Consider the following 115,343-nt stretch of genomic DNA (forward strand, 5'->3'; position numbering starts at 1 on the left):
CGCGGTGGCCCTCGGGGGACTGCTCACGCGCGCCCTGTACCGGGACGGACACCCGGGGATGCGGCCGGCCGACCGCGTGACCCTGGCCCGCGCCGTGCTCGTCGGCGGGGTGATGGCCCTCGTCGCCGACGAGGTTGCGGGCCGGCCGCTGGACGGGGGCGCGCTCGGGACCCTGGTCCTCCTCGCCGCGGTGGCACTGGCGCTCGACGGCGTCGACGGGCTGGTCGCACGCCGCACCAATACGACCAGCCGGCTGGGCGCCCGGTTCGACATGGAAGTCGACGCCTTTCTGATCCTGGTGCTCAGCGTGCACGTGTCCCTCCACCTCGGTGCGTGGGTGGTGGCGATCGGCGCGATGCGCTACGCGTTCGCGGCGGCGGCCACCGTGGCGCCGTGGCTGCACGGCGACCTGCCGCTCAGTACCGCCCGCAAGGCGGTGGCGGTGGTGCAGGCCGCCGCCCTCATCGCGGCTTCGGCGAGCGTGCTGCCGCACTCGGCGGCAACGGCGGTGGTGGCAGCGGCGCTGGCGCTCCTCGCCTGGTCCTTCGGCCGCGATGTGTGGTGGCTGTGGCGAACCAGGTCGGCGCGGCTACGAACCGGCCCGGACACGGACAGGGAGGGCTGATGGAGCACACCGCGCGCGCCTTCTGGCTGCGGTCACCAGGCGTAGGAGAGATCCGGTCGGTCCCTGTCCCAGAGCCCGCACCCGGCGACGTGGTCGTCCGCACGCGCTACACGGGGGTCAGCCGCGGCACCGAGTCCCTGGTGTTCCGCGGTGGCGTCCCCGAGAGCCAGCGCGAGGCCATGCGGGCGCCCTTCCAGGAGGGCGGCCTTCCCGGCCCGGTCAAATACGGCTACCTCAACGTGGGCACCGTCGAGCAGGGGCCATCCGAGCTCGTCGGACGCGACGTCTTCAGCCTCTATCCGCACCAGACCCGGTTCGTCGTTCCGGCCGGCGCGGTCGTGCCCCTTCCGGAGGGCGTCCCCGCCGAGCGGGCCGTGCTGGCGGGCACGGTCGAGACGGCGGTGAACGCGATCTGGGACGCCGGACCGCTCATCGGCGACCGCGTCGCGGTCGTTGGCGCGGGAATGGTGGGATGCTGCGTCGCGCGCCTCCTCGCCGACATCCCGGGCGCCCGCGTCCAGCTCGTCGACACCGAACCCGAGCGCGCCGACGTCGCCGAGTGCCTCGGCGTCGCCTTCGCCCACCCGGCGGAAGCCGCGGGCCAGTGCGACCTGGTGTTCCATGCCAGCGCCACGGAGGCGGGCCTCGCCACCTCACTGGACCTGCTCGGAGATGAGGGCCAGGTCATCGAGCTCAGTTGGTACGGGGACCGCGAGGTCCGCATCCCGCTGGGGGAGTCCTTTCATTCCCGCCGACTGGCGATTCGCGCGAGCCAGGTGGGCGTGGTCTCCCCGGCGCGCAGCCGCCGCCGATCGCTCGCCGACCGCCTCTCCCTGTCGCTGCGGCTGCTCACCGACCCCGCCTTCGACACACTGATCACCGGCGAAAGCCCCTTCGAGCGACTGCCCGATCTCATGCCGCTCCTCGCGGATGGCCGGATCCCGGCCCTGTGCCATCGCATCGCCTACGGATAGGGCGCGCGTCCACCTGGAGAGGTCAGTGACGGCCCCGGACCGACGTCCACCCTTTGTAAAGGAGCCCTTCTCGTGTTCAGCGTCACCGTCCGCGACCATCTCATGGTCGCGCACAGCTTCCGCGGTGAAGTCTTCGGACCGGCGCAGTCCCTCCACGGGGCGACATTCATCGTCGACGCCTCGTTCCGCCGACCCGAACTCGACGACGACGGGATCGTGGTCGACATCGGGCGAGCCACCCAAGAACTCAACTCCGTCCTCGCCGACCTCAACTACCGCAACCTCGACGAGGTGCCCGAGTTCGCCGGCGTCAACACCTCGACGGAGTTTCTGGCCAAGGTCATCGCCGACCGCATCGCCGACCGGGTGGCACAGGGCGCGTTGGGGGAACAGGCCCGCGGGGTGACCGAGCTGAAGGTGACCCTGCACGAGTCGCACATCGCCTGGGCGAGTTACGAACGTGCGCTGTGACAGCGCCGACCTTCGTCCTGCCCGGCGGCGTGGACGACCCCACCACGCCCAGCGGAGGCAACGTCTTCGACCGCCGCCTCTGCCGGGAACTCGCGCGCATGGGGCGGCCGGTCCGCGAGGTGGCGATCCCGGGCACGTGGCCGGAACCGGACGCCTCCGGCCGGGATCGGCTGGCGCGGGCACTCGACGCTCTGCCGGACGGCGCCGCCGTGGTCGTGGACGGGCTCGTGGCCTGCGGTGTCCCCGAGATCGTCGTTCCCAGTGCGCGTCGGCTGCGACTGGGGGTCCTGGTGCACCTGCCCCTGGCCGACGAGACGGGGCTCAGCACCGATCACGCCGCCGAGCTGGACGCCGCTGAGCGGGACACGCTGCGCGCCGCGCGTGCCGTCATCGCGACAAGCCGTTGGGCGGCGCGCAACATCAAGGATCGGCACAGCCTGGACCATCGCCGGGTGTGGACCGTGGAACCGGGCACCGACGCCGCGCCGCTCGTGTCTGGAACGGATCACGGTGTTCGGTTCCTCTCCGTCGCGTCGGTGACCCCGCGCAAGGGACATGACCTGCTCGTGCGGGCTCTGGCGGGGATCACCGACCTGCGCTGGGGCTGCGTCTGCGTGGGACCGGCACCGCCGGAGTCCGCGTTCGCCAGCGAAGTACGTCGGCTCGTCGGACAGCTGGGACTCGGCGGAAGGATTGACTTCTCCGGGCCGCTGTCCGGAGACGCGCTGGCGCACGCCTACGCGGAGGCCGACCTCCTGCTGCTGCCGTCCCGCGCCGAGACCTTCGGAATGGCCGCGGCCGAGGCACTGGCACGCGGCATACCCGTGCTCGCGACCACGGCGGGGGCCCTGCCGGACACCCTGGGACAGGCACGCGGTGGCACTGTTCCGGGTCTCCTCGTCCCACCGAACGACGTCCAAGCACTGGCGGGGTCGCTACGGAGCTGGCTCATGGACGGGGCGTTGCGTGATCGGCTACGGGCGGCGGCGCGGCTTCGCCGGGCCGAACTACGCCCCTGGGAGGCGGCCGCACGGGATATGACCGTCATCCTCGACCGAATGCACGAGCCGCGCCACCCACGACCCCAAAGGGAGAATGCCTGGTGAGCGCCCCCGGATCGCCCCGCTTCGAAGCCGACTGGTTGGCCCTGCGCGAGGGGGCCGATGCCGACGCGCGCGACGCCGGGTTGCTGGTCCCGCTCCGCGCGCATCTCGCAGCGGAGCATGGACGGCGGCGCGGCGGCAGCCTCAACATCCACGACCTCGGAAGCGGCACCGGATCGATGGCGCGCTGGCTCGCCCCGCTCTTGGACGGTCCCCAGCACTGGGTCCTCCACGACCGCGACCCGGAACTGCTCGAGCGCGCCGCCGGCTTCCCGCCGGAGCCGGCAGCGGACGGCGCCCCCGTCACCGTGCGAACCCGACTGGCCGACCTGACCGAACTGGATGCGGTCGACCTCAAGGGCGCCGACCTGGTAACAGCGTCCGCGCTTCTCGACCTGCTCACCGCAGATGAACTGAACGGCCTGGCCGAGGCGTGCACTGGCGTTGGATGCCCCGTCCTGCTGACGCTGTCGGTCGCCGGACACGTGGTCTTGACCCCCGATCACCCACTCGACGCCGATATCGCCGCCGCGTTCAACGCCCACCAGCGTCGGGAGGTGCAGGGGCGCCGCCTGCTCGGCCCGGACGCGCCCGACGCGGCCGCGCGGGCATTCCGGCGCCGCGGTGCGCCGGTGTACAGGCGATCAAGCCCGTGGCGGCTCGGCCCGGAGCAGCGCCGGTTGATGCGGCAGTGGCTGGAGGGGTGGGTCGCCGCCGCTGTCGAGCAGCGCACTGAACTCTCCACCGAGGCGCGTACGTATGTGGAGTGGAGGCTGGGCGAGTGCGCGTCCGGCCGCCTGCGAGCCGAGGTGCACCACGTCGACCTGCTCGTCCTCCCGGATGGGCCAGCGGCGGAAGGTAGGCACGAGGAGCGGTCCTGATCGATGATGGGTGGAGATCCTCGCTCGGAGTCGTGTCCGGTGGATTGGCGCGCGACGACAGTGGGAGGCGAAGGTCGTGCGGGGGCAACTGCAGCCGAGGCGGAGGCCATGGTGGGACGCCACCGTCAAGGGGGTCGTCTGGCCATGGGCGCGGGTGCTGGCCGCCGTGACGCTGCTGGCCGTGCTCGTGTGGCGGCTCGACACAGATGCCCTGGCGGGGGTGCTCGGCTCCGTGGGCGGAGCGGAATTCGCGGTCGCGGCAGCCGCGGCACTCGCGATCGGAGCGGTGACGACCGCACTCAGCGCGTGGCGGTGGCGGCTCGTGGCCCGGGCGTTGGGGCTGCGGCTGCGGATGGGGCGGGCGCTCGCCGACTACTACCGGGCCCTGCTGCTCAACGCACTACTTCCGACCGGAGTCCTCGGGGATGTCCACAGGGCTGTGGATCACGGTCGGTCGTCCGGCGATATCGGCCAGGGGGTCCGGGCGGTTCTCCTGGAGCGGGCGGCCGGTCAGGCGGTCCTTGTCGGCGCGGGGTGCGTCCTGCTGTTCAGCGCGCCTGCCTGGGGCACGGCACTCGGCCTGGGGCGCGTCGCCTGGGTGCTGCCGCTCGCCGTGGGTGCCACGACGCTCCTCGCGGCATGGGTGCTGTGGGGAAAGGGCGTTCCGCGCTGGCTGCGCTCGGTGCGGCTCATCCTGACGGACGCCCGTGCGGCACTCTTCACGCGTGGCACGGGGCCGGGCGTCCTTCTGCTGTCGGCGGTCGTGCTCGCCGGGCATCTGGCCCTCTTCCTTGTCGCCGCACGGACCGTCGGGGTCACGGCGACCGTGCCCGAGCTGGCGCCACCCGCCGTCCTCGCGCTGCTCGCGATGGCGATCCCGATGAACGCCGCTGGCTGGGGACCGCGCGAGGCCGTGACGGCGACCGCGTTCGGAGCGGCGGGGCTGGGCGCCGAGCTGGGCCTGGCCACAGCGGTGGCTTACGGGGTCCTGGCGCTCACCGCCAGCCTGCCCGGTGTCGCGGTTCTGTTCCCGGGTCGCAGGAGGTGGCCCGCCCCTCAGGGGGACGCGGAGAACAGCGGCGGGTACGCCGCGAACGATTCGACCAGGCTGGCGAGCACTGCCGCGCCCTTGGCGGCTGACGCGAGTGAGGGTCGTCCCACCACCCCGGAGCTCGTGTAGGCCTCCAGCCCCAGCGTGAGCAGGTGCGGGCGCTCGTCGGCCACCGAGTCGCCCGAAGCGTAGCCCGCCCGCACCAGCTCCGGATGGGCGTGCAACAAGATCGACGTCTCCAGCTCACCGGCGTGCATGTCGGCGTCGATGGAGGTCTGCAGCCCGGCCGCGTCGCGTGCCGCCTGCCAGTCATGCGGCCCTGGAAACAAGGCCATCGACCCTCGCGCCTCCTGGACGACATTTCCCAACGCATAGTTCCCGCCGTGGGCATTGACCAGCACGAGCCCGGCGGCCCCTGAGCGCCGCACGGACGCGGCGATGTCGCGCACGACCGCGATCAGCGTCTGCGCGGAGATGCTCACCGTCCCCGGCCACGCCTCATGCTCATGAGAACAGGAGACGGTCACCGGCGGCAGCACCTGAAGGCGATGGACTACGGCGATCTCGTTCGCGATCGTGCAGGCGATCACCGTGTCCGTGGAGGAGGGAAGGTACGGCCCATGCTGCTCGAAACTCCCGATCGGGAGAAGCACGACACCGCCCTGATGCCGCTCGGCCTCGGGGGATGTGTCCAGGGGCAGCAGGTACGAAGAACGTCCATCCATATCCCTCCGGTTATCAGTCGGCGGCTGTCCCCGCAACCGAGGAACCGAGAACGGCGCACACATTGACCTCAACCTGAGTTGAGGACGTTGAGTGGGCAACGGCGGCGATCACCGCCGCTCCGAACGGGGTTCGGTGCTGAGAAAGGGAATGGTTATGACGGACGGCATCCTTGTGGTCGGAGACATCTCGGCGCGGGCGCAGGCCGCGGTGACCGGCGTGGTGAAAGCACTGGAGAAGGCGTTCAACGCCAAAGACCCCATCGCGTTGAGCGAACAGTTCGCCCTGCGGACGTCCTGGTCCAACGCCATGGGCACGCGCTTGGACGACCGCCGGTCCATCGCCGAGTCCGCCGCTCCGGCGATGGAGGGCTTCCTGTGTGACTCCTACGCGCGCTACGACGTCGTCAAACTGCTGGAGATCGCGCCCAATGTGATCGCGGTGAGCGTGGCGCAGACGCCCACCGACAGCTCGGGCAACCCCATCGAGGGAGCCTGGGGAGCGACGCTCTACGTGATCTCCGAACAGGAGGAGGGCTGGAAGATCGTGGCCGGTCAGAACACCGCTGTCGAGTCCTCCTCCGCCTGACGAAGCCCCGCCACCGGCGCGCGGCCGCCAAGCGGGTGCAGCGTGCGCCCATGTCGACCGGGGAGTCTTACTCGGAGGCCATGGCGGCCAACCGGGTGTCGATTCGGCGGGTCAATTCCTCGAATTCGCTTCGGCAGGTTTGCACGTAGGCCTGGGTGCTGCCCATAGCGCCGTCCGCGGGGCGCAAGTCGAACATCGGCTTGCGCGCGTCATGCGCAAGCGGCATGAGGCTGCGGTAGTTGCGGATAGTCGCGATTTCGTGGTCCGGTTTTGCCGATGGCGGGTCGTTGCCGAGGACGTACCGGTCGTATACCAGTGGAATGCGTTCCAGCCAGCGCTGGTAGGCGAGGACCGGACGGTCGAGGCGTACGGTTGGCTGCATAATGACGTATCCCAATGGATGCATGTCACCCGCAGGAAGTTCAATCTGTTCCGGCGCGCGAGGCAGCACCAGTTCCTTCCAGTCTCTGCGCCACTCTCGAAGGGTGGGGCCGAGGTTGCGGAGCCCGCGGAGAGAGAACAGTTCGGCCGCGAGCGGCATGAGTACGGTGTCCGACGAGAGCAGCGCAGCGCGGTTGATCGCGCCCAGGTTGGGGCCGATGTCGATGAGGATGATGTCCGGGTCGATCTCACGACGCGCCGACTGGATGATTCGGTAGAAGGCGGTCATGGCGCGCAGCGCCTTCGGGTCTCCCTTAAAGGTCAGTCCCCATGACTGCGAAAGGTCGTCTTCGAATCTACTCAGTTCGAGATCACCCGGTAGCAGCCACAGACCTTCATTGATCTGGGCCGGGCGGATGAATTCCACATCCCCTGTTCCCTCGGTGATCGGCCTGACAGCCTCTGCGATGGTTCCGGTGCTGTCCGTCCGGATGGTGGGGAAGAGCTTTTGCTGTTGGAACTGGAATGTTTGTTCCGCCTCGTTCCAGAGGCGCGCCAAGTCGTCCTCGTCGAGAAACATCGACGTCAGGTTGGACTGCGGGTCCAAATCGACGGTGAGAACCCGCGCGCCGAGCCGCTGGTACATGTGCGCGAGGTGGTAAACGAGGGTGGTTTTTCCCACGCCACCCTTGTTGTTGAACAGCGCGATGGACGTCATGTGCCCTTCCTCATTACGACCACCCAGGAACTTTCGTCTACGTCGAATTTCGGCGGCGGGTTGCCGTTTCGCTCCAGTTCTGCCCGCATTCGGGTGATGCCGCGTCCGAACCGGTTGACGTAGCCCAGGTTCTTCATCGCCCCAGCCAGGGACGGGTTCCGGTAGTCGTTGACCCGATCGAAATTGTTCGCTCTCACCTGACCATAGGGTCCTCCGGGATTGGCAACTTCCACCCGGTCCGCGAACCACTGAATGCGGGTGGGGGCGTTCGATGACTCGTAGTTTCGGTGCATGAGTGCGTTCATGCAGGCCTCACGCAGGGCTGCGATCGGATAGTCGGGCTGTGCCCGTTCCCGGAAGCCGCTCACTTCAGCGAGATGCGTGTGGGTGTGTCCCTTGAGGAGCACCTCCAGGCGCTCCGCGGTGTCCACGACGTTCAGGCGCAGCTCCTGCTCATCGATCACGGCGCTGTCAACCGAGTCGCCCTCGTACCGAACGAACTGCGTATAGGCGCCAGGGAGGGAGCGTGTCGGGTCCATGCCGACCAGGAGAAGGCCAAGCACCGTCGCTGCCCTGGAAGGGGAGAGCAGGTTCAGGGAAGCGAGCTGCTGTTCCTCCGGTCGACCGTTCTCTTCGATCACCTCGGTATCGACAGCGGAAGGCAGATACGTGCCGCGGAAGAGTCTCATGTCCAGGTCGTCGATGCTGCTGCCCGGAACGGGATGGTTGTCGAAGGGCAGGGACAGGCTCCGCCTCCGTTCGATGAGTACCCGTTCATCGTCGGCGGATGCCCGTTTGGTGAGGGGACCCGGCCGTACCCATGCGACGCCGTTCAGCCGGACCGGAGGCGTACGTGACGCCTCGACGTGGATGCGGATCACCGGCTGACCGCGGAACAGTGCCGGTTCTACGCGCACTGATGGTCGGTCCAGGATGGTGCCCTCGTCGCGGATTTGGGCGAGGTCGAGCAGCGCCGCGTCCGATGTGTCGAGGCCCGGCTCGATCGTGCCGTCGTCCCGTACCCCGATGACGAGGTCACCACCGCCTTCACCGGCGAGGTCGTTGGCCAGCGCACAGATCGCCTTGCGGATCGCCTCACGATCCTTGGCTTTGCGCTTGAACTCCAGGACACAGCTCTCCTGGGTCCCTAGCTCCTCGGACAACTCGCGTTCCATGGACATCCGTTCCGACGCGCCGTGATCACTTCGGCTGTGCGCGTTCATGGGTTGTGAGTCGCGCATCGTCAACGAGACCCCTTACAACAGGCGAGCTTACGTTGGTGGGCTGACCTGGTGATGAGGGTTGTCACCATGGAGGGCTGGATACCTCAGCACTTCCGGCAGCCGCCGTTGACCACCGAAGCGCCCTTGTCATCCCACCCCAGAGGCGCGATATCACCCCGAGAACCGGCGATGCGGTCAAAGTCTGGGACGTTCGGTCCGGCCAGGAACCCGTTCGCAGGCGACGTCTGGGCGGCCCCTCGTGGTGGCGTCTCCAGCCAACCACCGGCGGGCCGAGGACATCGCGGCGTCCTTCGAAGTTCTCCGGGAAAGATGACCGCTCCTACATATCCCGCTACGGTGAGTCCCGCCCGTTTTGCCGGGCTTGCGATGTAGTGATGAGCGCGGTGAGAAGACTCTCCATGACTGACCCGGAAGAAACACGGCCCGAATCATCCGACAAAGGTGGGAGCGAGCAGGAAACAGCCCAGACGAGCGGTGCGGGGTCGGTCAGTTCGTTGGTTCCCCTGCTCAAGGCAGACTCGCCGCCTATGACGGTGTCCTTCGTGGTGGTCCGGTCGGCCTTTCGGCCGCTGGTTGCGGCGGTTCTCATTCCACTGCTGGCCGTCGCGGTAATGAGCGCCATCGTCACTGTGCTCTGGGCGCGTGACGGGTTCGCGGTCGCCAACAGTGCGCTGGTACTCACCGGACCGGTCGAGGACCTTTCGCCCTCCTTGCTGTTCCTGGGGCTCCCGCTGTCCGCCGCGGCAGTGCTGTACGCGCTCGCCGTCGCGTACACGGCCTCTCTGCAGGTTGCCGCCGGAGCCCTGCTTGGCCGACCGGTCTCAGCCAGGGCGGCTCTTCGGAGGGCAGCGACTCGACCGTGGAGGATGTTGCTCGCCCTTGTCGCTCTCGTTGTTAACGCGGCGGCCGCGCTTCTCGCCTTTCTTTATGCGACGCCGTACATTGACGCGCCGGTGTCCGACTTTTTCGAACTTGAGGAACCGCTCCCGTTCGCGCTGGTTGCGCCGCTGGTCATCCTTATCCTCGGCATTCCGCTGACCGTCACGGCGGTCGCCTCGGTCCTGGAGGGGCTCAGCCCGATTCGCGCGGCGGTGCGTGCACGCCGCCTGATGAGAGGGAAGCTCTTCGAGGTCGCGGTGAACCTCGCTGTCGTGTTCATCATCGTCGGAGGACTGAACTGGCTGCGGCCTCGTGCTCTTGAGCTCACCGGACTTCCCGGAATCGTGCAGTTCGGGCTCGGCAACCTGATCCAGATGCTCGTCGCGACGGGCACTTTCGTGTTCCTGGCCGCGCTCCTGGCCGTTCTTGCCCTCGGTGCGGGAGTCCGAGCCGATCAGGGGTCGGCCGACGGCCGAATTGTCGGAGTGGAGGCCGTGCTGGCGCGGTTGCCGGAGTCGGACGAGGACCGGCCGCGGGGTTGGCGACAGGCCGCCACCGTCGTGGCCGTGGCCCTGGTCTCGGTCCTGCTCCTGCCGGGCGCGCTGTGGGCCGCTCCGACGCTCATGCCCACCTACACCGCTCAGATGGGGATGCTCAACCAGGACGCTGCGACAAACCCGGGCGGGGCCATCGGTCTCTGGGGGGGGAGAGCGGAGTGCTCCTCCGCGGCGCTCAGAAGAGTTCGGCCGCCTGGTGTGATCCGAATTGTGGCGAGGTCGGTACAGAGGACGATGGCATCTCGGCGAGTTCGGAGTTCGTCGTGGTCGAGTCTTCCTCTGGGAACGATCCCGATTTCCTTCATGTCCGCTGGGAAGGCAGGGACGAATCACGTCTGCTGGTGTCGAGGGTGTGCCAGGGAATGGACGCCGCGTGTGGAGACGAGGCAACCGCCTCGCTGCGGTTGTCCGACACCGACCTCGACTACGGTGCCGACCTGGACGAGAGGGGCCGCCGGTACGGGCCCACGCCACGCTTCGCAGCGGTCCGGACTACGGGGGATGGGATAACCGTGGCGTCTCTCGCCGCGCTTCCGGACGCGTCGGCGTTTGAGGTCCAGGTTCACATGTGCGAGGACACCTACTGCCGTGAGCACACGACGGCATCTGTGGGCACGGTGCCGCTATTCCATCACCTCGCCGGTCACGAGGTCGACCTGGCCGTTCGCTCTGACGGATCACCTGTGGTGAGCGTCTATGACCGCTTCGACGGTTCAGTGAGGCTGCTGTCGTGTTCGGATGCGGACTGCTCGGCGAACATGCAGCGAACCCTGAAACCCGCGCGCTATGTCAGGAGCGAAGAGGGAGAGTTCCCGGGAAAGACGCGCGTCAGCGGGTCCCGCGTCGCTGTTCGTCCCGATGGGCGACCCGTGGTCGCCTACCGCGATCCGGTCGACGGATCGTCTCGGATCCTGGATTGCCAGGATGTGGACTGCTCCGAGACTGAGGAACGCGACCTTACTGGACCAGGGGAGCAGCGTCCCTTGCCGGGGTTGGCGGTCGACCGCGAGGGACGTCCGCAGCTCGTGACGACCGACGCCGACGGAAGGGCATTGGTCCTCATCTCCTGCGCCGATAGAGGGTGCGAGGAGAGGCGTACGGTCCCGCTGTTCCCAGGGAACAAGTCGCGGTTGCTTGACATCGCACTTGTCTTGGGTCCGGATGACCGTCCGGTCATCGCAGCCAATTACCTCTCGGATCGCTCAGGTGTGGCGGGGGTCGACGGGGAAGGCCCCATCCTGCTCCGATGTGACCGCTCCAGGTGCGGGACTACCGGTTGATGGCGAAGAGCCGCGCATTGTCGCAGTGCAGAGCATTGGGGAGTGAGAAGGGCTCCCCTTGTGGCCGCAGGGCGTCGGGTGCGCAGGCAACTCCGAGTTTCCGTTTGGCACCGGGCCAGTCGCTATCGACCCTCAGACGGAGGGTTCCGATGCCCGCATGGTCGGTTTCGGAGTCGGGCCCAGGCGGCCAGATGTAGGTGCGCAGGTCACCTTCGGCACCGTTGAAGCGGTCTCCGGCGGAGTCCCACGCCTTTGAGGAGGCCTCTTGTCCGCGCTCTCGCCTGGGAACGTCAGGGCCCTTTCCGGGCAGCGCGGCACCGGTAAGGGCGTCGAACCGCAGGTTCTCGTACGCCTTTGGCCTTTCGGCGTCGGGGTCCGGGTTCTTGAAGCCACGCCGGACGTAGAGGACATCATCGATCAGAGCATCCGAAAACGTAGCCCACGTGTCGTCCCCGGGGCGCGCGTCGAACTCGACACTCCACATCTCGTTACCGGACTCAAGACTATGAGCGGTGTACCTGTACGGCTTATCCTGCGAGGCGCCGTGCCAGGTGATGTATACGTCGCCGGAGACGCCGGCCACAGCGGTGTCCGCATCGAGTGGGAACCGCTTCAGTACATCGCCGTCCTTTCGGTCGAGGACCACCAGTTCGCCCGGGTTTCGATCCCTTTCAGGGCCCGCACGGAGCAGCGCGACGATTCCGGCGTCGGACTCGAAAAACGCGTGTGTCTCTGCTGGATTCTCCCCCCGCAGGTCGGCGCTCCAGGCCACTTCGCCGGTCTCCGGGTCCAGTGCGTGGACCACGGTGTCCTCGGCGTGGTAAAGCACACCAGACAGCACCTTGGCCGAGTGTCGTGCCCGTGGACTGAGTCGGCTATCGGCGTTGAACAGTTTCCAGTCCCTGCCAGTCCGGTCCACCCCTACGTAGTGGTCCCCCTCCAACGGAATTGACCAGCGTAGGGTGCCGGAGGCCGTGCAGTCCTCGCCGTCCCGTCGGCCGTCGACACAGAGCACCGGTTCGACCGTGCTCAGGGAGGACGGCGGATAGTCCACGCGGACGGTTCTTCCGGATTCCTCGGCATCGGACTCCGAGGCGAGGAACGGGAGCGTGTCGGCCACAGGGGTGGCGCACCCCGCTAACAGGACAGAGACCGCAGCCAGGGGGACGAATCGGACAGCACGCATGGTGCGAGAGCGTATCGGTTCAGTGACGCGTGTGCCTCAGCCGGAGGCCTTCGCGATAGGTTCCTCCGGCGGTTCGCTCCGACCGCTCTCTATTTCTCTTTCCTGCCCATCGTTCAGCGTGTGGCCCTGTGAAGGGGTCACGCTGATGCGCGGTCACTTACTCCAATGGCCGACGTGCGGCCACGATCAGCGTGCCGAGTAGGTCGGGATTGGGAGCGGGGTGGATACGGGCGTCCACACCCGTGAAGCCGTGTCGCGTGAGGATGTCGGTCCAGTCGTCGGGTTCGTAGGACCACCGGTACAGCCACACCGGCCGCCCTCGAAAGCCTGCACCGTACATCCCTTGCGGACCGTAGGCGCCGGGCACCGGCGGGGCGGAGGAGAAGGCCAGGCGACCGCCGGGCTCCAAATGGTCGAACCCCAGCGGTAAGAGGAGCGCTGGGTCGGTGAACCAGGCCGCGCCCCAGATCGAGTAGATCGCGTCCCATCGGCGGGTTGTGTTGGACAGGTAGTCGAGGGCTTCGGCACAGACGAATTCAGCACCAGGCACGTGCCTCCACCGTTGCGCGGCGTTCTCGTGCTGTACGCCCGAGACGTCCACCCCCGTGGCGCTGATGCCCTGAAGAGCGAGGGCGGCTACGGCGTTGCCGCGGCCGAATCCCAGCTCCAGCGCGGTGGTGGGTCGGCCGAGGAGTTCGTCGCCGGGGCCGTGGCCGTCGTACTGGCACCACCCGAAGGCGTTCTTCAGCGCTTCCTCATGAGACTCCTCCTCGGCGAGGCCGGTGCCATAGCGGTCCCAGTACCCGGCGGGGGTGGTGGTTTTGGAGGGGAGGACGGTGTGGTTCATGTGTGCGGCGCTGATGAGGGTTCACACTCTCCACGAGATCATCTGGTCTGGAGAGTCCAACCATACGATCTGCGTGGATTCGTTCACGGTCAATCCGAATCGGTCATGCGTGGGGCGTCCGGCCTGTCGCCACCACGCGTAGGCCGCTTCCAGTTCGTCAAACAGCCGCCGCGGTCCGTGTTGCCGCACTATGTAAGTATCAGCACCCTGATCGATCCGCCAGGACGCCCACGCACCGGAGACAGGATCCATCAGATACACCGTGAAATTGGGACCAACCCGATCTCCGTCGAAGACGACTGTGGATTTCATCCCTGGTACCCGCAGCCCGATGGCAAATGAGGCGTCGAAGTCTGAGACCGGCTCGCGCGGATATAGGAGCGTGTGGGTCTCCACGTAGTCATGCTCAAGTCGAACTCGATCCTCGACCGAGCCGTGCGGGGTGCGCTGGGACCGAGCCCACATAAAGGCGACATTTCCGCCGAAGTATCCCGAAGCAGTCCCATGGTTGTCCACAGTCAGACAGGCCAAGGCTCCGTTGTGGAACGACGTCCCCCATGGCGTGACGATGAGGCCGCCAGGGCGTGCCTGAGCCACCCAGGCATAGGGGACCCGCTGCACAGCGGCAGTGGCGAGCACACGGTCGTAGGGGGCCGAAGGCAACCAGCCGTCCATCCCGTCGGCGGTGATGACCTGCGGCTGGTGCCCGGCATCGGCCAAGGCTTTGCGCGCCCGCTCGGCCAGCTCAGCGTCGACCTCCACGGATACCACGTTGCGCGCGCCGAGCCTGGCACTGAGGAGCCCAGCGTTCCACCCTGTCCCGGTGCCTATTTCCAGGACCTTCATGCCGTGGGTGGCGTTGAGTCGTCGAAGCATCATCGCCACGATCGACGGCATCGATGCCGAGCTGGAAACGTATCCCCGGCCGGAACAGTCACCATCGTCGAGCTGCGTGATTACCGGCTGGTCAGAGTAGGCGAGGTTGAGCCACGCGTAGGGATCTTCGGAGCGCCCCAATCGGGTGGGTCCGTTGGTACCGTCTTCCCAGACTTTGTCAGGGATGAACAGGTGGCGCGGCACGCGTTCGAAGGAAGGCCGCCAATCTTCGGTGAGATCGCCCGCCTCACAGAGGCGGGCGATCATCCGCTCATGCCAAGGAATCACTTCGACCCCTGCTCATGTTGCCCGCCGTCGGACCCGCCATCCCGCTCCGGTGGGATCTCCCGCTCGGGCTTGTGACCGTCGTGGTCAGCGTTGTCCTGGTGCTTCCCCATGGATGCTCCCGCTCCTTTCGATCGCTGTTGACGTTACGGATCGAGGGAGAGTGAGATCAATGAAATTGCACGAGGTTGCATCAGCAGTACGCAATAGGCGCTTTCTTTGCGTGGGGGATAGAATTTCTTCTTGCCTCTGGCTTCACAGTGCTGGTCATGGCTGGTAGGCGGATATCTAAGTCGCCCCCGCATCTTTGGCGTCCCTGCGGATAACTGTCTTCACATGGTGATGTGCCCTTGACTCCGCGCCGGTTTCCGGGAGAATCTGATGCAACAGTTCGCAACCCCCTTGTGGTCGAAGGGATTCGGCATGGAACTGAAATTCCTTGGCATCTATCCCGACACCCCAGATGACGGCTCCCCTACCATCTGGTTGGACAAAGACACAGGCGACCTGGTGATTCAGTCGTACAAGGCAGACGAGGCCACGGTGCGGGAGTGCCAGAGAGTTGGCTCCGTTCCCGGTCATTCGACCGATGTTCCCGAGCACGAGACGGTCGTCAGGCTCCCTGCGAACATGCTCCAGTTCATCCCCCGTTCTGAGGGAGAGGTCGGTAGTGGCAACGGCGGTACGTGAGGCGCTGGCCACGGCTCAGCGCTCGGCGGTGCACCTGGAGATGCGCGACAGTTACATGCGTGACGATCCGGCCTTCATCGCGTGGCAGGAAGGGCACCGAGCTGATCCCGACGACCGCAGTAGCTGGTGGCGCCCCTGGCTGGATGTGGTCGCGGAAGCAACGAGCCGGGGTGTGGCCATGCGGCGCTGCCGGATCGTGTCCGAACCGGTCAGCGACTACATCCGCTATGAGTACGACGGAACGTTCACCAACGTCGCGGCGGGTGAGCGTGTGCGCTGGCTGCCGAGGCGGCGGACCCGGGACCTCGCGCTGCCGGGCGTCGACTTCTGGGTGATGGACGAGGCGGTCGTCATCTACAACCACTTCAGTGGCGATGGGCAGTGGTCGGAGCTCGGTATGGAGGTCGTGCGGGATCCGGCTCTGGTGAAGCTGTGCGGCGCGGCCTTCGAGAGTGCGTGGGAACGCGGCATCGACCACGCGGAGTACCGGCCCGCCTGACCCCCACTGCTACAGCAGACTGTCATCGTGGCTGAATCACCGTCATCCAGCGTGCAACGGGCGAGAAGGGAGCTAGCCGCCCGCCTCCGGGAGATCCGGATCGACGCGGGAATGTCCGGACGCGATATTGCTCGGGCGTGTGGCTGGCATCCCTCCAAGTCGTCCCGCATCGAAAACGCGCGAACGCCGCCGTCGGCCGGCGATATCCGCTCCTGGTGCCGCAGCTGTGGTGCGAAAGACCAGGCGGCCGACCTCATCGAGTTAGCGCGCATGGTGGATGGCATGTTCGTCGAGTGGCGACGCATGGAGCGGGCCGGCCTGGGTCAAGCCCAGGAAGCGCGACTGCCGCTCTACGAACGTACGAGGCGCTTTCGCTCCTACTCCTCATGGCTCGTGCCGGGCCTGATACAGACCCGTGGCTACACGTCGGCGGCGCTGCATGCGATTCGGCAGCGGCGCGGCCTCGCGGACGATGTAGAGCAAGCCGTGACGGCGCGGATGGAGCGTCAGAGGGTTCTCTATGAGGGCGACCGCCGCTTCGCCTTCCTCGTCGAGGAATCAGTCCTGCGCACCGGGGTCGGTGGAACCGAAGTGATGGCTGGGCAACTTGGGCATCTCATTACCATCAGCTCACTGCCGAACGTCAGCCTCGGCGTCGTCCCGATGAGGCCGGACCGTGATCGCTGGCCTGCCGAGGGATTCTGGATCTATGACACGGCCCAGGTCAACGTGGAGCTGGTCTCCGGTTACCTGACGATCACGCAGCCCCGCGAGATCTCCCTGTACGCCAAGGCGTTCGACGAGTTGGCCGCACTCGCGGTCTATGGCCCACAGGCACGCTCTCTGATCACGAGCGCTATCGACATAACCCACTCGTGAGTGGAGCGTGGCCGTGCCCGGAGGGGGCCTCTTCTGCGGGTTTCCCTCCGGGCACGGATGGCCGCGTGCTCGTCCCCCTCTGACAAGGCGCGGCCGTGAATACCGTGTGGATCGCGGGGGCTCGGCGGCCCGCACGGCAGGGTTTCACGTGCTCACGCCGCTTGGGGGCGAACGGCGACGGATCTCGATCGGTGTCGGCGTTGGCGCCACCACAGGTGGGCGGTGATCTCGTCGCGAGTCGCGTAGCGGTGCAGCCCGGTCGCGTCCATGACATAGAAGTGGCCGCTGGTCTCGCCGAACCAGATCACGGTGCCGGGGTGGTCGGCTTACAGCCGTCCGGGGGTGGCGTGGGTGTCGGCATGCTCGGGGGAGCGGCCCCAGCGTCCAGTCATGAGATCACCACCAACGAGGCCATGCACGCCTGGCTGTGGAGGACGGGAGCTCGGTCGGTCATCGCCCCGCCTCGGTTCCGTGCTCCGACGAGACTCCAGCGTGATGGCGCCCGGTGCGAACGAGTTCAGCGTAGGGGCGCGGCGTGGCCGGTGGAGTGAAGGTGGTCAGAGTGCGATCCAGAGCGGCGAGGTCGGCGCAGGCGAACACCAGGTCGTCATGGACGCGGTGTCGCGCACGGTAGGGGAGTTCGTCGCCGTCGTACGTGACCTCCCAGAGGGCCTCGTGGCGCAGCGCGACCTCGCAGAAGTCGGCGTAGGAGGGGATGCGGGGCGACGGCGCATAGGGACGTGTCCGCGAGGCCCCACCGGGCAGCAGCACTCGGGCCCGAGCCGGTCGCGGCGCCGACAACGAGACGCAGGGCGCCGCTGTCAGCGCGGCGAGGCGGGCTGCCGCTACGGACCTCGCTCTGGGCTGGGTGAATGACGACGTGAGCTCATGCAGTAGCAGGGTGAACGGGACGAGGAGAAGGTACAGCAGGCGCATACGGAATCCCTCCAGGAAGCCAGAGCGGATGGGGGTCGGGAGGACCAACTGCCGCATCCAACATCTTGTAGCTTGGAAATCAACTCTTCAAGCGATCTCTTCAAGTTGGAGTTGATTTCCAAGATCTATGTATATGGATTCCCGAAATGTCTGGGTCTGGTCCGCTGGCTCTACGATCGAGTCAGCATCATGAGGGGAAGGCGATGACCGACCGCTACAGTCCGACGGTGCGGCGTCGGCGCCTGAGCGCCGAACTGAGCCGCGTCCGTAAGGAGAAGAACCTGAAGTACGAGGAGATCGCCAGCAGAACAGGCATCCCTCGTTCGACCATCAACAACATCGAGATCGGCAAGAAGCAGAAGCCAACGATCGCGGAGATCACAGCGATCCTCGATGCGTGCGAGGTCGACAAGGTTCATGAGCGTGAGGCGATCCTTGACCTCTGCAGACAGAGCCATGTACGGGGGTGGTGGTCCCGCTTCAGAGACGTACTGCCAGGTCAGTACGTGGGGTTCGAGGCCGAGGCGGCGGCGGTCACCACCTGGCAGCCGCTTCTCGTCCCGGGGCTGCTCCAGGTGCCTGAGTACGTAGAGACCATGGCACGTGCGACATTGGCCAAGCCATCGGACGTTCAGCGCATGATCAGAGCTCGAGTCGAGCGGCAGCAGCTCCTAGACGCACCGTGTCCTCTCACGTTGTGTGCTGTCTTCGATGAGGGTGCGCTGCTACGCCTGCGAAAGTACCCCGAAGTACTACGTGCCCAGGTTGAACAGCTGATTCGTCGTGCTGAGCTACCTCATGTCAAAATCCAGATGACGAAAGCTGATGACCTGAATCCCGGTCTAAGCGGTCCATTCGTGATCATGGATTTCGAATCACCAGTCGACCCGTCGATTGTTTATGTGGAGACTGACACCGACGGCATCTACCTCGAAGAGCAGGAAGACGTGGCTCGCTATCGGCAGATCAGCGATCACCTTCAGCTTGCAGCATTTCGGCCTAGGGAAACCCTTGACCGACTACGAGAGATGATCGAATAAATGAAGTTCTCAAGCTTTGAGTTCCGTAAGAGTTCGTACAGCCAGGTCGGCAACAACGACTGCGTTGAGGTAGCCGACGCTCCAGGTGTCTCCGCTATGCGTGACAGTCAACACCCCCACCTTGGGTACTTGGAGTTCGTCTCCGGTGAGTGGGTTGCCCTGGTTGCGTCAGTAAGACGAGGAGAGATCTGACCTCTCAGGCTCCTGGGTGCCTTCGAAGTCGACTGAAGGCACCCAAGAGCCACACATTCCCGAACATCCTTTGTGTGGCCGTTCGTCTCTCGCGTAAAATTCCGTAATTGCTCGGGGTGGCAGGTGCCGGACTGGAAACATGAGGACTGGGAGAGCCGCCGGTCGGGGACTCAGGCTCCACAAGGTCGAATGACAAAGGTGATCTCCAATAAATGACGTGGAAATCCGCCTCAGGGTCATTGGTGTAGGTGAAGTGAAGGGCACCGGCCGGGCGCCTGGCGACAAGTCCATCTCCCACTGGACCTCCCGTCCTCTCAGCGCCTGCCGAAGGTGAAGGCACCATCGCAGGCCTGTCCCGAGGTGAAGACGGAGCTCACACCCGCGCGGCCCTTGCGCGTCTCGGGGGTCGAGTTCGCCGATACGGACTCTGGTGCTGTGCAGGTGCGCGATGGAATCGAACACGAACCAGATGACGTATTGGACGGCGGTAACGCTGGCACGGGCATCCGATTGATGTCGTGCTTGCGCGCCAGGATAGACGGGCGCAGCGTGCCGCCCGGCGACTGGGTCCTCAGGCCGCTCCCCGTGGACCGGGTCGCCGTACCGCCGCGGCGGATGGGAGTGCACCTACGACATTCCAATTTCTTCCGCGCAGGTCAAGTCCTGCGAATTGCTGGCGGGACCGTTGTACCGACTTCAGAATTTTCTCACTGCCTAGGCTCTGTTCGCGGCCGACGTGGCCAGCGAACAACAGCGAGTGTTGCAAAGACATTGGTTGGCAGGGAAAGAACGATTGCTAACGATGTTCTCTGGGAGCGTCGAGCATCACAGACATTATTGACGTGCGCCTGTTGTCCAGTTTGTCCGTTGTCTGTGTCCCATGATTTGTACCCCATTCTTGGGGGTCCAGAATTAATGGCAGGGTCGCATTTGATATAATTGGGGTCGACTTTGCTGGCGGTGTATCCGTATATGTGGGATGAGAGAAGGAACGCAATGGCACATGCGCCGATGAGCGCTGCTAGAGCGTGCAACTTATGAAAACTTCTGTTAATTTTCATCCGGATTCCGGTGGCTATTCGTATTGATGGTGGGCTGTAGTCAATTTAATTGACACTACCACGGGCGCAGTATTGGGTAGAATATCCAAATTCAGCTGCTGTTGCCCTTGATGAACTTGTCGTATTCACCTGGCGAGTCTGAGCGATAGATCCCAGTGGCGTTTATGTACTGATCATTGCTGGCCCTGACGTAGTTGTTTACAGTTGTATCTAGGCCGGCGTCCTTGAGGAGGCTATTTGCTGCGCCTGTGCGGTTGAAGCGTACACCACCCCTGAAATCTTCAGGAAGAGTTGCGATTTTTCCGCTACTGTCGCTTAGAACATCTTGAGCGGCCTGGGGGTCAATCTCTCCCTTATCCACGGCGTCGTGAATTGCCTGCAGTTGCGTTTGGAGTTGGAAGTTTATGTTCTTTTGATCCTGAAATGGATCCGAATCGTCGCTATCGGAATCACTGTGATCCAGCCTTTCCGCTTCTGCGTCCTTGACTGACTCTTCGAACGGTGCATATTCAGGGTAGTTGTCGTCCCACAGAGTGTCTGTGTAGGCCTTGAGTCCCGTGCTTATGCTGCTTCCGGCAATGGGAATATTCCCCACGCTCGCGTCCAAGAACATTTGAGAACCGGTCTTCGCGATTTGCACTTCGCGATCTCTGATATCCTTCTCGGAAGAGAACCGCTCCCAACCATCATTTTGAATAGCAGAGTCGTAAAGCCCTCGAAGCGTCCCATTGTGTGCAGCCACGTCCATGTGGTCAACACCATCGTTCAAGTGAGCATCCAACAAACCCATCTGCTGTTTGTGGATGTCTGCGTACATGTTCGCTGCGGACTCATCATCACCGACGATAAACTGCATAAACCTCACGCGGTTCATCATCGGAATCTCCATGTATTCCCCGTTTCGTGCAGTCTTATCATTTTCCTCTCCCGTGACGAAGTCAAAATCACTTACCCCGGGTCGGCTGAAATCATAGATATATGTACTGAATACATCCCCCATCGATGAGGCAATGTGTGAATTCTTGTCGATAAAACTTCCGGCGGCAGTTATATCTTGAAAAGAATCAACTGAAGTTGTCTGCTCAATCAGTCCAAGGGATGAATCGGCAGCCAACTTTCTCTCGGCTTCGTCTTTGGATTGAGCGGATTCCGGAATCCATTCCGTGATTCCAGATACAGATTTTCCGTCGTCCTTCCAATCGTACGAGTAGAGCCCCTTTAGTGCTTTCGTGGTGTCGTCGTCAGTTAGAGATGAGCTTTCGTATTGCCCGGTGAGAATAAGGTAGTTTGCATTCTTGTTGAGTGTGCTCCGTTCGATGACGTTTTGGAACTGCTCACTTCCAGCTTGATTTCGGAAGTGGAAGATGTTGTCTCCGCTTTTTTCGAGCTCTACTCCAATGGTTGTTGTGAGGCCTGCTGAGAATCCAGTTCCACCTTGTAGTCCTTCGGGAGCGTGCTCCAGCAGCTGGGAGAGCCTGTAGGTGTCATGTGCCCAGTTGTCGATCTTTCCTGGATAGTCGTATCTTCCAGACCCCTCCACTGCGTTTTTAACGCTGGCTGGGACGTCCTCGTAGCCTCCGCCTAGTCGCGTGTCTGATGCTGTTAGGATGCCGCTTCCGATGGCACCAAGGATGGCCTTCTGGTCGTCCTCAGGGACGTCTAGAAGTTTCAAATGATCAGGCAGAGAGAGAACGCCAGACGATCTGTAGATATTGTATGCTTCGCCTTCCGCGCCCGGCGGTACGGGAACGGGTTCCAGGGTTTCTAGTTCTGCAAGGACAGCATCGATGAACGCTTTTTCATCCTTGCTGAGGTTCTTTCCACTATTCTGGTACTCTGCTGATCTCTTTCCGAGAGCATTGAGGATGAGGGTGAGCTCTTCGTAATCGCAGTCAGCGAGCGTACCGTCCTCTATGCCCTTCTTCAGTTTCTCAGCGTATTTCTTTCCGCTTTCCTTGTTTACAGGGAAGGGGATGGGCTGGGTGGGGCCCAGAATGTTGTAGGCGCCCCAGCCAACTACGCCAGCGTCAGCTAGTTGTTTGATGACGTCGTCGGTGACCCCGTCCTCTAGATTATTTTTCCGTTTTTTCGCTTCCTCTTCGAAATCTTCTTGGGCTTTCTCCGCTCTCTTGATGAGCTCCCGGAGCTTGTTTTCTTTGGCAGTGTCATACGAGACCCACGGCGCACCTGGCCAGTTGCCGACGGAGGAGGATGAGGAGGTGTGCCGTGGGATGCTTGATGGGTTGTTGGGGTCAGACGCGGTCGCTGTGGGGCCGGGCTTTGGTGGGAAGGAATCCCACTCCTTTTGAATCTCGTCCAGCTCTTTTCTGAAGGTCTCTACATTCTTCACCCACAGATCGGTGATCCAACTCCCCACCATGCAATTGGCGGAGGCGTCTCTCCACTTCTTCTCGTCGTACTCTCCTTGGTCTCTAATGTCGCTGGCGACGAGGTCTGAGAACTCGATGGCGCTCTGTGTGATCGCTGTTCGTACATCCCCTCCATGCCCGGTCATGCGCTTGACTATGCCAGAGAATTGTCTTGAAGCGTCTTTGAGATCGTCGACCCGGATTTTTTTGTCGTCGTAATTATCGCGGAAGAATCCACCCATGGAGGTCCCCTTTAAAGGCCGAAGTTCGGGTTGCGCTTCAAGAAGGCATCGCTGGATCGTTGAAAGTTGTGAGCATTCTCGTCATCAGTTGATCCAAGGGCGCCTCCAGCGACCTGGATATTTCCGCCCATCTGCATGCCGTGCTCAGCAACCTTCATCATGACTCCGATGGCGTCTCCGCGGAAGAGCGAGTAGCCGTCACCGACGGGCTGCTTGCCGGAAGCATCCTTTGCGTTTTCGCACGCTTTTTTGAAAAGTTGTTCAATGTCACTGAACTGTTCGGCGATTTCAACAGTCTGTTTGCCTTTTTGTTTCGCCGGTTCGGGGTTGCCGGCGGGTCCTTCTGTCATAGGGCTCCTGTCATAGGGAGTTGGCAGAGGGAGGCGCGATCCGGCGCCACTGAGCTGGATCCGTGCCGTGGTCACTCTCGGTGATGGCGAAGTGATTTAGACGGTCAGTAGATTTACCACACAGGCGTCGCGTATCGCTCACCGGCCGAGCACTGAGTGGGGTTAGCCTCGTTGACCGGTGTCATAGGGGGCCATTAATGTCGCTCTGGGCGTGATCCAGGGGGTGTGCGGCGGTGTGCCGTCGGCGGTAGCCCGCCTGGGCCTTGGTGATCACGTGGGGCCAGCCGCTTCCTCTCTCCACTCTCCAGTCTTGATCCTCATTCCGAAGGGATGCACATGAGTGAACACGTTGGTTTGACTCAGTCAGATGCGCTTTCGAAGGGGGGTGAAGGGCTCGGTGAGTCGTCTGAGGGGCTGTGGCAGCAGCTCGGGCGGCTGATTGAGGACATGGACAAGGACAGCCACTCCCTCCAGGGCAACGCGCTGCAGAAGTTCCGGCAGGCCCGTGGTGAGCTGACGCAGAGGTTCGACGAGCTGATGACCTGGTGCTCGAACAACGGCATCAAGCTGAACGAGGGCCAGAAGCAGGTCAACACCACCGACACCGAGTCCGGTGACGACTTCGGGAGTGCGGGGAACCAGCTCGGCGGGCTCTCGCGTCCGGTTAACGGCTAGTAGAGCCAGTAGGGCCCGTACCGCCAGGGCGGTGAGGGTGGGCGACGAGATTGCGGCCCGCTCACCTCTGTTCCCTCCCCGGCATGGGGATCACACCAACGATAGGAAACGTCATGTCTTTCGAGGTCTACGGCAACGTCGGTGGCCTGCAGAATCTCGCGGCCGAGCAGCAGGGGTACCTGCAGCGGTTCCGCGGGATCATGGAGCAGATCAAGACGCAGTCCGAGAGCACGGTCAACAAGTGGGAGGGCTCCGGTAGCCCCGAGTTCCAGGCCAAGGCCCAGGAGTTCGACAGCCACTTCAACCAGGTCAACAGCGCGTTCGCTAAGGTCATTGACGCAACCGACGGTGCGGCGAACAACTACGCCAAGCTGTCCAACTACCTGAACGGCCTGTTCTAGCCGCTCTCGGCCTCTACACGACGGTCATCTCCTGTGTCCCACTCAGCGTCATCCCCATCACCCGCGCCGGCCGCCCCCGGGAACCCGCATGACATGGTCCCGGAGGCGTTCCAGTTCACGCCCAACGCCGAGCAGTACGTGCTGCAGGCCGACGCGCTGCGCCGACGGCAGCTGCGCGCCGCGCTGCTGTACGGCTCCAGCCGCTACTGGCGGCGACGGCAGCGTGTCTGGCCCGCGGTGATCGGCGGTGTCATCCTGGTCGCGATCATCTGCGGCGGTATCTCTGTCCACTCCGCCTTCAACAAACAGCAGGAGATCAACCAGGAGCGGGAGAACGCCCGCAACCCCGGGTCGGTCACCCAGCAGCAGAACCCGGCCGGGCAGTCGGGCGTGGGTGGTCAGCCGAGGTAGGTCGACCCGTGTGTCCGACGGGCGGAGACGGACCGATGAGGGCGGCGGCCGGATCCGGCCGCCGTTTTTTCATCGCATGCTTTCGGAAGATGCCATGGTGGTAGGGCGTGTGAGGGTTGCGCTCGAATGAGGGAAGAGAGCACATAGATGTCGGGTGGGGAGCGATCCACTGTGCGCGTGGATGGGTTCCACTCCCTGGCGCTGGCCTACCGAGGCCGCGAATCCCAGGTGTACCGGGCCATCAGCGCGCGCGTCGAGGCCCCGGTCGCGCTGAAGGTCATGCACAACGCCGCTGGCTTCGACGAGATCATTCGCGTTCGTGATCTCGGTACCGCCCAGGGAGTCGTGCCGCTGCTCGACGTGGCCCGCACCGCGTCCGGCGAGTCCGTCAAGGTCATGCCCTTCTACCCCGAGGGCTCCTACACCGAGATCCTGGAGCAGAGCGGCCCGGTCCACCCCCGGGAGGTCGTGCGCGTGGGGCGCGCCGTGGCCGGTGCGCTCTCCGTCATGCACAGTCGCGGTCTGCTGCACAACGAGATCGTTCCCAGCAACATCCTGCGTGCCTCCAGCTCCGCCGTGCTGACCGACTTCGGGTCGACCGCCGAGATCGGCGCCCCGCCGCCCAAGCTGCGCACCAGCTCCGAACTGGTCTTCCACGCGCCGCCCGAGGTCCTGCGCGGGACCGAGACCTCTCCCGCGTCCGACGTGTACGAGCTCGCGTCGGTGCTGTGGACGCTCCTCGCCGGGCACGCGCCCTTCAGCGGCGATAACGCCTCCTTCCTCGGGCCGCAGCAATACGCGGCCGTGGCCCTGAAGACCCCCGCCGCGCCGGTGCGGCGCCGCGATGTCCCGTGGCGACTGAACAACGTCCTGCTCCGGGCCCTGGCCAAGGACCCGGCCGATCGCTATGCGACGCCGAGCGAGTTCGCGGTCGAACTTGAGCGGACGTGGACCGAGCGTCCCGATACGGCGTCCGCCGCCGCGCCTTCGGCACCCCCATCTTCTGCCCCCACGGCCGCCCCCGGACCCTCCGCACCGACTCCGCCGAGTGCTCCGAGTGGCCCGAATCCGGCACACGCGCAGGGTCGGCGCCCGCAGGCCCCGGCCCCCGAGCCACCCCAGCCGATGCCTCCGCGGCCCGAAACCGCGGAGCCATCTCCGCGACCGACGGGTCCACAGACCCCGCCCTCGCAGCATGCCCCGGCGCAGGCTTCCCACCAGCCCTCGGGCCCACAGGCCCCGGCCGCGCCGCCGCGCGGAACGGTGCCTCCTTCCGGACCGCAGACGCCGATGGCGCCTCCGCCGTCACCTGTTCCTCCGACGACGCCATCGGCGCCGGCCCCTCCGCCTTCGGCGTCACAGCCGTCCGGCCCACACGCCGGCATGGGGCCGCAGGCACCGATTGCGCCCCAGCCGCCGGTAGCGCCTTCACCCTCCGGGCCGCAGCGTCCGATGACGCCGCCATCCGACCCGCAGGCCGGTGCCGCCGCCCCACCGGCCGCGCCCCCGCCTCCGCAGCCGCAGCCTGCTGCGCCGCACGAGCAGGTGCCGCAGAACCCGCACCCGGCTCCGCAGGCCCCGCCAGAGGCGCCGTCTCGCCCGATCGATGCCGGGCCGGGGGATCAGGCGCGCCAGTCGCGGCACGCCGCTGGGCCGGCGCGGCCGCACGCTGGGCCACCTGCTCGACCCGCGGCCCCGGAGCCGGTGCACCCCACGCCTCCGGAACCCGCTCCCACGGCATCCCGCGGTGGTTCCGCGCCGACGCCGCCTGCGGCTGAACCGGCCGCCCGGCCCGCTAAGTCTTCCCACCTGGCCGAGAACACCGGTGTCCACAACCTGCTGGAGCGCATCCGCGGCGAAGCGAGCGCGGATCTCATCGCCGAGCAGGCGTGGTCCCGCCTGGAGGGCTGGAGTGGTTCGGCCGACTCACCGCCGTTGCCGGGCCTCCCCGGCGGTGCGTCGAACGGTGGCACCCAGGGCGACGGCAATGGTCGTGAGGAGTGGCCGGACTTCTCCGACCCGGGCCCGGTCCACCCGCCGCGCTGGCGCCGCCACCTGCACATCGTTGCGGCGGCCGCTTCCATCATCGTGATCACGGGTGCCGCGGGCGGCCTGTCAATGGTGCGTCCCGGTCCCGGGCTCAGCACCTCCAACGCCCAGACGGCGGAGCTGCTGTCGGGCGATGACGGTGGCAAGGGCAAGAAGGAGCAGGACGGCAAGGAAGGCACGGAGGGAGAGAAGGGAGACGATGGCTCCACGACGACGGAGAAGAAGTCCGACCCTCTCCCTGAGGTCGCTGCCCCATCGAATGTCTCCTTGCAGGACAACCTGAGCAGCGTCCAGGTGCAGTGGACGGATAACTCCGGTGGCAAGGCGAGCTACTTCGTGGTCGGCGGCGCCACCTACGAGGACGCCAAGACGCTGGTCCGCACTGGTGCGGGAGTGACCGTCGCCCAGGTGACCACGGACGACACGGTGTCCGAGTACTGCTTCACCGTGGTCGCCGTCGACGGCCGATCCGCCGCGTCCTCGGAGGTGTGCACCAACCGCGCGGGTGCACGTGCCGAAGCCGAGGCCGAGCGGAAGCGCAAGGAAGAAGAGGAGAAGAAGAAGGACGAGAAGGAGAAGGAGGACGACGCCGCGACGAACGAGGGCGCGGACGCGGGCACCGATGCCGACGCGGGCTCCGACTCGAAGACCGACAGCGGTGCGGAGAAGAAGTCCAGTAGCTAGCGGCTCGTCACGCATCGTCGGCCGGGTAATCGACCTGCTGTTCCTCGGTCAGGAGCGCGTCCGGACCGCTGGCAGCGACGTCGAGCTGGGCCTCCTGTTCACCTCCGGGCCCTGGCTGAACTGGATCGAATCGGAGTTTGCGGCCCTGCGCTACTTCTCCCTGAACGGCACCGGCCACCGCAGCCATGGCGAGAAAATCGCCGCCATCGCCTCCTCTGTCTGCTGGCGCAACGCCCGAGCCAGGCCGAAGACGAACTTCGCGCCCGCCTCACCGATCCGCACCTGGACCGACTACCCCGCCAGGGCCGCCTGACGTACCTCTGCGATCTCCACATGAGTGACCGGAGCCCGGCAGGTGAACAGCTGCGGACCGCCCGACTGTCGTTGCGGCGCCCGACCGAGGCCGACATCGACGCGATCTCCGCGATCCACCGTGACCCTGAAACTCGCCTGCACAACCCCTCCGACGCGCTCGCCCGGCTCGACGAGGCCGGGGCACTGTATCGCTGCTGGCACGACCAGTGGCAGCGGTGCGGACACGGGTACTGGGTCGTCCGACGCCCCGGATCCGCCCGGCAACTGGGCTCCGGCGGGATAGTGCGCGCTGGACCGACCCGGGCAGAGCATCGCGACGGAACCGGATACGACGGCCCCAACTGGATCTACGCAGTAGGGCTACCGAACTGAGCAGCCCCCGGACACGAACAGACCTCAGCGAATGCTGTGTCCATGGCCGTCCGACGTTCTGCGATGACCCACTCGCCACGCGGCCTGCTGGGCGTTCCGATGGCCAGCTGAAAATCCACATGACGTGTCGCTTCCCTCCTGTTAGCGTTCCATCGCTGGTCGCACAAACCTCACAGCCCGGTTGGTAGTCCGGGCGGCCACATCCCATGGCTCGTTGTCCGGTCCCGCCGGAAACCAGATGCGCCAGGTCCGTAGTCACGCGTACCTGGAGGTCGTCATGGGAGCACGCTTTACCGTCTACTTCGAAGCCCCGTTCTGGGTCGGAGTTCTGGAACTCGACGATGAGGAGGGCGTGCGCGCCGCGCGCCACGTCTTCGGTTCCGAGCCCACGGGGCCGGAGCTGCTCGACTTCACCCGCCGCCACTTCCTCGATCTGTACGACCGCGCCCTCGCCTGCCCGCCCGTCCCCGCCGACGAGCTGCGGCGAGCGGATCGGCTGCGGGCGCGCCGCGCGGCCCGCGCCGCGGCCAAGGACGCCAAACGCCTGTCCGACCGTCCGTCGACCGCTGCTCAGGAGGCGATGCGCGTCCAGCTCGAGGAGGGGAAACGGGACCGGGCAGTCTCGGCGAAGGAGCAGCGCGCCCAGCGGGAAGAGCACCGTCGCGCGGCACGGATCGCCAAGCGACGGGCGCGGCGGCGCGGTCACTGATGGCCCCGCTCGGCCCGCCGCCCGGTTCCTGTTCGACGGAACCGGTGACCTCATGCTCAGGCAAGCGGCGGTGCCGACGTAGGGGTTGCCCTGCGCTGATACCGCTCCTCTGGAGCGACACCGGAACCGGGCGCGGCCGGTGGCCGCGTCACCGAACACCATTGACATGCAACCGTATGGCTGCCTATATTTTTATGCAGCCATACGGTTGCATGTTTGGAGTGGCGCGATGGACGAGGTGTTCAAGGCGCTGGCCGACCCCAGTCGCCGACGGCTGCTGGACAGCCTGAACGCCAGGAACGGGCAGAGTCTGCGGGAACTGGGTGCCGGACTGGACATGTCGCGGCAGTCGGTCAGCAAGCACCTTGCGGTTTTGGAGTCCGCGAACCTGGTCACCACGGTGTGGCGCGGGCGGGAGAAGCTGCACTACCTGAATGCTGTCCCCATCAACGCCATCGCCGAACGCTGGATCAGTCAGTACGACCGAGCGCGGGCGAGCGCGCTCGCCGACCTGAAGAACGCATTGGAGGGGGACACCGTGGCGAATCCGGAGTTCGTCTACACGACCTACATCAACACCACGCCGGAGCGGCTCTGGCAGGCGCTGACCGACCCGGCCTTCACCCGACGCTACTGGGGGCCGGCGTTCGAGACCGACTGGGCGGCCGGATCGCCCATGGTCTGGGAGGAATCCGGGGTGCGGACCGCCGATCCGCAGCAGGTGGTGCTGGAATCCGATCCCTACCGCCGACTCGCCTATACCTGGCATACCTTCACGCCCCAATGGGCCGAGTCCGCCGGGGTCGGCGAGGAAACCCTCGCCACGCTGGCCGCCGAGCCGCGGTCGAAGGTGACCTTCGAGATCGAACCGCGCGGGCACATGGTCAAGCTGACCGTCATCCACGACGGGTTCGAACCTGGCAGCATCGCACTCGAAATGGTCCGGGAGGGGTGGCCGCATCTGTTGTCGGGCCTCAAGACCCTGCTGGAGACCGGAGAACCCCTTCCCGCCGAACCGGCCGGGTAGCAGGGGCGTCGACCAATGTACGACAGGCGGCACGGTTCCGGCCAGTGCGTCCATGCACCAGCCGGCTCGTGCGCCCGTATCGACCGCATGGCCGTCCGGTCCTGCGCTCTAGTCCTTCTCGCTGCCCGGGTGCGGCTTCTGCTCCTGGGTTCGGAAATAGGTGATGGCGGCGGTGACACCGACGAGCCATCCGAGGATGGTGGAGGTGCTGTCGGCGCTGTAGGGCAGGAACCAGGTCAACGGGTTCGAAGAGCCGGACGCGTAGTCCGGGTATTGGACGGCGTGCTGCCCTCCGACACACAGATGGGCGTGGAGCGGCTCGTAAGAGTACCAGCCGAAGTCACCGCTTTCACTCGCTGTGGGCTCCCGGCCGTGTTCAGCTGACGAGTACACCATCTGGGCTTGGGTGTAGGACTCGACGCTCATGCCGATGACCGATGCAAGGGCGATGACCGCCCAGCCGAGGATGAAGACGGTGAAGGCCGCTTTCGACGGGGTAATTCCGGTGAGCACCGCGTACATGAGTCCGGGTGCGATGGTGACCGTGGTCAGCAGCCCCGCGATGCCCGGAAGCGACGCGAGGGTTCCTTGGGCGAGGGCGGCGATGACGGCCACGACGGTCGCGGCGATCAGGGTGGCGGTCGTGATCAGGGTTCGTCGCTGAGGGGTCATGGGCCGGAAATGTACCGGTTGGTCATGACGGGGGCGCGTGCCGCGAGGACGTCTCAGCGCTCATGGAGCGGACCCGTGCGGGCGGGTGGCGACGCACAGGGTGGTCGCCTGTCAGCGGGATCGTTCTTGGGAGGCGAGGACGAGTGCGGCGCCGACGGTGAGCACGGTGGCGAGCGTGTAGAGCAGTACGTCGAAGCCGTGCGGTGTCACCACAGCCGCGAGTTGGGGACCGAGGCTGGCTCCGACGAAGAACCAAAAGGTCGACAGTGAGATCGCCGTGGAGAGCGCCGTGTCGGTTCGGGCGCCGACGGTCTGCAGCATCGCCGGGGCGGTGATGGTGATTCCGGCGGCGAAGGCCATGAGCAGGACGGCCATCGCCGTGCTTCCCGGCGACATAACACCGATCACCAGCAACGCCACCGCGCTGAGCAGCATCGCGAGGGTGACTCTGACGTCGCTGCGGATTCGGCTCAGCCACGGCGTCAGCAGTGGGACGGCCACCATCACCGGTAGCGCGCTGGCCCGCAGGGCGACGAGGTCCCGGGGGTCGGTGACGATTCCGCTGAGCTGGATCCCGGTGTACACCGCCACGAAGGAACCGAAGACGGCGGGCGTCGCCGCGTAGAGCAGGCGCAGGCGCGGAGCACGCAGCAGGGCGGGGATCGCTCGGTACGCCTCCAACGGCGAGGCCGTCCCGCCGCGCGGGTGAGGCAGCATCACGAGGAGCAGGATCACCGCCATGGCCGCGAAGCCGGCCGCGCTGGCGAGGAAGACCGCGCGCCACCCGAGTGCGTCGCCGATGGTTTGCGCCGCCAACTGGCCGACAACGGCCGACGCGAGGAACGACGTCGTCACGGCGGCGGTGGTGAGGGCGCGGCGCGAAGGCGCGATCCGCTGGGCGATGTAGGCGAGCACGGTGGGCGGGAACGCCGCGGTCGCGATGCCCTGCAGGACGCGGAGCGCGACGGCCGTTCCGAAGCCCGGGGCGGCCGCGATGAACGCGGTGGTGATCGCGGTCGCGGCGAGTCCTGCGACGATGACGCGCCGGTGGCCGTAGCGCTCGGAGAGCGGGCCGAACAGCACGAAGCCGCCCGCGTAGCCGAACCCGAAGGCACTGGCCATCCACGTCATGGAGGTCGCGGGCGTGTTCCAGTCGTCGGCCAGCTGGTCCATCAGCGGGATCACCGCGTAGAGCTGACCGGTGGCGAGCAGCGCTGTCAGGACGAAGGCCGTGATACTGCGGGCAAGCGGGGCATAGGCGGGCGCGGGGGTTTCCGCTGACGGGGCGAGGCGCGGAGGGGTGCCTCCGGCATCGGTGCATGGTTCGGGCGAGGTTCGTGGCATGACGGGGACGATAATCTTCCGCAACACGAAATGCAAACCAACTAGTTGGATTGGGAGATGCTAGGCTAGACCCATGACGAGGAGTTCCGATGCCACCAGGAAGTCCCTGCTGGAGGCGGCACGCGCGGAGTTCGCCGCACAGGGCTTGGCCGGTGCGCGCGTTGACCGCATCGCCGATCGAGCGGGGATCAACAAGGAGCGCATCTACCGGTACTTCGGCGGCAAGGACGGACTCTTCGACGCCGTCATGGCCGCCGCACTCCAGGACTTCGCCGAGGTCGTCGCCCTTCCCGCGCACGGCGGTGACATCGGCGAGTACGTGGGTCGGCTCTACGACCACCACCAGCGCCACCCGGAGATGGTCCGGTTGCTGCTGTGGGAGGGGCTCGACGACCGCGGGCCGACGGAGGGCCACGCCGAGCACTACCGGCGCCGCAAAGAGGCCCTGGCCGCCGGTCTGGGGCGGGCGGCGGACGCGGAGGTGGGCCGCGTGATGCTCACCCTCTGCGGCCTGGCGAACTGGCCGAACTCCGTCCCGCAGGTGGCGCGGATGCTTCTGGGGGACGAGGCGCCCGACACCCCCGATGGGCGGGCGAGGATGCGTGCTTTCCTGGTGTCGTTCGCCCGTGCGGCGGTTGAGCGCGACACCGCTGAGGGCGACATCGCGGTGCCGGACGGGCGCGAGGGGGGAAGTAGTCAAGAGGTTGACCGTCAAGCGGTCAATGGGTTGACCGACGGGGGCGTCGATACGGCCGCCGATGACCTCCGCCGGGCCCTGGCGGAGGCCGACGCGGCCCGCGACCGCCTGATCTCCGCCATGCGCGCCGAGCACGACGGAGGCCGGGGTACCAGCGCCAACCGCCTGGCGCGCAAGGTCGACGGTCTGATGTCCCGCCCTCTCGTGTTGCGTGCCCTCGCCGGGGGAGACCATGTGGAACAGGGGGTCGAGGACGGCGCTTGACGCGGTGCGTCGGCACGGCCGATCCCCCAGAGAACAGGGGAGTCTTGGTGCCGATGGGGAACCAGATGCCGATTCGGGGCATCAAATCGACTATGGACCCCGCTACCCCCAGCGCGGAGACGAACGCGTATCTAAGAAACGACGGCACCCTCGACGCTGACACGTTCGCCGAAGACATCGCGAGCGTTGTCTGCGGCTACCCCGACTGCGATCCCGACGTGCTTCTCGGCTGGGCCGCCGGCCGTCTGGCCGAGCAGGCGACCGGCGACGAGGCCGCCCCGTTGGCCGTCGGGCTCTACGCGGCACGAACGTATCCCTACTGGTACGTGCGGCATCCCGCTGTCGTCCGCCGGATGATCGACGCGGTGCGCACCGCGTCGGCGGCCCTCGACGCGGCGGACTGCCCGCACCTCGAGGGCGACGGGCACCCCGGGCTCGATGCCGCGGACACCTACACCGAGGAGCTGGCGGACCTGATTCCGCTCCTGAGCGACGAGCAGCGGTGGGATGAAGAGATCGAGGACATGGAGACCCTGAACGCGGAGCCCCGCGACGGGTGGCTCTGCCCCGGCTTTCTGGCCGGACTCTCCCGGGAGGTCCTCGACGACCTGGAGCGCGCCATCCAGCGCATCACCGAGCCGCCCGACACCGACCACCTGGACGCGCGCTATCTGAGCGAGGACGGCCGGGCCGACATCGTGCGGATCACCCGCGACCTCGGCGACGGCCGGTGGCGGGACCCCAAGGACCCGACCGGAACCGTGGGCGTGTGGGCCGCTCGGCGGCTGATCGCGGGTGCGCGGCCCGAGGAGCGGTTGCCGCTCCTGCTCCTCGTCTGCGCGGCCGCGCGACGCTGCGCCTGGGAGCAGGTCGCACCGGCCGCCGTCCACGTCTATCGCGAGGCGCTGGCGACGGTGGATGCGGCCCCGCTCGCAGCCCCGTGCCCGCACGACGACGGGCACCCGACGGCCGCGGTGCCGGACCGGAGTCGGATGGCGCTGGTGCGGGCACTGCGCGCGCCCGACGCGCACGCCGATGAGGTCGACGACACCGTCGAAGTCGATCAGGAAGCGGTCCGCTGTCCGAAGTACGCGGCGGAACAGGCGAGGGACGCACTCGACTACAGCCGTCGGTATCTCCGGCTGGATGAGGAATGAGGACGCCCATCACGCTCGCCGACCGGTCACCACCGATGGCAGAGCGGGGAGAAGGAGGCGCGGAGAGGCGCCGAAGCGGCAGAGGGCCGCTGCGCACGGCTCGCGGTCTACGCGGCCGCGAGCGTGTGGTGCCTGCCGTGCTCGAAGCTACGGCGGAGGGAGAAGGGACGCAGCAGCGCCGCGGCGCCGACGGGGTCGTTGGCGGGGTGCTCGACGGTCGTGCCCACGGCGTCGTGCCAGAAGAACTTGCCATCGCGGCACCAGACGTTGATGCCCCGCATCACGGACATGACGGCGAGGTCGGAGCAGCCGGCGCGGTACATCGGCCGAGCCATCACGGCATCGAGCTCATCGCGCAACGCCGAGATCGCGCTCTGGGCGCAAAAGGCATGGCGCGGGCGGTGCTTGACCCGGTTCGCCAGCGACGATTTCAGTCGCGCGACGCGTGGGTTGTTCAAACGCCTGTGACTCAAAGCGACGTCTCCTGCATCTAGGGGAGCCGTGGTGGGGAGTGCCGCTGTCAAGATGCGGCCACACATCCACGGCCGGATCCCAGGTCAGGCCCTGCTCCGGCGATCCAGGGGGAGGGGCGGCCGGTGCAGGTCGTTTGACCCGTGATCTCCACAAAGGCAACAGATAACAGAAGGGGTTGTTACCTGCTAGTTATCCTTCGCGATCCGGATAGTAGCAGGAACCCGCCCCCAGGGGTCGACCCCGAAAAATGTTGCCCATGTCACATAAGTGGTCGGCCCGGTTGATTGTCATGGATTTTGTTTTTGCAGGGCATGGCAAGGGAATCGAATGTATGATCGAACCCCGGCGGGTGCTCGGGAGGGAAGGGGATTCTTGGTGAGGTGTCGGCTGTGTCACCGCATGTCCTTGCGCCGCGTGTCGACGCGAAAGCGCAGGATGACGGCGTGTTGCTTGCGGTGAGTTCACCGCGGCATTGCGTGATGTTTGGCGGCCCGCTGGCGGGTCGCCACCCGCGTCGCCCGCCATGGCGGCGAATCCGCCGCTTGACACGTGACGCGATGCCGGTCGAACGCGCGGTAGATGCATGAGGTGGAGGGGCGCCGTGGTGATGGCGGCCCCTCCGTCCGCGTCTGTGGTCGGCCGCGGTCAGTCGTCGGGTTCCTCGTGCGTCTCGGGGACGTCCCGCCGTTCCGAGCCTGTGGGGTGATCCGGTGCGACGGGGGCGCCGGGCTGCCCGGTGGGAGCCGGGCGCACCGGCCCTGCGGCTCCCCGGTGCCCTGGAGGCCCGGCGGGCCCTGAGGGCGCTGCCAGACTGATTGCCTCCCTTCGGCCGCGTCCGGTCATCGCCAGGACCCACAGCCAGAGGACGCCGATGGCGGCGATCACGAGCAGGCCGACGAAGTCGAGCAGATTGACCAGATTGGCCTGCGCCTGGGTGGGCGCGGGCATTCGGCCGATCCGCAGCAGCAGGGTCTGCCACGGCAGCCCGGTGAACATCAGCGTCAGCGTGATCGCGATGCCGTGCACGGAGTCCCAGAGCGCGTGCAGGACCGCCACACCGACGAACGTGCCGATGACGCCGGGGGTAAACCGCCAGCTCGGCCCCGCGGACGACGCCGCGAACAGCACGCCGCCGAGGATGGCCGTCCACAGCCCGTGCCCCACCGGCGCCAACAGGCCGCGCAGGACCTCGGTCTGCACGAGCGCGACCAGGTCCAGCCCCTGCGCGGTCACCAGCGAGTTGAGCGCGTAGCCGGCGCTCTCGAACGCCGCGAAGCCGAATCCGACAGTCGCGCCGAGCACGAGCCCGTCGCGCCGCGTCCGGTGCGTGAGGTCGCGGGCGACGAAGAGCAGCGCGAGCAGCTTCACGAACTCCTCGATGGTGCCGACGCCGAGGTACAGGAGGGGAGACGGGTGCAGGAGGTAGCCCTCCAGCAGGGAGGCGCCGAGCACGCCCAGGATCCCGCCGACCACGAACGCGGTGAACAGCGTCTCCACGGTGACGTTCCCGCCGCGGTCGCGCTCGTAGGCCCAGGCGACGAAGGTCACCGGCACCAGAAAGCTGCCCAGCAGCACGATGGTGGGCAGCAGGTTGGTGTTCCCCGTCAGGAAGGTGACCACCACCGTCGCGACCCACAGCAGCAGACCGCTGAAGAAGATCGTTTGCCACGTCCGCATCTTCGGCGGCGACGTCATCGGGGCGTGCGGCGCGTGCAACGGCAATCCCTCCCGTCCGCGGAGAAGAGCCCGGTCGGGCGGCCGGTGATGTGGCCGTCGATGGCGCCATGGTGGCACCCGCGCCCGGCAGCCCCGGGACGTTCCGGGGCCGTTGGGGAAGTCCTGTCCCTCGCTTGAACGATGTTTTCGCCGAGCGACGCGTGGGGCGGGACATCGCGTTGCGGGTCCGGCCATGGCGGAAGGGCGGCGTGTCTCTCCTCACTATTGCCGCTCTGGCCTGGGAGGACGCACCATACGCCGGTAGCTTAGATACAACATGAATACAACGCCGTCCGCGACAGATCGCGCATATGAGTACACGAAGGACGCCATTCTCACCCGCCGCTACGGGGGCGGCGACCTGGTCAGCGAGGGCGACATCGCGGCCGGGGTCGGGGTCTCCCGCACGCCGGTGCGCGAGGCGCTGCTCCGGCTCCAGGCCGAGGGGCTGGTCCGGCTCTTCCCCAAGCGCGGCGCGCTCATCGTCCCCGTCTCCCAGCAGGAGATCGACGACGTCATCGAGACCCGCCGCCTCGTCGAGGGCTTCACGACGGAGCGCGCGGCGGGACTGGCGGAGGCCGAGCGCGTCGCGCTCGTGGACGCGCTCGGCTCGTATCTGGACGTGATGCGCGCGCACGTGGCCACCGACAAGCGCGCGTTCGTCGTCGCCGACCGCGAGTTCCACCGCGCGATCATCCGCGCCGCCGGAAACCAGGTGCTGATCGACCTCTATGAGACCCTGCGCGACCGGCAGCTGCGCATGATGGAGGAGGGCGCGCGCACCGTGGAGCGGCTGCGCGCCAACATCGACGAGCACGCCGCCATCATGGACGCCATTCGCGACGGCGACGGTCCGGCGGCGCGCGAGGCCGTCCGGGTGCACATGGACGCCGCAGGGGCGATGCTCGGGGCGCGCCGGTGAGCGTCGACGCCCGGGAACGGGCGTGCGATCAGACATCCTCTGACGGGACATCCGCCGACCCGGCCGGTGGTGGCGGCCAGGCCCCGGGTACCGGGATCGAGCCTCCGGGCGGGGCCCGGGCCTGGCTGGTGTGGGGCGTCGCCGTCGGCGTCTACTTCCTGGCGATGTTCCACCGCAACGGGCTGGGCGTGGCGGCGCTGGAGGCCCAGGAGCGCTTCCACGTCGGTCCGGCGCTGCTGTCGGTGCTCCCCGTCGTGCAGCTGATCGTCTACGTGGCGCTCCAGGTGCCCACCGGGGTCATGGCCGACCGGCTCGGCCCGCGCAAGACGCTGCTGATCGGTCTGGCGGCGATGACGGTGGGCGTCGCCATGTTCGCGCTCGCCCCGAGCATCGAGGTGGCGATCACCGCCCGGGTGCTCATCGGCCTCGGCGACGCGGTGACCTTCCTCAACGTCATCCGGCTGGGCGCCCTGTGGTTCCCCCGGAAGCAGTACGCCCTGGTCAGCGCGTTCACCGGGACGATCGGCGGCCTCGGCCAGGTGGCCAGCGTCGTCCCGCTGTCGGCGGCGCTGCACCAGCTGGGCTGGACGGCCGCCTTCCTGGCCACGGGCGCGGTGACCGGCGTGATGATGCTGCTGGTGCTCCTGGTGGTCCGCGACCGGCCCGCGGGGATGCGCGCGACGGCCCACCACCACGCGCCGGTCCCGGTGCGGGTGAGCCTCGTGGAGGCGCTGCGGGCGCGCGGTCCGCGCGTGGGCATGGCCAGCCACGTGGTGCTGCAGGCGCCCTACACGATGCTCGCGGCGCTGTGGGGCTACCCCTTCCTGGTCGAAGGGCTGGGCATGGCCCCGGCGGCGGCCGGACTGGTGTTGACCGTTCTGGGGGTCGCCACGCTGTGGGTGTCGCCGGTCCTGGGCGCGTTCATCGGCCGCTTCCCCCGCATCCGCGCCGTTTTCGGCGTGGGGCTAGGCATGGTGCTCAGCGCGGGTTGGATCGCGATCGTCGCGTGGCCGGGCGGACCGCCCGTTGCGCTGGTCATCGCGCACTTCACCGTCGCGTGCGCGGCCATGGCGATGGCGGCGCCGATCTCCTTCGACTTCGCCCGTGACGGCATTCCCGCGCAGCGCACGGGCGTGGCGTCGAGCCTGGTGAACATGTCGGGGTTCACCGCCGTGGTGGTGACCGTGCTGCTCGCCGGGATGATCCTGGAGTCGGGTGCCGGTTTCCAGGCGGCGTTCGTGCCCGTCACCGTGACCACGGTGCTCGGTACCGCCGTGTTCGCCGCGCTGCTCCGGCGCTACCCGCGCTCCACCTGACGCGCGCCCTCGTCCCCTGCCCCTGTCGTTGATCTCGGGGATATTGGGGCAAGAATCGCCGCGGAGACCCCAATATCTCCGAGATCAACGGGGGAAGCGGCGAGACGAAAAAAGCGGGTGAGGGGGGTACTTCCCTCACCCGCTGGTCACCCGGACCGACGTGTTAGAACGCCGATTCGGGGACGTCCATCAGGTCGAGCGTGGTGTTCTCGGCGATCTTGCGCTCGGCGGACAGGCGCGGCAGGACCTGGTCGGCGAAGAACCGCGCGGCGGCGATCTTGCCGGTGTAGAAGTCCTTGTCGCTGCCCTCGGCGCTGTCGAGGGCATCCAGCGCGATCGCGGCCTGGCGGAGCAGCAGCCAGCTCAGCACCACGTCGCCGAAGCCCATGAGCAGGCGGGTGGCGTTGAGGCCGACCTTGTAGAGCTCGCGGGTCTCCTCGGCGGAGCGCATGGCGTCGCCGACCATGATCTCGACGATCTTCTCGACGTCGGCCGCGGCCTCGGCGAGGAGGGCGCGCTCCTCCTTGAGGCGGCCGTTGCCGTTGTCGCTGCCGGCGAAGGCCTTGATCTCGCCCATCAGCGCGCCGAACGCCTGACCGTTGTTCTTCACGATCTTGCGGAAGAAGAAGTCCTGCGCCTGGATGGCCGTGGTGCCCTCGTAGAGGGTGTCGATCTTGGCGTCGCGGATGTACTGCTCGATCGGGTACTCCTGCAGGTACCCGGAGCCGCCGAGGGTCTGCAGCGACTCGGAGAGCAGCGCGTAGGAGCGCTCGGAGCCGACACCCTTGACGATTGGCAGCAGCAGGTCGTTGAAGGCCTCCAGCTGGCTGTGGTCCTCGCCCTTGTGCTGGGCGATCTGGATCGCGTCCTGCTGGGTGGCGGTGTACATGACCAGCGCGCGCAGGGCCTCGGTGTAGGCCTTCTGCGTCATCAGGCTGCGCCGCACGTCCGGGTGGTGGGTGATGGTCACCCGGGGCGCGGTCTTGTCGGTCATCTGGGTGAGGTCGGCACCCTGCTTGCGCTCCTTGGCGTACTCAAGGGCGTTGAGGTAGCCGGTGGACAGAGTGGCGATCGCCTTCGTGCCGACCATCATCCGGGCGTACTCGATGATGAGGAACATCTGCCGGATGCCGTCGTGCTTGTCGCCGACGAGGTAGCCGATGGCGGGGTGCTTGGCGCCGAAGGTCAGCTCACAGGTGGTGGACGCCTTCAGGCCCATCTTGTGCTCGACGTTGGTCACGTAGGCGCCGTTGCGCTCGCCGAGCGAACCGTCCTCGTTGACCAGGTACTTCGGCACCAGGAACAGGGAGAGACCCTTCGTCCCGGCCTGGGCGCCCTCGGGTCGCGCCAAGACCAGGTGGAAGATGTTCTCGGTCATGTCCTGCTCGGCCGAGGTGATGAAGCGCTTGACGCCATCGATGTGCCAGGTGCCGTCGCCCTGGTCGGTGGCCTTGGTGCGGCCGGCGCCGACGTCCGACCCGGCGTCGGGCTCGGTGAGCACCATGGTGGCGCCCCAGCCGTTCTCGATGGCCTGGAGGGCGAACTTCTTCTGCGCCTCGTTGCCCTCCTGCCAGAGGATGTTGGCGAAGCCCGGACCGGCCGAGTACATGTGGATCGAGGGGTTGGCTCCCAGCACCAGCTCGGAGGCGGCCCACACGAGGGAGCGCGGCGCGCCGAGCCCGCCGACCTCCTGGGGCAGGTCCAGGTTGTACCAACCGGCGTCCATGTAGGCCTGGTACGACTTCTTCAGGCTCTCGGGGATGGCGACCGTGTTGGTCTTGGGGTCGAATACCGGGGGGTTGCGGTCGGCGTCTTCGAACGACTCAGCCACGACGCCGGTGGCGAGCCGGTTGACCTCATCAAGGATGGTGCGGGCCGTGTCCTCGTCCAGCTCCTCGAACGGGCCGTTCCCCAGCACGTCCTGGCGCTTGAAGACCTCAAACAGGTTGAACTCGAGGTCACGGAGGTTGCTCTTGTAATGCGTCATGGGGCGCGCTCCGCTGTGTCGTGGCCGCTGTCGGCGCAATGCTTCTACTGGCTAGTAACAAGCACATGTTACTACTCAGTAGTAGTGATTTGCCAGGGGGTGTCCAGACTGTCGGAATCCTCGCCCCCGCAGGGGGTTTCGCCGGATACGCCCGGGGGCGCCGACCGGAACCCCGGTCGACGCCCCCGCTGTGGAATCAGGGTGATTCGCGTCATGTGCTCGCGCGAGCGGCCCGCTAGCGGTGGAACCGCTCCGCCGCCTTCTCGATGGCGGTCTCCACCGCCCCGACGCGGTCGGCCAGCAGGCCGACGGCGCCCACCGCCCGCGTCATCGGGTCGTCCTCGGCTCCGCCCAGCGCCCGGCCGCGCTGGAATCCCGCTTTCACCTCGGCCCAGCGGCGCTCCTGCTCGGGCGTCATCGTCCCGCGCAGTTCGGCCAGCTTGAGCAGGTTCGCCTCGGCACCGGAGGTCAGCGTCTGCGCCTCGCCCAGGTAGTGGTCGTCGATCACCGCCTCCAGCTCGGCGTCGTTCATCACCGGCACGATCTTCTCCGCCAGCCGGTTCATGTTCCGATACGAGCCCTGCAAGCGGAACGGCGGCTCGGTGCGCGACTCCTCGGCCTGGGCCGCCGAGGCAATGTAGGCCTGGTTGTTGGCCAGCACCACCGCCTGCGCCCGCAGCACCTTGCGCAGCACCGACAGGATCTGCTCCAGCTCCACCGGCGAGTAGGGGTGCGCCAGCTGATCGGGCCGCACCGACTCATCGCCCCGGGCCAGCCGCACCAGCAGCTCGATGTCGCCCCGGTCCCGCGTGGACAGCGGGGCCAGGGTCGGGTTCGAGGTCAGTGCGTTCTCGACGTAGCTCAGCGCGAACAGCTCGTCCTTGCCCGACAGCACGTCGCCGAGGTTGTACACGTCGGCACGGTTGGCCAGCATGTCCGGGACGCGGAACCGCTGCCCCTGCTCGGTGTAGGGGTTACCGGACATGCACACCGCGAACCGCTTGCCGCGCAGGTCGTAGGTGCGGGTCCGGCCGTCCCACACGCCCTCCATCCGCCGCTGCCCGTCGCACAGCGAGATGAACTTCTGCAGCAGCTCGGGGTTGGTGTGCTGGATGTCGTCCAGGTAGAGCAGCACGTTGTTGCCCATCTCCAGGGCGAACGAGATCTTCTCGACCTCCTGGCGGGCGGTGGCGTCCGGCGCGTCGTCCGGGTCCAGCGAGGTGACCGCGTGCCCCAGCGACGGTCCGTTGACCTTGACGAACACCAGGCCCAACCGGCTCGCCACGTACTCCATGAGCGTGGTCTTGCCGTAGCCGGGAGGGGAGATGAGCAGCAGCAGACCGCTCTGGTCGGTGCGCTTGCCGTCGCCCGCAGCACCCAGCTGCTTGGCGAGGTTGTCGCCGATGAGCGGCAGATAGGCCTCGTCCAGCAGCCGGTTGCGCACGAAGGTGCTCATCACCTTGGGCTTGTACTCGTCCAGCCGCAGGCGTCGCCGCTCCTGCTCGATCAGCTCGTTGCGCCGCCGCTGGTAGTCCCAGAAGGCGGGTACCTCCTCGCCGCGGAAGCGGCGGGTGCGGGCCAGCAGCTCGTCGAGCCGGAACGACAGGCTCCGATCGGCGACGCGCGGGTGCGTCCCGAGCAGCCCGGTCACGGTCGCCGATATCGGCGCCGCCGAGTCGTACCGGGGCAGGTCCGCGCCGCACAGTTCGACGGCGACCGCTTCGGCCAGGTCGGCCTCGATTGCGGCGGTGTCAGCGTCGGCGGTCGTGGCAGCGGCAGTGTTTGCATACGCCCGCAGCCAGGCCGTGACCAGTTGGTGCCGGGCGGCGAGGTCGTCGCCCAGCGCGCGCAGGTCGTCCTCGAACGACCGGGCCGAACCGCTGCCGCTGAGCGCGCGGCGGAACCGGTCCAGCAGCGTGCGAGCGCTCGCGCTGGTGGCGAATCCGTCGGGGGCCGAGGCGACCTCCTCGAACAGGTACTCCCCGGCGAGCTCCGCCACCCCGGCGTCGATGTCCAGGTGAGACGAGGAGAGGAAGGACGCGATGGCCGCGGCCAGCTCGGCGCGCAGCCCCTCGATCGCCGCCGAATCATGCACCCCGAAGACCTCGCGGGCGCGCGCCAGCGACGACGCCCGCGTCCGCCACGCCGACCGCTGCTCCGTTTCGGCGCCGAACGCCCAGAACAGCTGGGCGGCCGACCGCGACGCGGACGGGTAGCGCAGCAGCCCGGCGTCGGTGCGCAGGCGCAGCAGGACGTCGAGGATCCGCGCGGCGTCGTGGTCGTGCACGCCCCGCTCATAGCCCTCGTGGTAGCGGGACTCCGCCACCCCGCGGACCAGGGCGAGGAGGCCGCCCGCGGCGCTGTCGCCCCCGGCCTCGCTCTGGGCCGCGGCGGCGCGCAGGGCGTCGAGGCTCAGCCCCTCCGCACCGGCCTCGGCCATGGCCAGGATGGACGTGGCCAGGATGGACGTGGCCAGGTACTCCGCCCGGTACACCTCGGCCGACTCCGAGACGACCAGCCGGTCCCAGAACCGGCGCGTCGCCTGGAACCCCGCGTCGAGCACGGGCGCGCGGTAGTCGGTCCCGGTGATGCTGACCGCCATGCGGCCCTCGTGCGGGACGAGGGTGAGGTCGATCGGCTGGGTGTTCACCGCGAAGCGGTGCCGCCCCAGGCGGAGGCTCTCGCCGCCGCCGTCGAACAGGTCGAGCCGGTCGCGCAGCGCCCGCCCGGCCTCCTGCCGGGCCGCCTTGATCCGGCCCTCCAGCTCCTCGGCGCGAACCTGGTCGCCCAGCTCGCGCAGCTGCTCGATGGTGGAGCGCAGCCGCACCACCATCGGGTCGGAGGCGAAGTAGGTGTTGACGTCGTCGAGCGAGTCCAGCGACGCGACCCGGCGCTGCACGCTGCCCAGGACCCGGTCGCCGGACTCCACCAGCCGGTCGGCCCGCCGCGCGCGCTCGTCCAGCAGCGCCTGCTTGCGGGTGGAGAACGCCTCGTAGACGTCCTCGCGCTTGGCGCTCAGTTCGTCGAGGAAGTCGTCGAACTCGCCGAAGCGCGACTCCAGGTTTTCCAGCTGCAGCATGAGCCGACCGAGCTGCTCGTCGCAGCGGTCCGGGGTGTCGGCGGCGGCCAGCGCCCCGGTGATGGCCTGCCCGAGCAGGGCGAACTCGGCCGCGAACTCGGCCCGGCCCTCGGTCTCCAGCAGCTGCTTGCGACGCGCCTCCAGGGTGGCGCGCGCCCGGTTGACGCCGCCGAGCACCTCGCCGATGCGCTCCAGGATGTGGGTGCGCGCCTGAGTATCGGCGATGTCGAGCGTGCCGACGACCTCGGTGACGACCTCCAGACCCTCGGTCTGCGCGGCGAGCCGCTCGCCCACGGGGGCCGCGTCGGCCACCGTGGCGATGGACTCCGCCTCGGCGACCAGGCGCTCGACCTCCTCGTGGTACCCGGTGAAAGCGTCGTCGCCCTCCAGGAACGCCACGGCGCGGCGCCCGGTCGAGGTGAGCTCGTCCTTCAGGTCACCGTCGAGCGCGTCGATGCGGTCGGTGTCGATGTAGCGCATCTCGCGCAGCGTCACCAGGTGGCCCTGGGAGCGGCGCAGCTCGGTGAGCAGCTCCACCCACGCGTCGGCGGATCGGGGCGTCTCGCCGCGCGACCGCCGGAGCAGGGAGGCGATGCCGCGCGCCGCCTCGTCCAGTGCGGCAGCGGCCTGGTCGGTGAGCGCCTGCACCTTCTCGAACTCGTCGAGCACCTGCTCGGCGGTGGCGCGTACCTGCGACAGGGGGTCGTGCAGCCCGCCCAGCTCGGCGTCGCCGAGCCAGTGGAAGTGGTCGAAAACCCGGCGGCAGGTGGCGATGAGCGCCTCGAACACCTCGGTCGACGGCGACATCTCGGCGACCATCCGGGTCACCGACAGGCAGTCGGAGACGCCGCGCACCAGCTCGGCGTTGCCGATCCGCTCCAGCGGGCCGGTGCCCACGGGCTGCGCGGCGGCGTACACGTCGGAGACGTAGGGGGTCTGCCAGACCTGCATGGGGTGGACGCGCGTCGGCTCGTCGCCGCTGTCGCGGAACACCACCAGCGTGCCGTCGTCGAACAGCGAGTAGCCGTGGCAGACGATCGGGGTGGCGACCTCCTTGCGGATCACGTTGTAGGGCAGCAGGAGGGTGCGCCCGTCGCGGCGGGAGTGGAACCCGTAGAGCACGTCCTCGCCGTTGGGCGAACGGATGACCCGCTCGAACTCCAGGTCGGTGACGTCGGTGTCGAAGGTCTTGGCAGCGCCGGTGGCCAGGTAGTAGCCGCCGGGGAAGATGATCCCCTGGTCCTCGGGGAGGCGCTGGCACGCCTGCCCGATGCCGTCGAGCCGGACGACGTCCTTCGTGCGGGTGTTGAAGACGAGGTGGCGCCACTCGGTCTCGTTGTAGGGGAGGATCCGCAGCAGGATGAGCGCACCGACCCGCGCGTAGTGCACGGCGGCGTCGGCCAGGCTCTGCAGCGGCTCGGCGACCGGCTCGCTGTAGATGCCCTCCCCGACCTCGGTGTTGTTCTCGATCTTGATCGTGAGGTCGCCGCCGACCGTCTCGACGAAGAGCTGGTCGAGGATGGAGATGTGCGGATGGCGCCCCAGGACGTGGTCGTCGCGGGTGGTCTCGGTCCACTCGAAGTCGTGCGAGGGCGGGAAGACGTGGTCGCGCTCGCCCCGGCTGTCGAGGTAGGAGACCTCACCGCGGGGGCTGACGCTCCAGCGCAGCACCTTGACGTCCTCGGTGCGCGGGCCGGTCTGGAAGACGGCAAGCAGCTTGCCCTCCACGTGCCGCAACTGGAGCAGCCGGGTCTCCCGGTAGTAGCGGTACAGCTCGCCGAAGTCGCGCTCGAAGCGCGGGTCGCGCAGCAGTTCCGGCAGGGAGTCGTCCCCTGCGGCGTCGAACCGGAACGCGGACGTGTCGCCTCTGTCCCCTCCGCGCTCACGCTCCTCACTTGCTGCACCGCCGACGTTGTGGGGCCTTCGGCTGTTCGGCGTCGACGCTTCCGCTCGTTCGGTCGCGTTCGCGTCGGTGTTCCTTCCGCGCTCACGCTTCTCACTCGCTGCACCGCCGACGTTGTGGGGCCTTCGGCTGTTCGGCGTCGACGCTTCCGCTCGTTCGGTCGCGTTCGCGTCGGTGTTCCTTCCGCGCTCACGCTTCTCACTCGCTGCACCGCCGACGCTTTGGGGCCTTCGGCCGTTCGGCGTCGACGCTTCCGCTCGTTCGGTCGCGTTCGCGTCGGTGTCGTCGGTGCGCTCGAACCCGTGCAGCGCGAACACGTCGTCGACCCGGGTCTCGGTCTTCAGCCCGATGAAGACGTTGTAGCCGAACAGCATGTGCCCGCCGACGGACACGATGTCGCGCGGCACGCAGTTGTGCTCGGTGCGGATGCGCTCGGTGCCGAGCAGCTCCAGTTCACTGCCGCCGAACACCTCCAGGCGCCGGGTGTTGAGCGCCTCGGCCCGCCGGGCGAGTTCGTTCGCCTGCTCGGCGAGGCGGGAGCGCAGCACCTCGTAGGTGCCCGCGTCGAGCGAGTCGGGGGCGGAGGAGCCCGCCGGGGCGGCGGGCTCCTCGTTCACCACATCGGTCACCGGTTACCTCACTGCTTCGTGCCGTTGAGGGCAGCCACCGGGGCCTCGGCGACGCCGAGGTCCTGCGCGGTGCTCAGCAGCTCGCGCAGTCGGCCCGCGTCGGGGCCGCCCGCCTGGATGAGCTTCATGAGCAGCGCGGAGATGGTGAGGTTCTTGACGTCCCCGGTGTCGATCGAGCCGAGCAGCCGCGACATGTCCTGGCTGAAGTCGGACGAGCCGTCGAGCCACGCGCCGCCCAGCGACTGCGCGACGTCGGAGTTCTGCACGAACCCGTCCACGGCCTTGCCCATGCCGATGGAGTTGACCATCCGGTCGAAGAACATGCCGTCGCCGCCGACGATGTTGATGTCGGCCTTCTCCAGGCCGGTGGCGAGCACCGAGGCCTGGGCTTCGGCGACCTGGCGGTGCACGTCGATCCCGGCCATCCGGACCTCCTTCTCGGCCTCCAGCCGCAGGCGGTACTCCTCGTGCTCGCGGCTGACCTGGTCGAGGGCGGCCATCGCACCGGCCTTGTCGTTGAGGCCCTCGGCCTCGGCCTTGAGCTTCTCGCGGACGGCGTCGGCCTCCACGGTCGCCTTCTCCTTCATCACCGCGGCCTCGGCGCGACCGGTCTTCTCGATCACCGCGGCGTCCTGCTCGCGGACCTGCACCTCGGCCAGGCCGGCCGCGGCCGCCTCGGCCTGGACGCCCTCGGCGAGCTTGACCTTGGCGCGGGTGTCGAGCTCGGCCGCCTGCTCGCGCGCCTCGGCCAGGGTCAGCTCCTCGGCGGCCTTGTGCTTGGCGGCCGCCTCGGCGGCCTCGGCCGCCTTGATGTCCTTGACCAGGTTCTCCTGCGCCTCGGCCTCGGCGTGGATGATGATGGACTGGCGCTCGCGCTCGGCCTCCTCGACCGCGCGCAGCTTCTTGATGTTCTCCTCCTGCTCGGCCACGGTCTTCTCGACCGCGATCCGCTCCCGGATGACCTCGGCGACCTCGCGCTTCTCGCCCTCGAGTTCCTTGTCCTTGGCGATGCGGGACAGCTCGGTCTCGCGCTCGCGGCCGATGACCTCCAGCAGCCGGTCCTTTTCGATGCGCTCGGACTCGATGGAGATGACGCGCTCGCGGTTCTTCTCCGCGACGGCGATCTCCCGCTGCTGGTTCTCGTGCTGCACGCCCAGCTGCTCGTCGGTGCGCAGGTGCGCCTGCTGAGCCTTGAGCCGCTCCTCGGCCTGGACCTTGGCGGTCTCGGCCTCCTCGCGGGCCTTGATGCTCTCGATCTCGCGCTTGGCCTTGGCTTCGGCCTCCTCGCGGCGCCGCTCCAGCTCGGCCAGGGTCTCCGAGGCCTCGGTGTCCTGGCGCTGGATCTCCTTCTGCCGCTCGTTCTCCAGCTCGTTGGTGCGCTTGTGCTGCTCGGCGGTGAGCCCGGTGATCTTGCTGATGCCCTGCGCGTCGAGGATGTTGTCGCGGTCGAGGCGGTGCAGCGGCGTCTGCTCCAGGTAGTCGATCGCCGCCTTCTCGATGTAGTAGCCGTTCAGCTCGGTGCCGATGAGCGCGATGATCTTGTCGCGGAACTCATCGCGCTTGGTGTAGAGGTCCTCGAAGTCGAACTGCTTGCCGACCGTCTTGACGGCCTCGGAGAACGTCGCGTTGAACAGCTCCTGCAGGGTCTCCTGGTTGCTGGCGCGCGCGGTGCCGATGGACTGGGCGACCTTCAGGACGTCCTGCGGGGTGGGGTTGATCCCGACGTAGAAGGTGATGCTGATGTCGGCGCGGATGTTGTCGCGGCAGATCAGCCCTTCCTTGCCGTTGCGCTCGATGAGCATCGTCTTCTGCGAGATGTCCATGACCTCGGCCTTGTGCAGGACGGGCAGGACGACCGCTCCGGTGAAGGTCACGTCGACCTTCTTCACCTTCGAGATGATCAGGGCCCGGCCCTGTTCCACCTTGCGGAACAGGCGGGCGATGGTGAAGAGGAGGCCGAGGACGATGAGGAGGGCGACGGCGAAGAGGACGCCGACGCCGGCGGTAATGGTTTCCATCCAGTGGTCTCTCTAGCGAGGGCGCGGCTCGGGGAACTCGGGGCCCTGGCGCGCCGGTCGGGCCGCGACACGGCGGGCGGTGCGGCCCGCTGTCTGTTATTTCGGACGCTGCCGCAGGGCTACCGGTTCCCGACGATCAGGGATGAAACGGGTAATTCGGGTGGGCTGGTGTCGAACTGGACCGCGGGTGCGGGGGACGCGCGAGCTCGGGCGCGCTACGCCGGGTTGGAACCGGGATCGAGTGATCGGTCGAACGGGGTGACGAGGTAGACCTCGTTGTCGGCGTCGTAGTCGAAGACGAGACCGGTGTCGCCGGAGGTGAGGGCCTCCCCGCCGATCGTGCGCACCTGCACGATCGACGCCGTGCCGTTCGCCGCGGTGATCTCCGCCTGCCCGAACGCCTCGTCGGCCCGGCCGGTGCGGATCACGCAGGTCGTGCCGACGAAGTCGGTGCGGGCGGCGCCGGGCTCGTCGCCGGGCAGGAAGCGGCGCAGGCCCATGACCACGCCGCTGGTGACCAGCCAGGCGAACAGCACCGCCGCCACCAGGACCACCAGCCCCAGGCCGATGAGCGCGGGTGTGGACGCCTCGTTCAGATCGAGCAGCACGGTTCCCACCAGGGTCGCGAACCAGGACAGGGTGATCAGCAGGGACAGCACCACGGTGACCGGGACCCCGCTGAGGCCGGTGGCCGACAGCAGTCCCGAGAGGCCTCCGGCGGAGTCGGCGTCCGCGTCGACATCGACGTCGAGCGCGTCCATCCCGACCGCACCGAGAACGACGAAGATCCAATAGGCGAAGACGACCAGCAGCATGAAGCTGAAGAGCGCCGTGGGAAAACCGAACGCCGTGCTGATGAATTCACCCATGATCGGTCGCGTTGACCCCCCGTCGTCGTTTCCCGCCGTCAGGACGCCGGTGACTGCGGGATGACCTTATCGAACGTCAGAGACGGTTTGTGAGGCGACGGGATGGATTGTCCGGTTGTGGTCAACGTGCCGCGCGAGCCGAACCGGACTCGCTTGGCGTACGCCGAAGACTACGGATTCCCGATGCACAAGGAGCGAACATGCAGGCAGTATGCGAGAGGCAGGAATGGCATGAGGGGACGGAGCGGACCGGGCACCAGATGAGCTACGAGGAGCGAGCGCTGCTGCAGAACCGGCGGTTCATGACCTGGGTGTGGGTGCTGCCGCTGAGCGTCGTGGTCGGTGCCGCGGGAACCGTGGTCACCGGTGCCAGCGTGTGGACCTCGGTCGGGTGCGCCGCCGGTATCGCCTTGTGGTTCGTCCTCGGCAGCCTCACGCTGTGGGCGCGGAGGTGACCGGTCCCCGCCGTGCCACTAGGACGGCCACGCCCAGGGCCGCCAGAGTGAGTGCACCGAATACCCGGCCGGTCCCCGTATAAACCGGCCAGCCCGAGGCCGAGCGCGCCCAGCGAAGCCCCCGCGAAGACTTCCCCCCGACACATCCCCGCCGCGTTGATGCCCAGCGCCGAGCCGCGCAGGCCGCCGCTCCGGCGGACGAGCAGGCTGACCACACACGCGGCGACTCTGGCCCCCATGACACCGGTCAGCAGCAGCGCCAGGGGCATCCCGTGCGTGACGTAGATACCCGCCGATCGCGGCGGACGCCGTCACCAGCCCCAGCACGAGCAGCCGTTCGGTCCGCCCCCACGTGATCGCGGCGTTGGTGGACCTCCCGGCCAGGGCACGGAAGGACGCGAGAGCCGCCGCGTCCCCTCGTCTTCCGCCTCGTCCGTCCACCACACCGCCGAGACCCGCACCCGCCGAGGCCTCGTCGGTGCGCTGGACGGATGCGGGACACAGATCAGGGCGTCGCGGTCTCCGGTTCGGCGGCGCCGACGGTGAGGGTGTCCTTGTCCTCGTCGAGGTCGACGAGGACGGTGTCCCCCTCCTTCAGCTCGCCCCTGAGGAGCGCCTTGGCCAGGGGGTCGCCGATCGAGGCTTGGACCAGGCGGCGCAGGGGGCGGGCGCCGTAGACCGGGTCGTAGCCGGTGAGGGCGAGCCACTCCCGGGCGCCGTCGGTGACGTCGAGTGCGAGCCTGCGGTCGGCCAGGCGTGTGGCGAGGCGGTCGACCTGGAGGTCGACGATGCGGGTCAGCTCCGCGGTGGACAGGGCGTCGAACATGATGACGTCGTCCAGGCGGTTGAGGAACTCCGGCTTGAAGGTGGTCCGGACGATGTCCATCACCTTCTCCTTCTTGGCCCCGTTCTCCAGCGACGGGTCGACCAGGAACTGCGAGCCCATGTTGGAGGTGAGGATCAGCAGGGTGTTCCGGAAGTCCACGTGTCTGCCCTGGCCGTCGGTGAGGCGGCCGTCGTCGAGGACCTGGAGCAGGGTGTCGAAGACCTCGATGTGGGCCTTCTCCACCTCGTCCAGCAGCACCACCGTGTAGGGCCGGCGCCGCACCGCCTCGGTGAGCTGACCGCCCTCCTCGTAGCCGACGTAGCCGGGAGGCGCGCCGACGAGGCGGGAGACCGAGTGCTTCTCGGCGTACTCGCTCATGTCGATGCGCACGATGGCGCGCTCGTCGTCGAACAGGAACTCCGCCAGCGCCTTGGCCAGCTCGGTCTTGCCCACACCCGTCGGGCCGAGGAAGAGGAACGAGCCGGTGGGGCGGTCCGGGTCGGAGATGCCGGTCCGGGCGCGGCGCACCGCGTCGGACACGGCGGCCACCGCCGTGGACTGGCCGACCAGCCGCGTGCCGAGTTCGTCCTCCATGCGCAGTAGCTTGCTGGTCTCGCCCTCCATCAGACGGCCGACCGGGATGCCGGTCCACGACGACACGACATCGGCGACGTCGTCGGCCCCGACCTCGTCCTTGACCATCGTCGGCGCCTCGGCGTCGGACTCCTGTTCGGCCTCTTCCGCCGAGGACGCCTCCTCCAGCTGCTTCTCCAGCTGCGGGATCTCCCCGTACATCAGCCGCGAGGCCTCGGTGAAGTCGCCGTCGCGCTGGGCGCGCTCGGCCTGGGTCCGCAGGTCGTCGAGGCGTTCCTTGAGCTCACCGACCCGGTTCAGCCCGGCCTTCTCCTGCTCCCACCGGGCGACCAGCCCGTTGAGCTCCTCCTGCCGGTCGGCGAGGTCGGCGCGCAGCCGCTCCAGCCGCTGGATCGAGGCGGCGTCGGACTCCTTCTCCAACGCCATCTCCTCCATCTTCAGCCGGTCGACGGTGCGCTGCAGCTCGTCGATCTCCACCGGCCGCGAGTCGATCTCCATGCGCAGCCGCGAGGCCGCCTCGTCGACCAGGTCGATGGCCTTGTCCGGCAGGAAGCGGGCGGTGATGTAGCGGTCCGACAGCGTCGCGGCCGCCACCAGCGCCTGGTCGGAGATCTGCACCTTGTGGTGTGCCTCGTAGCGCCCCTTGAGCCCGCGCAGGATGGCGATGGTGTCGGCGGCTGACGGCTCACCCACCTGCACCTGCTGGAAGCGGCGCTCCAGCGCCGGGTCCTTCTCAATGCGCTCGCGGTACTCGTCCAGGGTGGTCGCGCCGACCATGCGCAGCTCACCGCGCGCGAGCATCGGCTTGAGCATGTTGCCCGCGTCCATCGCGCCCTCGGCCGCGCCCGCACCCACCATGGTGTGCAGCTCGTCGATGAACGTGATGATCTGGCCGTCGCTCTCCTTGATCTCGTTCAGGACGGCCTTCAGCCGCTCCTCGAACTCGCCGCGGTACTTGGCCCCGGCCACCATCGCCGAGAGATCGAGCGCGATCAGCCGCTTGTCGCGCAGCGACTCGGGCACATCACCGGCGACGACGCGCTGCGCCAGGCCCTCCACGACCGCGGTCTTGCCGACACCCGGCTCACCGATCAGCACCGGGTTGTTCTTGGTGCGCCGGGACAGCACCTGAATGACCCGCCGGATCTCGGAGTCGCGGCCGATCACCGGGTCGAGCGCGCCCGCGCGCGCCCGCTCGGTCAGGTCGACGCCGTACTTCTGCAGCGCCTGGTAGGTCTCCTCGGGGTTCTCCGAGGTGACCCTGCCCGGTCCGCGCACCCGCTCGAACGCCTCCAGCAGCGCCTCGGGCGTCGCACCAGCGTCCTTGAGCAGGCGTCCGGCCTCGCCGCCGTCAGCGGCCAGCCCGACGAGCAGGTGCTCGGTGGAGACGTACTCGTCCTCCATCTGCTGGGCGCGCTGTGCGGCGGTGTTCAGCGAGACGATGAGCTGCCGGGAGCTGGCCGGGGCGCTGACCGTGCTGCCCGCGGCGCGCGGCAGTCCCGCGATGGCCTGCTCGACCTTGGTGTCGAACTGGCCGGGGTCGACCCCGACCTCCTTGAGCAGGGGGCGGATGACGCCCTCCCCCTGGTTGAGGAGGGCGGCGAGCAGGTGCAGCGGTTCGACCTGCGGGCTACCGTCCGTGGTCGCGCGCCGCATCGCCGCCGATAGCGCTTCTTGGCTCTTGGTGGTGAGTTTGTAGTTCATCGCTTCGCCGCCCCCTAACAGCAGAATCAGTCGTAATGGTGGTGCAATTCGGACATACGCCCCAGGCTCGCCCCTCGCCTCCGTTGATCTCGGGGATATCGACCTAATACCGGCGAGCATTAGGTCGATATCCCCGAGATCAATGGAGAAAGCGGGTTACTGCTCGTCTTCGGGGGGAGGCGCGGTGTTGAAGATCGTCAGCCGCGTGTGCCGGAGCGGCAGCAGCTCGTTGCCCTGATCCGGGGCGCTCTGGGCCAGCCGCCGTGCGACCGCGGTGCGCGCCGCGTCCAGCTCGTTGCGCATGTGGAAGAGGTGTTCGCGCAGCTCATCGACCTCACGCTGGAGCTCCAGGATGCGCTTGATCCCGGCGAGGTTGATGCCCTCCTCCTGCGACAGCCGCTGCACCTCGCGCAGCATCTGGACGTCGCGCATGGAGTAGCGCCGCCCCCGCCCCGCGGCGCGGCCCGGTGAGACCAGGCCGAGCCGGTCGTACTGGCGCAGCGTCTGCGGGTGGAGCCCGGACAGCTCGGCGGCGACGGAGATCACGTAGACCGGGATGTCCTCGCCGAACCCTCGGTGAGTCATGGCATTCACATTCCCTTCGCCCGCGTCTCCAAGTCACGGCGCGGGTCCTGGTCCGCCGTTGCCGCCCGGAACTTCTCCAGGGCCGCGCGGGCGTCCTCGCTCAGCGTCCTGGGCACCGACACCTCAAGGGTCACGAGCATGTCGCCCTTGGTTCCGTCGCGGCGGTCCGCGCCCTTGCCCCGGACCCGGAACGTGCGCCCGTTCGGCGTGCCCGGGGGGATCTTCACCGTCACCGGCATCCCGTTGAGGGTCGGCACGCGCACATCGGCGCCGAGCGTCGCCTCGGGGAAGGTCACCGGAACGGTGATCGTCAGGTTGTCGCCGGTCTTGCCGAACACTGGGTGCGGCTGCACATGAACCACCACGTAGAGGTCTCCGGCCGGTCCCCCGTGTTCCCCCGGCGCGCCCTTGCCCTTGATCCTGATCCGCTGGCCGTCGGAGACCCCCGCGGGGATCCTCGTCTGGACCGTGCGGGTGCTCTTCCCCCGACCGCTGCCGTTGCACACGGGGCAGGGATCGTCCACGACGAGCCCGCGCCCCTTGCACTGACTGCAGGGCTCTGAGAGGGAGAACCCTCCCAGGTTCGTGTTGTCGTGCCCGGTGCCGGAGCACTTGGGGCACATGCGGGGCGCGGACCCGGCCCGGGCCCCCGTCCCCTTGCAGGTGCCGCAGGCGGCGTCACTGGTCATCTTGAACGACCGGGTGACGCCGTGCGCCGCCTCGCTGAAGGTCAGCGTGGTCTCGGTCTCCACGTCGGAACCGCGCCGCGACCGCGTGCTGGTGCGCCCCCGGCCGCCGAACAGCCCGCCGAACAGGTCGCTCAGCCGCTCGCCGCCGACGCCGCCGCCGGCCTGGCCGTGCCCGAAGAGGTCGCCCAGGTCGAATCCGCCCGGCCCGGTTCCCCCGCCGGGCTGGTAGGAGCCGCCGAACAGCGACCGCGCCTCGTCGTACTCCTTGCGGCGCTCTTCATCCGACAGAACGCTGTAGGCCTCGGAGATCTCCTTGAAGCGCTCTTCGGCCTTGGGATCGGCGGTGTTGGCGTCGGGGTGGTTCTCCCGCGCGAGCTTGCGATAGGACTGCTTGATCTCGTCCTGCGTGGCCGTCTTTGAGACTCCGAGGACCTTGTAGTAGTCCTTCTCCAGGTAGTCCTTGGTGCTCATCGACGCTTGCCTTCTCCCGCTTCGCGCTCGTTACCGGTGGGGCGGTGCGGTCCGCTTCTAGGCGATCCTGCCCACTGCTCACCCTGGTTCACCGCCCCGGGTGCCACGCGGGCGCCCGGGGCGGTTCACTCACTACTTCTTTTCCTCGCCGTCGGGCCCGGACTCGGCGGCCGGTGTCTCGGCCGCGTCCTCCGGGGCGGAGGCCGCCTCCGCGCCCCCCTCCGGCTCGGTGCCCTCGTCCTCGGCGGGCCCCGCCACGACCACGCGGGCCGGGCGGATCACCCGTTCCCCGATGACGTACCCGGGCTGGAACACCTCGATCACTGTCGGGGTGGTGACACCGGGCATCGGCACCATGGTCAGGGCCTCGTGCACGGTGGGGTCGAACTCGTCGTCCTTCTCCCCGTACTTCTTCAGCCCCAGCTTGGTGACCGCGGACTCCAGCGCCTCGCCGACGGACTTGAACCCGCCGTTGAGCTCGTCGTGCTCCCGGGCCCGCCCGATGTCGTCCAGGATCGGCAGTAGCTCACCCAGAACCTGGGCGAGCCCCTGCTCCCGAACGGCGGCCCGGTCGCGCTCGACCCGCTTGCGGTAGTTGGCGTACTCCGCCTGCAACCGCTTGAGGTCGTTCAGCAGCTCGGCGGCCTGCTGCTTGGCCTCGGCGAGTTCCGCGCTGCTGGCTTCGGCAGCGGGGGCCTCCGCCGTGCCCGCCGATTCGGCCGCGTCCGGGGCGGCGGCCTCCGCCGCCTCCGGCGTCCGCAGCTCACCGGTCTCGGGATCGATGCGACGCTTGTCGCGGATCACCGGACCCTGCTGCTCGTGACCGTTCTCGTTCTCCGGCAGCGCCATTCGATTGCGCCTCCTTGCCTTCCGCGTACCCGACGGATCAGGCGTTGCCGTTCCGCTTGCCGTTCTCCTCGTCGACGATCTCAGCGTCGACGACGTCGTCGACGGCCTGAGCGCCCGCGTCGGCGGTGGCACCCTCGGCCCCCGCACCGGCGGCGCCGTCGGCGCCCTGGCCCTGGCCGTAGATCGCGGAGCCGATCTTCTGGCTGGCCAGCGCGACCTTCTCGCTCGCGGAGCGGATCGCCTCGACGTCGGAGCCCTCGAGCGCCGTCTTGAGCTCGCCCACCGCTGCCTCGGTCTCGGCCTTGACGTCGGCCGGGATCTTGTCCTCGTTCTCCTTGATGACCTTCTCGGTCTGGTAGACGAGGGAGTCGGCGTTGTTACGGACCTCGGCCTCCTCGCGGCGCTTGCGGTCCTCCTCCGCGTACTGCTCGGCCTCGCTGACCATGCGGTCGATGTCGTCCTTGCTCATGGCCGACCCACCGGAGATGGTCACCGACTGCTCGCGGCCGGTGCCCAGGTCCTTGGCGGTCACGTTGACGATGCCGTTGGCGTCGATGTCGAAGGTGACCTCGATCTGCGGCACGCCGCGCGGCGCCGGCGGGAGGCCGGTCAGGTCGAAGACACCGAGCTTCTTGTTGTACTGGGCGATCTCGCGCTCACCCTGGAAGACCTGGATCTGCACCGACGGCTGGTTGTCGGCCGCGGTGGAGAAGATCTCCGAGCGCTTGGTCGGGATGGTCGTGTTCTTCTCGATGAGCTTGGTGAACACGCCGCCCTTGGTCTCGATGCCCAGCGACAGCGGGGTCACGTCCAGCAGGAGGACGTCCTTGACCTCGCCCTTGAGGACACCGGCCTGCAGGGCCGCGCCGATGGCGACGACCTCGTCGGGGTTGACGCCCTTGTTGGGCTCCTTGCCGCCGGTCAGCTCCTTGACCAGGTCGACGACGGCCGGCATACGGGTCGAGCCGCCGACGAGGACCACGTGGTCGATCTTGTCGACGTTGAGCCCGGCGTCCTTCATGACCTGGTGGAACGGCTGCTTGGTGCGGTCCAGGAGGTCAGAGGTCAGACGCTGGAACTCCGCCCGGGTCAGCTTCTCGTCCAGGTGCAGCGGGCCCTCGGACGACGCCGTGATGTAGGGGAGGTTGATGGCCGACTCGGACGAGCTGGACAGCTCGATCTTGGCCTTCTCCGCGGCCTCGCGGAGCCGCTGCAGCGCCATCTTGTCCTTGGACAGGTCGACGCCGTTGGCGTTCTTGAAGCGCTCGACCAGCCAGTCGACGACGGCCTGGTCCCAGTCGTCACCACCGAGGTGGTTGTCGCCGTTGGTGGCCTTGACCTCGACCACGCCGTCGCCGACCTCGAGCAGGGAGACGTCGAAGGTACCGCCACCGAGGTCGTAGACCAGGATGGTGGCCTCTTCCTCCTTCTCCAGGTGGTACGCGAGCGCGGCGGAGGTGGGCTCGTTGATGATGCGCAGGACGTTCATGCCCGCGATCGTCCCGGCCTCCTTGGTGGCCTGGCGCTGGGCGTCGCTGAAGTACGCGGGAACGGTGATGACCGCGTCGGTGACCTCCTCGCCGAGGTAGGCCTCGGCGTCCCTCTTCAGCTTCTGCAGCACGAACGCGCTGATCTGCTGCGAGTTGAAGGTCTTCTCGTCGATCTCGGTCTTCCAGTCGGTGCCGATGTGGCGCTTGACCGAGCGAATGGTCCGGTCGACGTTGGTGACCGCCTGACGCTTGGCCACCTCGCCGACGAGCACCTCGCCGTTCTTGGCGAAGGCAACGACGGACGGGGTGGTCCGCGCGCCTTCGGCGTTGGCGATGACCGTGGGCTCGCCGCCCTCCAGGACCGAGACGACCGAGTTCGTCGTCCCCAGGTCGATACCGACCGCACGTGCCATGAGTACGTCCTCCGTCAAAGTTGAGTCTTACAGACGAAAGTTTGCTTCGTCGGGGAGCCCTTGTCAAATCACTTGAGTCGAGTGGACTCAAGGCCGATTACACGCCTCTACAACGGCCGACTCCGCCGCGTTGTTCCCGGTCGCGACGGTTCTCGGCGGGATTTTCGGCGAATCGGGGGGAACTCGGGGGAAGCCTTGACGCGGATCTCGGGGGAGTCCCGGAGGCGGCGGGAGACGCGGGCGGCGCCGCCGGGCCCCGTGGGTGCGGCGGGGGTGCTGAGCGCCGTGAGCTGGGCGTTCGTCGTGTGTCGGCGGGAGTGAGGCGAACCTTTGTGATGTTCGCTGGGAGGGGGATCACTACCGTAGGAAGCAGCTGATCACCTCGAAGGCCGTCGTGTGCACTCGACATGAGTGCGGACCGCCCCCGGGAGCAGGACCGGACGTGCCCGTAAGGATCAGGAATGCGGGGCAATGGCCAGCCGGGTATTACTCGCTAGTAACATTTGATCGACCTCCGGTGTGTGGCGCACCGGAGCACGACAGCAGGATGGGAGGCCGCGGGCGATGCTCTACATGATCCTGGGGATCATCACGACCGCCTTCGCCGTGGTCGGGCTGGCCGTGTTCGCCATTGGCATCCGCCATATGGTGCGCACCGTGGGCATCGGCCGGCCGATCGAAGGCGAGCGCAAGGGACCCTTTGGTCAGCGACTGACGAACACGCTGATCGAGACACTCGGGCACACGCGCATGCTCAAGTGGCGCTGGATCGGCGTCGCGCACTGGTTCGTCATGGTCTCGTTCCCGCTTCTGGCGTTCACGGTCGCCGAAGCGCACGGTGAGGTGTGGAACCCGCAGTTCCACCTCCCGATCATCTACGACTGGACCATCTACGGCCTGGCCGTGGAGGTCATCGCCGCGTTCAGCCTCGCCGGGATCGTCGGCCTGGCGATCTACCGGCAGGTGAAGGGGCCCCGGACGCTCGGCCGCGAGTCCCGCTTCGAGAACTCCCGGCACTGGCAGGCCTACTACGTCGAGGCCTACATCGTCGGCCTGCTGGTGGCCATCTTCGTGATCCGCGGCTTCAAGGTCGCGATGGGCGACTTCCCGTTCCCCGTGTGGGCCACCCCGGTCTCCCACGCCGTGGGCGCCGTGCTGCCGCCGAGCGAGGCCGGGCTCGCGCTCGTGGCCGCGTTCAAGCTGATCATCTCCTGGATGTTCTTCATGGTGCTGGCCTGGATCCTCACCATGGGCATCGGGTGGCACCGCTTCACCGCGCCGGTCAACATCTACTTGAAGCGCTTCACCAACGGCGACGTCGCGCTTGGCCCGGCCAAGCAGATGATGGACAAGACCGGCGAGAAGCCGCTCGACTTCGAGGAGGCCGACCCCGACGAGGACCCGTTCGGCGTCGGCAAGATCGAGGACTTCACCTGGAAGGGCCTGCTCGACTTCACCACCTGCACGGAGTGCGGACGGTGCCAGTCGCAGTGCCCCGCCTGGAACACCGGCAAGCCGCTCTCGCCCAAGAAGCTGGTCATGGACCTGCGGGAGCACGCCTACGCCAAGGCGCCCTACCTGCTGCAGGGCATCACCGCGGAGACGCTGGAGGAGAAGCAGAAGGAGGACGAGAGCCACGCCGACATGGACGTGCTCTCGCTGCTCGGCGCGCCGCTCGTCGGGACCGAGGAGGAGGGGGGCATCATCCACCCCGACGTCCTGTGGTCCTGCACCAACTGCGGCGCCTGCGTCGAGCAGTGCCCGGTCGACATCGAGCACGTCGACCACATCCTCGACATGCGCCGCTACCAGGTGATGATCGAGTCGAGCTTCCCCTCCGAGGCGAACACGCTGCTCAAGAACCTGGAGAACAAGGGCAACCCGTGGGGGATGGCCGAGGACAAGCGCCTCGACTGGATGTCCGAGCTCGACTTCGAGGTCCCCGTCGTCGAGGACAAGCTCCCCGAGGGCACCGAGTACCTGTTCTGGGTGGGCTGCGCCGGTGCCCTGGAGGACCGCGCGAAGAAGACCACCAAGGCCATCGCCGAACTGCTGCACATGGCCGGGGTCAAGTTCGCGGTGCTCGGCGGCATGGAGGCGTGCACCGGTGACCCGGCGCGCCGCCTGGGCATGGAGTTCATCTTCCAGATGCTCGCCCAGCAGAACGTGGAGACGCTGAACGAGGTCGGCGCCACCAAGATCGTGGCCAGCTGCCCGCACTGCTTCAACACGCTCGGCAACGAGTACCCGCAGCTCGGCGGTGACTACGACGTCATCCACCACAGCCAGCTGCTGGCCAAGCTGGTGGAGGACGGCCGGCTCACCCCGATGCAGCCGATCGAGGAGAACATCACCTACCACGACCCCTGCTTCCTGGGTCGGCACAACAAGGTCTACACGCCGCCCCGCGACATCATGGCGCAGGTCCCCGGCATCCAGACCAAGGAGATGCACCGGCACAAGGAGCGCGGCTTCTGCTGTGGCGCGGGTGGCGCCCGGATGTGGATGGAGGAGCGGATCGGCAAGCGCATCAACACCGAGCGGGTGGACGAGGCGCTGACGACCGACCCGGACACCGTGTCCACCGCGTGCCCGTTCTGCCAGGTCATGCTGGGCGACGCCATTAACGAGAAGAAGTCCAAGGGCGAGGCCAAGGAGACCCTGGAGGTCGTGGACGTCTCGCAGCTCCTGCTCCGCTCGGTCAAGGGCGACGCGCCCACCACCGACGCCGAACCCGAGAAGGAGAACGCCTAGCCGCGGCGGCCCCGGGGCCGCCGAACCGGTGTGACGACCGGTGGCGGCGATGGGGGATCAGGAGAGCGGTCCGACCGCTCTCCTGATCCCCCTTTTTTCTTCATGTCTTCGTGCGGAGAGCGCGCGGAGAGAGAAGAGCAGAGAAGAACACACGGAGCGGGGTGGCGCGGGGCGCAGGGTGGTCAGCCCCGGCAGGTTTCGGGGCCAGTGGTCTGGTGCGACCGGCGCGGCCGGGGTGCGGCGCACGGGGATGATGTGACGGATGAGGCGGGAGGCAGCACGGCCGACGGCTCCTGATCGAGGACGTCGGGGCGCACGCCGAGGACGCGGTCGATCTCGTCCAGGCTGAGCGGCGCCTCGGCCGTGGCCACGGCGCTCAGCACCTCGGCGTAGAGCTCGATCTCGGCCAGCGCGACATGGTCGTGCAGGCGCATGTCGATGTCGGAATCCATGCGCGCCCACCTCCATCGAAAGCGCTGCGGGAGGACGCGACCCGTCCTGTGCGTACGGCCGGACGCCGTTGCCCGTGCCGTCGGGGTCGTCGCCGGGCAGGACCCCTGACGGGGCCCGATATCCAGCCTCGAAATATAGGCTACGCGCCGGTAGCCTCGCGTCGCATGACTCGGACGGGCCATTCTGCGGCCACCGCCGATGGAGCCATCCGCTGCGCCCGATTCACCGGATCCCGGTCGGCGAATTGGGCGTGTCGGCGGATTCGGCTGCACTATTCCCCATCGTTGTCAGGGGATGCGAAAGGTCGGATGTATTGGACCTGAACTGCTGCCCAGAGCATCGCTCGGGCGTCGTTGCCCGATATTGAGCCGTCCGTATCCGGGATTTGCGGGTCTCCGGGAATAGAACTAGCGCCAGGTCACCTTGCGGTGATCGCGTGCGTACCGCTCGTATTTTTCCGGCGTGTCGGCAAAGACCTCACGGTCACTATCGGTGAGTTCGCGGATGACTTTTCCGGGAACGCCCGCCCACAGGGTGCCGGCGGGAACGGTCTTGCCCGGAGGCACCAGCGCTCCGGCGGCGACGAGTGCCCCCGCTCCCACCCGGGCTCCGCCGAGCACGGTGGCCCCGATGCCGATCAGTGCGCCGTCCTCGACCACCGCGCCGTGCACCATCGCCTTGTGGCCCAGGCTGACGCGATCGCCCAGCACAGCGGGCTCTCCCGGATCGGAGTGCAGCCCGCACTGGTCCTGGATGTTGCACAGCTCACCCACGACGATCTCCTCGGTGTCGCCCCGCAGCACCGAGCCGTACCAGACACCGCTGCGATCCCCGATCCGGACGCGGCCCACAACGACCGCCCCCGGGGCGATCCACGCACCGGGGTGGATATCGGGCGTACCGAACGGGCCATCGCCCACCAGGGGTCCGTTCATGTCGTGACTCCTTGCGTCTTAGCGCGGATACGGAGATGAATATGTCCTACTCAGCCCCGCGCGTGCGTGATCCGGCATACCTTAGTAGGAGGATGAGCACGGTGGTCATGATGGGTCGGCACGGTCGACTACCCGCCCGGGTTATTGAGGGGGCGGGGACCGGCTACTACCGTGGTCGGTTCCACGGTGTTCACAACGTCACGCTTCGCACTGGACTCGGGCTCTTGCGCCTCCGTCTCCCGGTACACCTGAAACCCCTGGGACAACGAATGTCACTGACGTGTTCTTGTGGTTCGGGCGGGGAACGTGGGTCAGGCGGTCCGAGCCGCCTACCCCGACTCGCAGCCAACCTGGTTGATTAGGACATGAACGAACACAGCAACGACATTCTGCCGAACCTACTCCGCGACGAAGCCTTCCCGACCGTTCGAAAGAACGGCTACGACAAGCGCCAGGTCGACGATTTCGTCGTCCGCAACCACAACCAGATCCGCGACCTTCAGGAGCGGCTGGCGCGAGCGCACGACGAACTGGAGCAGCTCCGGCGTGAGCTGGCCGAGGCCAAGGAGAAGGCCGCGGTCAAGCCCGAGCACGAGCAGATCAGCGAGCGCATGGCGACGATCCTGCGGATCGCCGAGGAAGAGGCCAAGGACAAGCGCGCCAAGATCGACGAAGAGGTCAACGAGATCCGCGAGAAGGCCCAGAAGGAGGCCGACAAGCGGAAGAAGGAGGCCGAGGAGCACGCCGAGAGCGTCGTCTCCAGCGCCCGCTCCGAGGCCAACGAGATGGTCGGCACGGCCAAGCAGGAGACCGAGCAGCTCCGCACGCAGGCCAAGCAGGACGCCGAGCGGCGCCTGGGCGACGCCGAGGCGCGCGCGAAGACGATCAACGAGACCGCCGACCGCCGCCTGGCCACCCTGACCGCCACGCACAACGAGGCGGTCCGGCGGCTCAACGACATGCACGAGACGCTGGAGGAGCTGCTCACGGCGGAGAAGTCCGCCGGGCCGCTGGAGACCGGCATGTCCGAGGAGGAGATCAGGGCGGCGAACGAGAAGGCCGCCGCCGCGGCTCCTCCGTCGGGGGGCAAGTCCGGAGGGGGAGCGCAGGCGGCGCAGGGGCGGCCCACCACCGCCCCGGCGGCCGGCGGTGCCCAGCAGCCGAAGCCCGCGTCCTCGGGCGGCGGCGCCGAGCCGAAGAGCAGCACGTCCGCACCGTCCACGTCGGCACCGTCCACGCAGTCCACCCCGTCCACGTCCGCCTCCGACTCCTCCGATGGCGAGGAGACCACCAAGGTCCCGCAGCCCCAGAACGGTCCGGAGGCGTCCGCCAACCGGCCTCCGTCGGCGGCGGCCGCCCCCGAGGCGAGCACGCCCCAGGCGGCCCGCCCCGGTGGTGCTCCGCGTCCGCAGGGCGCGCGTTACGCGGGTCCTGCTCCGGATCAGGAGGCCACCGCGCCCGCCGCACCTGCCGCGCCCCCCGCTCCGGGCGGAGGCATCTACAGGCAGCCGCAGACACCCGCTCCGCAGAAGCCGGAGACGGCCGATGGCGCCGAAGGAGTGCGCATCATCAAGCCGTAGAGGTGCCTCCCGCCGCCTCGCTCCGGGGCGCGGGGTTCCCGGTACGAAGCGGAGAACAAAGATCTCAACACCGTTGGTCAGCGGGGCTGTGCGGCGCCGGGGACGAGGGACCGAGCACCCTCGCCCTCGGCGCCGTTTCGTCACGGCTTGCGGGGTATCGTCGGTCTTGTCGTCCTCTGTCGGCTACGATGCCGAAAGCCATGATTATCCGCGCGGCCATCCGGTCTGACCTCGGTGCGATCCTGCGACTCCTGCGGGATCTCGGCGACGCGACGCACGCCCAGAGCGGCACCGTCCGTATGTCCTCGGCCGCTGTCCGGGCATGGACACGCATCGAGAGCGACCCCGACCGCTCCGTCCTCGTAGCGGAGAGCAGAGGGCAGATCATCGGCACCCTCGACCTGATCGTGGTCGCCAACCTCACGCACGACGCCCAGCCGTGGGCAATCATCGAGAACGTGGTGGTCGACGCGGGCTGTCGGCGGCGGGGGATCGGCCGGGCCCTGATCGAGGACGCCCTGGACCGCGCCGCCCGCGCCGGCTGCTACAAGATCGAACTGCTCTCCCACGAGGACCAGCACGATGCCCATGGCTTCTACAAGGCCATGGGCTTCGCCTACTCCGCCGAGGGGTTCCGCCGCTACCTGTGACTCACCCTCAGCCCCCGTTCCCGATGATCTCGGAGATATTGGGGATTCAGCGGCGGTTTTTACCCCGATATCCCCGAGATCAACTTCAGGGGCGGCCAGGTGGCGGTCAGCGCCCCGAGCGCAACGGGATCTGCCGGAAGAACAGCACGGTCACGAAGCCCACGACGGCGATCGGGAGCCCCAGCAGGAAGACGGTGTGCATCGAGCTGTTGAACGCGGTGATCACCGCGTCGTGGGCCGCCGGCGGCAGCGAGTTGATGATCGCGGGGGAGCCCATCGCCGAGTCCGAGATGCTGGGCAGGGGAGGCGGTTCCTGCCCAGCGGCCTGGGCCGCCGCTCGGGCCCGCTCCGCCTTCTCGGCCAGCTGGGCCAGCTCGTCGTGCAGCCGGTTGGTCATCACCGCGCCGAAGGCCGAGACGCCCACCGCCCCGCCGAGGTTCCGGAAGAAGGTGACCGCTGAGGTCCCCGCCGCCAGATCCGCCCTCGACAGCGCGTTCTGCGTCGCCAGGATCAGGATCTGCATCGTCAGCCCGATGCCCAGCCCGATCAGCGCGACACCGAAGCCCACCAGGACCAGGCTGGAGTCGACCTCCAGCAGGGTCAGCACGTAGAAGCCCAGGCCCACCAGGACCATGCCGACGACGGGGTAGATCTTCCACCGGCCGGTGCGGCTGACCACGATGCCCGAGGAGATCGACGCCGTGAGCAGGCCGATCACCAGCGGCAGGGTCATCAGCCCCGAGGCCGTGGGGCTCATCCCCTTGACGATCTGCAGGTACTGCGGGAAGTAGATCATCACGCCGAACATGCCCATGCCGATGGCCATCGAGCCCAGCGAGGACAGCACGAACGTCCGTTCGCGGAACAGCCGCGGCGGCAGGATCGGGTCGTGCGCGCGCCGCTCGCTGACGATGGCGCCGATGGTCAGCGCGATGGCGGCAGCGATGAGCGCGTACGTCGGCGCCGAGTTCCATTCGAACGACTTGCCGCCGAGGCTGAGCACCAGCATGACCGTGCTCGCCGCGCCGACGATGAAGGTCGCGCCCCACCAGTCGATGCGTGTGCCGGTGCGCGGGCGTACCGGCAGCCGGAGCAGCCGCTGGATGACGATGAAGGCGACCACCGCGAGCGGCACGGTGATGAAGAAGCACCAGCGCCAGCCGAGCGGGCTGTCCACGAGGAAGCCGCCGAGCAGCGGCCCGGCCACGGTGGAGACGCCGAAGACGGCGCCGATGAAGCCCGAGTAGCGTCCGCGCTCACGCGGCTCCACCACGTCGCCGAGGATGATCTGCGGCAGCGAGGCGAGCCCGCCCGTGCCGATGCCCTGGAAGAGCCGGGCCACGATGAGCCACGTCATGTCCTGGGCGAAACCGGCGGCCACGGACGACACGATGAAGATGACCAGCGCTATCTGGAAGCACAGCTTGCGCCCCCACAGGTCGGAGAGCTTGCCCCAGATGGGTGTGGTGGCGGTCATCGTCAGCAGCGCCGAGCTCGCCACCCAGGCCAGCCGGTCCTGTCCGCCCAGTTCACCGACGATCGTCGGCAGGGCGGTGCCGACGATCGAGTTCGTCAGCATCGACGTGAGGACGGCGAGCATGAGTCCGATCAGGACCTCGATGATCTGCCGTTGGGTGTACCGGGGCGTCGGCGCCTCGTCCGTGTCGGCACCGCCGGCCGACGGCCGATCGGCCACCCGCGCCCCGGCTGATTGCTCTGGCTGTTCGTCCGGCCGATTCTCGACCGACTGTCGCTCCACTCCGCGTGTCCCCCAAGCGTGTGTGTGGAAATCGAAATCCGAGGGATCCGCGCCCGCCTCCGTTCCCCCGCACAGGACCCGATGTGGGCATGCGGCAGCGTCCCCGCTCGTACGGAGGTGGGTCGACAGGATCATGTACTGGTATAAGTAAACACTGTTGACTTGTCAAGTCGGAACGCTGGATTTCGTCCCTCGCAACAGCCGCCGGTAGGTTGCGACGGGGGTTGTGGCCTGGGCGGGGACCTGTACGGAGGATGGATATGGAACGGCCGGACGACACCAGTGCGTGCGCGGGCCGGGTGCGTGACCGAGCCGCCACGCGCCAGCGCATCCTCGACAGCGCGCGCGAGCTGTTCACCAGCGAGGGATACGAGCACGTGTCCTCCCGGCGGATCGCCGCGCACGCGGGCGTCAACGTCGCACTCATCAACCGCTACTTCGGGGCCAAGCGCGGACTTCTCGCCGAGGTCATCGCGGAGGACGCGGTGTTCCCCGGCATCTTCGAGGGCGACCCCGCCACCCTGCCCCGGCGGCTGGCCGACCATCTGGCCGGGCGCGTGCTCGGCTCCGGAACGCCGCTGCAGCGGGCGCTGGAGCACTCGATGGGCGACCCCGACCTGCGTTCCGTCTACGAGGAGCGGCTGAAGAGCGCCCTCATCGAGCCCCTCGCCGCCCATCTCGGCGGGCCGGACGCCCGAGCGCGGGCGTCGCTGGTGGCCGGGGTGGTGCTCGGCATGGGCGTGGTCAAGCGTGCCGAAGGCGCGACCGCGCTCCTCGAACTCGACCCCGGCGCTCTGGCCGAGCGGCTGACCCGCGTCATCGAGCAGTGCCTGGAGCGGTTCGCGCCCTGAGCGGCGGCTCCCGGGGCCGCCGCACGGCGGCCCCGGGTGGTGTCGGGACCCCGGCCCGGCCACGCCGCGACGCCCCGCGCGCCGTTCGTGTGATCCACCGAACCGCGACGGTCCCCTCCCACCCGGGTTCCGCGTCTATATCGTGTGCGTTCCTGGATCCGAGCGCGACACGCCGAGGGGCCGCGGGGTGCTTTGGATGTATAAGCCCTGTGTTTCGCTGGGAATTGTTCCCGGCGCATTTCGGTAATGCGGTAATGAGGAGCGATAACAGGGGGGAAAGTGACGAATCTCCACGGCGTTACCCGTATACCCCGGCGAAAGAGACCCCGACCCATGACACGGGCAGCGGTGACCTTATCCGTTTTCCTGGCGATCAGCACGACGGGGCTGATATCAGCGACGCGCGCGGTCGCCGACGAACACGGCGGCGTTTCCGAGTGGGCGAGCTACACCGCAGAACGCGCCGTCACCTACGCAACAGCCCAGGTCGGCACACCCTACAAGTTCGGCGGCTCCGGCCCCAGTGGCTTCGACTGCTCCGGCCTGGTCCAATGGGCCTACAAAAAGGCCGGGAAGGCCATCTCGCGCACCACCTACACCCAGTACCGCGAAGGCAGTGCCGTTCCGCGCTCCCGGCTGCGCAGGGGTGATCTGCTGTTCTTCTACTCCGGTCCGAGCCACGTGGGAATGTATGTCGGAAACGGCCACATGATCCACGCGCCGCGTTCCGGACGCCTCGTCCAGATCGTCGATATGGCGAGGTACTACGACCGGAAGCTCGTCGGCGCCCGACGCGTCGCCTGACCCGTCGCGGATTCGCGGCCGGAGCGTCGATCCGGCGGCCCCTTTGCCCCGCGGCCCGCGGCCCGCGCGGCCACAGCGGGGCAAAGGCGCGCCTTGGGGCCATGGGCGCCCGGCCCGGTCCGCTTTCACTCGCGGAGCTTCGCGACCACGTCGATCGCGACCAGGATGTCCATCAGCTCGGAGCCCACCGTCGTACGCGCGGGCATGGGGTCGGAGAAGAACTCCGAATAGACCGCGTTGAACTCGGTGAAGTCGTGCTTGAGGTGATGCAGGTACACCGTGGTCCGCACGACGTCGTGCAGCGTGAGGCCCCGCTCGGCGAGCACCGCCTGGATATTGCGCAGCACCTGGGCCGTCTGCGCCCCGACGGAAGCGGCCACCTCGCCGGTTCGCGGATCGTGCGGGCCGAACCCCGACGTGAAGAGGAACCCCCCGGACACCACGCCCTGGCTGTAGGCCCCGCCCGGCTGAGGTGCCTGGTCGGTGTGGATCGCCTGCTTGGTCATAGTGCGCTCTCCTTTGGGTGAAGACCGTCGGGACATGGCCAGCTGGAATCTGCGACCGGCGTCAGCTCCCACCACTACCATCGCCGATTTCGCGCCAGATCGAGGGCAGAGTCCGGCCCGGGCGTGGCACGGCATTCGGACACTCGCCCCCGCCGTCGCCCCGTTCGCGGCGGCGGCCACTAGATTTGCCAGTGACCTCGTGGGCACTGCCAGCGGTGCGGCACGGAGGGCGCAGCGACAGGTGGGAGGCAGCGCATGACGAGTGTCGTACTCGCCGGGGGCCGCGTCGTCGACGGAACCGGGGCACCCGGTCGGGCCGCCGACGTCGTCGTCGCGGAGGGACGCGTCACCGAGGTGGCCGAGCCGGGACGAGCCGAGGCCGGCGGGCGACGCGTCGACGTCACCGGGCTGGTCGTCGCCCCCGGGTTCATCGACATGCACGCGCACTCCGACCTCGCGGTCCTGGCCGACCCCGCGCACGAGGCCAAGGTCCGCCAGGGCGTCACCACCGAGGTCCTCGGTCAGGACGGGCTGAGCTACGCGCCCGTCACCGACACGACGCTGCCGCAGCTCCGCGCCCAACTGGCCGGATGGAACGGCACCCCCGACCTCGACTACGCGTGGCGCGGCGTCGGCGAGTACCTGGACCGGATCGATGCGGGCACCCCGACCAACGTCGCCTACCTGGTGCCGCACGGCAACGTCCGGATGGCGGTCATGGGCACCGAGGACCGCGCACCCAGCGCCGCCGACCTGGGCGCGATGCGCGCCCTCGTCGCCGACGGCATGGCCGACGGCGCGATGGGGATGTCTGCCGGGCTGACCTACACCCCCGGGATGTACGCCGATGACGCGGAGATCGTCGCGCTGCTCGAACCGGTGCGCGCGGCCGGGGGCTACTACTGTCCCCACCACCGCAACTACGGCTCCCGGGTGGTGGAGTCCTACCAGGAGTGCCTGGAGATCGCGCGACGCGCCGGCGTCGCGCTGCACCTCGCGCACTGCCACGTCAACTTCCCGCGGAACAAGGGGCGCGCCCCCGAGGTGCTCGACGCGATCGACGCCGCCGTGCGGAACCACGGGCTCGACGTCAGCCTGGACACCTACCCCTACCTCGCCGCCGCCACCTACCTGGGCGCGCTGCTGCCCAGCCGCGCGCACGCGGGAGGCACGTCCGCGGCCATCGCCCGGCTGCGCGACCCGGCCGAACGCGCCCGGATCCTCTACGAGGTCGAGGTGGTCGGCACCGACGGCAACCACGGCGTCCCCGCCGACTGGGACACCGTCGTCATCACCGGGGTCACCCGGCCCGAGCTGTCGTGGGCGGTGGGATCGTCGATCCGGCAGCTGGCGGACGCGCGCGGACGCGAAGCCGCGGAGGTCTTCGCCGACCTGCTCATCACCGACGAGATGGGCACCGGCTGCCTGCTGCGCGTCGGCAACGAGGAGAACGTCCGGACGATCATGGCCCACCCCGCGCACACCGCCGGGAGCGACGGAATCCTCGTCGGCGCCAAGCCGCACCCGCGCGCCTGGGGCACCTTTCCCCGCTACTTCGGGACCTACGTGCGCGAGCTGGGCGTCCTGGGTCTGGAGGAGTGCGTGCGGCACCTGACCTCCCGCCCGGCGCGTCGGCTCGGGCTGACCGACCGGGGTGTCATCCGACCGGGCGCGGTCGCCGACATCACCGTGTTCGACCCCGACACGATCGCGTCCACCGCCACCTACGACAACCCCCGCAGCGCCCCCGAAGGCATCCCGCACGTCCTGGTCAACGGCGAGTTCACGGTGCGCGACGGCGTCCGGACCGACCGCGTACCGGGGAGATCCCTGCGCCACCGGGCGTGAGCCGTCGCGGAGAAGAGCACCACCCGACGCCCACACCACCGCCGCCCCCGGCGTCCGGCTCCACCCCCGCGGACAGCCGTCGGCCGGGAGCGACGGATGCCCCGCAGTGTCGGCAGGCAGGTTAAGAGGTGTCTGAGAGTCCGCGGCCGACCGGTACTTCCGCAGGCCAGGGACGAGTAACGTCGATCGGGTGGCGAATAGAGGAGGGACACCCGTGGCGGGTGGAACGCGGGTGCTCGTCGTCGAAGACGAGCCGTCGGTGCGCGACGCCGTCGCCGACGCCCTGGAGCTGGAGGGGTACCAGGTCACCCGGGCCGCCGACGGCGGCAGCGGGCTGGAGGCGGTCCGGCGGTGGCCGCCGGACGCGATCGTGCTCGACGTGCTGATGCCGTTCATGGATGGCCTGACCATGTGCGAGCGGCTGCGGTCCCGTGGCGACCGCACGCCGATCCTGATCCTGACCGCGCGCGATGCCGTGGGCGACCGCGTCGAGGGGCTCGATGCCGGAGCCGACGACTACCTGGTCAAACCCTTCGACCTGGACGAACTGCTGGCGCGGCTGCGGGCGCTGCTGCGTCGTGCCTACCCCGAGGAGACCGGGACCATCGGCTACGCCGACCTGACCGTCGACACCGACGGCGGGCGGGCGTGGCGCGGGGAGCGCGCCATGCAGCTGAGCCGCACCGAGTTCGCGCTGCTGGAGGTGCTGGCGCGCAATGCCGGGCGGGTGGTGCCGCGCGGTGTCATCGCCGACGGTGTGTGGGGCTACGACTTCGGGCCCAACTCCAACTCGCTGGACGTCTACATCGGCTACCTCCGCCGCAAGCTGGAGGCCGGGGGCGAGTCCCGGATGGTGCACACCGTGCGCGGCGTCGGCTACGTCCTGGAGGAGCGGCCGAGCGCCGGCCGCGGGGACGCGTCCCGTGGCTGAGGGAACCGGTCGGGACGGTCGGCGCCAGGGGCGGGACCGGCGCTCCCCCGCGGACGCGACCGCTGCCGCGGACGCCTCCGGTAGCGGCGGCACCACGGCAGGGCCGAAGCCCACGGTGTGGACCCGGTGGCCGCTGCGCGTGCGCCTCGCGGTCCTGACGGCCGTTGTCGTCGCGGGCGCGGTGCTGGCCGGGGCGGGGGTCGCCTTCGTCGTCGTCCGCCACACCCTCTACGGCGAGTTGGACGGCAGCCTGACGCGTGAGGCCACCCGCGTCGAGCGGCAGATCGACCGCAACACCTGGCTCGGGTCGGCCGAGTGCGTGTATGCGACGGCACCCGCCTGCGTGCAGATCATCGACGCGGGCGGCGGGGTGGACCCCGAGCCGGGGGGCTTGCGTCCGGAGGTGCCGGGGACGGCGGTCGAGGTCGCGCGGGGCGAACGCGACGCGTTCTTCGTCGACACGCGGATCGGTGACATCCCGCTGCGGGGTTATGTCGCGCCGATCGGCGGCGACCGCGCCGTACAGGTCGCCATCCGCTCCGACCGCGTCAAGGCCACCGTGGTCGACGTCGGCACGCGACTGGCGCTGGCCGGTGCGATCGGCGTCGTGCTGGCGGGCGCGCTCGGCTACCTGGTGGCGCGGACCGGGCTGCGCCCGGTCGCGCGGCTGACCCGCACCGCCGAGACCATCGCCGCCACGCGCGACCCCGGGCACCGCATCGACCTGCCCGGCAACGACGAGCTCGCCCGCCTCGCCGACAGCTTCAACACCATGCTCGACGAGCTGGAGCGGTCCGTCACCGCGCAGCGGCGGCTGGTCGCCGACGCCTCCCACGAGCTGCGTACGCCGCTCACCGGGCTGCGCACCAACATCGACCTGCTCGCCCGGGACCTGCCGCCGGAGCACCGGACACGGATCCACGGCACGCTCCGCGCCCAGATCACCGAGATGACGGGGCTGGTCAACGACCTGATCGAACTCGCCCGGGGCGAAGCGCCCGAGGGGCGGACGGAAGACGTGCGGCTGGATGAGGTCGTGGAGCACTGCGTCGACTCCGAGCGGCGGAACCGCCCGGGGGTCCGCTTCGACGTGCGCGTCGAGCCGACGGTGGTGGTGGGCATGCCCGAGCGGCTCGCGCGGGCGATCACCAACCTGCTCGACAACGCCGCGAAGTTCAGTCCGGACAACGGGGAGGTGGAGGTGCGCCTGACCGACCGGGAACTGACGGTGCGCGACCGCGGGCCCGGCATCGCCCCCGACGACCTGCCCCATGTCTTCGACCGCTTCTACCGGGCCCGCGCCGCCCGTGGCCTGCCGGGATCGGGACTCGGCCTGGCGATCGTGCGGCAGGTCGCCGAAGGCCACGGGGCCGCGCTCCGGGCCGAACCCGCACCTGGCGTCGGGACCGTGTTCCGGATGTCGTTCCCCGCTGAGGAGAGCTGAGCATTCGCCATTGCGCTGATCCCGCGAATCGATAACACAGGTGTATGGAGTGGGTCGGCATCACCGCCGACAACACCCTCGACAAGACTGCCGACAACACCGCCGCGAAGATGGTCCATAGTTCCGCGGAAATTCCTTTCGCCACGGTCTTTCATATTTTCCAGCTTCTGCTTATAGTGGATTTCAGGTGCAATGATGGGTTCCGCGCCCCTGTTCTTCGTCGGTTAGCTCCTTCGGCGGGGGTGCGGAGAAGTCAGCGGCACGCGGGGCTCGCCACCCGTCCAGCGGGTCGGTGTGTCCAAGCGTCGTCCGCCTAGGCTTTTGGTCCCAAACTCCCAGATCACACGGGTTTTCTTCGGTGGTGGGGGAGATGGGATCCCCTGCGTTGGCCGCGGCCAATCCATCGATCATCCCCCTGTCGTCGCTGGATTCCGCGGTACTCGTGGATACGTGAGTCTCGGCTGTCGCCGCCGTGTGAACCGCTATTACCTGCTTCTGGCGTGAAGTGCGCGCAGGAGGCCGTCGCCGTACTCCTGCCCTGTATCCAAGGGTCGGATCGGCGAGGCGCGGAGGAGCGAACAAAATCCATGGCCACGCGGGCGCCACGCCCGCAAAAGAGTGCGCGCTCAATAACTGGGTTGTGCGCTGATCGGTGATTCGACCATCAGCGTTTAGTTGGGCTGCGCCTTTGATCATCCGTCCTCTATGCAATTTCGGAAGCATGCCCTTTGGGGTTTTGGAGGGAGGAATACATGGGTCTTGTGGAGAGGGGATTCCGGCTCGTTCGGGAGGACATGGCGCGGCCCACGATGCGTGCGGCGGCCGCCGTATCCACCGCGCTGTTGATCGTCACGCTCGGGCCAGTCTCCGACAGCAACGCCGCAGTTCAGAGCCCTACACACGCCTCGACGCGCTCGAAGGGCGCCGCGTCCGCCGCGGTGTCCCATGCCCTGAACCAGGTCGGAAAGCCCTACCGCTACGGCGCGGCCGGGCCGAGGGCGTTCGACTGCTCGGGTCTGGTGCAGTGGTCCTACCGCAGGGCCGGAAAGTCCACCGGGCGCACCACCTACGCACAGTTCCGGCGGGGCCGGCCGGTTTCCCGGTCTTCCTTGCGCAAGGGCGACCTCGTGTTCTTCTATTCGGGGCCGGGCCATGTCGGGGTGTATATCGGTAACGGCCGTATGGTCCACGCGCCGCGCTCCGGCAAGAACGTACACATCACCAGGATGTCCGCCTACTTCGACCGCTACTTCGTTGGAGCGCGCCGTATCGCCTGACCACTGAGGATTCTCCGGAGGAACCACCCACGTCCCATCGCCGTGTTACCCGTGTACGCCGGATAGCGGGTTCTCCTGGCAAGCACGGCGATGGGTCTCCGGATGTTCTCTTCTCCCTTCTTCTCTTCTCGATGGCCCGTCACGTTCTCCCGGCGTCGTTCGCCCTATTGTCCGCGGCCGAACTCGCCGGGCGTGCAGATCCGACGTCCTCCTGCTCGCCTACACCCGACATTGATTCGCAGAGGAGGCCGCAAGGGTACGGCGAGGAAATGAATCCGTCGATGCCGCGCCAGTATCTCGGCGTGCTCCGAGCGTGGCGTGGCGTACATCTCAATAGGAATATCGATACGCATGGAGCGGCACCGGGCGGGAGATCCGCTGCCGCTATTCGGCGTGCGCGGGCCAGTGGTCGTAGGGCCGCCGCCCGACTTTCGCGTGCCGTGAATGGCGCCGGTCGCGAATCAGCCCACGACGATCGCCCCGGCCAGGACCGGGTCGTTGAACGTGACCGAGCCGGAGCCGGTGGCGATGGCCCGTCCACCCTGGCAGGACGTTCCCTCGTACAGGGCGTACCTGGTGGGCACTTCGGTACCGATCGAGACGACCCCGCCCTGGTCCGCGTCGAGGACCCGGCAGCCGCCGGCCTCGACCACCTGCCGGTGCCCCGATTCGAAGGTGACCGTCACCGGTCGCTCGCGGTCGGCCGCGCCGGACATACCGGCCAGCGCCCCGGCGATGGTGGCGGACATGGTGGCGAGGTTCGCTGGGCGGATCGGCACGGTTGCCTTCCCTCTACGGAGCGGGCGGATCACTACTCCCTGTCATTTACCTACATCGGCTGGTCGAGGAGGGGGAACCGCCGCCGGTGTGTCGCGGTCGGATCTGCGCGAGGGTGCACGGACCCGGGTGGGCGCCGGGACCGCTCGCGTCGGCGGATAGTGTGTGGGCGAGCCGCCGCATCGGGTTCAGGAATGGAGGACAGCCGTGGTCTCGCTCTACACCCTGTTCCACGTGCTGTTCGCCGGACTCGATGACCCGTGGTCGCTTGTGCCCACGGCGGCTCCCGGCGGTGCGCTCGCGCTACTGGCCCTCGTCGCCGTCGGCGCCGCGCTGAGCTGGATCGCCGTCCGCGGGCTGCGCGCGTGGCCCCCGCTCGACGACGGTGAGGTCGACCGCTCCCGCGCCATGCTGTGGCGCTCCGAGCGCCTCACCCCGCCGCCACTGCGCGACCCCGATGCCCCAGGCAAGCCGCGTCCCCGGGCGCCCGGAGCGGTCCGGGTGGCCGTGTAGCCCGAACGCGGTCGCGGCGTCGGCTCCGCGTTTCCCGATCTCGTCGCGTTCCCGCCGTCCCGCGTCTCTCTTCACGCTTCCACGCGTGCTCTGCCGCGCGGCCACCTCGTCCTGCGTCCGTTGCACCCACCAGACGAGGGGCTTGCTCACCCATGTACACCTTCGGCCCGATCGCGGCCGCCATCGCCGTCGTATCCACCGTCCTCACCACGCTCACCGCCGTCGCCACCCCGGTCGCTGGGGCCGCCGGCGCGGCCGTCGCCATCGTGTGCCTGACCGCCGTCGTGCGGCTGGCCGTCCTTCCACTTTCCGTCGCCCAGGTCCGCGGCGAGAAGGCGCGGGCGCGCCTCGCCCCCAAGCTCACGGCGCTGCGGGAGAAGTACGCCAAGAACCCGGAGCGGATGCTCGCCGAGCAGCGCCGGGTGTACGCGGAGGAGGGCAGCTCGCCCCTGGCCGGATGCCTGCCGATGTTCGCCCAGATGCCTGTGTTCATCGTGCTCAACGGGGTGTTCACCAGCGCCACCATCGCCGGCGCCCCGAACGATCTGCTCACCCACACCCTCGGCGGCATCCCGCTGGGCGCCAGGCTCGGCGACGTCCTCGGTGGCGGCCTCACACCGCAGGTTCTGGTCTACATCTCGCTGCTCGTCGTCATCGCCGCGGTCGCGTGGGCGTCGCGCCGGTGGCTGACCCTGCCCGCCCTGAGGGCCAGCGCGGAGTCCGGCGGCCCGGAGCTCCCCGGCGCGCGGATGATGTCCTTCCTGTCGTTCGGCACGGTCGCCATCGCCGCGTTCGTGCCGCTGGCCGCCGGGCTCTACCTGGCGACGAGCACGGCCTGGACGGTCGCCGAGCGCCTGGCGCTACGCCACCTGATCACCGGCTGACGCCGGTTGCGCGGGGGTGGGGGAAGGACGGACCCCCGCCCCCGCTGCCACTCACGAGGCGTCGAGGCAGGCCGCGCGCTCCTCGCCCGAGCTCGCCGACGCGGACTGCGATCCGGATCCGGTTCCGGCGTCGCACTGGACCAGCTCGGGCAGCAGACTGAGCAGGCCGAGCACGGCCACCCCCGCGCCGAGCCACAGCGGCGCGGTGAGTCCGTACCCGGCACTGATCACCAGGCCTCCGCCCCAGGAGCCGATGACGACACCGGTGGTGATGACGGACGAGTGCACGGTGTTGACCAGGGCACCGTCGTTGCCGACCCGCATCACCCGGGCCGCCATGGCCGGGTTCATGGTCACGCCCACGAGGCCGATCAGGATGAGGGCGGCGACGGCGAGCACGGGGACCTCGGCGAAGGCGGCGAAGATGACGAGCGCGGCGGTCAGGGCGATGAGGCCGACGGCCAGAACCGGGAGCGTGTGGTCGTCGGCCAGTCGGCCCACGATCGCGTTGCCCACGACGGTGGCCAAGCCGTAGGCGACCAGCAGCAGCGGCACGGTCTCCGGCGCGAAGCCGCTGACGTCGGTCAGGATCGGGACGAAGTAGCTGAATGCGGCGAACGTGGCGCCGATGATGAGCATGCTGGTGGCGTAGACCGCCCACAGCCGCACGTTCACGAGCGCCGCCACTTCCGCGCGCACGCTCACCGACTCCGGGCTGGGGGAGGCCGCCAGGAGACGGAGGATGACCAGTCCGGTCAGCAGCACCAGAACGGCCACCGACCAGAAGCTCGCCCGCCAGCCGAAGTGCTGGCTGATCAGGGTCGCCGCCGGGAGGCCGAGGACGGTGCCGATCATCAGGCCGCCGATCGCGACCGACACGGCCCGGCCGCGCAACCGCGGCCCGACCATCTCCGCGCAGGTCGCGAGCCCGACACCGAAGAAGGCGGCCGATGCGACACCCGTGATGACGCGCGCCGCCATCATCATCCCGTATCCGCTGGAGAGCGCCCCCAGGGCCTGCCCGAGGAAGAACACCCCGATCAGCGTCAGCAGCGCCGTCTTACGGGAGGTGCGGAGCAGCCCGACGGTCAGGACGGGGCCGCCCAGCGTCATGGCGGCCGCATAGGCGGTGATCAGGTATCCGACCGCGGCGATCGACACCCCGAACTCCTCTGCGAGCGCGGGCATCAGGCCCGACACCATGAACTCACTGGTGGTCATGGAGAACACCCCGAGACCGATCACGTAGACGGCCAACGGCATGGGAAAACCTCTCTTTTGTGCGGTCGCGTGGACGACCGGTTTTTTATCGATCAGTACAAAACGCGGACATGAAAAAGCCAGGGTGCGGCGGCATGCGGACCGGAGATGCCCGGGTGCTTACGGGGCGGGGGGAAGGAGCCCTGCCAGCGGATCAGAGCGTGGCGAGGGTGCCCTCCACGATGTCGTCCAGGGCGGAGCGGTCCTGGCTGACCTTGCCGAGTACGCGCAGCCCGTAGTAGGCGCTGAGCACGCACCGTGCCGCCTGGCGCGGATCGCGGTCGGCGGAGATCTCGCCCAGCCGTTGGCCGACGACGATGACGTCGTGGATGGCGTCCTCCAGCCGCTTGAACGAACGATCGGCCAGCCGCGCCACCGCGTCGTCCCGTCCCGCGGGTTCGACGGCGGCGTTGATGGCCATGCATCCGCGCCTCTGCGGGTCGTCCATGTCGATGTCGATGACCTGCGTCATCAGCCTGCGCAGCCGGTCCTTCGCCGTCCCCGGCCCGTCCAGCAGCTCCAGCTGGGCCTGGAAGCCGTCCTGGGTGTAGCGGCGCAGCGCCTCCTCATACAGGCGCTGCTTGTTGCCGAAGGCGTTGTAGAGACTCCCGCGCCCCAGACCGGTGCCCTCGCACAGGTCGCCCGTGGAGGTGGCCTCATAGCCCTTCGACCAGAACACCTCCATGGCGGCCGCTACGGCGGCGGTGTCGTCGAACTCCCTTGGTCTGCCCACGGCACGAGTTCTATCTTTTCTGTACAGATCGGTCAAATACGGGCCGCCGCTCCGCCGGCGTCGAAAGCCGAGGGGAATCGGGTGCGGGTGGGCGGGACGCCCACCCGCACCCGCGTGTCTTACATCGGAACGTTCACGCAGGCCAGCCGATCCCCGGCCTTACCGGCCTCGCCGGGTCCGGTCTTCGTGTGGTTCTCGTGGATCACCACCGAGTTCGCCTCGCCCGTCCGCGGCCGGAAGTCGACGGTGGCCGTGGATTCCGCGTTGCCGTCGCCATCGGTCGTGAAGTCCAGCCAGACCTCGTTCTCGGGGTTGGCGTAGTCGGGGTTGACCGACGGAGTCGCGTCCGGGTCGGCCTCGTTCTGGTAGTGCGGTCCGGAGTCGGCCGGGTCCTTGCCGCAGGGCTTGGTGTGGACGTGCGACCCGTAGTCGCGATCGGGTTCGAGGCCGTTCACGGTCAGGATGAACCGCGTCCGCGCGTCTCCCTCCGGCTGGACGTCGACATCGACCTTCTTTCCCTCGGGGACGGCGTCGTCGTAGGTGATGGCGGTGGCGTCCGGTGAGTAGGGCTCCCACGTTCCCGAGACCTGGATCGGGGAGGCCCCCGCCTTCTCTCCGTCGCCGTTTTCCGGTGATGGGGAGAGTTCGGCGCCGGTGGTGGGCTCGGGGGTGTTGTTCGCGTCGTTCGGGTCGGCTGCGCCGCAACCTGCGAGCAGCAGCGAGACGAGTGTGGATCCAATGAGGGCGCGGGTCATGGGCACGGAAAGACTCCTCGGCTTGGGTCGACGTGCTGGACTGCCCGGAAAACGCTACCGAAGGTGCCTACCCCATTACAGAGGTGTGCCGCTGGTGATGGAAGATGCAGGGGTTTTGGGCGGCGCGAAGCTGTCCTTAAAGGTGAACGCCTCGGCCGTGGGCCCGTGGCGGCGCAGCAGGGCCAGGCGCTCACCCGCCTCGTCGAGCGTCGGGATGTGCGCGGCGGGGATCCACCACAGCACCAGTGTCACGTCCCGCATGTGCTGGAACCACTCGCGCCTGCGGCGGAGCAGGTCGATGTGCTCGCTGCGGTAGGTGAACTCCCACAGCGCCTCCCGCGACTCCCACACGGAGAAGTTGATGAGGAGGTCGTCGCCGAACGGCCGGGCCTCGGTTGCATCGTCGCGACCCTCATCGGTGTAGCGCCACACGAATCCGGGGCTGGCGTCGGCGAGGGCGTTGATCGGGGTGAGGTTGTCGACGAACCCGGCCATCGAGGGGGCGTCGAGGGGAGCGTTGAGGATACCCACATTCAGTTGGGCGAGATGGTGGTCGGCCATGGCCCTCAGCATGTCCCTGCCGGACTTCTAAGTCAATGGATTTTGTTTTTAGAAATCCGGACACAGCACCCCTCCCGCAGCGGGGCCATACGCGCGGTGAACCCCTCCGCACCCGCACCCTCCAGCAGGCCACGCAGTAGTTCCAGGTTCATTCCGCAGGCCAATGGCGGGAAGTCGCGCGCGAGGGTGTGGAACGGGCAGTTGCGCAACCGCACCGCATCCGTGTCGTCGGGGTCAGACACCGGCTCGTATCCCAGCCGCTCCAGACGCTGAGCGAGATCGTCCAGGGAGAACGCGTCGCACGCGGAGTCGCCCGCGGCCGTCCCGCAGGTAGGCGGCCCGTCGTCCGCGGATCGGAGTGCCGCCCCGCGCCGCACCCCCTCCTCCCGCGCCGCCTCGTGCAGCGCCTCCTCGGCCCCGTGCCGCTGCACCGCCTCAGCCAGCACCAGCGCCGCCGTCTCGTAGTCGCGCGGGGGCAGCTGCACGGTGAGCTGCCGTTCGCCGCGCCGATACAGCTTGGCCGGCCGACCCGAGCCGGGCCCCTCCCGCCCGGACACCTTCCGCTGGGCGACGTCAAGCAGTCCCGCCGCGACTAGCTTGTCCAGGTGGAAGGCGACGAGCGTGCGCTGCGCGCCCACAGCCTGGGCCGCCTCGGCGCGGCTCACCTCGCCTCCGCTTTCCACCACGAAGTCGTACAGGCGCCGCCGCAGCGGATCGGACAGGAGGCCGACGGCGTCGATCCCGGATTCGGTCATGCCCCTATTGTCGTCCGGACGGCGAAGCAGAGCGGAGACAGGGAGACGGCACCCCGCGGACTCTTCGCTACCGTCATGGAATTCCTGTGCCCCTGACCTCCATGCGCCAAGGAGGGGGAGGGTGCTCGTGCCTGTTCTAGAGTGCTGTTGGGGCAGGGCTCGGAAGGTCGGGAGAGGGGCGGCTCGTTATCCCCGGTGAAGCGTGGAGAATCCGGCCGGGACCAATCCCCACCCCACCCCATCACCCTTGCTGAACAGGCCATATGAGAACGATCAAGCGCGGTGGCGAGTACGAGCTCGACATCAGGAAGTCCCGTTTCATCTGCGCGATGGCGCGGGTGGGCGACGAGGACGAGGCACGCGCCTTCATCGCCGAACGTCGCAAGGAGCACTGGAGCGCCAACCACAACTGCACCGCGTATGTGATCGGTCCCGACGGCGGGGTCCAGCGGTCCAGTGACGACGGTGAGCCGTCGGGCACGGCGGGGGTGCCCATGCTGGAGGTGCTGCGGCATCGCGAGCTCACCGACACCGTGGCCGTGGTGACCCGGTACTTCGGTGGAACCAAGCTCGGAGCTGGTGGCCTGATCCGCGCCTACGGCAATGCGGTGTCCGCCGCGGTCGACGAATTCGGTGTACTGGAGCGGCGCACTCTGCTCGTGGTGGCGGTGATCGCCGACTACCTGCGGGCCGGGCGGTTGGAGAGCGACCTGCGCGACTCCCGCCACCACGTGCGCGGTGTCGAGTACGGCTCCGACGTGCAGATCGATATCGCGCTCGACGAGCGTGACCTGCCCGAATTCGAGGCGTGGCTGGCCGAGGCCACCGGCGGCCAGGCGCTGTGCGAGGTCCTGGGCACCACCACGATCGAGGTGGAACCGGCAGCGGAGCCGTGACCGGACGCGCCCGGGGACCGGCCGTGGTCGGCGCGGGCCGGGCCGATGCCGGTCAACATGGGGGACACGGAACGCGGCCATCCAGGTAACAGCCGTAGGCGCCGCGGCCACCGCGTTCTAGGATTTGCGCGTAGACGGCCGAAATCGTAGGGGAGTGAGCGGCCATGCGCACCTGGCGGCGGGCGCGGGCACAGGTGGCTCTGGCCACCGGCATCTGGTTGCTCGTGGCCACCGTCGGCTGCACGCAGGCGGAGTCCGAACCGCCCTCCGCCCGGAAGTCGCCGCACCCGCTCGCCACCTCCTTCGCGGGCGACCTCCCGCCCGGACTCTCCGGAGAGCCGATCCGCTACCTGCACGGCCCCGGAGCCCAGGGGCCGGCGATCCTCGGCGACGAGATGGGCGTGCGCATCGAGTCGCTCGGCGACGTGTTCCTGATCAGCTCCAACAGCGAGGAGAAGCACGCCCTCCAGCGCCCCGCCGACGGGACGACGCTGTGGCAGGGCGAACAGCGCGTCGACGGCTTCGACACCACGCGCGACGGCTCGCCGGTGATCGTGCTGGTCACCGCGGAGGGCGACGCCACCACGGTCGTCGACGACACCGGCGCGACCGTCTGGACCGGCACCGATCCCCGCGACGTCTTCGTCGGTGGCGTGGTGGTGCGGCGACCGGAGAAGTGGAGCGCCGACGACCCCCACGGCAAGTTCACCGTCCTCGACACCGAGGGGGAGGAGCTCTGGCGGTTCACCTTCGCGCCCCCGGACGCCGATGACGGGGACACGGACAATGGGGACACCGACGAGGGGGAGGACGCGGCATCTACGACCGACGACGACCGGCTGGGCGTCCCAGTGGGCGCGCGCGGTGACGTGCTCCTGCTGAAGAACGGCGAGGGCGTGCTGCAGGCCCGCAACATCGGCGGCGAGGACGCCGGCGACCTGCTGTGGAGTAGGGCCGGTGACGCCCCCGACCTGGGGCGGGAGACGGCCGTACCGCGTCCGCTGCCCCAGATCGTCGGGTTCTACGTGGTGCCGGAGGACCTGACGGACCCCGAAGACGCCGGGGCCGGCGACGGCGCCACCGCCTCGGACGGCGAGCGCTCCGGATCCAACGGCGCCCCGGGTAACGGGGCCGGAGAGGGCGCGAAGGGGCCCGGGCCCCGGGAGACCGTGCTCGTCCGGTGGAGCCTTCCGGAGGCGCCCTCGGTCCTCTCCCTGCACGATCTGAGCGACGGCGACGTCCTGTGGACCCGGGCCGAACCGGGCGCCAACCCCGGCGATCGCGACTTCAATCCGGGGCACGTCGCCGGGACCGTCCACGACGTCACAACCGACACCCTCCTGCTGCCACAGGCCAGCGGAGCGACGCCGATGATCGCGATCGACCTGCTCAGCGGCGAGATCAAGTGGGAGTTCACCAACGGGGCCGAGCGCTCCATCTCGCCGGCGTTCGCGTTCGACGGCCACGTCTACGGCGATTCGCGCGATTCCGACGGCGGCACCCAGGTCGTGCTCGACGCCGAGACGAAGCGGACCATCGCCGAGGGCCTCGACTCCTATGTCGAGACCGTCACCGACGACGGCTACGCCATCGTCGTCCAGGGCCGCCAGCGTTTCGTCTTCGGTCCGGACGACGCGGGTGTGGACGGTTCGCCGCCCCCGGCCGAGACCCCCACGGCCCGCCCGGATGAGCAGGAGGATCGTGAGGGATAGGGGTCCGCAGGGGCGGCCCGGATCACAGTTCGCGGTCCCCCGCTGGTGCCGACCCGCGGAGCGATTCTCTACGATCTCAAAGTATGAACATGCCGGAGAGTGGGGCCGCCAGCGCGGACGGCCCGGCCCTGGGCGCCGGATTTCCGGCCGCCACGCGGGAGCGGTGGCGCGAACTCGTGGCCGGAGTGCTGGCCAAGACCGGGGTCGACGTCGACAGCTCGGCGCACGCGCCTGAGGAACTGCTGGCCTCCGCCACCTACGACGGGTTCACCATCGGCCCGCTCTACGTCGCGGAGGACGAGGACGACCAGGTGCAGGGGGGCGGGTTCCCCGGTCTCGCGCCGTTCACACGGGGCCGCCGCCCCGAGGGCGCGGTCACCAGCGGGTGGGACATCCGCCAGCAGCACGTGGGACCCGACCCCGCCGCCACGCGCAAGGCGGTGCTCGCCGACCTGGAGAACGGCGTCACCTCGCTGTGGCTGGCCGCCGGTGACCAGGGCGTACCGGTCGCCGGAATCGGTGAGGCGCTGGCCGATGTCCACCTCGACCTGGCCCCCGTCGTCCTGGATCCCGGCCCCGACACCGACGACGCGGCGGCCGCCGAGGCCCTGCTCACCGCCTGGTCCGACCGCGACATCCCCGACACCGCCGTCTCCGGCAACCTCGGCATCGACCCGATCAGCCGCGTCGCCCGCACCGCGGTACCGGACGACGCCGCCACCGCCGCGGCCGACATCGACGCTGCGGCCCGCCTCGCCGCCTCCCACGCCGCGCGCTACCCGGGCCTGCGGCTCATCACCGTCGACGGCACCCCCTACCACGACGCGGGCGGCTCCGACGCCCAGGAACTGGGCGCGACCATGGCCGCGGGCGTCGCCTACCTGCGCGCGCTCACCGACGCCGGACTGGACCTGGCCGACGCCGCCGCACGGCTGGAATTCCGGTACGCCGCCACCGCCGACCAGTTCGCCACCATCGCGAAGCTCCGCGCCGCCCGCGCCATGTGGGCGCGCGTCGCCGAGGTGTGCGGGCTGCCCGCCGAGCAGCGCGGCATGCGGCAGCACGCCGCCACATCGGCGGCCATGATGACCCGCCGCGACCCGTATGTGAACATGCTGCGCACCACCCTGGCCTGCTTCGGCGCGGGCACCGGCGGGGCCGACGCGGTGACGGTCCGGCCGTTCGACGCCGCGCTCGGCCTTCCCGACGACTTCGCCCGCCGCATCGCCCGCAACACGCAGTCGCTGCTGCTGGAGGAGGCCCACCTGGCCCGGGTCATCGACCCCGCCGGAGGCTCCTTCTTCGTGGAGCGGCTCACCGCCGACCTCTACACCGCGGGGTGGGCGTTCTTCCAGGAGCTGGAGGCCGCAGGCGGCATGGCCGCGGCCCTGACCAGCGGGCTGGTCGCCCAGCGCGTGGACGAGGTGTGGCAGAAGCGCCGCGACAACCTGGCGCACCGCCGCGACCCGGTCACCGGCGTCAGCGAGTTCCCCGACCTCGACGAGCCCCGGGTGGAGCGCTCCGCCGCCCCCGGCGCCGTCACCGCGCCCTCCGCCCCGACCGCGCTGCCCCGGCACCGCTACGCCGAGGACTTCGAGGCGCTGCGCGACCGCTCGGACGCCCACCTCGACGCGACCGGCGAGCGTCCCAGGGTCTTCCTGGCCACGCTCGGTCCGGTCGCGGCACACACCGCCCGCGTCACGTTCGCCGCCAACCTGCTCCAAGCGGGCGGGATCGAACCGGTCCCCGGCGGCGACGACGTGGCCGCGGCCGTCGCCGCGTTCCGCGACAGCGGGGCGCGCGTCGCCTGCCTCTGCTCCAGCGACAAGGTCTATTCCGAACTCGCCGCGGACGCGGCGGCGGCGCTCAAGGAGGCGGGGGCCGAGAAGGTGCTGCTCGCCGGAAAGCCCGCCGAACGCTACGCGGCGGCGGGTGTGGACGCGTTCCTGTTCGCCGGCTGCGACGCGCATAGCCTGTTGGTAGAGCTGCACGACGTTCTGGGGTGCACTCAAGAAGGTGGGGACCGATGATTCCGGACTTCAGCCGTGTCGAGCCCGGAACCCCCGACGGTTCCGGCGCCGATGCCGAGGCGTGGGCGCAGGCCCTGGCCGACTCCACGGGCAAGGGCGCCGACGCGCTGGTGTGGGAGACCCCCGAGGGCATCGGGGTGAAGCCGCTCTACACCCCGGCCGACCGCGCCGGCCTCGACTTCGTCGGCGGCTACCCCGGCATCGCGCCCTACCTGCGCGGCCCCTACCCCACGATGTACGTCAACCAGCCGTGGACCATCCGCCAGTACGCCGGGTTCTCCACGGCCGAGGAGTCCAACGCCTTCTACCGGCGCAACCTCGCGGCGGGCCAGAAGGGGCTGTCGGTCGCCTTCGACCTGGCCACCCACCGCGGCTACGACTCCGACCACCCGCGCGTGGCCGGCGACGTGGGCATGGCCGGTGTGGCCATCGACTCCATCTACGACATGCGCCAGCTGTTCGACGGCATCCCGCTGGACAGGATGACCGTCTCGATGACGATGAACGGCGCCGTCCTGCCGGTCATGGCGCTGTACATCGTCGCGGCGGAGGAACAGGGAGTACCGCCGGAGAAGCTGGCGGGGACCATTCAGAACGACATCCTCAAGGAGTTCATGGTCCGCAACACCTACATCTACCCGCCGCAGCCCTCCATGCGGATCATCTCCGACATCTTCGCGTTCACCTCGCAGAAGATGCCGCGCTTCAACTCCATCTCCATCTCCGGCTACCACATGCAGGAGGCCGGGGCCACCGCCGACCTGGAGCTGGCCTACACCCTGGCCGACGGCGTGGAGTACATCCGCGCGGGCCGCAAGGCCGGGCTGGAGGTCGACTCCTTCGCGCCGCGCCTGTCCTTCTTCTGGGCCATCGGAATGAACTTCTTCATGGAGGTGGCCAAGCTGCGGGCGGCCCGGCTGCTCTGGGCCGAGCTGGTCAACGGCTTCGGGCCCACGAACCCCAAGTCGCTGTCCCTGCGCACGCACTCCCAGACCTCCGGCTGGTCGCTGACCGCCCAGGACGTGTTCAACAACGTCGTGCGCACCTGCGTGGAGGCCATGGCCGCCACCCAGGGGCACACCCAGTCCCTGCACACCAACGCGCTCGACGAGGCGCTGGCCCTGCCCACCGACTTCTCCGCGCGCATCGCCCGCAACACGCAGCTGGTCCTCCAGCAGGAGTCCGGCACGACCCGCGCCATCGACCCCTGGGGCGGCAGCCACTACGTCGAACGCCTCACCTACGAGCTCGCCCAGCGGGCCTGGGCGCACATCCGCGAGGTCGAGGAGGCCGGGGGCATGGCGGCCGCCATCGACGCCGGCATCCCCAAGATGCGCATCGAGGAGGCGGCCGCCCGCACCCAGGCGCGCATCGACTCCGGCCGCCAGCCGGTCGTCGGCGTCAACAAGTACCTGCCGGACACCCCCGACGAGATCGACGTGCTCAAGGTCGACAACAGCCGGGTCCGCGCCGAGCAGCTGGAGAAGCTGCGGCGGCTGCGCGAGGAGCGCGACGACGCGGCCGTTCGCGCGGCGCTGGACCGGCTCACCGCCGCCGCGGAGGGCGAGTCGCACGGCACCACCCTGGAGAACAACCTGCTCGCCGCGGCCGTCGATGCCGCCCGCGCCAAGGCCACGGTCGGCGAGATCTCCGACGCCATGGAGAAGGTGTTCAAGCGGCACTCCGGGCAGATCCGTACCATCCAGGGGGTGTACCGCGAGGAGGCGCAAACGTCGTCGGAGGCAGCCCACACCATGGAGACGGTGGCCGAACGCGTCCACAGGTTCGAGGAGAACGAGGGGCGGCGCCCGCGCATCCTGGTCGCCAAGATGGGCCAGGACGGGCATGACCGCGGCCAGAAGGTGATCGCCACGGCCTTCGCCGACCTCGGCTTCGACGTCGACGTCGGCCCGCTGTTCCAGACACCGGAGGAGGTCGCGGCCCAGGCGGCCGAGGCCGACGTGCACATCATCGGCGTCTCCTCGCTGGCGGCGGGGCACCTCACCCTCGTCCCCGCGCTGCGCGAGCAGCTGGCCGCCCAAGGGCGCGAGGACATCATGGTCGTCGTCGGCGGTGTCATCCCGTCGGCCGACTTCGACGCGCTGTACGAGGCGGGCGCCGCGGCGATCTTCCCGCCCGGCACCGTGATCGCGGAGGCCGCGATCGGCCTGCTCGACCGCCTCGACGAGGTCCTCGGCCACGGCGCGTCCGACGCCTCCGGCGAGCACGGCGGGCAGGGCGGATGAGCCGCAGGATCGACATCGACGCCTACGCCGAGGGCGTCCTCGCCGGACACCGACCGACCCTGGCCCGCGCCATCACCCTGGTGGAGTCACGGCGCGCGGACCACGCGGGTTTGGCGCAGGAGCTGCTGGTCAAGCTGCTCCCGTACAGCGGGAAGGCCCACCGCGTGGGCATCACCGGCGTGCCGGGCGTCGGCAAGTCGACGTTCATCGACGCGCTCGGCACCCGGCTGACCAGCGAGGGGCACCGGGTGGCAGTGCTGGCCGTGGACCCCTCCTCCACACGCACCGGGGGCAGCATCCTCGGCGACAAGACGCGGATGGAGCGGCTGTCGGTCGACCCGAACGCGTTCGTGCGCCCCTCGCCCACGGCGGGCACGCTCGGCGGCGTCGCACGGGCCACCCGCGAGACGATGATCCTGATGGAGGCCGCGGGCTTCGACGTCGTGCTGGTGGAGACGGTCGGCGTGGGGCAGTCGGAGGTCACCGTCGCCGCCATGGTCGACTGCTTCCTGTTCCTGACCCTCGCCCGCACCGGCGACCAGCTGCAGGGCATCAAGAAGGGCGTGCTGGAGCTGGTCGACGTCGTCGCCGTGAACAAGGCCGACGGCCCCCACGAGTCCGAGGCGCGCAAGGCCGCCCGGGAGCTCGGGCGCGCGCTGCGGCTGCTGCACCCCCCGCACACCGCGTGGCGTCCTCCCGTGCTTACCTGCAGCGGTCTCACCGGCGACGGCCTGGACGAGGTGTGGAAGGCGGTGCTCGACCACCGCTCGACGCTGGAGGGGAGTGGGGAGTTCGCCGAACAGCGCAGCCGCCAGCAGGTCGACTGGATGTGGTCCCAGGTGCGCGACCGCCTGATGGACCGGCTGACGCGCCATCCCGGCGTGGGCGAGGCGACGCCGCGGCTCGAGGCGGCCGTGCGGTCCGGTGAGATCACCGCCACGCTGGCGGCTGAGCGGCTCCTGGAAATCTTCACAGACTCCGCTGAGGCGGCGGGGGAGTGACGCGCACCCGGTGCCCCGGCCTGGAGTACATGAAACTTGCCACAGACTTTTCTGGTCTGAGCTGACCTGTACCGGAAAAAATCTTCACGCATCGGCATTCCCGTGCGCCCGATCGGCTAATACCGTGTGTGCCCAGAGACTTACGGGAACCAGCGAGCCGGGTTCACCGGAGCGCGGCGCCGATCACCGCACCGGACTTCAGGCGTGAATCCGGCGCGACGGAGTGCGGCCGGACCCCCTACCGGAATTCGCCGTTTTCCGTATGGTTGACCCAAAGGGGCCCCTCACATCGACGTGGGGCTGGGAGGAGTGAACGTGCACAGGCTTGGGCTGAGTACCCGGGTCGAGAACCACAGCGTGATCGTCAAGGTCGAGGGTGAGCTCGACATCGCGACCGCTGACGACCTCCAAGAGCATGTCCTGTCCGCCGTTGAGAAGCATGGACCCTGGCTGATCCTCGACCTCACGAACCTGGAGTTCATGGACTCCAGCGGACTGAACGTCGTGATCCAGGCCTACAGCGCCGTCAAGGAGCGCAACGGCAGCCTCGCGCTCGCCGCGCCGAACGAACGTGTCGACAAGGTCGTCCGGCTGGTAAGCCTGCACCGCCAGGTCCCGGTCCACCACACGGTGCCCGCTGCCGTCAACGCCATCGAGGCGCTGGAAGCCAAGCAGCAGGCCGGCTGATTGATCGGTCCCCCCGTCGGACCGATGACATGACGGGCGGACCCGCGATCGACGCGGGTCCGCCCGTCATGTCGTGTGCTCCGAGAACACCCCCTCCGTCACCGCCCTGCGGGCACCCGCGGGCGCCGTCGGCGCCCATCCGCGAGCGGCCCGTCCCCGGGGCCGGAGCTCGGCACGATCGATAGGGTCCGGAGATATGGCGACACCCGAGTTCATCCTCCGGCTGCGCAAGCACGTGGGACACGAGCTGCTGTGGCTGACCGGAGTGACGGGGGTCGTCGTCGACCCCGACGACCGCGTCCTGCTGCACCAGCGGGCCGACGACGGCTGCTGGGCACCGCCCGGAGGGATCCTGGAACCCGGGGAGCAGCCCGCGGCCGCGCTCGCGCGCGAGGTCGCCGAGGAAACCGGCGTCCACGTGGTCCCGGAGCGGGTGGCGTGCATCGTCACCGAGCAACCATGGACCTACTCCAACGGGGACGTGGTCCAGATCCTCGACATCACCTTCCGCTGCCGCCCGTCCGGCGGCGAGATCCGGCTCGACCGCGACGAGTCCCTCGACGCCGGCTGGTTCGCCCCCGACGAGCTTCCGGAGATGAGCGAGGCGCTCCTGCGCCGTGTCCGGCTCGCCCGCGAGGAACGCGGCGAGGCCTGGTATCAGCCGTACGGAGAGTAACCTCCACCGCGCCCCCGCATTGACCGACGGGACCGAACCGACCGGACTCAGAACGAGATGCCGAAAAGCCACCCGGCGATCGCGTACATCACGAACATGACGACGAAGACGGCGATGGTGTTGAGCCAGGTGCCGGCCTTGATCATCTGAGGGATCGTGACCTGGCCGCTGCCGAAGACCACCGCGTTGGGCGGCGTCGCCACCGGCAGCATGAAGGCCAGGGAGGCGGCGAGCGTGGCCGGGACGACCAGGGTCATCACGTCCAGGTTCATGCCGAGGGCGACACCGCCCAGCACCGGCAGGAACGTGGCGGTGGTGGCGGTGTTGCTCGTCAGTTCGGTCAGCACCAGCACCAGTGCGATCACGACCACCAGCAGCACCCACACCGGGATGTCGTCCAGGGCGCCGACGCGGGTGCCGATCCACTCGCTCAGCCCGTTGGCGGTGAACTGGCTGGAGAGCGTCAGGCCGCCGCCGAAGAGCAGCAGGATGCCCCACGGCAGCCGGACCGCGCTCTCCCAGTCCATCAGCTTCTCGCCCTGTGTGCCCTCGTTGGGGATCAGGAAGAGGGCGACGGCGACGGCCATCGCGATCCCGGAGTCGGAGATCCGGTCCAGCCAGGGCAGCATGCCGCCGGTCGGCGACTGGGCCAGCAGCGGGATGAACACCCACGACGCCGCGGCCGCCACGAACACGGCCAGCACGCGCCGCTCCGCACTCGTCATCGGGCCCATGTCGCGCAGTTCGCCCTTGATGACGTCCTGGGCGCCGTCCAGCGAGGCGACCTTGGGCGGGAAGACCACCCGGGTCAGCACCACCCAGGCGATGACGAGGAAGACCGCGGCGAGCGGGAACCCGATCAGCATCCACTGGCCGAAGCCGACGTTGATGTCGAACGTGTCCTTGACGTATCCGGCCATGAGCGCGTTGGGCGGGGTGCCGATGAGGGTGGCGACCGACCCGATGGACGCGGCGTAGGCGACCCCGAGCAGCAGCGCGGTCGCGAAGTTGGTGTCGGACTTCCCGTCTCGCAGCTGGGTCACCAAGGTGATGACCGAGAGCGCGATGGGCAGCATCATGATCGTCGTCGCCGTGTTGGCCACCCACATGGTGATGAAGCCGCTGGCGAGCATGAACCCGCCGATCAGCCGCACCGGGTTGGTGCCGACGGCGCCCACGATGGCCAGCGCCACCCGCTTGTGCAGGTTGGCCTTCTGCATGGCCAGGGCGAGCATGAACCCGCCCATGAACAGGAAGATGACGTCGTTGGCGTAGGGAGCGGCGACGTCATCGATCTCGGCCACGCCGAACAGCGGGAACAGCACGAGTGGCAGCAGCGCGGTGACGGGGATGGGCAGCGCCTCGGTGGCCCACAGGGTGGCCATGAGCACCGCGACGGCCGCGGTGGCCTTCCCACCGGTCGACAGGGCGTCGGGAAGCAGCAGGTACACCGCCGCGGCGAGCAGCGGGGCCAGCGCGAGCCCGACGCGTTTCGCCTTGGAGGGTTGGGGGTTGGCCGCCCGTTCGGTGGTCAGCGCGGGAAGGCCCTGTCTGCTCGGGTCGGCTGGGGGATTGTTGCCGATGTCGGCTGCCATGAGTACGTCTCCTTGCGTGGCTGGTGGCTCGGACGGACACCCACCGGGGCCGAGGCGCGTCGCGCGCGGCGACGTCGGGGGTTGCGGCACGGTAGTCGGGGGTGCCCCAAGCGGACCTGCGGTGATCGTCCTCAGTGCGACCTGGGTCACGCAATGGTGTGACGTGAGACTTGAGGTTCCGCTGACGTGGAATGACGTGCGGTGACGGTGCGGGTGCGGGCCGCCGTGGTGATCCCCGGTGGCGGGAACGTGGCGGGCAACAGGGCGACGGCTCGGGCCCCCGACGAGGGGCGGCGCCCGCGCAGAGGGGAGGGGGTGTGCGCGGGCGCCGCAGTAGGGACGGCCGAAGCGCGCGGAGGGGGAGGCCGCGCCGCGACGACGCTGAAGGTTCTAGAGGGCGAAGCCGAGCAGTAGGCCGGCGATCCCGTACATGACGACGAGGATCAGGAACAGGGCGATCAGGTTGAGCCAGATCCCGCCCCGCATCATCTGCGCGATCGTCACGTGCCCCGAGCCGAAGACGATCGCGTTGGGCGGGGTCGCCACCGGGAGCATGAACGCCAGCGACGACGCCAGCACCGCCGGGACGATCAGGGTCATGACATCCATGCCCATCCCGACCGCGACGCCGCCCATGACGGGGAGGAACGTCGCGGCTGTCGCGGTGTTGCTGGTGAGCTCGGTCAGCAGCAGCACGAGTGCCGCGACGGCCAGGACCAGCACCCACACCGGCACCGTGCTCAGCGCGCCCACGCCCGCTCCGATCCACTCGCTGAGGCCGCTCTCGCCGAACTGCGTGGACAGGCTCAGGCCGCCGCCGAAGAGCAGCAGAATGCCCCACGGCAGCTTGGTGACGCTCTCCCAGTCGAGGAGCCGGGCACTCATCCGCCGATCCACCGGGATCACGAAGAGCAGCACCGCCACGGCCATTGCGATCCCGGCGTCGGAGATGCTCCCCAGCCACGGCAGCGTCGCGCCGACCGGGCTGTCGGCCAGCAGCGGCACGAACACCCACGCCAGTGCGGCCCCCACGAACACCAGCAGCACCAGGAACTCGCCGCGCGAGACCGGACCCATGGCGCGCAGCTCCGAGCGGATCAGCTCCCGGCCGTCCGCGCCTTCCGTGAACGCCTCGACGCGCGGCGGGAAGACCAGCTTGGTCAGCACCACCCATGTGAGGACCAGGAACACGGCGGCCAGCGGCAGGCCGACCATCATCCACTGGCCGAAGCCGATGGTGATGCCGTGGTTCTCGGCGAGGTAGCCGACCATGAGCGCGTTGGGCGGCGTGCCGATGAGGGTGGAGACCGACCCGATGGAGGAGGAGTAGGCGATACCGAGCATCAGCGCGGTCGCGAAGTTGGGGTCGGTCCGGCCGTCGCGCAGCTGGGCGACCATCGCGATCACGGCCGCACCGATCGGCAGCATCATGATGGTCGTGGACGTATTGCTGACCCACATCGTGATGAAGCCGGTGGCCAGCATGAACCCCGCGATGAGCATGGCCGGGCTGGTGCCCACCGCCGCCACGACGGTCAGCGCGATGCGCCGGTGCAGGTTCCACTTCTGCATGGCCAGGGCGAGCATGAAGCCGCCCATGAACAGGAAGATGATGGGGTTGGCGTAGGGGGCGGCCACGTCCTTGATATCGGCGCCGGTGAGGAGCGGGAACAGCACCAGCGGCAGCAGAGCCGTGGCGGGGAGGGGAATCGCCTCGGTGGCCCACCACACGGCCATCAGCGCGGCGACCCCCGCGGTGATCTTGCCCGCCGTGGACAGCGAGTCCGGCAGGACCAAGTAGAGGACAACGGAGACAAGGACGCCCACCGCCAGCCCGCCGACCTTCACCAGCGGGAGCGGTTCGCCGGTGTTGTCCGGGTGCGGAGGAGTGGACGAACCGCTGCTGCCGGCCGTAGACGTCGACATGGTGGGGGCGCCTCCTTGCGTGTTCGGTCGTCGTCGCTCGGCTCCGCGTCCGCTCGGAGGCTGAGCCGGTGTGGCACGTTCCCCGTGCGGCGCCCCCGTTATGCCGCAGGGGTCGGGAAGACACGCCGACTCCGCCCTCCGTACTTGGGAGCCTGGGGACTGTGGCGTAGAGCACGCAAGCGCTTGGCGAAAACTTGGGATTCTCCTGACATATGAGTACTTGACGTGCGTCACCGGTCGCTTGCGGTGACCCTCACGTGGCCGGACCCGGCCATCGACCACACCGTCGCCTAAGCTGCCGACGTGGGATTAGCGCAGCCGAGTCGGCGCACTGTTGTTCTCGGCGCCGTGGCGGTCGCCCTGACCGCGTGCAGCGGTCGGGGGGTCACGTCCTACCCGGAGCTCGTTTTGGCCACCGGCCCGCCCGGTGCGGTGTTCCGCGAGATCGGCGGGGCGCTGGCGACCGAGCTGCACGGCGCCATGCCGCAGACCAAGGTCACGGTTCTGGGCACCGGGGCGTCGACGGAGAACCTGAGACTCCTCGACGAGGGCCGGGCCCACCTGGGCATCTCCAGCCTGGACGCGGCCGCCGCCGACCCCGACGGCGTCGCCGCGATCGGCCGCCTCTACGACAGCTACCTGCACCTCGTGGTGCGCGCGGACTCCGAGATCACCGACTTCGACGACCTGACGGGCAAGCGGGTCTCCTTCGGGGCGACCGGATCCGGGACCGAGTACACGATGCTCCGCCTGACGGCGTTGACCGGCCTCGACGTCGACGACATGCGCATGGACCAGGCGGCATCGGCGCGTGCCCTGGCCAAGCGGGACATCGACGCGATGTTCTCGCTGACCGGAATCCCCACCCCCGCCATCACCGACCTTCTGCGCCACCAGGCGCTGCGCTGCCTCCCCCTGGACCGCCAGGCGGCCGACCTGGCCGAGGCCTACCCCGGCTCGTACTTCCCCGCGACGATCCCGGCGACGGCCTACCCCGGTCTGCCGCCGTGCCCGACCCTCTCGATCCCCAACGTCCTGCTGGCCCGCACCGATATCCCGGACACCGTGGCCCGGACGATCACGGAAACCGTTTTCACCACGGCCGACGCGATGGCCGCGACCCGCCCCGAGGCCGCCCAGATCAACGTCCGAACCGGGATCGCCACCAGCCCCATCCCCCTCCACCCGGGTGCCGTCGGGTGGTTCCGGGACCAGAAGGCCTAAGCGGCCGTCAGCCCACCGCGCCCTACTGGCGTTTCACCAACGCAGTCACCGTTCCCTTCGTTGATCTCGGAGATATTGGGGTAAAAATCGGCGCTGGGACCCCAATATCTCCGAGATCAACGAAGGGGTGCGGCGGGGGCGCGCGGCAGGCGGATGACGACGTCCAGCCCGTGGCCGGTGCCGTCCGGCCGCGGCAGTCCCGACTCCAGGCGCAGCTCGCCGCCCGCGCCGCGGACCAGCTCGGCGCAGATGGCCAGGCCCAGCCCGGTGCCGTCGGTGTTCTGGTGCTTGGCCGCGCGCCAGAAGCGGCGCAGCGCACCGGCGCGCTCCTCGTCGGTCAGGCCGACGCCGTCGTCGGACACGTGCAGCTCGACCAGGTCCGGGCCGCTGTCGGCGGACGCCGCCGCCCCATCGTGCGCACCGTCATCCGCGCCATCCACCGCGGACCGCGCGGGAGCGTCGCTCCGGTCGGCCGACCGCACCCGCAGCTCCACCCGGCTCCCGTCCGACAGTCGGCCGGCGTTGGTCATCAGCTCGTCCAGCACGCTGCCCAGCCCGCCGGGCGGTGCCATCAGCCGAAGCCCGTCCGGCACCCGTGTCTCGACGGTGATGCCCCGCTGTGCGCCGAGCACCCGCCACCGTGCGGCGTGCGCGTCCAGCACGGTGTCCAGGTCCACCGGCTCCGCCCCGCTGAAACTCTCCAGCCGCGTCATGGCGAGCAGCGAGTTCAGCATCCGGTGCATGGCCATGGCCTCCTCCACGGCGTCCTGGTGTGCCGCGCGGGCGTCCGGGCCGGTGAGGAAGGGAGCCAGGTTCTCCACGGCCAGCCGCAGGCTCGCCAGCGGGTTGCGGAGCTGGTGAGAGGCGTCGGACACGAACGCCCGCTGGCGCTGTACGGCCTTCTGCACCACGTCCACCATCGCGTTGAACGACTCCGCGAGACGGCGCAGCTCCGGCGGGCCGCCCGCGGCATCGGCGCGGACCGACAGATCGCCCTGGGCGACCGCGGCGGTGGCGTCGTCGAGCCGCTGCACCGGTCGCAGCACCCAGCGCGACAGCGGCCACGCGGATGCGGCGAGCCCGGTCAGCGGCACCAGGCTCAGCAGTGACAGCCCCGCCCAGTCGACGAGGATGGCCGCGCGCAACCGGTCGGTCGGCGACACCAGCACCACGACCCCGGCCACCTCGCTGTCCCGTCCGATCGGCTCCGCCAGGACCAGCGGGTCGGACTCCCACGGCCACACCGCGGTGGGCGGCTCCGGGCGGAACCCGGCGAGGGCGGGGGTCATCACCTCGCGCGCCCGGGCGCCGTCCAGCAGCTCGGCGGCCTGGTCCGTGGGAACGGACGCGACCACCACCTCGCCCGCGGGATCGGCCACCGCGACGTCGATGCCGTACAGCTCCTCGTACCGCTTCAGCTCGCTGTCCAGGGCCTCCAGCCGGCCGGTGCGCATGGCGGTGTCGCCGAGGGAGGCGAACCGGCCGACATCACTGAGCCGGTCCACATAGACCTGCTGGGTCTCCTGCTGCGCCATGACCGTTCCGAGCGGCAGGGCGAGCGCCGCCACCAGCAGGAACGCCATCGGCACCAGGATGAACAGCAGCCTCCGCAGCACCGGTCACGCCGACCCTGACTCGTCGACCAGGCGGTAGCCGACGCCGCGCACGGTCCGGATGCGCACGGTGTCGTGGAGCTTGCCGCGCAGGGCCGCGATGTGGGTGTCGAGGGTGCGGGAGGAGGATTCCCAGGCCGAGCCCCACACCTGGTCGAGGATGAGGTCCCGGCTCACCACAGCGGGCGAGCGCGACGTGAGCAGTGCGAGGAGGTCGAATTCCTTGCGGGTCAGGGCGAGGGAGGCTCCGGCGAGGTCGGCCTCGCGGGCGCCCATGTCGAGGGTGAGGGAGCCCAGTCGCAGCGGGGGCTCGTCGTCGTGGCTGGCGCGGGCGGTGCGGGTGCGGCGCAGCACGGCGTCGATGCGGGCCAGGAGCTCGGCGATGCCGAACGGTTTGACGACGTAGTCGTCGGCGCCGCTGCGCAGTCCCCGGACGCGCTCGCGCTCCTCGGCACGCGCGGTGACGGCGATGATCGCGGTCTGGGGGCGCTCGCGCAGGCGGCGGAGGACGTCGATTCCGTCGGCGTCGGGAAGCCCCAGGTCGAGGAGGACGACGTCGGCCGCCGGGGCGCGCATCACCGCTTCGGCCGTCGCCACGCGGGTGACCTCATAGGAGGCGTTGCGGAGCGCGGTGACCAGGCCTCGGGCCACGCGGTCGTCGTCCTCCACCACCAGGATGCGCATAGTGGGTCATCGTAGAACCCCGAGACCGCCGACGCCGCCTCGCGGCCGCGCCCGGCCACGGTCCTGCCAGGGCGCCGGCCGGAGCGGGAGGGGACGCGCGCGGGGGAACCGCACGAGCGCGATCCGTGAAGAGCGCGATCCCCGGTGCCCCGCTCCGGCCGTGGCGCGTGGGGCGCCGTGGGCCTGAGCGGGCCCTAGTTCCACAGGCGGCGCATCGTCCAGTCGGCGGTGGCCGTGTCGAGCGTGATGTCGGCGATCGCGGGCTCGCCGTGGTCGGATTCGGCGGCGACCCGTACCAGGCGGATGTCGGCCTCGGGCGTGCCGGGAGCCGAGTTCCAGGTTCCGATGACGCGCCGGACCCGGAACATCCGGCCGCGCCAGGAGAAGAAGGCGGGGTGGCCGCCCATGGACGCTCTGACGTCGATCCGTTCGTTGTAGAGACTCACCCTGGCATTCTATCGAACACGTGTTCGATGTAGCAGCAGGTGCGTGAAGCTGTCTCGCGTCTCTCACCCTAGGGGCCGGTGCGGTCCCGGCACTGCCGACCGCGTGTCCCCGCGTCGGCCGGGCGCCCTCGACCGGCGGGAACGCGGGGACGAGTCGATGATCACCTGCCCCTTCCCGGCGTGTCGGGCAGGTGACCCGGTAGCGGGGGCGGGCCACCGGGACGAGACCGACCGGCCGGTCTGCCTATCCTGGAAGCGGCTGGTCAGCACAAGGGGAGACGGGGCGACGCATGGGGAATCCGCGGGACGAGCGCCCGGAGCACGGCCAGGACCGTTCCTCGTCGGGGTCGGGCGAGGGGAGTGCCGCCTCGGTCCCGGACCGGCTGCTGTCCGCCGCCACGCGGTTGTTCGCCGAACGCGGCTACGAGCGGACCTCGGTACGGGAGATCGTGGAGGCGGCCGGGGTCACCAAGGGGGCGATGTACCACTACTTCGCCTCGAAGGACGACCTTCTGTTCGCCGTCTACCAGCGCGTCCTCGCCATGCAGATGCGTCGACTGGAGGAGTTCGCGACGGCCGAGGGGCCGATCGCGGAGCGGCTGAGAGCGGCCGCCGCCGACGTTGTCCACACGACTGTGGACAACCTCGAAGACACCGTGATCTTCCAGCGGTCGCTGCACATGCTCTCTCCGGAACGGCAGAACGAGGTGCGCAAGGAGCGGCGCCGCTACCACGAGCGGTTCCGGGAGATGATCGAGGACGGCCAGCAGATCGGGGTCTTCCGCACCGACATCCCGGCCGACATCGTCGTCACCCAGTACTTCGGCGCCGTGCACCACCTGGGCATGTGGTACCGCCCCGACGGCGAGCTCACCGGGGCCGCAGTCGGGGACTACTTCGCCGACCTGCTGCTGAACGGGCTGCGGCCATAGAACCCCGGTGCGTGTGGGTCAGGGCTGCTCGTACCTGCGGAGTTCGTCGGCGAGGAGATCGAGGAAGGCGTCGACCTGCGCGGGGTCGTACCCCGGCCGGGCGCGCGTGGTGCCGAACTGGACCCGCTCGACCTGCGCGGGGGTGAGCAGCGCGCGGTCGGGTCGCCCGTTGAGGAGGGCCTCCAGGGTGACCTCGGCGCTGTCGAGGAAGTCGTCGACCTCCTGTTCGTTGTAGCCGGTGGTCAGGCGGGTCGTCGCGAACTCCTTGTTGCGGACGTCCTCCGGCGTCATCCGGGGCCGCTCCCGCGGCGTCTCGCCGTAGGCCGGGCCCGCGGCCCCGGGCGGCGGCTGCGACGCGCCGATCGGTGGCTGCGCGGGCCGCATCGGCGGTTGCGCGGGTCCACTCCCTGGTGCTTGCGCAGCACCAGGCGCTCCATAGGGAGAGGGCGGCTGTGGCCCCTGCGGGTGCTGTTGGGCGTAGGGGTGCTGCGTCGGCCGGCGCGCCGCCCCGGCGGTCGCTCCGCTGCTCAGCCCGCGAGCGCGCAGGTCATCGACGATGACGTCGAGGAAGTCGTCGACCTCGTCCTCGTTGTATCCGGGGCTGAGGCGCGTGCTCCGGAACCGGGCAGCCTGCACCTCCTCCGCGGTGATCAGCGGCCCGCTCTGCGGGCCGCCCTGCAGCGCCATGAGCGTGGCCTCGACGCGGTCCAGGAGGTCGTCGACGTCCTCTTCGTTGTATCCGGGGCGAAGACGCACCACATGGAACTGCTTGTTGCGGACGTCCGCAGGTGTCAGAGCCATGCCTATATTGTGCAGTCTTCACCTGATCAACGCGTTAATGCTGGTTGGGTGGATGCGACCCGCCGTCGAGACGGTCGGCGAGACCGTCGATCAGGGAGGCGACCTGGCCCTCGTCATAGCCGCGGAAAACGACGTCGAAGCCTGCGGCGCGGGTCCGCAGGTCCTGGGCGGTGAGCGTGGCGGCACCGGGGCCGCCCCTCTTCACGGCGTCGACACTGGCGACCGCTTCGTTGACGACCTCCTCGACCTGCTGGCGGTCATAGCCGCGAAGCACGATGTCGAGTTCGATCGCCTCCCGACGCGGGTCAAGCGAGGGGGAACCGCCGCCAAGCCTCTGGTGGAGAACCCCCACGACCTCCTTGACCTGGTCGATCTTGTAGCCGCGCAGGACAACGTCGAGAGCGTCGGCGTTCTCGCGCAGCTCCCGGGCGGTGAGGGTGACCGCGTCCGGGTTTCCGCCCTCCAGCGCCGTGACGCTGCCCATCGCCTCGCTGACCAGCTCCATGACCTGATGGCGGTCGTAGCCGCGAAAGACGACATCGAACTCGACGGGGTCCGGCAGGGGCGGCTCGGGGGAAGTGGGGGAATAACTCATCCGGTCATCCTGCCCCACTCCGATCCGGCATGAATCGGTCGGGTGCCATGGGTCAGTCCCGTTGCAGGTAGCGCGCGATCCCCTCAGCGACGGCCCCTGCCGCCTCCTCCCGCCACTCCTCGTCCGCCAGCTTCTTCGCGTCGGCCGGGTTGCGCATGTTGCCCGCCTCCAGGAACACCTTCGGCACGGTGGAGAGGTTGAGGCCGCCCAGGTCGGTGCGCTCGTCCAGGCCGTCCTCGGCCAGGTAGTCGGCGTAGGGCAGCCCCGATCCCTCGCGGTAGGCGGCGCGCACGTCCTTGGCCAGCTGCCGCGACGGCTCGACGATGTCCTCGGTGAAGCCCTCCACCTCGCCCGGGGCGATGAGGTGGAAGCCGCGTCCGCTGGCCGGACCGCCGTCGGCGTGGATCGAGATGGCGGCGTCGGCCTCGGCGTCGTTGCCGATTTTCGCGCGTTCGTTGATGCAGGGGCCGACACCCTTGTCGTCGTCACGCGTGAGGACGACGGTGGCGCCTTCCGCCTCCAGCCGGTCGGCGAGGCGCTGGGAGAAGTCCCAGGTGAACGCGTGTTCGGCGTATCCGCCGTTGCTCTCGGCGCCGACGGTGTCGCACTCCTTCTTCGACGGCCCGGCGGGGACGAGCTTGTTGATCTCGTCGGGTGCGTCCTCGTTGCCGCCGTTGTGGCCGGGGTCGATGACGACGGTCATGTCGGCGAGCGGGCCCTTCGACGTGCGCTTGCCCTCGCTCTTATCCCCATCCCCGCCCGATCCATCCGTCGGTGCCCCTGCGGGGGCGCCGCCCTCCCCGCCCGCTCGCGGATCCCCGGCGGCATCGGTGACGCGCGGCTCGGGGCGGTCGTCTCCGGCGACGGCGCTGCACGCCGTGGAGGCGAGCGAGGCGAGCACGGCCACCGCGATGAGGGAGGTGCCGCGGGCCATCGGTCGGAGCTCCGCCTTGCCGGTACGCGTGATCGTCAACGGATTCCTCGGGTCGGGAGGGCTGGATTTCCACCACAACCTAGCGGTTCGCGGCCGCGATCGAGGGAACATCTTGCCGTGGAGTCGCGTCATATCTTGAAAGCCGACCCGATTCGCCTGGGGCGACATCGACGATCTTTGAGGTGAGGCCTGTGCGCAAGAGCAATCGCGCCGCCGCCGGTGCTGCCGCGTGGCAGATGGTGCACGATGGGACGAAGCCGGGGAAGCCATCCGTGTTCGCGCGCGCCGGAGCGGTCCCGCGCATGCTGGGGAACCGGGTTCGCGGCCAGTACACCGAACTCCCCGCGTCGCGACTGGTGATGTTCCTGGTCGCGATCGCCTACATCGTGTCCCCGGTCGACCTCGTGCCGGAACTGCTCATCCCGATCCTCGGCTTCGCCGACGACATCGGCGTCGTCATCTGGCTCACGTCGAGCCTGCTGGGGGAGACCGAGCGCTACCTGGAGTGGGAGCAGCGTTCGACGCCCTATGTCCAGGGCCGTGTCGTGGACTGACCCCCTTCTCTCTCCCTCCTGTTCCTCCCTCGGCTCTTCGCGTCCGCTCCACGTTCGTTCGGGACAGGCCCCGCCACCAGGCGGGACCTGTCCCCTATCACCCGCTTCCCGGCCTCGCCGTCGGCGCCGCGACCCCACACGCGTATGGTTTCTAGTTGCAAATCATTCGCAACTAGTGGGGAAACATGAAGAGGTCCCGATCTCTCCTCGCCGTGGGCGCGTCCGTCGTGCTCCTCACCACCGCGTGTGCCGGTGGCGGCACCCAGGACGGTGCCGGGAGCGACACGCTCACCTACGCCCTGGGCGACGAACCCGACGTGCTCAACCCCGCCCTGGTCGACGAGCACCTCGACCCCGTCACGGAGATGGTCTTCCGCGGCCTCACCGGGCATGACGCGGACAACAAGATCGTCCCGGCACTGGCCGAGAGCTGGAAGATCAGCGACGACGAGCGGACCTACACCTTCTCCCTGCGCGACCGGGTGACCTGGCACGACGGTGAGCCCTTCACCGCCGACGACGTCGTCTTCACCATCGAGGGCATCCGCGACGGCGACTTTGTCACCAGCAACAAGTTCGCCGACGTCAAGGACGTCACCGCCGATGACGACCACACCGTCACCATCAAGCTCAGCGAGCCGGCGCCCGCCCTGCTGGACACGCTGGCCAACGGGATCCTGCCCGAACACATCCTCGCCAAGACCGGGATCGACGACCCGGACTTCAACGAGCACCCCATCGGTACCGGCCCGTTCAAGCTCGACACCTGGAAGCACGACGAGTACGCGACGCTCAGCGCGTTCGACGACTACTACGACGGTGCCCCGGGACTCGACGGCATCACCATCTCCTACGTTCCCGACGCGGCGACGCGGCTCATCAAGCTGAAGAACGGGGAGGTGGACGCCGCCTACCTCGAACCCCAGCAGGCCAAGGAGTTCGACGGTGACGGAGGCGATGGGGGCGACAACGGCACCGAGGTGAAGGTGTGGCCCACCGCCGACTACCGGGCGGTCATGTTCAACATGACCGATGACCGGTTCAAGGACCCGGCGATCCGCCAGGCGATGAACTACGCCGTCGACCGCGACGCGATCATCAAGAGCGTGCAGCACGGGTACGGCTCCCCGGCCACCGGGCCGCTCGACAAGAGCCCCTTCCACGCGGACGTCGCCGACTACACCTTCGACCCGAAGCGGGTCGAGAAGATCATGACCGATGCCGGATACGAGAAGAACGACGACGGCATCTGGGCCAAGGACGACAAGCCCGTCGAGTTCGACCTCACCACCTTCGCCGAGGACGGCCTGCGCGCCTCCATGATCGAGGTGCTCGCGACCCAGCTGCGCGAGCAGGGCTTCGACGTGACCGCGAAGCCGGAGCCGCAGGATTCGGTGAAGTGGGACAAGCTGGAGACCTTCCTCATCGGGTGGGGCACGCCCTACGACCCGGACGGCGCGCTCTACGGCCCGTTCCACTCCAGTGAGTCGCTGGCCAAGGGAGGCTCCAACTACGGCAGCTACGCCAACGACGACGCGGACAAAGCCCTGGAAGAGGGCCGTAGCACCAGCGACGAGAAGACGCGGAAGAAGGCCTACACCGACTTCCAGAAGGCCCTCGTCGAGGACCCCCCGTTCGTCTTCGTCTCCTACCTGGAGGCGGTCAACGCCGTCCCGTCGAACCTCGAGGGTCTACAGGAGCGCACGCTCGCCCACCACGGCTACGGGTTCTTCTGGAATGTTGAAGACTGGTCGTTCGCGAAGTAGCCACCTCCGCCCAGTCCGACCCGTGCAGGGGCCGGGCCGGACGCGCGGCGGGCCCGCCGGGGTAGGGCAGGGTCTCCCGTAGCGACTCGGGCCCCGGGGTTCGTGGGTCGCGCACAGCGGGACCCACGAACCCCGGGGCCCCTCAAGGAGATGATCACCGGATGGCCCACCTCGGTCTGGTCACCATCGTCGTCCGGGAGTACGACGAGGCCATCGACTTCTACGTCGGCAAACTCGGATTCGAACTGGTCGAGGACACCCGACTCGACGACGACTACGAAGGCAAGCGGTGGGTGGTCGTCGCCCCGAGAACCACGGAATGTGCAAACGCAGCGGAGGCAGGAAGGCCGACGAGTGCGCCGCCGCACGCCGGACTGCTGCTCGCCCGCGCGGTGACCCCGGAGCAGCGGGCGCGGATCGGCGACCAGACCGGCGGACGCGTCGGCCTGTTCCTGTACACCGACGACTTCGACGCCGACCACGCCCGCATGCGCGCGGCCGGAGTCGACTTCGCGGAGGAGCCGCGGCACGAGCGCTATGGCACGGTCGCCGTCTTCCGGGACCTTTACGGCAACCGCTGGGACCTCATCCAGCGGCGAGACGAGGGGTGACGGATCCGGCCACCCGCATCTCCTCGCTCACCCATCCCACACCCACAGGAGGACCACCATCACCCGGTTCATCGTCCGGCGGATCACCGCGGCGGTCATGGTCACCGCCGTGCTGTCGGTGGTCTGTTTCCTCCTCCTGGACCTCGCCCCCGGTGACCCCGCGCGGCACGTGCTGGAAGCCCGGTCGGGCGGGCGGCCGGTGGGCGAAGCCGCCATCGCGGTGCAGCGGGAGGCCATGGGCCTCAACGAGCCGATGCCGGTGCGCTACGCCGAGTGGGTCGGCGGGGTTCTCCACGGCGACCTCGGCTTCTCCTACATGACCGGCCGTCCCGTGGCCGACGCGATCGCCGACGCCCTTCCCTGGACGCTCCTGCTGGCCGCCGTGGCTACCGTCTTCAGCCTGATCGGAGCGATCGCGATCGGCCTGGTCGCCGGTCTCACCCGGAGCACCGCGCTGCGCCGCGCGATCCAGCTCGCCATGTTCGCACTGGGCGGTATGCCCGGGTTCGTCGGTGCGCTGCTGCTCTTGTTCGTGTTCTCCGTCTGGCTGGGCTGGTTCCCCTCGGGCGGACTGGGGCAGCCGGGGCAGCCGCTCACGCCGGCCATCGTGGCGTCCTCGGTGACGCTGCCCGCCCTGGCACTGACGTTCGGGCACCACTTCGGCGTCTACGTCCGACTGGTGGAGACGGGCGTCGCGCGGGTGCGCGGGTCCACACACGTCCTCAACGCCGAGGCGCGCGGCCTGCCGCCATGGACGGTGCGGACCCGGCACATCCTCCGGCCGGGGCTGGTTCCGTTCGCCGCTCGGTTCGGCACCGGCGTCGCCCAACTGCTGGCCGGCGCTTACGCGATCGAACTCATCTACGCGTGGCCCGGCATGGGGCGGCTGGCACTGGAAGCGGCGCAGACGCAGGACTACCCGGTGCTGCTCGCCGTTGTACTGATCACCGGTGCGATCGTGGTCACCGCCAACCTCATCGGCGAGATCGCCACCGCGCGACTGGACCCCAGGATCCGACTCACGCGTGATGATCCTCGGGCGCGGTCAGGGGCGTCGTAGAACGGGTCCCGCCTCCTGCTCCCGCCCCTGCGCGTGATCAGGCAGCTCCCGTCGACGAGGCGGCGCCAGGTAGAGCCCGGGGTAACGCATCACCCGCACGGAACCGCGCACGACGGCCTCCTTCCAACGGGCGGCGGTTCGGCCGGTCAGGATGGCGCGGTGGGGGGAGTCGTCAGGACGCACGAACTGGATGAGACCGTCCCGGCGGCCGAGGCTGATGTTCTGCGCGGCGTACCGGAAACGGAACGGATGCGGATCACGCCCTGTGATGCGGGCGGCGATCGCATCGGCGGCCTGCCACCCCATCGGAACACCGGTCCCACAGGCCATGCGGAGCTGCTGGGACGCGAGTCGACCTGGACCGCGGGCCAGGGCCGCGTCGCCGACTGCGTACACATTCGGGTGGGAGTGCGAACGCATCGTCTGGTCCACGAGGATGCGTCCATCGTGATCGACGGCGAGTCCGGACTCGCGGGCAAGGGCGGGGACCCGGAAACCCGTGGTCCAGACGGTGGCGTCGAGCGGCACCGCGTCGCCCCGCGTCGTCATCAGGCGGTCCTGTTGGACCTCCGTGACGGGGGAGTCCGCCCGAACATCGATGTCCAACCGCCGGAACACGCGGCGGAGATGCCGCTGAGCGGCGAGGGACAGGCCGTCTCCCGGCGCGTCGGTGGACAGCAGCCGTACGCGGAGACGTGGATAGGTCTCGGCCAGTTCGGTCGCGGCCTCGATGCCGGTCAATCCGGCGCCCACCACCCCGAGGACGCCTCCGGCGGCGCCGAGGTCCGCTGCCCGGTGATGAAGTGCGGCAGCGCCCTCGGTGTCGGAGACGCTGAACGCGTGTTCTGCGACGCCCGGAACGACGTCGAGATCGGCCATGCTGCCGAGCGCGTACACGAGCGTGTCGTATTCGAGGCTCAGCTCGTCTCGGGATTCGCCGGTCACGCGCACGTGCCGCCGCTCCGGGTCGACGGAGGCCACCCGTCCGACGATGAGCTGAACACCGGTTCCGTCCAGCAGTTTTCGCAGGGGGAGGTCGGCAAGCCGCTGACCGGTGGCGAGCTGGTGGAGCCGCACGCGTTCCACGAAATGGGGATTCGCGTTGACCAGGGTCACGCGTGCGTCATGCGGGTGGAGTCGGCGGGCTAGCCGGGCAGTGGTCGTGAGACCCGCGTAACCGGCGCCCAGTACGAGGATGCGGTGCGTCACTGACGTCCCCTTCCCTTTCCCTTTTCCCTTCGGAAGCCCTGGACGGCGAGGCGGATGTGCGGTGCTTGGCGACACCGCCCGCCGTGATGGCATCTCCTGAACCGGGGAGAGGACCGATCCATGACAGGAACTGGGTGTGTCCCCCGTCACACGTGCGCGGGTAGACGGGTGGGGAGGGGGAGAGACCAGCCTTTCAGCGAGGCGTGGTGGGCCAGAGAAGCACGCCCGCGTGGGAACGGGACAGCTGAGCGCCGATGAACGCAAGCTTGTCGGGGTTGACGATGGTGCGGATGGCTGCGATGCGGTCGTCGTGAAGCTCAAGGACCGCCACAGCAAGCGGTCCGCTGTCGACCGTGACCAGGAGCGCCGGTTCTCCGTTGACCTCCGCAGCGCAAATCTCCAGGCCGGGCCCGAAGCGTTCTTCCACGATGGCGTCGATCTGTCGGAACAGTCCGTGGAGGTAACGCGCCACCCTGGTGCTGCCGAAGATGGGGCGCCGTGCGGCCCCGATCTTGCCACCGCCATCCGCCCACGCGGTGACATCGTCGGCCAGCAGTCGTTCAAGGCCGGTGAGGTCACCGCTGTGTGCGGCCGCGAAGAACAGCTCGGCGATCCGGTTCCGCTGCTCGTGGGGTGTCTCGGAGACCGGCCGATGGCCCTGCTCGTCATGCAGCTTCTGCCTGGCCCGGCGATTGAGCTGCTGGCAGTTCGCCTCGCTGAGATCCAGGACCTCAGCGATCTCACGGTGGCGGTACGCGAATGCTTCGCGAAGTACGAAGACCGCCCGTTCGGCGGGCGTGAGCCGTTCGAGCAGGACCAGCAACGCCATGGATACGGACTCACGCTGCTCGACGGTTTCCAGGGGACCGAGCGACGAGTCTGGGGTTAGCACTGGCTCAGGAAGCCACGGCCCCACGTACGCCTCCCGACGCGCGCGGGCAGCGGTCAGACGGTTGAGACAGAGGTTGGTAAGGACCTTGGTCAGCCAGGCCGCAGGCGTGGTGATGAGGTTGCGATCCGTGTCGCTCCAACGCAGGTACGTGTCCTGCACGGCGTCCTCGGCCTCGGTCGCAGAGCCGAGAAGACGATAGGCGACAGCGAAGAGCCGAGGCCGGTGGGACTCGAACTCCGAAACGTGCTCTCCGTCCAACGGTGCTGACACATCGCCGAGCCTAGATGCAGGACTGACGCGGGGGTGTCCCGGGTCACGCCTCCCCAAGTTGGTGTTCCCGGAGTAGAGGGCTATAGTTGTCCGAGTCGCCTTGAAGCAGCCGGTTCGCCCGGCCCTCGGGGCGGCGGTCTTCTCTCCGGCCGCACCTTGGTCTTGTCCGATGGTGGTGGCCGCGTCTGCAGGGTCCGAAGCTCAGAGTCTGGCTGGCATACATCAGTGTGCCGGGCGGGTTTTGCTGTGGGGATTCTGTGCGGCGATTTTTCAGGGAAGCTTTCACGAAAATCCGCCGGTTTGGCGGGTTGCGGAAGCCCTGATAAAGTGGAGACACAACAAAGCGGAACGCACCGCCTCAACAGAAAAGCCAGACCAGGCAAATGACAGGTCGGCTCGTATGGGATGAGCGGTTGTTTCTTGAGAACTCAACAGCGCGTGTTTGTTTTTCTTTCAGCCAAGTTTGTTTTGGCCCTTTTGAGCACACGGAACCCTTGGTGGTTGCGGGTGCTCGGGTTCCTTTGATTGGCCATGATGCGAGTCATGGTCGGTCAGGGTTATCTCTTCCAGGTTTACCCGCCATGCTTCGGCACGGTTGGGTTGTTTGGCCTTTGATGGAGAGTTTGATCCTGGCTCAGGACGAACGCTGGCGGCGTGCTTAACACATGCAAGTCGAGCGGTAAGGCCCTTCGGGGTACACGAGCGGCGAACGGGTGAGTAACACGTGAGCAACCTGCCCCTGACTCTGGATAAGCCGTGGAAACGCGGTCTAATACCGGATACGACACCCTGCCGCATGGCGGGGTGTGGAAAGTACTTGTCGGTTGGGGATGGGCTCGCGGCCTATCAGCTTGTTGGTGGGGTGAAGGCCTACCAAGGCGATTACGGGTAGCCGGCCTGAGAGGGCGACCGGCCACACTGGGACTGAGACACGGCCCAGACTCCTGCGGGAGGCAGCAGTGGGGAATCTTGCGCAATGGGCGAAAGCCTGACGCAGCGACGCCGCGTGGGGGATGACGGCCTTCGGGTTGTAAACCTCTTTTACCACTCACGCAGGCCTCAAGTTTTCTTGGGGTTGACGGTAGGTGGGGAATAAGGACCGGCTAACTACGTGCCAGCAGCCGCGGTAATACGTAGGGTCCGAGCGTTGTCCGGAATTATTGGGCGTAAAGAGCTCGTAGGCGGTGTGTCGCGTCTGCTGTGAAAGGCTGGGGCTTAACCCTGGTTTTGCAGTGGATACGGGCATGCTAGAGGTAGGTAGGGGAGACTGGAATTCCTGGTGTAGCGGTGAAATGCGCAGATATCAGGAGGAACACCGGTGGCGAAGGCGGGTCTCTGGGCCTTACCTGACGCTGAGGAGCGAAAGCGTGGGAGCGAACAGGATTAGATACCCTGGTAGTCCACGCCGTAAACGTTGGGCGCTAGGTGTGGGGGCTTTCCACGGTTCCCGTGCCGTAGCTAACGCATTAAGCGCCCCGCCTGGGGAGTACGGCCGCAAGGCTAAAACTCAAAGGAATTGACGGGGGCCCGCACAAGCGGCGGAGCATGTTGCTTAATTCGACGCAACGCGAAGAACCTTACCAAGGTTTGACATCACCGGTAAACCATCGGAGACGGTGGGTCCTTTTGGGATCGGTGACAGGTGGTGCATGGCTGTCGTCAGCTCGTGTCGTGAGATGTTGGGTTAAGTCCCGCAACGAGCGCAACCCTTGTTCCATGTTGCCAGCACGTGATGGTGGGGACTCATGGGAGACTGCCGGGGTCAACTCGGAGGAAGGTGGGGATGACGTCAAGTCATCATGCCCCTTATGTCTTGGGCTGCAAACATGCTACAATGGCCGGTACAGTGGGCGTGCGATGCCGTGAGGTGGAGCGAATCCCTAAAAGCCGGTCTCAGTTCGGATTGGGGTCTGCAACTCGACCCCATGAAGGTGGAGTCGCTAGTAATCGCGGATCAGCAGTGCCGCGGTGAATACGTTCCCGGGCCTTGTACACACCGCCCGTCACGTCATGAAAGTCGGCAACACCCGAAACCTGCGGCCTAACCAGCTTGCTGGGGGGAGTGGGTGAAGGTGGGGCTGGCGATTGGGACGAAGTCGTAACAAGGTAGCCGTACCGGAAGGTGCGGCTGGATCACCTCCTTTCTAAGGAGTCTTATGGGCTGGTCGTGACATCGGCTGTTGTGGTCGGTGGCGGTCGGCGGACTCGAAAGTGGACCCAGGAGCAGGGTTTAGGCCTCGGTCTGGACCTGGCGCTGCTGGGATGGCTGAACTGAGAGACGAACTTCTGCACCTCGTCCTGGAAGACGGGGTGCGGGCGCGCTGTTGGGTGTCTGAGGATGCAACCGCTGGTTGTGTTCCTGCGTGCCACCCTGACGAAGACCCGCGTGGTCGCCTCGTCTCGCTGGTGCTGGTCGGCTGTTTCTCGGTTGGCTGGTGGTGCAGCGGGTGAGGGGTTTGATCGCAGTGTGCGGTGTTGTGGTTGGGTGTGTGGCTGGTGTTTTGATTCGTGGATAGTGTGCGCGAGCATCTTGTATCTGTGGTGGCCAAGTTAGTGTGGCATACGGTGGATGCCTTGGCACCAGGCGCCGATGAAGGACGTGGGAGGCCGCGATAGGCCGCGGGGAGCTGTCAACCGAGCTGTGATCCGTGGGTGTCCGAATGGGGGAACCTAGCCCGAGTTGTGTCGGGTTGCCGCCGTCTGAATGTATAGGGCGGTTGGTGGTGACGCGGGGAAGTGAAACATCTCAGTACCCGTAGGAAGAGAAAACAACAGTGATTCCCTGAGTAGTGGTGAGCGAAAGGGGATGGTGGCTAAACCGTGCGCGTGTGATAGACGGCAGTTGTTGCGTGTGCGGGGTTGTGGGATGTGCATGTTCGGGCCTGCCGGCCCGGAGCGCTGATGGTTGTTCTAGCCGAAGCCGTTGGGAAGCGGTACCGGAGTGGGTGAGAGTCCCGTAGGTGAAGGAACAGCCTAGGCGTTTGCATTCTCCCGAGTAGCGCGGAGCCCGAGGAATTCCGTGTGAATCTGGCAGGACCACCTGTCAAGCCTGAATACGTCCTGGTGACCGATAGTGCACAAGTACCGTGAGGGAAAGGTGAAAAGTGCCCCGGTGAGGGGTCGTGAAATAGTACCTGAAACCGTGTGCTGTCAAGCCGTCAGAGCTCCTGCTTGCAGGGGTGATGGCGTGCCTTTTGAAGAATGAGCCTGCGAGTTATGGTGTGTGGCGAGGTTAACCCGGGTGGGGTAGCCGTAGCGAAAGCGAGTCTGAAGAGGGCGAACATAGTCGCATGCTGTAGACCCGAAGCGGGGTGATCTACCCATGGCCAGGGTGAAGCGGCTGTAAGAGGTCGTGGAGGCCCGAACCCACCAGGGTTGAAAACCTGGGGGATGAGCTGTGGGTAGGGGTGAAAGGCCAATCAAACTCCGTGATAGCTGGTTCTCCCCGAAATGCATTTAGGTGCAGCGTCGTGTGTTGCTTGCCGGAGGTAGAGCGACTGGTTGGCTGATGGGCCCGACAAGGTTACTGAGGTCAGCTAAACTCCGAATGCCGGTTTAAGTTATAGCGCGGCAGTGAGACTGCGGGGGATAAGCTTCGTAGTCGAGAGGGAAACAGCCCAGATCATCAGCTAAGGCCCCTAAGCGTGTGCTAAGTGGGAAAGGTTGTGGAGTTGCTGAGACAACCAGGAGGTTGGCTTAGAAGCAGCCATCCTTTAAAGAGTGCGTAATAGCTCACTGGTCAAGTGATTCTGCGCCGATAATGTAGCGGGGCTGAAGCACACCGCCGAAGCTGTGAAGCCCGGGCTTAGGTCCGGGTTGGTAGGGGAGCGTCGTGCGTCCGGTGAAGCCTCGGGTGACCTAGGGGTGGAGGGTGTGCGAGTGAGAATGCAGGCATGAGTAGCGAAACACACGTGAGAAACGTGTGCGCCGATTGACTAAGGGTTCCTGGGCAGGTTAATCCGCCCAGGGTGAGTCGGGGCCTAAGGCGAGGCCGACAGGCGTAGTCGATGGATAACGGGTTGATATTCCCGTACCCGTTCACACGCGCCCAGTACCGAGTCCTTTGATGCTAACCACCACTGAAGCGGTGGTGTGCCTTCGGGTGCGCTGTCGTGGAGGCGTGGGACCCAGGAGGGTAGTAGGTAAGTGATGGGTGACGCAGGAGGGTAGCTCTACCGGGCGGTGGTTGTCCCGGATAAGCGTGTAGCCCGAGAGATAGGCAAATCCGTCTCTCGTTACATGGGTGAGGCGTGATGTCGAGCCGTTTGTGGTGAAGTGAGTGATCCCGTGCTGTCGAGAAAAGCCTCTAGCGAGTGTGTGGGCGGCCCGTACCCGAAACCGACGCAGGTGGTCTGGTAGAGAATACCGAGGCGTTCGGGTGAACCATGGTTAAGGAACTCGGCAAATTGTCCCGTAACTTTGGGAGAAGGGGAGCCCTGTCTGGTGATGGCCTTTGCGGTCTGAGCTGGGTGGGGTCGCAGATACCAGGGGGAAGCGACTGTTTATTAAAAACACAGGTCCGTGCGAAGTCGTAAGACGCGGTATACGGACTGACGCCTGCCCGGTGCTGGAACGTTAAGAGGACCGGTTAGACGCGTTTACGTGTCGAGGCTGGGAATCTAAGCGCCAGTAAACGGCGGTGGTAACTATAACCATCCTAAGGTAGCGAAATTCCTTGTCGGGTAAGTTCCGACCTGCACGAATGGCGTAACGACTTCCCCGCTGTCTCAACCATGGGCCCGGTGAAATTGCACTACGAGTAAAGATGCTCGTTTCGCGCAGCAGGACGGAAAGACCCCGGACCTTCACTATAGCTTGACATTGGTGTTTGGGATGGTTTGTGTAGGATAGGTGGGAGCCGGTGAAGCCGCCACGCTAGTGGTGGTGGAGGCGTTGGTGAAATACCACTCTGGCTGTTTCGGGCATCTAACCCGCACCCGTGATCCGGGTGGGGGACAGTGTCTGGTGGGTAGTTTAACTGGGCGGTTGCCTCCTAAAGGGTAACGGAGGCGCCCAAAGGTTCCCTCGGCCTGGTTGGCAATCAGGTGGTGAGTGTAAGTGCACAAGGGAGCTTGACTGTGAGACGGACGTGTCGAGCAGGTGCGAAAGCAGGGACTAGTGATCCGGCACCGGCGTGTGGAAGCGGTGTCGCTCAACGGCTAAAAGGTACCCCGGGGATAACAGGCTGATCTTCCCCAAGAGTCCGTATCGACGGGATGGTTTGGCACCTCGATGTCGGCTCGTCGCATCCTGGGGCTGGAGTTGGTCCCAAGGGTTGGGCTGTTCGCCCATTAAAGCGGCACGCGAGCTGGGTTTAGAACGTCGTGAGACAGTTCGGTCCCTATCCGCTGTGCGCGTTGGAGACTTGAGAAGGGCTGTCCCTAGTACGAGAGGACCGGGACGGACGAACCTCTGGTGTGCCAGTTGTTCCGCCAGGAGCATGGCTGGTTGGCTACGTTCGGGAGGGATAACCGCTGAAAGCATCTAAGTGGGAAGCTTGCTTCGAGATGAGGTCTCCTGCCCCTAAGAGGGGTAAGGCTCCCAGTAGACGACTGGGTTGATAGGCCGGGTGTGGAAGCCTTGTGAGGGGTGGAGCTGACCGGTACTAATCGGCCGAGGGCTTGTCCACCGCAGATGGCTGGGTGCTCGCGCACACTATTTCATCACTCTTGAAGGTAGGGGTGGTGGAGCGTGATGATCGCACACGAATCGTTTTTGTTCTTTTTCATATGGTTGCCGCTCGTTGCGGCCCTTGGTTTTCCCGACACGGATCGTGTGGTTCGTGGTTTGGGGTTAGGGTTGCGGTGGTTTTTGCGAGGGGGTCACACCCGGTCTCATTTCGAACCCGGTCGTTAAGTTCCTCAGCGCCGATGGTACTGCCTCCATGGTGGGGGTGGGAGAGTAGGACGCCGCCGCGCATTTCTTGTGGAGGAGGGTTGCCCCTGTGGGGGTGGCCCTCCTCCTTTTTTATTGCCCGGGTTTGTGAACATGTGAATCAACGGCGTGCTGTGGGGGTGGCGTTCCCCTGCCTCCTGGCACCGCTTCACTCTAGGTTGACGTTGCAAGAGCCCAGTTCAGTCCGTGTCTGTGCGTCCGCATCGTGGTTGGCGAGGCAGTCAAGGATCGCGTCGGCTGTGGGTCAATTCGGATGACCAAAATCAACATATGACGAATGCCCAAATTGACTGGCTCAGTGTGATCAAAGAATCGCGCTTGAGTCGGACATCGAGCGATTTGTCGTGTCGTCCCATTACCGACTCTGAGAGTCATCCTGTCACGGGTGGTTTGAGAATCAGACGGCCCGGTTATGGTCGCTCGCGCCGGTGGAGTGTCGCGTTTTCGATTAACAACCACTGGCGTTGGATGCTCATTGAAGGAATGCCCAAGCGATTCCACGTTTTCTTTCTAGTGCGTCCGAAGTTAATCGAAGTGACTCTGGCGATGGTGACGAGTAGTCACCTCGATCCAACCTGGCCACCACGGGGCGTAAGGCGCACCTGTGGGGACAAAGAGGAGGTAGGAGAATGCAGGAAAAGATGCACCAGCCTGGGATGCCGTTGCTGGCTGACCCAGTGGAACGCAAGCTCAACACCACGGCCGCGTCGGCCGCCGACGGTGTCGACCAGTCAATCTTCGGCGGGATCACTTGGAAGGACATTCCGTTCGCTGGCGACAGCGACGAGTAGTCTGCTGCGATCCGTTGTGGACTTTTCGGCCTCGCCCGGCTTGCGAGGTCGATCGGGCCATGAATGCCAGCGCGGATATGTGATTTTTCCGCATAGTGCGGTCTGACCTTGGTATGAGCACACGAGTTCTGAGGAGTCGTAATTAATGGGGAAGCTGTCAATCATTCCCGGGCTCTCCGAGCTGTGGCGGCTGACCAAGGGTGACGACCGTGTAGGGGTGGCCGTGGTCGACGGCAGGGTCGGTGCCGGCCACCCCGCCTTCGCTGGGAGTGGGCTGGCCTCCGTGGAGGGTGTGTGGCCCAGCGACGGTGCGACGGGTGCGAAGGCGGCCCATGGCACGTCCGTGGCCGGAGTTCTCTTCGGTCAACACGACGGCCCCGTCCCAGGCGTGGCGCCAGGGTGCCGGAAGGTGAGCGTTCCGGCGTTCTCGGACCGGTGGGCGCGCACGTCACAGCTGGACCTTGCGCGCGGAATCGAGCTGGCGCTGGACGAAGGCGTGCACGTCATCAACATCAGCGGCGGACAGCTCGCCTCGGCCGAGGAAGCAGAGGACCCACTGGCGCGGGCGGTGCGCCGGTGCAAGGAGAGCAACGTCCTGGTCGTGGCAGCCGCCGGGAACGACGGCTGCTTCTGCGATCACGTGCCCGCGGCTCTGCCCTCGGTATTGGCGGTTGGCGCACTGGACGACGAGGGCCGTCCGCTGCCCAGCAGCAATTGGGGTCCGGGGAACACTCGCCAGGGCATTCTCGCCCCAGGCCAGAACATCCCGGTGCCAGTTCCCGGCGGAGGCGTGGCTCTGCAGACCGGGACCAGCCTGGCCGCGCCGGTCGTGTCGGGCGTGGCCGCCCTTCTGCTCAGCTTGCAGCTACGCGACGGTCGTGAACCCGACCCGCGGGCCATAGGCGAGCTTCTGATGACCACTGCTGATCCGTGCGACCTCGGCGACGCCGATGCCTGCGCACGTTTTCTGAACGGCAAACTCAACATCACGAAAGCGGTAACCACTGTGACCTCGAACGAGACAGACGTGTCCGTGGCTCACTCGCAAGCTGAGCCGGTGTCCCCGATCCCCGAGACCGCGACCGGCAGACCCGAGCAGGCGGTGCCCAGCTGTGACTGCGGGTGTGACCAAGCACCGGCCGCAGCCGCGACGGTCCCGACTGCCCAGGCTGCCCTGCAAGCTCCGACGGATCCTGCGGCGGCTCCTGCGACAACCCCTGCGGCGGGGTCAGCGGCGGTGACCCTGTCCTCACCGGCTCCGGCCCCCGTGCCATCTCCCGCGCCCGCGCCGCCCCCGGCTCCTACGCCACCGCCACAGGCCACGTCAACGGTGACGACGTCGTCAGACGACCCAGCGCGCGTGCCGGCCCAGCGTCTGGCGTATGCGCAGGGCGTACTGGGATACGACTTCGCTACTGAGGCGCGTCGTGACAGCTTCAAGCAGCTCATGGCGCCCGTCGAGGTTGGCGGTGCGCACGTCCCCGCCAACCCGTACGACCCCAACCACATGGTCGCTCACCTCAGGGAGAATCCCTCTGAGTCATCCGCGCTGATCTGGACGCTCAATCTCGACCTGACACCGATTTACGCCATCGAACCCAACGGCGGCTACACAGTCGGCGTGTACGAGCGTCTGGTGGATTTCCTATCCCGTCAGCTTGAGTGTGATGACGGGGCGAACTTCGTCGACCGCGTCTCGATCCCCGGTAAATTGCCCGGCCGTACGGTCAAGCTGTTCTCGGGTCAGGAAGTGCCCGTCGTGGAGGTCGAACTCAAGCGCGGCCTGTACGGGTGGTCGGTCACGAGCCTGGCCAACGCGGTCGCCGAGGCTGGAGCGGCTGGGGCCAAGAAGGGCAACCCGTCTGCGGACACACTGCGTGCGGCCGTCGCGGAGTTCCTCACCCGCGTCTACTACGATCTCCGCAATTTCGGGGCGACCTCGCGCGACCGCGCGCTGAACTTCGCCGCGACCAACGCGGTTCAGGCCCGCGACACTCTGGCTCAGGCACTGAGCCAAGGTCTGGCCCTGCAGGACATCGACGTCGAGAAGAGCCCGTTCGCCCGCCCCGACAGCGACTGCTGGGATGTGAAGCTGCGCTTCTTCGACCCCGAGAACAGCCGCCGCGCCAAGCGGGTGTACCGCTTCACCGTCGACGTCAAGGACGTCATGCCGGTGACCGTCGGCGACATCCGAAGCTGGCCTGAGAGCTGACCCGACACCCGCAAGGAGGGACGCGATGTGCTTTCCCAAACAGGTGCCGCCGGTGCGCCGTCCTGAGCTGGTGAACCCGAACCGCATGGTCGATCTGGCGAAGGCGGCCCAGGGCGAGTGGGCCGCCCTGGGCGAGCTGTCGGTGTTCACCACGCACCTCAACGACCCGCAGGCCTACACTCCGCCGAGCTATCAGGAGATGCAGTACTCGGCGGCCTGGTGGTAGCCCCTCGAACGTGATCCAGGAGTTGGTGCACCTTGTGCGAACAGACGTCCCAGTCGCGGCAACGTGAGCCACTGCCGGATGGACTAACGGCAGACGCGGTGGGGGCCGTGCCCGAGGGGCACCGCGCCGCGGCCGGGAACGCCGAGATTCCGGAGCCATCTCCATCTTCGGTTCCAGAGGAGCTGTTTCCGGCCGATGCGGTCGCCGGCGTCAAGGAGCTGTGGGTACACACCCGCGGCGAGCCGGAGGTGACGATCGGCGTTGTCGAGAGCCCTCCGGACATGGAGCACCCCAGTCTGGCGGGCTCCGAGATCACCATGGTCGACTCGTGGTGGATGCCTGCGGTCACTCCGGAAGACGGCGCGATGGAGCACGGGACCTATACGGCCAGTGTGCTGTTCGGTCAGCCGGGCAGCGTACTGGAGGGTCTTGCACCTCGTTGCCGGGGGCTCATTTGTCCAGCACTGCGCGACAACTCGTCGGTGCTCGACCCGCTCAATGCGGCGCGCGCGATCGAGGAGCTGACCGAGGCAGGGGCCGACATCGTCCTGTTCATGGCGGCACACCCGGCGCCCGCCGATGGCAACGGCACGTTCGACCTGGTCCGACGCGCTGTTGAGCAGGCGAGCCAGGCAGGTGTCCTCGTCACCGCGCCCGCGGGCAACGACTACGGTCGCAATCCCGTCGCCCCGGCGCTGCTGCCCGAGGTGCTGGCCGTCGGTGCCCACCGCGCCGACGGCACGATGTACAAGTTCAGCAATTGGGGGGATGGCTATCACGGGCACGGCATCGCCGCACCGGGCGGGGAGGTGCTCGGCGCCGCTCCTGGGGGAGGGGTCAAGGCACAGAAAGGCACATGCGTGGCCGTGTCCATGGCGACCGGCGCCGCGGCCCTGCTGCTCAGCCTCCAGAGGAAGGCGGGGCTGTCCGCCGATCCGCTCGGGGTGCGAGAGGCGTTGCTGCGCACGGCCCGCTCCTGCGATCCCGAAATCGCCCATGACGACACTGGGCGCTGTCTCAACGGCAAGCTCGACCTGCCCGCAGCTGCTCGGATGCTGGTAGGCGAAGGCGTGCTCAGCAGTAACCGGACCTCGGGCGCGGGCGCGGCTGTGCCGTCGTCTGCTTCGGCGGTGCGA

The 115,343-nt window shown here is 68.0% G+C and carries 97 protein-coding genes, 3 rRNA genes and 1 pseudogene (2 of these 101 cut by a window edge); 58 read left to right on the forward strand and 43 right to left on the reverse strand.

Features of this window, described 5'->3' with window-relative positions:
* From CDO52_RS03875 to CDO52_RS03900, 6 genes and pseudogenes are all read left to right on the forward strand, one after another.
* On the forward strand, nt 1-625 hold the 3' portion of the coding sequence (locus CDO52_RS03875; protein WP_198345825.1) for a CDP-alcohol phosphatidyltransferase family protein. 170 nt of this gene lie to the left of the window's left edge; 625 of the gene's 795 nt are visible here — the last part of the coding sequence; its start codon lies beyond the left edge, outside the window; its stop codon occupies nt 623-625.
* Nucleotides 625-1,599: a zinc-dependent alcohol dehydrogenase gene (locus CDO52_RS03880; protein WP_094932210.1), complete on the forward strand. Its 975-nt coding sequence runs from the start codon at nt 625-627 to the stop codon at nt 1,597-1,599. Before CDO52_RS03875 ends, CDO52_RS03880 begins: the two co-directional genes overlap by 1 nt.
* 72 nt (nt 1,600-1,671) lie before the next feature.
* Nucleotides 1,672-2,070, forward strand: coding sequence for a 6-pyruvoyl trahydropterin synthase family protein (locus CDO52_RS03885; protein WP_017620652.1), 399 nt, complete (start codon nt 1,672-1,674; stop codon nt 2,068-2,070).
* Nucleotides 2,067-3,176, forward strand: coding sequence for a glycosyltransferase family 4 protein (locus CDO52_RS03890; protein WP_017620653.1), 1,110 nt, complete (start codon nt 2,067-2,069; stop codon nt 3,174-3,176). The genes CDO52_RS03885 and CDO52_RS03890 overlap by 4 nt, the downstream gene beginning before the upstream one ends.
* Nucleotides 3,173-4,054: a class I SAM-dependent methyltransferase gene (locus CDO52_RS03895; RefSeq protein ID WP_017620654.1), complete on the forward strand. Its 882-nt coding sequence runs from the start codon at nt 3,173-3,175 to the stop codon at nt 4,052-4,054. Before CDO52_RS03890 ends, CDO52_RS03895 begins: the two co-directional genes overlap by 4 nt.
* 187 nt (nt 4,055-4,241) lie before the next feature.
* A pseudogene (locus tag CDO52_RS03900) lies at nt 4,242-5,003 on the forward strand (lysylphosphatidylglycerol synthase transmembrane domain-containing protein); the annotation flags it as partial.
* A 107-nt stretch (nt 5,004-5,110) separates the two neighbouring features.
* Here CDO52_RS03900 and CDO52_RS03905 read toward each other — a convergent pair.
* Nucleotides 5,111-5,830, reverse strand: coding sequence for a creatininase family protein (locus CDO52_RS03905; RefSeq protein WP_083920044.1), 720 nt, complete (start codon nt 5,828-5,830; stop codon nt 5,111-5,113).
* Between the two features lie 154 nt (nt 5,831-5,984).
* Here CDO52_RS03905 and CDO52_RS03910 point away from each other — a divergent pair, with 154 nt between their 5' ends.
* Entirely contained in the window at nt 5,985-6,416 is a 432-nt protein-coding gene (locus CDO52_RS03910; protein ID WP_017620656.1) for an SgcJ/EcaC family oxidoreductase, read from the forward strand.
* Nucleotides 6,417-6,483: 67 nt separating this feature from the next.
* On the opposite strand, the gene CDO52_RS03915 is transcribed toward CDO52_RS03910, so the two are convergent.
* Both CDO52_RS03915 and CDO52_RS03920 read right to left on the reverse strand, forming a co-directional pair.
* Nucleotides 6,484-7,515, reverse strand: coding sequence for a ParA family protein (locus CDO52_RS03915; protein ID WP_017620657.1), 1,032 nt, complete (start codon nt 7,513-7,515; stop codon nt 6,484-6,486).
* Entirely contained in the window at nt 7,512-8,756 is a 1,245-nt protein-coding gene (locus tag CDO52_RS03920; RefSeq protein WP_232524469.1) for an ATP-binding protein, read from the reverse strand. Before CDO52_RS03920 ends, CDO52_RS03915 begins: the two co-directional genes overlap by 4 nt.
* A 401-nt stretch (nt 8,757-9,157) precedes the next feature.
* Here CDO52_RS03920 and CDO52_RS03925 point away from each other — a divergent pair, with 401 nt between their 5' ends.
* Nucleotides 9,158-10,705, forward strand: a complete 1,548-nt coding sequence (locus CDO52_RS03925; RefSeq protein ID WP_152471813.1) for a hypothetical protein — start codon at nt 9,158-9,160, stop codon at nt 10,703-10,705.
* Between the two features lie 2 nt (nt 10,706-10,707).
* A complete protein-coding gene (locus CDO52_RS03930; RefSeq protein ID WP_017620660.1) occupies nt 10,708-11,475 on the forward strand; it encodes a hypothetical protein in 768 nt (255 codons plus the stop codon).
* On the opposite strand, the gene CDO52_RS03935 is transcribed toward CDO52_RS03930, so the two are convergent.
* The 3 genes from CDO52_RS03935 to CDO52_RS03945 all read right to left on the reverse strand — a co-directional run bounded on the left by CDO52_RS03935 (nt 11,465) and on the right by CDO52_RS03945 (nt 14,651).
* Nucleotides 11,465-12,595 (reverse strand): outer membrane protein assembly factor BamB family protein, encoded by a 1,131-nt coding sequence (locus tag CDO52_RS03935; RefSeq protein ID WP_017620661.1) that lies wholly within the window; start codon nt 12,593-12,595, stop codon nt 11,465-11,467. The genes CDO52_RS03930 and CDO52_RS03935 overlap by 11 nt on opposite strands.
* A 223-nt stretch (nt 12,596-12,818) precedes the next feature.
* A complete protein-coding gene (locus tag CDO52_RS03940) occupies nt 12,819-13,508 on the reverse strand; it encodes a class I SAM-dependent methyltransferase (protein ID WP_017620662.1) in 690 nt (229 codons plus the stop codon).
* A gap of 21 nt (nt 13,509-13,529) precedes the next feature.
* On the reverse strand, nt 13,530-14,651 hold the full coding sequence (locus tag CDO52_RS03945) for a methyltransferase domain-containing protein (RefSeq protein ID WP_017620663.1): 1,122 nt from the start codon (nt 14,649-14,651) through the stop codon (nt 13,530-13,532).
* Nucleotides 14,652-15,050: 399 nt separating this feature from the next.
* Between CDO52_RS03945 and CDO52_RS03950 the strand changes: the two genes are divergently transcribed.
* The 3 genes from CDO52_RS03950 to CDO52_RS03960 are packed head-to-tail and all read left to right on the forward strand — an operon-like array spanning nt 15,051 to nt 16,737.
* Nucleotides 15,051-15,359, forward strand: coding sequence for a hypothetical protein (locus CDO52_RS03950; RefSeq protein ID WP_017620665.1), 309 nt, complete (start codon nt 15,051-15,053; stop codon nt 15,357-15,359).
* On the forward strand, nt 15,340-15,858 hold the full coding sequence (locus CDO52_RS03955; protein WP_017620666.1) for a DUF6879 family protein: 519 nt from the start codon (nt 15,340-15,342) through the stop codon (nt 15,856-15,858). Before CDO52_RS03950 ends, CDO52_RS03955 begins: the two co-directional genes overlap by 20 nt.
* Nucleotides 15,859-15,885: 27 nt before the next feature.
* Nucleotides 15,886-16,737: a helix-turn-helix domain-containing protein gene (locus tag CDO52_RS03960; RefSeq protein WP_026126162.1), complete on the forward strand. Its 852-nt coding sequence runs from the start codon at nt 15,886-15,888 to the stop codon at nt 16,735-16,737.
* A gap of 152 nt (nt 16,738-16,889) precedes the next feature.
* On the opposite strand, the gene CDO52_RS03965 is transcribed toward CDO52_RS03960, so the two are convergent.
* Both CDO52_RS03965 and CDO52_RS03970 read right to left on the reverse strand, forming a co-directional pair.
* On the reverse strand, nt 16,890-17,045 hold the full coding sequence (locus CDO52_RS03965) for a hypothetical protein (protein WP_017620668.1): 156 nt from the start codon (nt 17,043-17,045) through the stop codon (nt 16,890-16,892).
* 142 nt (nt 17,046-17,187) lie between these two features.
* On the reverse strand, nt 17,188-17,730 hold the full coding sequence (locus tag CDO52_RS03970; protein ID WP_051060884.1) for a hypothetical protein: 543 nt from the start codon (nt 17,728-17,730) through the stop codon (nt 17,188-17,190).
* 146 nt (nt 17,731-17,876) lie between these two features.
* Here CDO52_RS03970 and CDO52_RS03975 point away from each other — a divergent pair, with 146 nt between their 5' ends.
* Both CDO52_RS03975 and CDO52_RS03980 read left to right on the forward strand, forming a co-directional pair.
* Nucleotides 17,877-18,713 (forward strand): helix-turn-helix domain-containing protein, encoded by an 837-nt coding sequence (locus tag CDO52_RS03975; protein ID WP_017620670.1) that lies wholly within the window; start codon nt 17,877-17,879, stop codon nt 18,711-18,713.
* A complete protein-coding gene (locus tag CDO52_RS03980) occupies nt 18,714-18,905 on the forward strand; it encodes a DUF397 domain-containing protein (RefSeq protein ID WP_083920045.1) in 192 nt (63 codons plus the stop codon).
* 1,152 nt (nt 18,906-20,057) lie between these two features.
* Here the strand turns inward: CDO52_RS03980 and CDO52_RS27150 are convergent.
* Together CDO52_RS27150 and CDO52_RS27155 are read right to left on the reverse strand one after the other, a co-directional pair.
* Nucleotides 20,058-22,577, reverse strand: a complete 2,520-nt coding sequence (locus CDO52_RS27150; protein ID WP_152471814.1) for a TPR repeat region-containing protein — start codon at nt 22,575-22,577, stop codon at nt 20,058-20,060.
* An 11-nt stretch (nt 22,578-22,588) separates the two neighbouring features.
* Nucleotides 22,589-22,927 (reverse strand): hypothetical protein, encoded by a 339-nt coding sequence (locus CDO52_RS27155; protein ID WP_152471815.1) that lies wholly within the window; start codon nt 22,925-22,927, stop codon nt 22,589-22,591.
* Between the two features lie 336 nt (nt 22,928-23,263).
* On the opposite strand from CDO52_RS27155, the gene CDO52_RS03985 reads away from it, so the two are divergent.
* The 8 genes from CDO52_RS03985 (at nt 23,264) to CDO52_RS04020 (ending at nt 29,570) form a co-directional block, all read left to right on the forward strand.
* Nucleotides 23,264-23,602, forward strand: a complete 339-nt coding sequence (locus CDO52_RS03985; protein WP_026126163.1) for a hypothetical protein — start codon at nt 23,264-23,266, stop codon at nt 23,600-23,602.
* Between the two features lie 113 nt (nt 23,603-23,715).
* Complete coding sequence (locus tag CDO52_RS03990; protein WP_017620673.1) at nt 23,716-24,003, forward strand: WXG100 family type VII secretion target; 288 nt, start codon at nt 23,716-23,718, stop codon at nt 24,001-24,003.
* Nucleotides 24,004-24,096: 93 nt separating this feature from the next.
* Nucleotides 24,097-24,414, forward strand: a complete 318-nt coding sequence (locus CDO52_RS03995) for a hypothetical protein (protein WP_232524376.1) — start codon at nt 24,097-24,099, stop codon at nt 24,412-24,414.
* Between the two features lie 177 nt (nt 24,415-24,591).
* Nucleotides 24,592-27,147, forward strand: a complete 2,556-nt coding sequence (locus CDO52_RS28015) for a serine/threonine-protein kinase (RefSeq protein ID WP_017620675.1) — start codon at nt 24,592-24,594, stop codon at nt 27,145-27,147.
* A complete protein-coding gene (locus tag CDO52_RS28020) occupies nt 27,122-27,460 on the forward strand; it encodes a hypothetical protein (RefSeq protein ID WP_198345826.1) in 339 nt (112 codons plus the stop codon). The genes CDO52_RS28015 and CDO52_RS28020 overlap by 26 nt, the downstream gene beginning before the upstream one ends.
* 20 nt (nt 27,461-27,480) lie before the next feature.
* On the forward strand, nt 27,481-27,834 hold the full coding sequence (locus CDO52_RS04010) for a GNAT family N-acetyltransferase (protein WP_017620677.1): 354 nt from the start codon (nt 27,481-27,483) through the stop codon (nt 27,832-27,834).
* A 277-nt stretch (nt 27,835-28,111) separates the two neighbouring features.
* Nucleotides 28,112-28,543, forward strand: coding sequence for a YjdF family protein (locus tag CDO52_RS04015; RefSeq protein ID WP_157745411.1), 432 nt, complete (start codon nt 28,112-28,114; stop codon nt 28,541-28,543).
* A gap of 229 nt (nt 28,544-28,772) precedes the next feature.
* Entirely contained in the window at nt 28,773-29,570 is a 798-nt protein-coding gene (locus CDO52_RS04020) for an ArsR/SmtB family transcription factor (protein WP_017620679.1), read from the forward strand.
* Nucleotides 29,571-29,678: 108 nt separating this feature from the next.
* Here CDO52_RS04020 and CDO52_RS04025 read toward each other — a convergent pair whose 3' ends face one another.
* Both CDO52_RS04025 and CDO52_RS04030 read right to left on the reverse strand, forming a co-directional pair.
* Nucleotides 29,679-30,242 carry a hypothetical protein gene (locus CDO52_RS04025; RefSeq protein ID WP_094932211.1) on the reverse strand — a complete coding sequence of 188 codons (564 nt, stop codon included), beginning with the start codon at nt 30,240-30,242 and terminating at the stop codon, nt 29,679-29,681.
* A 111-nt stretch (nt 30,243-30,353) separates the two neighbouring features.
* The gene (locus CDO52_RS04030) at nt 30,354-31,586 is read right to left on the reverse strand and encodes an MFS transporter (RefSeq protein ID WP_017620682.1); all 1,233 of its coding nucleotides are present in this window, start codon (nt 31,584-31,586) and stop codon (nt 30,354-30,356) included.
* A gap of 73 nt (nt 31,587-31,659) precedes the next feature.
* Between CDO52_RS04030 and CDO52_RS04035 the strand changes: the two genes are divergently transcribed.
* Both CDO52_RS04035 and CDO52_RS04040 read left to right on the forward strand, forming a co-directional pair.
* On the forward strand, nt 31,660-32,547 hold the full coding sequence (locus tag CDO52_RS04035; protein WP_017620683.1) for a TetR family transcriptional regulator: 888 nt from the start codon (nt 31,660-31,662) through the stop codon (nt 32,545-32,547).
* A 92-nt stretch (nt 32,548-32,639) separates the two neighbouring features.
* Complete coding sequence (locus CDO52_RS04040; protein WP_017620684.1) at nt 32,640-33,704, forward strand: hypothetical protein; 1,065 nt, start codon at nt 32,640-32,642, stop codon at nt 33,702-33,704.
* Nucleotides 33,705-33,811: 107 nt separating this feature from the next.
* Here the strand turns inward: CDO52_RS04040 and CDO52_RS04045 are convergent, their stop codons facing one another.
* Together CDO52_RS04045 and CDO52_RS04050 are read right to left on the reverse strand one after the other, a co-directional pair.
* Nucleotides 33,812-34,177: a hypothetical protein gene (locus tag CDO52_RS04045; RefSeq protein WP_026126165.1), complete on the reverse strand. Its 366-nt coding sequence runs from the start codon at nt 34,175-34,177 to the stop codon at nt 33,812-33,814.
* A gap of 646 nt (nt 34,178-34,823) precedes the next feature.
* Complete coding sequence (locus CDO52_RS04050) at nt 34,824-35,894, reverse strand: PrsW family glutamic-type intramembrane protease (protein ID WP_232524377.1); 1,071 nt, start codon at nt 35,892-35,894, stop codon at nt 34,824-34,826.
* 277 nt (nt 35,895-36,171) lie between these two features.
* Between CDO52_RS04050 and CDO52_RS04055 the strand changes: the two genes are divergently transcribed.
* Together CDO52_RS04055 and CDO52_RS04060 are read left to right on the forward strand one after the other, a co-directional pair.
* A complete protein-coding gene (locus CDO52_RS04055; RefSeq protein ID WP_017620687.1) occupies nt 36,172-36,816 on the forward strand; it encodes a GntR family transcriptional regulator in 645 nt (214 codons plus the stop codon).
* A complete protein-coding gene (locus tag CDO52_RS04060; protein WP_017620688.1) occupies nt 36,813-38,132 on the forward strand; it encodes an MFS transporter in 1,320 nt (439 codons plus the stop codon). The genes CDO52_RS04055 and CDO52_RS04060 overlap by 4 nt, the downstream gene beginning before the upstream one ends.
* Before the next feature lie 163 nt (nt 38,133-38,295).
* Here the strand turns inward: CDO52_RS04060 and CDO52_RS04065 are convergent, their stop codons facing one another.
* The 4 genes from CDO52_RS04065 to CDO52_RS04080 all read right to left on the reverse strand — a co-directional run bounded on the left by CDO52_RS04065 (nt 38,296) and on the right by CDO52_RS04080 (nt 48,617).
* A complete protein-coding gene (locus CDO52_RS04065; RefSeq protein WP_017620689.1) occupies nt 38,296-40,119 on the reverse strand; it encodes an acyl-CoA dehydrogenase in 1,824 nt (607 codons plus the stop codon).
* A 235-nt stretch (nt 40,120-40,354) separates the two neighbouring features.
* On the reverse strand, nt 40,355-45,730 hold the full coding sequence (locus CDO52_RS04070) for a DNA repair ATPase (protein ID WP_198345827.1): 5,376 nt from the start codon (nt 45,728-45,730) through the stop codon (nt 40,355-40,357).
* Nucleotides 45,731-45,738: 8 nt separating this feature from the next.
* Nucleotides 45,739-47,748, reverse strand: coding sequence for an SPFH domain-containing protein (locus CDO52_RS04075; protein WP_017620691.1), 2,010 nt, complete (start codon nt 47,746-47,748; stop codon nt 45,739-45,741).
* A gap of 215 nt (nt 47,749-47,963) precedes the next feature.
* Nucleotides 47,964-48,617: an OB-fold-containig protein gene (locus CDO52_RS04080; protein WP_017620692.1), complete on the reverse strand. Its 654-nt coding sequence runs from the start codon at nt 48,615-48,617 to the stop codon at nt 47,964-47,966.
* Between the two features lie 200 nt (nt 48,618-48,817).
* Between CDO52_RS04080 and CDO52_RS04085 the strand changes: the two genes are divergently transcribed.
* Nucleotides 48,818-49,072, forward strand: coding sequence for a hypothetical protein (locus CDO52_RS04085; protein WP_152471817.1), 255 nt, complete (start codon nt 48,818-48,820; stop codon nt 49,070-49,072).
* Nucleotides 49,073-49,577: 505 nt separating this feature from the next.
* On the opposite strand, the gene clpB is transcribed toward CDO52_RS04085, so the two are convergent.
* The 5 genes from clpB to dnaK all read right to left on the reverse strand — a co-directional run bounded on the left by clpB (nt 49,578) and on the right by dnaK (nt 56,693).
* The gene (clpB, locus tag CDO52_RS04090) at nt 49,578-52,196 is read right to left on the reverse strand and encodes an ATP-dependent chaperone ClpB (RefSeq protein WP_017620694.1); all 2,619 of its coding nucleotides are present in this window, start codon (nt 52,194-52,196) and stop codon (nt 49,578-49,580) included.
* Between the two features lie 156 nt (nt 52,197-52,352).
* Complete coding sequence (locus CDO52_RS04095) at nt 52,353-52,781, reverse strand: heat shock protein transcriptional repressor HspR (RefSeq protein WP_017620695.1); 429 nt, start codon at nt 52,779-52,781, stop codon at nt 52,353-52,355.
* Nucleotides 52,782-52,786: 5 nt separating this feature from the next.
* The gene (gene dnaJ, locus CDO52_RS04100; protein WP_017620696.1) at nt 52,787-53,941 is read right to left on the reverse strand and encodes a molecular chaperone DnaJ; all 1,155 of its coding nucleotides are present in this window, start codon (nt 53,939-53,941) and stop codon (nt 52,787-52,789) included.
* Between the two features lie 132 nt (nt 53,942-54,073).
* A complete protein-coding gene (grpE, locus tag CDO52_RS04105; protein WP_017620697.1) occupies nt 54,074-54,790 on the reverse strand; it encodes a nucleotide exchange factor GrpE in 717 nt (238 codons plus the stop codon).
* A 37-nt stretch (nt 54,791-54,827) separates the two neighbouring features.
* Nucleotides 54,828-56,693, reverse strand: coding sequence for a molecular chaperone DnaK (dnaK, locus tag CDO52_RS04110; RefSeq protein WP_017620698.1), 1,866 nt, complete (start codon nt 56,691-56,693; stop codon nt 54,828-54,830).
* Between the two features lie 564 nt (nt 56,694-57,257).
* Here dnaK and CDO52_RS04115 point away from each other — a divergent pair.
* A complete protein-coding gene (locus tag CDO52_RS04115; RefSeq protein WP_017620699.1) occupies nt 57,258-59,447 on the forward strand; it encodes a heterodisulfide reductase-related iron-sulfur binding cluster in 2,190 nt (729 codons plus the stop codon).
* Nucleotides 59,448-59,629: 182 nt separating this feature from the next.
* On the opposite strand, the gene CDO52_RS04120 is transcribed toward CDO52_RS04115, so the two are convergent.
* Both CDO52_RS04120 and CDO52_RS04125 read right to left on the reverse strand, forming a co-directional pair.
* Nucleotides 59,630-59,899 (reverse strand): hypothetical protein, encoded by a 270-nt coding sequence (locus tag CDO52_RS04120; RefSeq protein WP_017620700.1) that lies wholly within the window; start codon nt 59,897-59,899, stop codon nt 59,630-59,632.
* Nucleotides 59,900-60,307: 408 nt separating this feature from the next.
* Nucleotides 60,308-60,835 carry a gamma carbonic anhydrase family protein gene (locus tag CDO52_RS04125; RefSeq protein WP_017620701.1) on the reverse strand — a complete coding sequence of 176 codons (528 nt, stop codon included), beginning with the start codon at nt 60,833-60,835 and terminating at the stop codon, nt 60,308-60,310.
* Between the two features lie 365 nt (nt 60,836-61,200).
* On the opposite strand from CDO52_RS04125, the gene CDO52_RS04130 reads away from it, so the two are divergent.
* Nucleotides 61,201-62,415: a hypothetical protein gene (locus CDO52_RS04130; protein WP_017620702.1), complete on the forward strand. Its 1,215-nt coding sequence runs from the start codon at nt 61,201-61,203 to the stop codon at nt 62,413-62,415.
* 200 nt (nt 62,416-62,615) lie between these two features.
* Nucleotides 62,616-63,065: a GNAT family N-acetyltransferase gene (locus CDO52_RS04135; protein ID WP_017620703.1), complete on the forward strand. Its 450-nt coding sequence runs from the start codon at nt 62,616-62,618 to the stop codon at nt 63,063-63,065.
* A 106-nt stretch (nt 63,066-63,171) separates the two neighbouring features.
* On the opposite strand, the gene CDO52_RS04140 is transcribed toward CDO52_RS04135, so the two are convergent.
* Nucleotides 63,172-64,824 (reverse strand): MDR family MFS transporter, encoded by a 1,653-nt coding sequence (locus CDO52_RS04140; protein WP_394296733.1) that lies wholly within the window; start codon nt 64,822-64,824, stop codon nt 63,172-63,174.
* 260 nt (nt 64,825-65,084) lie between these two features.
* On the opposite strand from CDO52_RS04140, the gene CDO52_RS04145 reads away from it, so the two are divergent.
* Together CDO52_RS04145 and CDO52_RS04150 are read left to right on the forward strand one after the other, a co-directional pair.
* Nucleotides 65,085-65,675: a TetR/AcrR family transcriptional regulator gene (locus CDO52_RS04145; protein ID WP_017620705.1), complete on the forward strand. Its 591-nt coding sequence runs from the start codon at nt 65,085-65,087 to the stop codon at nt 65,673-65,675.
* Nucleotides 65,676-66,023: 348 nt separating this feature from the next.
* Complete coding sequence (locus CDO52_RS04150) at nt 66,024-66,479, forward strand: C40 family peptidase (protein ID WP_232524378.1); 456 nt, start codon at nt 66,024-66,026, stop codon at nt 66,477-66,479.
* A gap of 125 nt (nt 66,480-66,604) precedes the next feature.
* Here CDO52_RS04150 and CDO52_RS04155 read toward each other — a convergent pair whose 3' ends face one another.
* On the reverse strand, nt 66,605-66,985 hold the full coding sequence (locus CDO52_RS04155; RefSeq protein WP_017620707.1) for a RidA family protein: 381 nt from the start codon (nt 66,983-66,985) through the stop codon (nt 66,605-66,607).
* Between the two features lie 255 nt (nt 66,986-67,240).
* On the opposite strand from CDO52_RS04155, the gene CDO52_RS04160 reads away from it, so the two are divergent.
* The 4 genes from CDO52_RS04160 to CDO52_RS04175 all read left to right on the forward strand — a co-directional run bounded on the left by CDO52_RS04160 (nt 67,241) and on the right by CDO52_RS04175 (nt 72,485).
* Nucleotides 67,241-68,833, forward strand: a complete 1,593-nt coding sequence (locus CDO52_RS04160) for an N-acyl-D-amino-acid deacylase family protein (protein ID WP_017620708.1) — start codon at nt 67,241-67,243, stop codon at nt 68,831-68,833.
* A gap of 214 nt (nt 68,834-69,047) precedes the next feature.
* On the forward strand, nt 69,048-69,764 hold the full coding sequence (locus CDO52_RS04165) for a response regulator transcription factor (protein WP_033301559.1): 717 nt from the start codon (nt 69,048-69,050) through the stop codon (nt 69,762-69,764).
* Nucleotides 69,757-71,208, forward strand: a complete 1,452-nt coding sequence (locus CDO52_RS04170) for a sensor histidine kinase (RefSeq protein WP_232524379.1) — start codon at nt 69,757-69,759, stop codon at nt 71,206-71,208. Before CDO52_RS04165 ends, CDO52_RS04170 begins: the two co-directional genes overlap by 8 nt.
* Nucleotides 71,209-71,960: 752 nt before the next feature.
* Complete coding sequence (locus CDO52_RS04175; protein ID WP_232524380.1) at nt 71,961-72,485, forward strand: C40 family peptidase; 525 nt, start codon at nt 71,961-71,963, stop codon at nt 72,483-72,485.
* Between the two features lie 461 nt (nt 72,486-72,946).
* Here CDO52_RS04175 and CDO52_RS04180 read toward each other — a convergent pair whose 3' ends face one another.
* Nucleotides 72,947-73,264, reverse strand: a complete 318-nt coding sequence (locus CDO52_RS04180) for a hypothetical protein (protein ID WP_017620712.1) — start codon at nt 73,262-73,264, stop codon at nt 72,947-72,949.
* Nucleotides 73,265-73,469: 205 nt separating this feature from the next.
* Between CDO52_RS04180 and CDO52_RS04185 the strand changes: the two genes are divergently transcribed.
* Nucleotides 73,470-73,775 carry a DUF6412 domain-containing protein gene (locus CDO52_RS04185; protein WP_017620713.1) on the forward strand — a complete coding sequence of 102 codons (306 nt, stop codon included), beginning with the start codon at nt 73,470-73,472 and terminating at the stop codon, nt 73,773-73,775.
* Between the two features lie 152 nt (nt 73,776-73,927).
* Nucleotides 73,928-74,659: a YidC/Oxa1 family membrane protein insertase gene (locus CDO52_RS04190; protein ID WP_017620714.1), complete on the forward strand. Its 732-nt coding sequence runs from the start codon at nt 73,928-73,930 to the stop codon at nt 74,657-74,659.
* A 51-nt stretch (nt 74,660-74,710) separates the two neighbouring features.
* On the opposite strand, the gene CDO52_RS04195 is transcribed toward CDO52_RS04190, so the two are convergent.
* The 5 genes from CDO52_RS04195 to CDO52_RS27165 all read right to left on the reverse strand — a co-directional run bounded on the left by CDO52_RS04195 (nt 74,711) and on the right by CDO52_RS27165 (nt 78,723).
* Nucleotides 74,711-75,922, reverse strand: coding sequence for an MFS transporter (locus CDO52_RS04195; RefSeq protein WP_017620715.1), 1,212 nt, complete (start codon nt 75,920-75,922; stop codon nt 74,711-74,713).
* A gap of 151 nt (nt 75,923-76,073) precedes the next feature.
* Nucleotides 76,074-76,652, reverse strand: coding sequence for a TetR/AcrR family transcriptional regulator (locus CDO52_RS04200; protein ID WP_026126169.1), 579 nt, complete (start codon nt 76,650-76,652; stop codon nt 76,074-76,076).
* Nucleotides 76,653-76,771: 119 nt separating this feature from the next.
* Nucleotides 76,772-77,413, reverse strand: coding sequence for a superoxide dismutase family protein (locus CDO52_RS04205; protein ID WP_026126170.1), 642 nt, complete (start codon nt 77,411-77,413; stop codon nt 76,772-76,774).
* Between the two features lie 69 nt (nt 77,414-77,482).
* Nucleotides 77,483-77,968 (reverse strand): DUF3291 domain-containing protein, encoded by a 486-nt coding sequence (locus CDO52_RS04210; protein ID WP_017620718.1) that lies wholly within the window; start codon nt 77,966-77,968, stop codon nt 77,483-77,485.
* A gap of 32 nt (nt 77,969-78,000) precedes the next feature.
* Nucleotides 78,001-78,723 (reverse strand): helix-turn-helix transcriptional regulator, encoded by a 723-nt coding sequence (locus CDO52_RS27165; RefSeq protein WP_017620719.1) that lies wholly within the window; start codon nt 78,721-78,723, stop codon nt 78,001-78,003.
* A gap of 263 nt (nt 78,724-78,986) precedes the next feature.
* Here CDO52_RS27165 and CDO52_RS04225 point away from each other — a divergent pair, with 263 nt between their 5' ends.
* From CDO52_RS04225 to CDO52_RS04255, 7 genes are all read left to right on the forward strand, one after another.
* Nucleotides 78,987-79,619: a YigZ family protein gene (locus tag CDO52_RS04225; protein ID WP_017620720.1), complete on the forward strand. Its 633-nt coding sequence runs from the start codon at nt 78,987-78,989 to the stop codon at nt 79,617-79,619.
* Nucleotides 79,620-79,783: 164 nt separating this feature from the next.
* Nucleotides 79,784-81,331 (forward strand): hypothetical protein, encoded by a 1,548-nt coding sequence (locus CDO52_RS04230; RefSeq protein WP_017620721.1) that lies wholly within the window; start codon nt 79,784-79,786, stop codon nt 81,329-81,331.
* Between the two features lie 83 nt (nt 81,332-81,414).
* Nucleotides 81,415-83,361, forward strand: coding sequence for a methylmalonyl-CoA mutase subunit beta (locus CDO52_RS04235; protein ID WP_094932212.1), 1,947 nt, complete (start codon nt 81,415-81,417; stop codon nt 83,359-83,361).
* Entirely contained in the window at nt 83,358-85,607 is a 2,250-nt protein-coding gene (scpA, locus tag CDO52_RS04240) for a methylmalonyl-CoA mutase (protein WP_017620724.1), read from the forward strand. Before CDO52_RS04235 ends, scpA begins: the two co-directional genes overlap by 4 nt.
* Nucleotides 85,604-86,608 (forward strand): methylmalonyl Co-A mutase-associated GTPase MeaB, encoded by a 1,005-nt coding sequence (gene meaB, locus CDO52_RS04245; protein WP_017620725.1) that lies wholly within the window; start codon nt 85,604-85,606, stop codon nt 86,606-86,608. Before scpA ends, meaB begins: the two co-directional genes overlap by 4 nt.
* Nucleotides 86,609-86,923: 315 nt before the next feature.
* Nucleotides 86,924-87,295, forward strand: coding sequence for an STAS domain-containing protein (locus CDO52_RS04250; RefSeq protein WP_017620726.1), 372 nt, complete (start codon nt 86,924-86,926; stop codon nt 87,293-87,295).
* A gap of 196 nt (nt 87,296-87,491) precedes the next feature.
* Nucleotides 87,492-87,971: an NUDIX hydrolase gene (locus tag CDO52_RS04255; protein WP_017620727.1), complete on the forward strand. Its 480-nt coding sequence runs from the start codon at nt 87,492-87,494 to the stop codon at nt 87,969-87,971.
* 47 nt (nt 87,972-88,018) lie between these two features.
* On the opposite strand, the gene CDO52_RS04260 is transcribed toward CDO52_RS04255, so the two are convergent.
* Both CDO52_RS04260 and CDO52_RS04265 read right to left on the reverse strand, forming a co-directional pair.
* Complete coding sequence (locus tag CDO52_RS04260) at nt 88,019-89,566, reverse strand: SLC13 family permease (protein ID WP_017620728.1); 1,548 nt, start codon at nt 89,564-89,566, stop codon at nt 88,019-88,021.
* A 390-nt stretch (nt 89,567-89,956) separates the two neighbouring features.
* Nucleotides 89,957-91,492, reverse strand: a complete 1,536-nt coding sequence (locus tag CDO52_RS04265) for an SLC13 family permease (protein ID WP_017620729.1) — start codon at nt 91,490-91,492, stop codon at nt 89,957-89,959.
* Between the two features lie 303 nt (nt 91,493-91,795).
* Here CDO52_RS04265 and CDO52_RS04270 point away from each other — a divergent pair, with 303 nt between their 5' ends.
* Nucleotides 91,796-92,716 carry a TAXI family TRAP transporter solute-binding subunit gene (locus tag CDO52_RS04270; RefSeq protein ID WP_026126173.1) on the forward strand — a complete coding sequence of 307 codons (921 nt, stop codon included), beginning with the start codon at nt 91,796-91,798 and terminating at the stop codon, nt 92,714-92,716.
* A 116-nt stretch (nt 92,717-92,832) separates the two neighbouring features.
* On the opposite strand, the gene CDO52_RS04275 is transcribed toward CDO52_RS04270, so the two are convergent.
* The 3 genes from CDO52_RS04275 to CDO52_RS04285 all read right to left on the reverse strand — a co-directional run bounded on the left by CDO52_RS04275 (nt 92,833) and on the right by CDO52_RS04285 (nt 95,459).
* Nucleotides 92,833-94,332, reverse strand: coding sequence for a HAMP domain-containing sensor histidine kinase (locus tag CDO52_RS04275; protein WP_094932213.1), 1,500 nt, complete (start codon nt 94,330-94,332; stop codon nt 92,833-92,835).
* A gap of 3 nt (nt 94,333-94,335) precedes the next feature.
* Complete coding sequence (locus CDO52_RS04280; RefSeq protein WP_017620732.1) at nt 94,336-95,013, reverse strand: response regulator transcription factor; 678 nt, start codon at nt 95,011-95,013, stop codon at nt 94,336-94,338.
* A gap of 194 nt (nt 95,014-95,207) precedes the next feature.
* Entirely contained in the window at nt 95,208-95,459 is a 252-nt protein-coding gene (locus CDO52_RS04285) for a DUF6504 family protein (protein ID WP_017620733.1), read from the reverse strand.
* Nucleotides 95,460-95,749: 290 nt separating this feature from the next.
* Between CDO52_RS04285 and CDO52_RS04290 the strand changes: the two genes are divergently transcribed.
* On the forward strand, nt 95,750-96,391 hold the full coding sequence (locus CDO52_RS04290; protein ID WP_017620734.1) for a TetR/AcrR family transcriptional regulator: 642 nt from the start codon (nt 95,750-95,752) through the stop codon (nt 96,389-96,391).
* Nucleotides 96,392-96,409: 18 nt separating this feature from the next.
* Here CDO52_RS04290 and CDO52_RS04295 read toward each other — a convergent pair whose 3' ends face one another.
* The 3 genes from CDO52_RS04295 to CDO52_RS04305 are packed head-to-tail and all read right to left on the reverse strand — an operon-like array spanning nt 96,410 to nt 98,760.
* Nucleotides 96,410-97,192 carry a DivIVA domain-containing protein gene (locus CDO52_RS04295; RefSeq protein WP_033301593.1) on the reverse strand — a complete coding sequence of 261 codons (783 nt, stop codon included), beginning with the start codon at nt 97,190-97,192 and terminating at the stop codon, nt 96,410-96,412.
* Between the two features lie 34 nt (nt 97,193-97,226).
* Complete coding sequence (locus CDO52_RS04300; protein WP_017620735.1) at nt 97,227-97,787, reverse strand: DivIVA domain-containing protein; 561 nt, start codon at nt 97,785-97,787, stop codon at nt 97,227-97,229.
* A 52-nt stretch (nt 97,788-97,839) separates the two neighbouring features.
* Nucleotides 97,840-98,760 carry an N-acetylmuramoyl-L-alanine amidase gene (locus CDO52_RS04305; protein ID WP_017620736.1) on the reverse strand — a complete coding sequence of 307 codons (921 nt, stop codon included), beginning with the start codon at nt 98,758-98,760 and terminating at the stop codon, nt 97,840-97,842.
* Between the two features lie 152 nt (nt 98,761-98,912).
* Here CDO52_RS04305 and CDO52_RS04310 point away from each other — a divergent pair, with 152 nt between their 5' ends.
* The 4 genes from CDO52_RS04310 (at nt 98,913) to CDO52_RS04325 (ending at nt 102,712) form a co-directional block, all read left to right on the forward strand.
* Entirely contained in the window at nt 98,913-99,275 is a 363-nt protein-coding gene (locus CDO52_RS04310) for a YkvA family protein (protein WP_017620737.1), read from the forward strand.
* A gap of 185 nt (nt 99,276-99,460) precedes the next feature.
* The gene (locus CDO52_RS04315) at nt 99,461-101,041 is read left to right on the forward strand and encodes an ABC transporter substrate-binding protein (RefSeq protein ID WP_026126176.1); all 1,581 of its coding nucleotides are present in this window, start codon (nt 99,461-99,463) and stop codon (nt 101,039-101,041) included.
* Nucleotides 101,042-101,202: 161 nt separating this feature from the next.
* Nucleotides 101,203-101,652 (forward strand): VOC family protein, encoded by a 450-nt coding sequence (locus tag CDO52_RS04320; protein WP_017620739.1) that lies wholly within the window; start codon nt 101,203-101,205, stop codon nt 101,650-101,652.
* The gene (locus tag CDO52_RS04325; RefSeq protein WP_394296734.1) at nt 101,579-102,712 is read left to right on the forward strand and encodes an ABC transporter permease; all 1,134 of its coding nucleotides are present in this window, start codon (nt 101,579-101,581) and stop codon (nt 102,710-102,712) included. Before CDO52_RS04320 ends, CDO52_RS04325 begins: the two co-directional genes overlap by 74 nt.
* Here the strand turns inward: CDO52_RS04325 and CDO52_RS04330 are convergent.
* Nucleotides 102,698-103,921, reverse strand: coding sequence for an NAD(P)/FAD-dependent oxidoreductase (locus CDO52_RS04330; RefSeq protein WP_051060888.1), 1,224 nt, complete (start codon nt 103,919-103,921; stop codon nt 102,698-102,700). The genes CDO52_RS04325 and CDO52_RS04330 overlap by 15 nt on opposite strands.
* Before the next feature lie 193 nt (nt 103,922-104,114).
* Nucleotides 104,115-105,083, reverse strand: a complete 969-nt coding sequence (locus tag CDO52_RS04335) for an RNA polymerase sigma-70 factor (protein WP_232524381.1) — start codon at nt 105,081-105,083, stop codon at nt 104,115-104,117.
* A 611-nt stretch (nt 105,084-105,694) separates the two neighbouring features.
* Between CDO52_RS04335 and CDO52_RS04340 the strand changes: the two genes are divergently transcribed.
* The 7 genes from CDO52_RS04340 to CDO52_RS04365 form a co-directional block, all read left to right on the forward strand.
* A 16S ribosomal RNA gene (locus tag CDO52_RS04340) occupies nt 105,695-107,227 on the forward strand.
* Between the two features lie 398 nt (nt 107,228-107,625).
* A 23S ribosomal RNA gene (locus CDO52_RS04345) occupies nt 107,626-110,713 on the forward strand.
* 170 nt (nt 110,714-110,883) lie between these two features.
* Nucleotides 110,884-111,001 (forward strand): 5S ribosomal RNA (gene rrf, locus CDO52_RS04350).
* Together the 16S, 23S and 5S rRNA genes form the textbook arrangement of a ribosomal RNA operon.
* A gap of 606 nt (nt 111,002-111,607) precedes the next feature.
* Nucleotides 111,608-111,769: a hypothetical protein gene (locus tag CDO52_RS27170; protein WP_017621325.1), complete on the forward strand. Its 162-nt coding sequence runs from the start codon at nt 111,608-111,610 to the stop codon at nt 111,767-111,769.
* Between the two features lie 145 nt (nt 111,770-111,914).
* Nucleotides 111,915-113,981: a PatA/PatG family cyanobactin maturation protease gene (locus CDO52_RS04355; protein WP_033302031.1), complete on the forward strand. Its 2,067-nt coding sequence runs from the start codon at nt 111,915-111,917 to the stop codon at nt 113,979-113,981.
* Nucleotides 113,982-114,006: 25 nt separating this feature from the next.
* Nucleotides 114,007-114,207, forward strand: coding sequence for a hypothetical protein (locus tag CDO52_RS04360; RefSeq protein ID WP_017621322.1), 201 nt, complete (start codon nt 114,007-114,009; stop codon nt 114,205-114,207).
* A 107-nt stretch (nt 114,208-114,314) separates the two neighbouring features.
* Nucleotides 114,315-115,343: the 5' portion of a GNAT family N-acetyltransferase gene (locus CDO52_RS04365; protein WP_152471862.1), read on the forward strand. Its footprint extends 852 nt past the window's final position; only the first 1,029 of its 1,881 coding nucleotides appear in the window; its start codon is at nt 114,315-114,317; the stop codon falls past the right edge of the window.

This window comes from Nocardiopsis gilva YIM 90087, from assembly GCF_002263495.1.
Lineage (GTDB): Bacteria > Actinomycetota > Actinomycetes > Streptosporangiales > Streptosporangiaceae > Nocardiopsis_C > Nocardiopsis_C gilva.

Coding starts and splice junctions, on each gene's coding strand:
- CDO52_RS03880 (WP_094932210.1), top strand. CDS start 625: ATGGAGCACACCGCGCGCGCCTTCTGGCTGCGGTCACCAGGCGTAGGA.
- CDO52_RS03905 (WP_083920044.1), bottom strand. CDS start 5,830: ATGGATGGACGTTCTTCGTACCTGCTGCCCCTGGACACATCCCCCGAG.
- CDO52_RS03910 (WP_017620656.1), top strand. CDS start 5,985: ATGACGGACGGCATCCTTGTGGTCGGAGACATCTCGGCGCGGGCGCAG.
- CDO52_RS03915 (WP_017620657.1), bottom strand. CDS start 7,515: ATGACGTCCATCGCGCTGTTCAACAACAAGGGTGGCGTGGGAAAAACC.
- CDO52_RS03920 (WP_232524469.1), bottom strand. CDS start 8,756: ATGCGCGACTCACAACCCATGAACGCGCACAGCCGAAGTGATCACGGC.
- CDO52_RS03925 (WP_152471813.1), top strand. CDS start 9,158: ATGACTGACCCGGAAGAAACACGGCCCGAATCATCCGACAAAGGTGGG.
- CDO52_RS03940 (WP_017620662.1), bottom strand. CDS start 13,508: ATGAACCACACCGTCCTCCCCTCCAAAACCACCACCCCCGCCGGGTAC.
- CDO52_RS03945 (WP_017620663.1), bottom strand. CDS start 14,651: ATGATCGCCCGCCTCTGTGAGGCGGGCGATCTCACCGAAGATTGGCGG.
- CDO52_RS03950 (WP_017620665.1), top strand. CDS start 15,051: ATGCAACAGTTCGCAACCCCCTTGTGGTCGAAGGGATTCGGCATGGAA.
- CDO52_RS03970 (WP_051060884.1), bottom strand. CDS start 17,730: ATGCGGCAGTTGGTCCTCCCGACCCCCATCCGCTCTGGCTTCCTGGAG.
- CDO52_RS03975 (WP_017620670.1), top strand. CDS start 17,877: ATGACCGACCGCTACAGTCCGACGGTGCGGCGTCGGCGCCTGAGCGCC.
- CDO52_RS03980 (WP_083920045.1), top strand. CDS start 18,714: ATGAAGTTCTCAAGCTTTGAGTTCCGTAAGAGTTCGTACAGCCAGGTC.
- CDO52_RS27150 (WP_152471814.1), bottom strand. CDS start 22,577: ATGGGTGGATTCTTCCGCGATAATTACGACGACAAAAAAATCCGGGTC.
- CDO52_RS27155 (WP_152471815.1), bottom strand. CDS start 22,927: ATGACAGAAGGACCCGCCGGCAACCCCGAACCGGCGAAACAAAAAGGC.
- CDO52_RS03985 (WP_026126163.1), top strand. CDS start 23,264: ATGAGTGAACACGTTGGTTTGACTCAGTCAGATGCGCTTTCGAAGGGG.
- CDO52_RS03990 (WP_017620673.1), top strand. CDS start 23,716: ATGTCTTTCGAGGTCTACGGCAACGTCGGTGGCCTGCAGAATCTCGCG.
- CDO52_RS03995 (WP_232524376.1), top strand. CDS start 24,097: ATGGTCCCGGAGGCGTTCCAGTTCACGCCCAACGCCGAGCAGTACGTG.
- CDO52_RS04010 (WP_017620677.1), top strand. CDS start 27,481: ATGAGTGACCGGAGCCCGGCAGGTGAACAGCTGCGGACCGCCCGACTG.
- CDO52_RS04015 (WP_157745411.1), top strand. CDS start 28,112: ATGGGAGCACGCTTTACCGTCTACTTCGAAGCCCCGTTCTGGGTCGGA.
- CDO52_RS04020 (WP_017620679.1), top strand. CDS start 28,773: ATGGACGAGGTGTTCAAGGCGCTGGCCGACCCCAGTCGCCGACGGCTG.
- CDO52_RS04025 (WP_094932211.1), bottom strand. CDS start 30,242: ATGACCCCTCAGCGACGAACCCTGATCACGACCGCCACCCTGATCGCC.
- CDO52_RS04030 (WP_017620682.1), bottom strand. CDS start 31,586: ATGCCACGAACCTCGCCCGAACCATGCACCGATGCCGGAGGCACCCCT.
- CDO52_RS04035 (WP_017620683.1), top strand. CDS start 31,660: ATGACGAGGAGTTCCGATGCCACCAGGAAGTCCCTGCTGGAGGCGGCA.
- CDO52_RS04040 (WP_017620684.1), top strand. CDS start 32,640: ATGGACCCCGCTACCCCCAGCGCGGAGACGAACGCGTATCTAAGAAAC.
- CDO52_RS04055 (WP_017620687.1), top strand. CDS start 36,172: ATGAATACAACGCCGTCCGCGACAGATCGCGCATATGAGTACACGAAG.
- CDO52_RS04065 (WP_017620689.1), bottom strand. CDS start 40,119: ATGACGCATTACAAGAGCAACCTCCGTGACCTCGAGTTCAACCTGTTT.
- CDO52_RS04075 (WP_017620691.1), bottom strand. CDS start 47,748: ATGGAAACCATTACCGCCGGCGTCGGCGTCCTCTTCGCCGTCGCCCTC.
- CDO52_RS04080 (WP_017620692.1), bottom strand. CDS start 48,617: ATGGGTGAATTCATCAGCACGGCGTTCGGTTTTCCCACGGCGCTCTTC.
- CDO52_RS04085 (WP_152471817.1), top strand. CDS start 48,818: ATGCAGGCAGTATGCGAGAGGCAGGAATGGCATGAGGGGACGGAGCGG.
- clpB (WP_017620694.1), bottom strand. CDS start 52,196: ATGAACTACAAACTCACCACCAAGAGCCAAGAAGCGCTATCGGCGGCG.
- CDO52_RS04095 (WP_017620695.1), bottom strand. CDS start 52,781: ATGACTCACCGAGGGTTCGGCGAGGACATCCCGGTCTACGTGATCTCC.
- dnaJ (WP_017620696.1), bottom strand. CDS start 53,941: ATGAGCACCAAGGACTACCTGGAGAAGGACTACTACAAGGTCCTCGGA.
- grpE (WP_017620697.1), bottom strand. CDS start 54,790: ATGGCGCTGCCGGAGAACGAGAACGGTCACGAGCAGCAGGGTCCGGTG.
- dnaK (WP_017620698.1), bottom strand. CDS start 56,693: ATGGCACGTGCGGTCGGTATCGACCTGGGGACGACGAACTCGGTCGTC.
- CDO52_RS04115 (WP_017620699.1), top strand. CDS start 57,258: ATGCTCTACATGATCCTGGGGATCATCACGACCGCCTTCGCCGTGGTC.
- CDO52_RS04120 (WP_017620700.1), bottom strand. CDS start 59,899: ATGGATTCCGACATCGACATGCGCCTGCACGACCATGTCGCGCTGGCC.
- CDO52_RS04125 (WP_017620701.1), bottom strand. CDS start 60,835: ATGAACGGACCCCTGGTGGGCGATGGCCCGTTCGGTACGCCCGATATC.
- CDO52_RS04130 (WP_017620702.1), top strand. CDS start 61,201: ATGAACGAACACAGCAACGACATTCTGCCGAACCTACTCCGCGACGAA.
- CDO52_RS04135 (WP_017620703.1), top strand. CDS start 62,616: ATGATTATCCGCGCGGCCATCCGGTCTGACCTCGGTGCGATCCTGCGA.
- CDO52_RS04145 (WP_017620705.1), top strand. CDS start 65,085: ATGGAACGGCCGGACGACACCAGTGCGTGCGCGGGCCGGGTGCGTGAC.
- CDO52_RS04155 (WP_017620707.1), bottom strand. CDS start 66,985: ATGACCAAGCAGGCGATCCACACCGACCAGGCACCTCAGCCGGGCGGG.
- CDO52_RS04160 (WP_017620708.1), top strand. CDS start 67,241: ATGACGAGTGTCGTACTCGCCGGGGGCCGCGTCGTCGACGGAACCGGG.
- CDO52_RS04175 (WP_232524380.1), top strand. CDS start 71,961: ATGGGTCTTGTGGAGAGGGGATTCCGGCTCGTTCGGGAGGACATGGCG.
- CDO52_RS04190 (WP_017620714.1), top strand. CDS start 73,928: ATGTACACCTTCGGCCCGATCGCGGCCGCCATCGCCGTCGTATCCACC.
- CDO52_RS04195 (WP_017620715.1), bottom strand. CDS start 75,922: ATGCCGTTGGCCGTCTACGTGATCGGTCTCGGGGTGTTCTCCATGACC.
- CDO52_RS04210 (WP_017620718.1), bottom strand. CDS start 77,968: ATGGCCGACCACCATCTCGCCCAACTGAATGTGGGTATCCTCAACGCT.
- CDO52_RS27165 (WP_017620719.1), bottom strand. CDS start 78,723: ATGACCGAATCCGGGATCGACGCCGTCGGCCTCCTGTCCGATCCGCTG.
- CDO52_RS04225 (WP_017620720.1), top strand. CDS start 78,987: ATGAGAACGATCAAGCGCGGTGGCGAGTACGAGCTCGACATCAGGAAG.
- CDO52_RS04230 (WP_017620721.1), top strand. CDS start 79,784: ATGCGCACCTGGCGGCGGGCGCGGGCACAGGTGGCTCTGGCCACCGGC.
- CDO52_RS04235 (WP_094932212.1), top strand. CDS start 81,415: ATGAACATGCCGGAGAGTGGGGCCGCCAGCGCGGACGGCCCGGCCCTG.
- scpA (WP_017620724.1), top strand. CDS start 83,358: ATGATTCCGGACTTCAGCCGTGTCGAGCCCGGAACCCCCGACGGTTCC.
- meaB (WP_017620725.1), top strand. CDS start 85,604: ATGAGCCGCAGGATCGACATCGACGCCTACGCCGAGGGCGTCCTCGCC.
- CDO52_RS04255 (WP_017620727.1), top strand. CDS start 87,492: ATGGCGACACCCGAGTTCATCCTCCGGCTGCGCAAGCACGTGGGACAC.
- CDO52_RS04260 (WP_017620728.1), bottom strand. CDS start 89,566: ATGGCAGCCGACATCGGCAACAATCCCCCAGCCGACCCGAGCAGACAG.
- CDO52_RS04265 (WP_017620729.1), bottom strand. CDS start 91,492: ATGTCGACGTCTACGGCCGGCAGCAGCGGTTCGTCCACTCCTCCGCAC.
- CDO52_RS04280 (WP_017620732.1), bottom strand. CDS start 95,013: ATGCGCATCCTGGTGGTGGAGGACGACGACCGCGTGGCCCGAGGCCTG.
- CDO52_RS04290 (WP_017620734.1), top strand. CDS start 95,750: ATGGGGAATCCGCGGGACGAGCGCCCGGAGCACGGCCAGGACCGTTCC.
- CDO52_RS04295 (WP_033301593.1), bottom strand. CDS start 97,192: ATGGCTCTGACACCTGCGGACGTCCGCAACAAGCAGTTCCATGTGGTG.
- CDO52_RS04300 (WP_017620735.1), bottom strand. CDS start 97,787: ATGAGTTATTCCCCCACTTCCCCCGAGCCGCCCCTGCCGGACCCCGTC.
- CDO52_RS04315 (WP_026126176.1), top strand. CDS start 99,461: ATGAAGAGGTCCCGATCTCTCCTCGCCGTGGGCGCGTCCGTCGTGCTC.
- CDO52_RS04320 (WP_017620739.1), top strand. CDS start 101,203: ATGGCCCACCTCGGTCTGGTCACCATCGTCGTCCGGGAGTACGACGAG.
- CDO52_RS04325 (WP_394296734.1), top strand. CDS start 101,579: ATGGCACGGTCGCCGTCTTCCGGGACCTTTACGGCAACCGCTGGGACC.
- CDO52_RS27170 (WP_017621325.1), top strand. CDS start 111,608: ATGCAGGAAAAGATGCACCAGCCTGGGATGCCGTTGCTGGCTGACCCA.
- CDO52_RS04355 (WP_033302031.1), top strand. CDS start 111,915: ATGGGGAAGCTGTCAATCATTCCCGGGCTCTCCGAGCTGTGGCGGCTG.
- CDO52_RS04360 (WP_017621322.1), top strand. CDS start 114,007: ATGTGCTTTCCCAAACAGGTGCCGCCGGTGCGCCGTCCTGAGCTGGTG.